General features: G+C 44.9%; 90 protein-coding genes, 1 tRNA gene and 1 pseudogene. 46 read left to right on the top strand and 46 right to left on the bottom strand.

From position 1 onward, the window contains the following. The first annotated feature begins 306 nt into the window (after window positions 1-306). Both R7D93_RS01200 and R7D93_RS01195 read left to right on the top strand, forming a co-directional pair. Complete coding sequence (locus R7D93_RS01200) at window positions 307-1365, top strand: porin (protein ID WP_225496295.1); 1059 nt, start codon at window positions 307-309, stop codon at window positions 1363-1365. Between the two features lie 220 nt (window positions 1366-1585). Next, window positions 1586-2200, top strand: a complete 615-nt coding sequence (locus R7D93_RS01195) for a fumarylacetoacetate hydrolase family protein (protein ID WP_017635857.1) — start codon at window positions 1586-1588, stop codon at window positions 2198-2200. On the opposite strand, the gene R7D93_RS01190 is transcribed toward R7D93_RS01195, so the two are convergent. The 3 genes from R7D93_RS01190 to R7D93_RS01180 all read right to left on the bottom strand — a co-directional run bounded on the left by R7D93_RS01190 (window position 2197) and on the right by R7D93_RS01180 (window position 4125). Beyond that, entirely contained in the window at window positions 2197-2508 is a 312-nt protein-coding gene (locus R7D93_RS01190) for an AzlD domain-containing protein (RefSeq protein WP_005385193.1), read from the bottom strand. The genes R7D93_RS01195 and R7D93_RS01190 overlap by 4 nt on opposite strands. Continuing rightward, window positions 2508-3218 (bottom strand): AzlC family ABC transporter permease, encoded by a 711-nt coding sequence (locus R7D93_RS01185; protein WP_025768466.1) that lies wholly within the window; start codon window positions 3216-3218, stop codon window positions 2508-2510. The genes R7D93_RS01190 and R7D93_RS01185 overlap by 1 nt, the downstream gene beginning before the upstream one ends. 79 nt (window positions 3219-3297) lie before the next feature. Beyond that, window positions 3298-4125, bottom strand: coding sequence for an AraC family transcriptional regulator (locus R7D93_RS01180; RefSeq protein ID WP_005385198.1), 828 nt, complete (start codon window positions 4123-4125; stop codon window positions 3298-3300). A gap of 229 nt (window positions 4126-4354) precedes the next feature. On the opposite strand from R7D93_RS01180, the gene R7D93_RS01175 reads away from it, so the two are divergent. Both R7D93_RS01175 and R7D93_RS01170 read left to right on the top strand, forming a co-directional pair. After that, window positions 4355-4987, top strand: a complete 633-nt coding sequence (locus R7D93_RS01175; protein ID WP_005375522.1) for a LysE family translocator — start codon at window positions 4355-4357, stop codon at window positions 4985-4987. Window positions 4988-5066: 79 nt separating this feature from the next. Continuing rightward, a complete protein-coding gene (locus R7D93_RS01170; RefSeq protein ID WP_213885958.1) occupies window positions 5067-5489 on the top strand; it encodes a GNAT family N-acetyltransferase in 423 nt (140 codons plus the stop codon). Window positions 5490-5589: 100 nt separating this feature from the next. Here the strand turns inward: R7D93_RS01170 and R7D93_RS01165 are convergent, their stop codons facing one another. Then, window positions 5590-7284, bottom strand: coding sequence for a phospho-sugar mutase (locus R7D93_RS01165; RefSeq protein ID WP_213912111.1), 1695 nt, complete (start codon window positions 7282-7284; stop codon window positions 5590-5592). Between the two features lie 330 nt (window positions 7285-7614). On the opposite strand from R7D93_RS01165, the gene coxB reads away from it, so the two are divergent. Genes coxB through R7D93_RS01145 form a run of 4 tightly spaced genes read left to right on the top strand, consistent with a single transcriptional unit; the run spans window position 7615 to window position 11899 of the window. Further along, the gene (gene coxB, locus R7D93_RS01160; RefSeq protein ID WP_005385208.1) at window positions 7615-8778 is read left to right on the top strand and encodes a cytochrome c oxidase subunit II; all 1164 of its coding nucleotides are present in this window, start codon (window positions 7615-7617) and stop codon (window positions 8776-8778) included. Then, window positions 8775-10406 (top strand): cytochrome c oxidase subunit I, encoded by a 1632-nt coding sequence (gene ctaD, locus R7D93_RS01155; protein ID WP_225496293.1) that lies wholly within the window; start codon window positions 8775-8777, stop codon window positions 10404-10406. The genes coxB and ctaD overlap by 4 nt, the downstream gene beginning before the upstream one ends. A 17-nt stretch (window positions 10407-10423) precedes the next feature. Beyond that, window positions 10424-10963, top strand: a complete 540-nt coding sequence (locus R7D93_RS01150) for a cytochrome c oxidase assembly protein (protein ID WP_225496291.1) — start codon at window positions 10424-10426, stop codon at window positions 10961-10963. 51 nt (window positions 10964-11014) lie between these two features. Continuing rightward, window positions 11015-11899, top strand: a complete 885-nt coding sequence (locus R7D93_RS01145; protein WP_213903487.1) for a cytochrome c oxidase subunit 3 — start codon at window positions 11015-11017, stop codon at window positions 11897-11899. A gap of 24 nt (window positions 11900-11923) precedes the next feature. Here R7D93_RS01145 and R7D93_RS01140 read toward each other — a convergent pair whose 3' ends face one another. After that, entirely contained in the window at window positions 11924-12160 is a 237-nt protein-coding gene (locus tag R7D93_RS01140; RefSeq protein ID WP_005375504.1) for a DUF2909 domain-containing protein, read from the bottom strand. On the opposite strand from R7D93_RS01140, the gene R7D93_RS01135 reads away from it, so the two are divergent. From R7D93_RS01135 to cyoE, 4 genes are read left to right on the top strand one after another with little or no spacing between them, the layout of a single operon-like run. Beyond that, window positions 12159-12950: an SURF1 family protein gene (locus tag R7D93_RS01135; RefSeq protein WP_033906819.1), complete on the top strand. Its 792-nt coding sequence runs from the start codon at window positions 12159-12161 to the stop codon at window positions 12948-12950. The two genes, R7D93_RS01140 and R7D93_RS01135, sit on opposite strands and share 2 nt — an antisense overlap. Continuing rightward, window positions 12940-13476 (top strand): cytochrome oxidase biogenesis cluster protein, encoded by a 537-nt coding sequence (locus tag R7D93_RS01130; protein WP_086047291.1) that lies wholly within the window; start codon window positions 12940-12942, stop codon window positions 13474-13476. Before R7D93_RS01135 ends, R7D93_RS01130 begins: the two co-directional genes overlap by 11 nt. A gap of 11 nt (window positions 13477-13487) precedes the next feature. Beyond that, window positions 13488-14507: a COX15/CtaA family protein gene (locus R7D93_RS01125; protein ID WP_086047292.1), complete on the top strand. Its 1020-nt coding sequence runs from the start codon at window positions 13488-13490 to the stop codon at window positions 14505-14507. Continuing rightward, the gene (gene cyoE, locus R7D93_RS01120) at window positions 14500-15399 is read left to right on the top strand and encodes a heme o synthase (RefSeq protein WP_005375639.1); all 900 of its coding nucleotides are present in this window, start codon (window positions 14500-14502) and stop codon (window positions 15397-15399) included. The genes R7D93_RS01125 and cyoE overlap by 8 nt, the downstream gene beginning before the upstream one ends. Window positions 15400-15481: 82 nt before the next feature. Here the strand turns inward: cyoE and R7D93_RS01115 are convergent, their stop codons facing one another. Together R7D93_RS01115 and R7D93_RS01110 are read right to left on the bottom strand one after the other, a co-directional pair. Next, window positions 15482-15955 carry an FKBP-type peptidyl-prolyl cis-trans isomerase gene (locus R7D93_RS01115; RefSeq protein WP_005375638.1) on the bottom strand — a complete coding sequence of 158 codons (474 nt, stop codon included), beginning with the start codon at window positions 15953-15955 and terminating at the stop codon, window positions 15482-15484. 13 nt (window positions 15956-15968) lie between these two features. Beyond that, the gene (locus R7D93_RS01110; protein WP_005375635.1) at window positions 15969-16601 is read right to left on the bottom strand and encodes a thiol:disulfide interchange protein DsbA/DsbL; all 633 of its coding nucleotides are present in this window, start codon (window positions 16599-16601) and stop codon (window positions 15969-15971) included. Window positions 16602-16883: 282 nt separating this feature from the next. Between R7D93_RS01110 and R7D93_RS01105 the strand changes: the two genes are divergently transcribed. Further along, window positions 16884-17510: an OmpA family protein gene (locus R7D93_RS01105; RefSeq protein ID WP_025768460.1), complete on the top strand. Its 627-nt coding sequence runs from the start codon at window positions 16884-16886 to the stop codon at window positions 17508-17510. 191 nt (window positions 17511-17701) lie between these two features. Here R7D93_RS01105 and R7D93_RS01100 read toward each other — a convergent pair whose 3' ends face one another. From R7D93_RS01100 to R7D93_RS01085, 4 genes are all read right to left on the bottom strand, one after another. After that, window positions 17702-18061, bottom strand: a complete 360-nt coding sequence (locus tag R7D93_RS01100) for a glutaredoxin family protein (protein WP_005375631.1) — start codon at window positions 18059-18061, stop codon at window positions 17702-17704. 111 nt (window positions 18062-18172) lie between these two features. Then, window positions 18173-18715 carry a hypothetical protein gene (locus R7D93_RS01095; protein ID WP_005375629.1) on the bottom strand — a complete coding sequence of 181 codons (543 nt, stop codon included), beginning with the start codon at window positions 18713-18715 and terminating at the stop codon, window positions 18173-18175. Further along, a complete protein-coding gene (locus R7D93_RS01090; protein WP_005375627.1) occupies window positions 18702-19247 on the bottom strand; it encodes a YaeQ family protein in 546 nt (181 codons plus the stop codon). The genes R7D93_RS01095 and R7D93_RS01090 overlap by 14 nt, the downstream gene beginning before the upstream one ends. An 89-nt stretch (window positions 19248-19336) precedes the next feature. Continuing rightward, on the bottom strand, window positions 19337-19546 hold the full coding sequence (locus R7D93_RS01085) for a cold-shock protein (protein WP_005375625.1): 210 nt from the start codon (window positions 19544-19546) through the stop codon (window positions 19337-19339). A 365-nt stretch (window positions 19547-19911) separates the two neighbouring features. On the opposite strand from R7D93_RS01085, the gene R7D93_RS01080 reads away from it, so the two are divergent. The 3 genes from R7D93_RS01080 (at window position 19912) to R7D93_RS01070 (ending at window position 23105) form a co-directional block, all read left to right on the top strand. Next, a complete protein-coding gene (locus tag R7D93_RS01080; protein ID WP_017821594.1) occupies window positions 19912-20199 on the top strand; it encodes an alternative ribosome-rescue factor A in 288 nt (95 codons plus the stop codon). A gap of 239 nt (window positions 20200-20438) precedes the next feature. Beyond that, window positions 20439-21881, top strand: coding sequence for a diguanylate cyclase domain-containing protein (locus tag R7D93_RS01075; RefSeq protein WP_213867815.1), 1443 nt, complete (start codon window positions 20439-20441; stop codon window positions 21879-21881). A gap of 333 nt (window positions 21882-22214) precedes the next feature. Continuing rightward, the gene (locus R7D93_RS01070; protein WP_213867814.1) at window positions 22215-23105 is read left to right on the top strand and encodes an RNA polymerase sigma factor RpoD/SigA; all 891 of its coding nucleotides are present in this window, start codon (window positions 22215-22217) and stop codon (window positions 23103-23105) included. 26 nt (window positions 23106-23131) lie between these two features. Here R7D93_RS01070 and R7D93_RS01065 read toward each other — a convergent pair whose 3' ends face one another. The 7 genes from R7D93_RS01065 to R7D93_RS01035 all read right to left on the bottom strand — a co-directional run bounded on the left by R7D93_RS01065 (window position 23132) and on the right by R7D93_RS01035 (window position 32684). Further along, window positions 23132-23506 (bottom strand): hypothetical protein, encoded by a 375-nt coding sequence (locus R7D93_RS01065; RefSeq protein WP_064369162.1) that lies wholly within the window; start codon window positions 23504-23506, stop codon window positions 23132-23134. A gap of 105 nt (window positions 23507-23611) precedes the next feature. Continuing rightward, entirely contained in the window at window positions 23612-25750 is a 2139-nt protein-coding gene (locus R7D93_RS01060) for an ATP-binding cassette domain-containing protein (RefSeq protein WP_053809549.1), read from the bottom strand. Beyond that, window positions 25747-27333, bottom strand: coding sequence for an ATP-binding cassette domain-containing protein (locus tag R7D93_RS01055; RefSeq protein WP_213867813.1), 1587 nt, complete (start codon window positions 27331-27333; stop codon window positions 25747-25749). Before R7D93_RS01055 ends, R7D93_RS01060 begins: the two co-directional genes overlap by 4 nt. After that, window positions 27323-28747 (bottom strand): TolC family protein, encoded by a 1425-nt coding sequence (locus R7D93_RS01050; RefSeq protein WP_225496289.1) that lies wholly within the window; start codon window positions 28745-28747, stop codon window positions 27323-27325. The genes R7D93_RS01055 and R7D93_RS01050 overlap by 11 nt, the downstream gene beginning before the upstream one ends. Next, a complete protein-coding gene (locus R7D93_RS01045) occupies window positions 28722-30953 on the bottom strand; it encodes a response regulator (RefSeq protein ID WP_225496287.1) in 2232 nt (743 codons plus the stop codon). Before R7D93_RS01045 ends, R7D93_RS01050 begins: the two co-directional genes overlap by 26 nt. A gap of 3 nt (window positions 30954-30956) precedes the next feature. After that, the gene (locus tag R7D93_RS01040) at window positions 30957-32306 is read right to left on the bottom strand and encodes an HlyD family type I secretion periplasmic adaptor subunit (protein ID WP_033906830.1); all 1350 of its coding nucleotides are present in this window, start codon (window positions 32304-32306) and stop codon (window positions 30957-30959) included. A gap of 9 nt (window positions 32307-32315) precedes the next feature. After that, a complete protein-coding gene (locus R7D93_RS01035; protein WP_025998718.1) occupies window positions 32316-32684 on the bottom strand; it encodes a hypothetical protein in 369 nt (122 codons plus the stop codon). 183 nt (window positions 32685-32867) lie between these two features. Between R7D93_RS01035 and R7D93_RS01030 the strand changes: the two genes are divergently transcribed. The 4 genes from R7D93_RS01030 to R7D93_RS01015 all read left to right on the top strand — a co-directional run bounded on the left by R7D93_RS01030 (window position 32868) and on the right by R7D93_RS01015 (window position 56954). After that, the gene (locus tag R7D93_RS01030) at window positions 32868-53267 is read left to right on the top strand and encodes a tandem-95 repeat protein (RefSeq protein WP_225496285.1); all 20400 of its coding nucleotides are present in this window, start codon (window positions 32868-32870) and stop codon (window positions 53265-53267) included. A gap of 431 nt (window positions 53268-53698) precedes the next feature. After that, the gene (locus R7D93_RS01025) at window positions 53699-54052 is read left to right on the top strand and encodes a hypothetical protein (RefSeq protein ID WP_005388258.1); all 354 of its coding nucleotides are present in this window, start codon (window positions 53699-53701) and stop codon (window positions 54050-54052) included. 121 nt (window positions 54053-54173) lie between these two features. Next, window positions 54174-56174, top strand: a complete 2001-nt coding sequence (locus R7D93_RS01020) for a methyl-accepting chemotaxis protein (RefSeq protein ID WP_154203942.1) — start codon at window positions 54174-54176, stop codon at window positions 56172-56174. A 300-nt stretch (window positions 56175-56474) separates the two neighbouring features. Further along, window positions 56475-56954 (top strand): Dps family protein, encoded by a 480-nt coding sequence (locus R7D93_RS01015; protein WP_005388254.1) that lies wholly within the window; start codon window positions 56475-56477, stop codon window positions 56952-56954. A gap of 109 nt (window positions 56955-57063) precedes the next feature. On the opposite strand, the gene R7D93_RS01010 is transcribed toward R7D93_RS01015, so the two are convergent. The 5 genes from R7D93_RS01010 to R7D93_RS00990 form a co-directional block, all read right to left on the bottom strand. Next, entirely contained in the window at window positions 57064-57678 is a 615-nt protein-coding gene (locus tag R7D93_RS01010) for an HAD family hydrolase (RefSeq protein WP_005388252.1), read from the bottom strand. 142 nt (window positions 57679-57820) lie between these two features. Next, entirely contained in the window at window positions 57821-58897 is a 1077-nt protein-coding gene (locus R7D93_RS01005; protein ID WP_225496259.1) for a PQQ-dependent sugar dehydrogenase, read from the bottom strand. 150 nt (window positions 58898-59047) lie between these two features. After that, window positions 59048-60196: an L-threonine dehydrogenase gene (gene yiaY / locus R7D93_RS01000; RefSeq protein WP_039988101.1), complete on the bottom strand. Its 1149-nt coding sequence runs from the start codon at window positions 60194-60196 to the stop codon at window positions 59048-59050. 333 nt (window positions 60197-60529) lie between these two features. Then, a complete protein-coding gene (gene elbB / locus R7D93_RS00995) occupies window positions 60530-61180 on the bottom strand; it encodes an isoprenoid biosynthesis glyoxalase ElbB (RefSeq protein ID WP_225496257.1) in 651 nt (216 codons plus the stop codon). A gap of 12 nt (window positions 61181-61192) precedes the next feature. Further along, window positions 61193-61342: a hypothetical protein gene (locus R7D93_RS00990; RefSeq protein WP_017634379.1), complete on the bottom strand. Its 150-nt coding sequence runs from the start codon at window positions 61340-61342 to the stop codon at window positions 61193-61195. A 120-nt stretch (window positions 61343-61462) separates the two neighbouring features. On the opposite strand from R7D93_RS00990, the gene yddG reads away from it, so the two are divergent. Continuing rightward, complete coding sequence (yddG, locus tag R7D93_RS00985; protein ID WP_225496255.1) at window positions 61463-62365, top strand: aromatic amino acid DMT transporter YddG; 903 nt, start codon at window positions 61463-61465, stop codon at window positions 62363-62365. A 151-nt stretch (window positions 62366-62516) separates the two neighbouring features. On the opposite strand, the gene R7D93_RS00980 is transcribed toward yddG, so the two are convergent. Together R7D93_RS00980 and R7D93_RS00975 are read right to left on the bottom strand one after the other, a co-directional pair. Then, window positions 62517-63410: a cation diffusion facilitator family transporter gene (locus R7D93_RS00980; protein ID WP_053303754.1), complete on the bottom strand. Its 894-nt coding sequence runs from the start codon at window positions 63408-63410 to the stop codon at window positions 62517-62519. 176 nt (window positions 63411-63586) lie between these two features. Continuing rightward, a complete protein-coding gene (locus R7D93_RS00975) occupies window positions 63587-64465 on the bottom strand; it encodes a LysR family transcriptional regulator (RefSeq protein ID WP_005375568.1) in 879 nt (292 codons plus the stop codon). 171 nt (window positions 64466-64636) lie between these two features. On the opposite strand from R7D93_RS00975, the gene R7D93_RS00970 reads away from it, so the two are divergent. Next, window positions 64637-65212, top strand: a complete 576-nt coding sequence (locus R7D93_RS00970; RefSeq protein ID WP_005375567.1) for a class I SAM-dependent DNA methyltransferase — start codon at window positions 64637-64639, stop codon at window positions 65210-65212. Between the two features lie 149 nt (window positions 65213-65361). On the opposite strand, the gene R7D93_RS00965 is transcribed toward R7D93_RS00970, so the two are convergent. Then, window positions 65362-67335, bottom strand: a complete 1974-nt coding sequence (locus tag R7D93_RS00965) for an acetoacetate--CoA ligase (RefSeq protein WP_225496253.1) — start codon at window positions 67333-67335, stop codon at window positions 65362-65364. A gap of 222 nt (window positions 67336-67557) precedes the next feature. On the opposite strand from R7D93_RS00965, the gene phhA reads away from it, so the two are divergent. Next, on the top strand, window positions 67558-68352 hold the full coding sequence (gene phhA, locus R7D93_RS00960) for a phenylalanine 4-monooxygenase (RefSeq protein ID WP_005375564.1): 795 nt from the start codon (window positions 67558-67560) through the stop codon (window positions 68350-68352). Continuing rightward, window positions 68342-68680 carry a 4a-hydroxytetrahydrobiopterin dehydratase gene (locus tag R7D93_RS00955; RefSeq protein WP_167415940.1) on the top strand — a complete coding sequence of 113 codons (339 nt, stop codon included), beginning with the start codon at window positions 68342-68344 and terminating at the stop codon, window positions 68678-68680. Before phhA ends, R7D93_RS00955 begins: the two co-directional genes overlap by 11 nt. 71 nt (window positions 68681-68751) lie before the next feature. Here R7D93_RS00955 and R7D93_RS00950 read toward each other — a convergent pair whose 3' ends face one another. Further along, entirely contained in the window at window positions 68752-70521 is a 1770-nt protein-coding gene (locus tag R7D93_RS00950; protein WP_225496251.1) for a choice-of-anchor I family protein, read from the bottom strand. A gap of 199 nt (window positions 70522-70720) precedes the next feature. On the opposite strand from R7D93_RS00950, the gene R7D93_RS00945 reads away from it, so the two are divergent. Continuing rightward, window positions 70721-71065 carry a HopJ type III effector protein gene (locus R7D93_RS00945; protein ID WP_005375560.1) on the top strand — a complete coding sequence of 115 codons (345 nt, stop codon included), beginning with the start codon at window positions 70721-70723 and terminating at the stop codon, window positions 71063-71065. A gap of 38 nt (window positions 71066-71103) precedes the next feature. On the opposite strand, the gene R7D93_RS00940 is transcribed toward R7D93_RS00945, so the two are convergent. Further along, window positions 71104-71412 carry a cysteine-rich CWC family protein gene (locus R7D93_RS00940; protein ID WP_080276966.1) on the bottom strand — a complete coding sequence of 103 codons (309 nt, stop codon included), beginning with the start codon at window positions 71410-71412 and terminating at the stop codon, window positions 71104-71106. A 144-nt stretch (window positions 71413-71556) separates the two neighbouring features. On the opposite strand from R7D93_RS00940, the gene R7D93_RS00935 reads away from it, so the two are divergent. Next, the gene (locus R7D93_RS00935; RefSeq protein ID WP_005375557.1) at window positions 71557-71772 is read left to right on the top strand and encodes a DUF3820 family protein; all 216 of its coding nucleotides are present in this window, start codon (window positions 71557-71559) and stop codon (window positions 71770-71772) included. Between the two features lie 40 nt (window positions 71773-71812). Then, entirely contained in the window at window positions 71813-72058 is a 246-nt protein-coding gene (locus R7D93_RS00930; RefSeq protein WP_017821096.1) for a hypothetical protein, read from the top strand. 169 nt (window positions 72059-72227) lie between these two features. On the opposite strand, the gene R7D93_RS00925 is transcribed toward R7D93_RS00930, so the two are convergent. Further along, window positions 72228-72836, bottom strand: coding sequence for a LysE family translocator (locus R7D93_RS00925; protein WP_167415943.1), 609 nt, complete (start codon window positions 72834-72836; stop codon window positions 72228-72230). Between the two features lie 161 nt (window positions 72837-72997). Here R7D93_RS00925 and R7D93_RS00920 point away from each other — a divergent pair, with 161 nt between their 5' ends. Next, entirely contained in the window at window positions 72998-74356 is a 1359-nt protein-coding gene (locus tag R7D93_RS00920; protein ID WP_167415944.1) for a PLP-dependent aminotransferase family protein, read from the top strand. 306 nt (window positions 74357-74662) lie between these two features. Here R7D93_RS00920 and R7D93_RS00915 read toward each other — a convergent pair whose 3' ends face one another. Continuing rightward, window positions 74663-75265 (bottom strand): helix-turn-helix domain-containing protein, encoded by a 603-nt coding sequence (locus R7D93_RS00915; protein ID WP_025768446.1) that lies wholly within the window; start codon window positions 75263-75265, stop codon window positions 74663-74665. Window positions 75266-75310: 45 nt separating this feature from the next. On the opposite strand from R7D93_RS00915, the gene R7D93_RS00910 reads away from it, so the two are divergent. The 3 genes from R7D93_RS00910 to R7D93_RS00900 all read left to right on the top strand — a co-directional run bounded on the left by R7D93_RS00910 (window position 75311) and on the right by R7D93_RS00900 (window position 77944). Next, window positions 75311-76015, top strand: a complete 705-nt coding sequence (locus R7D93_RS00910) for a B3/4 domain-containing protein (protein ID WP_025768445.1) — start codon at window positions 75311-75313, stop codon at window positions 76013-76015. 1 nt (window position 76016) lies between these two features. After that, window positions 76017-76643 carry a LysE/ArgO family amino acid transporter gene (locus R7D93_RS00905; RefSeq protein ID WP_053350632.1) on the top strand — a complete coding sequence of 209 codons (627 nt, stop codon included), beginning with the start codon at window positions 76017-76019 and terminating at the stop codon, window positions 76641-76643. Between the two features lie 281 nt (window positions 76644-76924). Further along, on the top strand, window positions 76925-77944 hold the full coding sequence (locus tag R7D93_RS00900; protein WP_225496241.1) for an alpha/beta hydrolase family protein: 1020 nt from the start codon (window positions 76925-76927) through the stop codon (window positions 77942-77944). 123 nt (window positions 77945-78067) lie between these two features. Here the strand turns inward: R7D93_RS00900 and R7D93_RS00895 are convergent, their stop codons facing one another. Then, window positions 78068-78874: a sulfite exporter TauE/SafE family protein gene (locus tag R7D93_RS00895; protein ID WP_054579960.1), complete on the bottom strand. Its 807-nt coding sequence runs from the start codon at window positions 78872-78874 to the stop codon at window positions 78068-78070. Window positions 78875-78996: 122 nt separating this feature from the next. On the opposite strand from R7D93_RS00895, the gene R7D93_RS00890 reads away from it, so the two are divergent. Both R7D93_RS00890 and R7D93_RS00885 read left to right on the top strand, forming a co-directional pair. Next, window positions 78997-79791, top strand: coding sequence for an AraC family transcriptional regulator (locus R7D93_RS00890; protein WP_005389423.1), 795 nt, complete (start codon window positions 78997-78999; stop codon window positions 79789-79791). Window positions 79792-80120: 329 nt separating this feature from the next. After that, complete coding sequence (locus R7D93_RS00885) at window positions 80121-81371, top strand: DEAD/DEAH box helicase (protein ID WP_225496239.1); 1251 nt, start codon at window positions 80121-80123, stop codon at window positions 81369-81371. 151 nt (window positions 81372-81522) lie between these two features. On the opposite strand, the gene R7D93_RS00880 is transcribed toward R7D93_RS00885, so the two are convergent. Then, window positions 81523-81939: a VF530 family DNA-binding protein gene (locus R7D93_RS00880; protein ID WP_005375544.1), complete on the bottom strand. Its 417-nt coding sequence runs from the start codon at window positions 81937-81939 to the stop codon at window positions 81523-81525. Window positions 81940-82357: 418 nt separating this feature from the next. Here R7D93_RS00880 and R7D93_RS00875 point away from each other — a divergent pair, with 418 nt between their 5' ends. Continuing rightward, on the top strand, window positions 82358-83815 hold the full coding sequence (locus tag R7D93_RS00875; RefSeq protein ID WP_005375642.1) for a DUF3360 domain-containing protein: 1458 nt from the start codon (window positions 82358-82360) through the stop codon (window positions 83813-83815). A 131-nt stretch (window positions 83816-83946) separates the two neighbouring features. On the opposite strand, the gene trpB is transcribed toward R7D93_RS00875, so the two are convergent. From trpB to R7D93_RS00855, 4 genes and pseudogenes are all read right to left on the bottom strand, one after another. Beyond that, window positions 83947-85170: a tryptophan synthase subunit beta gene (gene trpB / locus R7D93_RS00870; RefSeq protein ID WP_005375643.1), complete on the bottom strand. Its 1224-nt coding sequence runs from the start codon at window positions 85168-85170 to the stop codon at window positions 83947-83949. 399 nt (window positions 85171-85569) lie between these two features. Further along, window positions 85570-85876, bottom strand: a pseudogene (locus R7D93_RS00865) (S1 RNA-binding domain-containing protein); the annotation flags it as partial. A 357-nt stretch (window positions 85877-86233) separates the two neighbouring features. Next, window positions 86234-86446, bottom strand: a complete 213-nt coding sequence (locus R7D93_RS00860) for a cold-shock protein (RefSeq protein ID WP_005375644.1) — start codon at window positions 86444-86446, stop codon at window positions 86234-86236. Window positions 86447-86752: 306 nt separating this feature from the next. Beyond that, a complete protein-coding gene (locus R7D93_RS00855) occupies window positions 86753-87001 on the bottom strand; it encodes a hypothetical protein (RefSeq protein ID WP_005375646.1) in 249 nt (82 codons plus the stop codon). Window positions 87002-87290: 289 nt separating this feature from the next. On the opposite strand from R7D93_RS00855, the gene pcp reads away from it, so the two are divergent. The 4 genes from pcp to R7D93_RS00835 all read left to right on the top strand — a co-directional run bounded on the left by pcp (window position 87291) and on the right by R7D93_RS00835 (window position 90903). Next, window positions 87291-87929, top strand: a complete 639-nt coding sequence (gene pcp, locus R7D93_RS00850) for a pyroglutamyl-peptidase I (RefSeq protein ID WP_225496230.1) — start codon at window positions 87291-87293, stop codon at window positions 87927-87929. A 197-nt stretch (window positions 87930-88126) separates the two neighbouring features. Next, entirely contained in the window at window positions 88127-88390 is a 264-nt protein-coding gene (locus R7D93_RS00845) for a hypothetical protein (protein ID WP_005391057.1), read from the top strand. A 63-nt stretch (window positions 88391-88453) separates the two neighbouring features. After that, the gene (locus R7D93_RS00840) at window positions 88454-89440 is read left to right on the top strand and encodes a CobW family GTP-binding protein (protein WP_017821090.1); all 987 of its coding nucleotides are present in this window, start codon (window positions 88454-88456) and stop codon (window positions 89438-89440) included. 170 nt (window positions 89441-89610) lie between these two features. Further along, window positions 89611-90903, top strand: coding sequence for a DEAD/DEAH box helicase (locus tag R7D93_RS00835; protein WP_005375652.1), 1293 nt, complete (start codon window positions 89611-89613; stop codon window positions 90901-90903). Between the two features lie 65 nt (window positions 90904-90968). On the opposite strand, the gene R7D93_RS00830 is transcribed toward R7D93_RS00835, so the two are convergent. The 3 genes from R7D93_RS00830 to R7D93_RS00820 all read right to left on the bottom strand — a co-directional run bounded on the left by R7D93_RS00830 (window position 90969) and on the right by R7D93_RS00820 (window position 95882). Continuing rightward, window positions 90969-93995 carry a polymer-forming cytoskeletal protein gene (locus R7D93_RS00830; protein ID WP_225496228.1) on the bottom strand — a complete coding sequence of 1009 codons (3027 nt, stop codon included), beginning with the start codon at window positions 93993-93995 and terminating at the stop codon, window positions 90969-90971. A 306-nt stretch (window positions 93996-94301) separates the two neighbouring features. Beyond that, a complete protein-coding gene (locus R7D93_RS00825; RefSeq protein WP_025768977.1) occupies window positions 94302-95141 on the bottom strand; it encodes an arginase family protein in 840 nt (279 codons plus the stop codon). A gap of 6 nt (window positions 95142-95147) precedes the next feature. Further along, window positions 95148-95882, bottom strand: a complete 735-nt coding sequence (locus R7D93_RS00820; RefSeq protein WP_005386192.1) for an IclR family transcriptional regulator — start codon at window positions 95880-95882, stop codon at window positions 95148-95150. A gap of 348 nt (window positions 95883-96230) precedes the next feature. Here R7D93_RS00820 and R7D93_RS00815 point away from each other — a divergent pair, with 348 nt between their 5' ends. After that, entirely contained in the window at window positions 96231-97703 is a 1473-nt protein-coding gene (locus R7D93_RS00815; RefSeq protein WP_225496226.1) for an EAL domain-containing protein, read from the top strand. Here R7D93_RS00815 and modF read toward each other — a convergent pair. Continuing rightward, window positions 97691-99145: a molybdate ABC transporter ATP-binding protein ModF gene (gene modF / locus R7D93_RS00810; RefSeq protein ID WP_213867795.1), complete on the bottom strand. Its 1455-nt coding sequence runs from the start codon at window positions 99143-99145 to the stop codon at window positions 97691-97693. The two genes, R7D93_RS00815 and modF, sit on opposite strands and share 13 nt — an antisense overlap. 285 nt (window positions 99146-99430) lie before the next feature. Between modF and R7D93_RS00805 the strand changes: the two genes are divergently transcribed. Continuing rightward, the gene (locus R7D93_RS00805) at window positions 99431-100981 is read left to right on the top strand and encodes a PAS domain-containing methyl-accepting chemotaxis protein (RefSeq protein ID WP_025768974.1); all 1551 of its coding nucleotides are present in this window, start codon (window positions 99431-99433) and stop codon (window positions 100979-100981) included. A gap of 161 nt (window positions 100982-101142) precedes the next feature. Here R7D93_RS00805 and R7D93_RS00800 read toward each other — a convergent pair. Further along, window positions 101143-101233, bottom strand: a tRNA-Ser gene (locus R7D93_RS00800). A 329-nt stretch (window positions 101234-101562) separates the two neighbouring features. Here R7D93_RS00800 and R7D93_RS00795 point away from each other — a divergent pair. Then, window positions 101563-102243 carry a MaoC family dehydratase gene (locus R7D93_RS00795; RefSeq protein ID WP_005375670.1) on the top strand — a complete coding sequence of 227 codons (681 nt, stop codon included), beginning with the start codon at window positions 101563-101565 and terminating at the stop codon, window positions 102241-102243. A gap of 63 nt (window positions 102244-102306) precedes the next feature. Here the strand turns inward: R7D93_RS00795 and R7D93_RS00790 are convergent, their stop codons facing one another. Further along, complete coding sequence (locus tag R7D93_RS00790) at window positions 102307-103131, bottom strand: phosphate ABC transporter substrate-binding protein (protein WP_017635752.1); 825 nt, start codon at window positions 103129-103131, stop codon at window positions 102307-102309. Window positions 103132-103397: 266 nt separating this feature from the next. Here R7D93_RS00790 and R7D93_RS00785 point away from each other — a divergent pair, with 266 nt between their 5' ends. Further along, window positions 103398-103751: a DUF3024 domain-containing protein gene (locus R7D93_RS00785; protein WP_017821084.1), complete on the top strand. Its 354-nt coding sequence runs from the start codon at window positions 103398-103400 to the stop codon at window positions 103749-103751. 33 nt (window positions 103752-103784) lie between these two features. On the opposite strand, the gene R7D93_RS00780 is transcribed toward R7D93_RS00785, so the two are convergent. Both R7D93_RS00780 and rnb read right to left on the bottom strand, forming a co-directional pair. Continuing rightward, on the bottom strand, window positions 103785-104594 hold the full coding sequence (locus R7D93_RS00780; RefSeq protein ID WP_017635750.1) for a helix-turn-helix transcriptional regulator: 810 nt from the start codon (window positions 104592-104594) through the stop codon (window positions 103785-103787). Window positions 104595-104665: 71 nt separating this feature from the next. Then, window positions 104666-106669 (bottom strand): exoribonuclease II, encoded by a 2004-nt coding sequence (gene rnb / locus R7D93_RS00775; protein WP_054579642.1) that lies wholly within the window; start codon window positions 106667-106669, stop codon window positions 104666-104668. Window positions 106670-107082: 413 nt separating this feature from the next. On the opposite strand from rnb, the gene R7D93_RS00770 reads away from it, so the two are divergent. After that, window positions 107083-109014 (top strand): DEAD/DEAH box helicase, encoded by a 1932-nt coding sequence (locus R7D93_RS00770; protein ID WP_005375680.1) that lies wholly within the window; start codon window positions 107083-107085, stop codon window positions 109012-109014. Between the two features lie 72 nt (window positions 109015-109086). Here R7D93_RS00770 and R7D93_RS00765 read toward each other — a convergent pair whose 3' ends face one another. Beyond that, a complete protein-coding gene (locus tag R7D93_RS00765; RefSeq protein WP_031781023.1) occupies window positions 109087-110625 on the bottom strand; it encodes a putative bifunctional diguanylate cyclase/phosphodiesterase in 1539 nt (512 codons plus the stop codon). 363 nt (window positions 110626-110988) lie between these two features. Here R7D93_RS00765 and R7D93_RS00760 point away from each other — a divergent pair, with 363 nt between their 5' ends. Further along, complete coding sequence (locus tag R7D93_RS00760) at window positions 110989-112182, top strand: acetate/propionate family kinase (protein WP_005386205.1); 1194 nt, start codon at window positions 110989-110991, stop codon at window positions 112180-112182. Between the two features lie 68 nt (window positions 112183-112250). Here the strand turns inward: R7D93_RS00760 and R7D93_RS00755 are convergent, their stop codons facing one another. Beyond that, the gene (locus R7D93_RS00755) at window positions 112251-113180 is read right to left on the bottom strand and encodes a LysR family transcriptional regulator (RefSeq protein WP_137282529.1); all 930 of its coding nucleotides are present in this window, start codon (window positions 113178-113180) and stop codon (window positions 112251-112253) included. A 128-nt stretch (window positions 113181-113308) separates the two neighbouring features. Between R7D93_RS00755 and R7D93_RS00750 the strand changes: the two genes are divergently transcribed. Further along, entirely contained in the window at window positions 113309-114223 is a 915-nt protein-coding gene (locus R7D93_RS00750) for an alpha/beta hydrolase (RefSeq protein ID WP_225496224.1), read from the top strand. Window positions 114224-114295: 72 nt separating this feature from the next. After that, complete coding sequence (locus tag R7D93_RS00745) at window positions 114296-115234, top strand: alpha/beta hydrolase (RefSeq protein WP_017635745.1); 939 nt, start codon at window positions 114296-114298, stop codon at window positions 115232-115234. The last annotated feature ends 109 nt before the right edge of the window (window positions 115235-115343 follow it).

Genomic DNA, 115343 nt, shown 5'->3' with positions numbered 1-115343 from the left:
CATCAGCTATTTGTGAGCTAACTCTCTCTAAAGCATTTCTTATTGTAAGGTTTTTATTTCTCGATTTCTTGAAGGCTAAGTAAACGATTGCTTTTTAGGTTTTGTCTGAGATCTTTTCACTCGGTTGTCAGGAACTAATCAAATAAAGTGTCGGCAGTTGTTACACAAAGGTAAAACTAATCTGGTGGAAACGATGCCTCGGATAGCCTTTGTATTCCTCTCTTTGTTCATCATTTCGTTTTTACGAAAGTGAACCAAAGCCGGGTCTAAAACTGACTAACCAACTAATAAGTAATGGATTTAGAAATGAATAAAAAATTATTAGCAGCGGCAATCGCGGCAGCAACCTTCGGTACTCAAGCAGTTGCAGTGGAACTATATAATAACGATGGCACAACATTTTCGATGGGCGGCCACGTTTCTGTTAATTTAAATGGATCAGAGCAAGGTGACACGGATGTGGGTACTAACTCTCCTCGTATCAATATCTCTGCGACACAGGATTTGGGTAATGGCTTCACCGCAGACGCACGTGGTGAATGGGCGCTAAACTACTTAGACGGTGGTGAAGAGTCGTTTAAAACTCGTCTAGGTTACTTAGGTATAACGCATGAGGTTTATGGTCGTGCAGTAGGTGGTACGCAATGGTCACCTTACTACGATGTCGCAGGTATTGCAGATATGCCAATCGCGTTTGTCAACGACTTCATCTATGACGATCATGGAAACCTTGGCACTGGCCGTGCGGATAAAATGCTTTCTTACCGTAATGCCATCGAGCTGGGTGAAGCGGGTGTGATCAACTTTGGTCTTGGTTGGCAGGGTGCAAACGATGATTACACGCGCAACGATGCTGGAGTTATAACTGGCGGTGCTAAATACGATGACCGTGTGCAAGCTGCGCTTTCTTACTCAATCATGGGCGCTAAAATCGGTTACTCTTACAATGGCGGCGATTTCCAGCACCCTGCATATGCAGGTAAGCACACGGCGGAATCACACGTTGTATCAGCATCTTACGGTGCGTACGGCCAAGGCCTATTCCTTGCTGCGGTTTATGGTTCAAACGAAAACATGAACTTCAGTGCAAAAGGCGACCGTTTAGAAGAAAGTGATGCATACGAAGCGATCATCGCATACGCTCTAGCAAACAGCCTAAACTTGAGTGTTAACTATGAGATGGTGGAAGGTAAAGAGTTTAAGAGCTCTAAAACAGAAACTGCTCGTGAAGAAATGGCACTACAAGCAGAATACAACTTCACGCCTAAATTTGTTGGTTACGCGGGTTACCAGTTTGACCTAAATGACGACAATGGTCGTGAAACTGATGACAAATGGGCGTTAGGTGCTCGTTACTACCTATAATAGGATTTAGCGAGAACTATTATTCAGCTCATTGATCTAAAGCCAGCCTCGTGCTGGCTTTTTTGTCTATTTGTTTTACAAATACTTTGCTGTTTCAATTAGATGATACAAAACTCAAAACGGGGTGAATGTCTTATTTTTTACACTAGAGGTTGCTATTTAGTGTCGTTAAGTCAATAGGTTAGATTATGATGGGATTTTTGTTTTGCAGGGAAGAATGATGAGTGTTATTCAAGTTGAAGAAAAGAAAGTAGAAGTGGGTAAAGTGCTTTGTGTTGGACGAAATTACGTTGAACATATTCATGAGCTTAATAATGCAATGCCTGAGCAAATGGTGGTATTTAATAAACCCGCAACTTCCGTATCAACAACTCTGCGTTCATTCCATCAAGAGCCCCTTCATTATGAGGCTGAAATCTGCTTTTTGATCAAGGATGGACGTTATTCAGCGGTTGGTTTGGGATTGGATCTGACCAAGCGTGGTTTGCAATCCTCGCTTAAAAATCAGGGGTTGCCGTGGGAGCGTGCTAAGGCATTTGATGGCTCTGCTGTGTTTAGTCGGTTTGTCTCTTTGGATAACATTGATATCAACGATCTTAACCTTGAGCTCTTAATTAACTGTGTTCGTGTACAAAAAGGTCACGTTAACCAAATGCTCTACCCGCCGCTAACTATCCTGGATGAATTAACCAGTTACACAACACTTCAAGATGGCGATGTAGTGATGACTGGTACACCAAAGGGCGTTGGTGAGGTACATGAAGGTGACATCTTCCTTGGTCGATTAAAGTGTGGCGATGTCACCTTGTTGGAGATTGAGTGGTTGGCGGATTAAAGCCAAATTCGTAGAACGAGAAATACCACCATACTGATAACCGTCGTTAAAAGAACATTTTTAGTAAAATACGCGATTAAAGCAGCCAGTACGGCAGCCAGTAAAAATGGGTTTTGCACATTGACGCTGAGCTCCCCATCGGGAATGAAAACGATAGGTGCCCAGATCGCAGTCAGTACTGCTGGGCTAGCGTAATTGAGTACTTTTTGAGTGCGCGTCCCTAATCGCAATGGTAGCTTGGGTTCTAAAAACAAGTAGCGGCTGGTGAAAACAAGTACCGTCATCAGTAAAATAGCCAACATGATCATTAGCGTTTCTCCTTTACTTGTTCCACAAAGTAACCAGTAAGCATGGCTAAAATGCTTGAAATCATCAAACTTCCCTCAATTTGATAATAGGTTAGGGCAACCGAGCTCACCAAAGCCACAAGAACACTCGCGAGCACCGCTGCATTTTTAATAGTCGGAACTACAATTGCGATAAAAGTTGCGGCCACAGCAAATTCCAAACCCATTTCGTTCAGTTCAGGGATTAGACTTCCCGCAATAATGCCCGTCAATGTCGCGACATTCCAAAACAGGTAAAAACTCAGACCAGCCCCAAGTGCATACCAGCGATTAAATTGTTTATCGGAATGGTGGCCTACAATCGCAAACAGCTCGTCAGTAAGTAAGAAGCCGAGTGATAATCGCCATTTTAGAGGGAGCGGTGAAATTTTACTGCGCATCGATACACTGTAGAGGAAGTGTCGAGAGGTGATAAAAAACGTTGTCAGTAACATGGTCACTAGACCTGCTCCCGTTTTAATCATTCCCATCGCGACGAGCTGTGCAGAACCTGCGAACAAAATGGCGGATAGTGCTTGTCCTTCCAAAGGGTGAAGCCCAGTATCAATTGCGAATGAGCCTGCGAGTAAGCCCCAAGGGAGCACTGCGATACTCAGAGGCATCATCGCAAGTGTACCTTGCCAAAATAGCGTGGCTTTTGATTCTTTTTTTAACGGCAAAGTGTGGTCCATAGTTTCTTCTTATTTATTCCTAAATCAGATTACCAAGATAGCTCGGTAGTCGCATAACGCCTTGTACAATATTGCTGCTTTAGCTGTGACGGACGTATTGGCCGGGAGTGACGCCCATGGCTTTTTTAAAGTGTCGATGCAGATGGCTTTGATCATGGAAGCCGCATTCTTGTGCCACGTCTGAAATTTTTTGTCCCATTTTTAGTAGCTTCTTCGCCATACGTAAACGTTGCTGAATTTGATAGGCATGAGGCGGAAAGCCAAATTGCTTTTGAAACTCTCTCAACAGATGAAAAGGGCTTAATCCAGACAGTTTCGCGAGTTCTTCTAGTGAGACGTCCGTTTGTGGAAAGTCTTCCAAAAATTCTCTGACTAGCTGCACTTGTCGCTGAGCTCTGGTTGACTCTTTCAGTGGTGCCCGATGAGTGCTGTGTTTACTGGCTAGCTTGATCAACGTGCCGTAAACCAAAGTTTCTCTCAATAAACGGTTGTCTGATTTTTCTAGTGTTTCAAATACCAGTCGTAACTGACTAGCCAGCTCAGGATCGTAAACCACAGGTTGAGGGAAATAGGGCAGAGCTACATTTGGTGAGCCAAGCTCTTGTCCTAAAGTTTGAAACTGCTGAGGTACGGGGTACATTGCTTTGTATTCCCAGCCGCCTTCCGAGGCTGAATGCCCGTTGTGTACTTCATCTGCATTAACAAGGATGATGCTGTCCTGTGGCGCGATATGATTCCCGCCCGTCCTAAAAAATTGTTGTGCCCCTTTTTCGATGACACCAATAGTGTAACCTTCGTGGCTATGGCGTGAAAAATTCTGCTTCTCATACTTTGCATCGAGAAGTTCTAAACCGCCGAGCTCTTGAGCTATCTTGAAGGTAGCGATTTCCTTATTCTTTTCTTTCATCTTTATCCGGTCTGCTCAAGAAAATCATTTTAGAAGTGTAACGGATCCATCGTGCTTATTTTTGTACAAAATTGCTATTCGATTTTGATAAACAGGCGAATTGATTGCTATTTTTCGGCTGGGCAAACTATGATTTTTATTTTTTGATTTATCTTGGCTATTTTGGGCTGGATGATGTCATTTTGTTGGTATAACATTCGCCGCCTTGTTGTAGAAAAGCGGTTCCATCATGATTGATTTATCTGTACTTCCTGTTTATCTCACCGCAGTAGTGGCTTTGTTGCTGTTACCAGGGCCCGATATGTTGCTGATAGCGAGCTCTAGTATGAGTTACGGTAAGAAGGTCGGTCTTTTTGCTAGCTTAGGCAATGCGACGTCTGGTGTTATTCTTACTTTGCTTGCTGCAATGGGCGTATCTACCCTGATTGCCATGAGCCCAATAGCCCTTAAAGTCCTTCATCTATTAGGTGGCGCTTACTTGCTAAAAATGGGTTGGGACTGCTTACGAGCTGAGGCCTCTTCGGCTCCAGAGCTTGATGGTCAAAACAAAATGGCATCAACTTATTATCAGCGTGCTTTGATGAGTAATTTGCTTAACCCTAAAGCCTTGGTCTTTTTTGTAATGTTTTTGCCGCAGTTTGTCTCAAGCAATATCACGGCATCTTCCGGTGAGCAGATGCTAGCGCTAGGGTTATTGTTGAACGTTCTTGGCTTGTCATTCAATTTATTACTTGTTGGGTTAGCAGGCACATTGGGCAAAGGGCTGCTCGAGAACGAAAAATTCCGCACGTATCAACATAAACTAATGGGGTTAGTGTTTGTTATTCTGGCGTTGTGGATGCTGAGTAGTTTCGCCTTGTAAAGTTATCATATTCCATCAGAAAGCCAGCAATTGCTGGCTTTTTGTTTTAGGATATTGGTGTTTCCTAAGGAGAGGGTATATGAAGCTTGAATTTTGTTTAAATCCAGATCAAACAGACCTTGATTTTGTTCGTGAAGGTATTCGATCTTATAACCGACTGCATTTACCTGAAGGGGAAGTGCATGCTGTAGGCTGTTTCGCAAAAGATGAGAATGGCAAGATCATGGGTGGCTTGACTGGCGAAATGTTTAAAAATACGGTGTTTGTTGAGTTTTTGTGGGTAGACGCTGAAAGTCGAACCTCTGGTCTCGGTAGCCAATTAATGTCGATGCTAGAACAAAGAGTAAAGCCTCACGGGGTTACCCATGTTTATTTGGATACCTACAGCTTTCAAGCTCTTGAGTTCTATCTCAAATTAGGTTTTGAGAAAGTGGGGCAGTACTCAGGTTATCCTGCAGAGGGCATCCACAAGCACTTTCTACAAAAGGAAATTGTAGGCTAGGGAAAAGCACGGGTTAGCTTGACTTGTTCTAGTCAAAATCAAAAAAAGAGGCGCGAATTTGCGCCTCTTGTTGTATCAAATATCTATGTTTCTCTTTGACTTACAAACTTTGCTGGTGCGCGTCGATAAGTTCGTTCATTTTCGCTTCTGCTGCTTGCTGTGCTTGCTCATAGCTCATATCCGCAGGGAAGAGGTTGATGACTTCGTAGTAACATTTTAGTTTTGGCTCAGTACCAGAAGGACGAACAATCACGCGTGATTGATCTTCTAGGTGATAAATCAATACGTCACTTGCTGGTAAGTCAATGGATTCTTCAGAGCCGTCGTCAAACATGCGAACCGATGTTTTAAGATCTTCGGTTACTGCAACTTTTTTACCAGCAATCTCTGTTGGTGGATTTGCTCGGAGTTTGTCGCCGATTGGTGGAGAGTTCGGGTCGAGAGCGATGCTGCGTTGTGCGTTGAAGTAGAAACCGTGCTCGCGGTACAGCTCTTCCAGTTTATCCCACAGTGTTTTGCCTTGCGTTTTAAGTTTGCCTGTTAGCTGTGAAAACGCGACGATTGCAGATAAGCCATCTTTGTCCCACACCTTGTTACCCACGGTATAACCGAGCGCTTCCTCATAAGCAAACAAGAATGGGTTGGTTTCTGTCTCTTGTTCCATGGCAACGTTAGTAAGCCATTTAAAGCCAGTTAATGTTTGATAGTATTGTGCGCCATGCGCCTTAGCGATGCTGCTCAGCATTCTTGAGGATACGATGGTGTTGCCAACCAAAGCGTTAGGTTGCTGTTCCAACAAGTAATCGCCAAACAGTGAGCCCACCTGATCACCCGTTAGCATTTGATACTCGCCATCTGGGCGTTTAACTGCCACGGCAAAACGGTCTGCATCTGGATCGTTCGCGCAAGCGATATCGGCATCTACGGACTTACCTAATGCCATCACCATATCCATTGCACCGGCTTCTTCAGGGTTTGGGAAGTTGACGGTCGGGAAGCTTCCATCAGGTTCGCGCTGTTCCTTAACACTTGCCACTTTTTGGAAGCCTGCGTCGGCAAGTAGCGTTTCCGCCATATTCGCGCCAACGCCATGCATTGCGGTGTAAGCAATAGATATATCGGTATTGTTGTCAGGAGTAAGCAGCGCGTTTTCATTCATTGTCTTACGGTAAGTTTGGTAGTAGTCGTCTTCCAACCAAACTAACAAACCGTGCTGTTTTGCATCATCGAGAGACATTAAAGGTAATGGCTTCGTTGTTGCGTCATCAATTTTCGCTGCGATTCCAGAGTCGTGCGGAGGAATAATCTGTGCGCCATTCTCCCAATATACTTTAAAGCCATTGTATTCTGGTGGATTGTGACTGGCAGTAACAACAACAGCGGCCGCTGCATTCAATGTACGGACACCAAACGCGACAATTGGGGTTGCTGCAACGTCATACGTTAGGTAAACCTTGATACCAAGGGCCGTCAGTACGGATGCGGTATCATGCGCGAATTGTTTTGAATCGGGACGACCGTCGTAGCCAATAACGACACCACGACTCGCGGCATCTTTGACTTGCTCAAGCAAATAGTGCCCTAAACCAGTGGCGGTCTCTTGAATCACCAAGCGGTTCATTCGGTTTGGACCTGCGCCCACTTTGCCACGTAAGCCTGCAGTACCAAAGGCAAGGCGTGAGCCAAAGCGATCAGTAAGTTCTTGTTCATTGTTCGTATCGACGAGGTGTTGTAGCTCTTCACGAGTCTTAGGATCAGGGTCTCGTTCTAGCCATTGCGTAATTAGTGCTGTCATATCAGTCATTCCTTAGTAGGGGGAGCCTACTTTCTTGGACACTTCGTTTGGTAAGTATCTCAATGTTTTCTTTTAAATCAATGTAAATGGTTCTCAATTACATTTCAAAGAGGGCAATCGATAAACCGAATTAATTTTTCTTATCCGAACAAAATTTAATCATATTTAATTTCTTGAAGAACCTTGGAACTATAACTAGCCTTTTAACATAAATATAACAAACCGTGTCGAAATCGTAGTTTTTGTGATTTTTCGTAAAGTTGTTCGATATTTGCATCGGGACGCAAGGAAGCTCGCGTAGGCGTAGCGGCTGAGCAGAGGAGAGATCTTTTGAAAAGATTAACGACTACTCTAGCCTTATCACTGAATGTGATTTTAATCACATTTTCCTCTTTTGGTTGGTCAAAGGAAAATGACTACAACATGACAAAAGGGGTCACAGAGATAAGTGGGCAAGTGTATGAATTACATATGCTGATTTTCTATATCTGCTGTGTAATTGCTTTGATTGTTTTTGGTGTGATGTTCTATTCCATCTTTCGTCATCGCAAGTCAAAAGGAGCAGTTGCCGCACATTTCCATGAAAGCACAAAAGTGGAAATTATTTGGACGGTCATACCCATCATCATTCTTGTCGCTATGGCGATTCCCGCAACAAAAACTCTAGTAGCAATGGAAGACACAAGCCAATCGGATATCACGGTCAAGATCACAGGCTCGCAATGGAAATGGCATTACAGCTATTTTGGCGAAGATGTTGAGTTTTTTAGTTTGCTTGCCACCAGCCAAAAACAAATTGATGGAATCGAAGCTAAAGGCGCACATTACTTACTGGAAGTAGACAACCCTTTGGTGTTGCCTGTGAATCGCAAAGTGCGTTTTTTGATGACTTCTGATGATGTCATTCACTCTTGGTGGGTACCGGACTTTGCCGTCAAGAAAGACACCATTCCAGGTTTTATTAATGAAGCATGGACAAGAATTGATGAGCCAGGCGTATATCGCGGTCAGTGTGCGGAGCTATGTGGTCGTGCACACGGATTTATGCCAGTGGTGGTGCATGCGATGGAAGAAGAGAAGTTCGATGAATGGCTAGCGAGTAAGAAGGAAGAACTCGCACTTCAAAAAGCGGCGGCACAAGAAGCGCTCTCTCAAGACTTATCTATGGATGAATTGATGTCGCAAGGCGAATCTATATACACGGCGCGCTGCGCTGTCTGTCATCAGGCAAATGGTGAGGGGATTCCGGGTGCATTTCCCGCGATTAAAGGCAGTCCTATTGCAACCGGAGATGTTACAGAGCACATAGATATTATTGTCAACGGTCGCCCGGGCACCGCAATGCAGGCTTTTTCTAATCAGTTAAGTGACAAAGAAATTGGCGCGGTTATCACATATCAACGAAATGCATGGGGCAACGATACTGGCGACACAGTGCAAGCATCCGATGTGAATGCCTTTAAGGCACAAGGCAGTGCTAAGGAGGAAATATGAGTAAGCCAATAGATAAGGCAGTGAAGTCTGCGCCAGCAGAAGCCAGTGCGAACAGTACCATTGCGATTGATGATGGTCACGAGCATCATGCACCCCAGGGCATCACTCGTTGGTTGTATTCTACAAGTCATAAAGACATAGGCACCCTCTACCTTTGGTTTAGCTTTGCGATGTTTCTAACAGGTGGTGCGATGGCTATGATCATTCGTGCCGAACTGTTCCAGCCAGGGCTACAGCTAGTCGATCCGCAGTTTTTTAATCAAATGACCACGGTACACGGTTTAGTGATGGTATTTGGTGCGGTGATGCCAGCATTTACTGGCCTTGCTAACTGGATGATCCCGATGATGATCGGCGCTCCAGATATGGCGCTGCCGCGCATGAACAACTTGAGTTTTTGGATCTTACCTTTTGCATTTCTTATTTTGTTGAGCTCGTTGTTTTTACCTGGCGGCGGTCCTGATTTTGGTTGGACGTTTTATGCTCCGCTGTCCACGACTTATGGACCAGATAGCACTTCGCTGTTTGTATTCTCTGTGCATATCATGGGTATCAGCTCCATTATGGGCGCGATCAACGTTATCGTGACGATCGTAAATATGCGAGCTCCGGGAATGACTTGGTTCAAGTTACCAATGTTTGTTTGGACTTGGTTAATTACCGCTTTCTTGTTGATCGCGGTTATGCCGGTACTAGCGGGTGCAGTGACCATGGTTCTTACTGACAAATATTTCGGGACTAGCTTCTTTGACGCAGCTGGTGGTGGTGACCCGGTAATGTTCCAACACATCTTTTGGTTCTTTGGTCACCCAGAAGTGTACATCATGATTTTACCGTCGTTTGGAATCATCTCCGCCATTCTGCCTGCTTTCAGTGGTAAGAAGCTGTTTGGTTATCATTCGATGGTTTACGCGACGTGCAGCATTGCATTGTTATCTTTCCTTGTGTGGGCGCACCACATGTTTACCACGGGGATGCCAGTTTTTGCTGAGCTCTTCTTTATGTATTGCACTATGCTGATTGCGGTACCAACGGGGGTGAAAGTCTTTAACTGGGTTGCCACCATGTGGCGTGGAGCTCTGACATTTGAAACGCCAATGTTGTTTGCCATTGCCTTTATTGTGCTTTTTACCATTGGTGGCTTCTCGGGACTAATGTTGGCGATTGTGCCGGCGGACTTCCAATATCATGACACTTACTTCGTAGTTGCCCATTTCCATTATGTGTTGGTATCTGGTGCGGTATTCTCGATCATGGCAGCGGCATACTACTGGCTACCTAAGTGGACGGGCAATATGTACGACCACAAGCTGAGTTTATGGCATTTCTGGTGCTCAATTATTTCCGTCAATGTCCTGTTTTTCCCAATGCACTTCCTAGGCTTAGCGGGCATGCCAAGACGCATACCGGATTACGCCATTCAGTTTGCTGATGTTAATCAAATAGTATCAATTGGCGGGTTGGCATTTGGGTTGTCACAACTGATCTTCTTATGGTTGGTGATCAAGTGTATTCGTGGCGGGGAGAAGGCTTCTGCAAAACCATGGGAACGTGCGGAAGGCTTAGAGTGGACAGTGCCAAGCCCTGCGCCACATCATACGTTTACTACACCGCCTAAGATTGACTAGCAAGTGGGGTGAGTGACATGAAACCGAATCCATCAAACAAGAAGCTCACAGTGAAGTTACTTTTGGCGACCCTGTTAATGTTTGGCTTCGGCTATGCACTGGTCCCACTTTATGACGTGATGTGCGACGCACTGGGAATCAATGGAAAGACAAGTGAAGTGGCCGTCATTCAACCGACAGGTATGCAACCGGACATGAGCCGAACTATTCGCGTGGAGTTTATGGCGCATGTCAGCCCAGATATGCCTTGGGAGTTTAGACCCAAAGTGATTTCGATGGATGTTCACCCAGGTGAAGTCGTGCAAACCGAATACCTTGCATTTAATGAAAGCGGGCAGAAGTTGGTGGGGCAAGCCGTTCCTTCTGTTTCTCCCGGGACTGGAGCTGCTTACTTCAACAAGATTGAGTGTTTTTGTTTTAACCAGCAGCCCCTGGATGGTAAACAGCAAGCTCAAATGCCGTTGATTTTTTATATCGAACCGGACTTGCCGGAGTCTATACACACGTTAACGCTGTCTTACACACTCTATAAACTTCCCCCTCCTACAGGCTCTTAGCCACTCAGGGAGAGAGATACAGACCAAGGTTGGTCAGTAAGGAGAAAAATTATGAGTAACAAGCCAGGAACATATTATGTTCCCGCTCAAAGTAGCTGGCCGATCATCGGTGCATTTGCTCTGTTTTTAGTGGCTGTTGGCGCAGGCATGACCGTCCAGGGGACACAAAGTGACAGTGCAGTGGGAACCATTGGTGGCATTGTGCTAGCGGTGGGCTTCTTGTTCTTGCTTTACATGTTGGCTGGTTGGTTTAGTAATGTGATTACTGAATCACTGAGTGGAAAATACAGCTCGCAAATTACTCGTTCTTTTCGCCAAGGAATGAGCTGGTTTATCTTTTCTGAAGTGATGTTTTTTGGTGCCTTTTTTGGTGCCTTGTTTTACGCCAGAATGATTTCTGTGCCTTGGTTAGGTGGGGCAGATAATAACTTCATGACCAACGAAGTCCTGTGGCCAACCTTCGAAGCGATGTGGCCACTCACACTGACACCGGGGGGAGAAACAACACAAGCTATGCCGTGGCAGGGCATACCCCTTACCAATACTATCTTGCTGCTATTGTCGTCTATTACGCTACATATGGCGCATATAAGCCTTGAACAAGACAAAAGAACGGCACTGATTGTTTGGTTAGAGATAACCATCGTACTTGCTGGCTTTTTCCTATATTACCAAGCGGTTGAGTATGTTCATGCTTATCAAGACATAGGGCTCACGTTGCAGTCCGGTATTTACGGTAACACGTTCTTCATGTTGACGGGATTCCACGGTTTACACGTTTGTCTTGGGACTATCTTCTTAATCGTGCTGCTGTTCAGAATCGCTAAAGATCACTTTTCGCCAAAGAACCATTTTGCCTTTCAAGCGGGCAGCTGGTATTGGCATTTCGTGGATGTGGTTTGGTTATGTCTGTTTGTGTTTGTTTACGTACTTTAGGCTCATTGTGAACTCTTGGTCCGACTAATAAGGGCGAGGGTTTGGTGCTAGCCAACCCGAGCTGAGCGCAATAAGCAAAAGGACGACCACCAAAGCGGAGAACATGACTCGACGGCCTAAGTAATGACTCATGGGTTTGTCTCTTTTTTCAGGATTATCTGGGTCTTCACGAACCATTTCGATAAGCGCTTTTGCGAGGTTGAAGATAATGAAAAGCAGCAAAAGGACAAGCGTCAGTTTGAATAGAAATACGGTGGACATGGCACCTCCGGTTTCATCATTGTTGTTATCAAGACAATTATGGCTATCGAAACGGTTTTGGGTTGCAGTTGGTTTAACTGTGGTTGTGTTTTCTCTTTTGGTCAAACTGGGTTTTTGGCAGTTTGAGAGAGGGCAAGAAAAACAAGCATTGGAACAAGCCATTCTCGCGCGTGCGGATAGTGCGTACCGAGCACTAAGCGTCGTTCTTGAAGACAACGACTGGCGAGAGGAAAGTATCCTCGGGAAAAAAGTGGAAGTTAATGTTGTTCCTCAGGCGTTTCCCGTAATTTTGTTAGACAACCAAACGCATCAAGGCAGTGTGGGATATTTAGCATTTCAGATTGTATTGACGAGCGATGAGCCTAGTGCCTATGCGTTATTGGAGCTTGGTTTTGTCGAGGGAAGAGCAGAACGCTCAGTGTTACCAACGGTCACCAAACTCGATAATTCGACTTTCATCACAGGACGCCTGTACCGAAAATCTACTAATCCACTGAGCTCAGAGTTAATGCCGGAAGTTGGCGATGTTATTCGCGTGCAAAACCTAAACATCGCGCAATTGAATCAGCTACTGAATATTGAACTTATGCCCGCAGTCTTGCAGCCAGACAATTTAACTCGTTGGCCCTATGACTTTCCTTGGAATCCATTGCCACTCAATAGTGCCAAACATTTTGGCTATTCGATTCAATGGTTTTCGATGGCAGGTGTTTTCTTATTACTGACTTTAATTGTTTTTGTTCGTTGGCAAAAAAAGTTGCGTCACATGGAGGTGAAGCATGACATCTAAAGTAACCAAAGGACGACTAATGTTGATTGCGCTGGTTTGTACGTTCGCGCTTCCCGCTGTCATTGCAAAAGTCATTCTCACACAAGGGTGGTATCAAAGCGGAGTGACCAATAGAGGCGAGTTAGTCGAACCATACACGACGTTAGAGCAACTTGGTCAAGAGTCACCTCTCAAAGACCATGGTTGGCAACTCGCTTATGTATTGCCTAACGAATGCACTGAAGAGTGTAAACAGCAGCTTTACCTGCTTCAGCAAAGCCATGTTGCTTTAGGTAAGTATCAAGAGCGAGTAGTGCCAGTCGTTTGGCAGACTGAGCATTCAGATCCCATAGAAGTATCGATGTTAGCGATGCAAATGAATGAATTGGTTACCGCAAAAGTGAAACCTGGGCAAATGTTGATCGTTGATCCTCTTGGGCAACTGGTGATGTCTTACTCGCCGAAACCAAATGAGGACTTAGTCCTATTGAATAAAGGTATGTTGGTGGACTTACGCAAGCTCTTAAAATTGTCACGAGTCGGTTAGAGGAAGTGCATATGAAATTAATTCAGTTGGTTAGATTCAGTTTGCTGCTAACTCTCGTGGTGATCATGTTAGGGGCATATACTCGCCTTTCAGATGCAGGGTTAGGTTGCCCGGATTGGCCTGGTTGTTATGGGCACTTTTCTGTGCCGCATCAAGAAGAAGACGTCATACGTGCTAACCTGAACTTCCCCGAGCGGGCAGTAGAGCATGAGAAAGCATGGCTTGAGATGATTCATCGCTATTTTGCAGGAACGTTAGGTTTAGTCATTTTTGCGATGGCTGCAATATCAGTAAGGTCTGAGCGTGTAAATTCAATCATTCCGATGTTGCTAAGCGTATTGGTGATTGGGCAGGCACTTTTGGGAATGTGGACAGTTACTCTTAAATTAATGCCCGTCATCGTGATGCTTCACTTGCTCGGTGGTTTTGTTTTATTGGCGTTACAGGCGATTTTTTACTGCCAATTAAAAGCGCAAAACAATCTCTATTTCTCTCCATCTTCTAGCTCTCTGAGAGGCTTTTCATTGTTGGTTTTTCTGGTTGTTTTGGTGCAAGTGCTCCTTGGAGGATGGACTTCGTCAAATTATGCTGCGCTGATGTGTACCACACTGCCGATTTGTGAGGGAGACTGGATGAGCCATCTCTCATGGAAAGAAGCGTTTTCTTTCTGGCAAACTGGATTCGAGAATTATGAATTTGGTGTTTTGGAGTATCCGGCAAGAATGACTATACACGTCACTCATCGTATAGGCGCTATTGTTACCGCCACCGTGGTATTGGCTTATAGTATTGGGCTTATGAGGCAAGATTCTCATCATTCACAGAGAATCGGAGGGTGGTTGTTATTCACTCTGGTGTGCCAAATTATGCTGGGTGTAAGCAACGTAGTATTTCAACTTCCTATCTATGTCGCGGTGGCGCACAACCTTGGTGCCGCTGTTATGTTGAGTCTCGTTTGTGTTAGTCAGTTTTACTTGTGGCAGGGTAAAACGGCTTGGAATTACACCGCGAAAGGAGTTCGCTATGAGTAAAGAAATCGCGCTGTCGTTAAATGGGCGAAAGCGACTAAGTTCCGTTTATTTGAAGTTAACGAAACCTAAAGTGGTGGCGTTAATGTTGGTGACGGCAGTAGTAGGGATGAGCTTAGCCCCGGTTGATGATTTCCCCTGGTTGCAGGCGGTAGTTGGCCTAACGGGGATTGGTCTGATGGCCGGGTCTGCGGCAGCGTTTAATCATCTAATTGACCGCCGAATTGATGCGAGAATGGCACGCACACACAAACGACCATTGCCATCGGGTGAGACTAAGCCATCATCGGTGATAGCCTTCGCTACAGTTTTAGGTGTCTTAGGGTTTGTACTTCTATATGCGATGGTCAACCCGCTGACGGCATGGTTGACTTTGATGAGTTTGCTCGGCTATGCGATGGTATACACAATGTACCTCAAACGTGCTACGCCCCAAAATATCGTCATTGCAGGGATTGCCGGTGCGATGCCGCCTCTTCTCGGTTGGACTGCTGTAACAGGGCAATTACATGCGAATGCTTGGCTGCTCGTGATGATCATTTTTATCTGGACGCCACCACATTTTTGGGCTCTCGCTATTCATCGTGTCGAGGATTACCGCAAGGTAGATATTCCCATGCTGCCAGTGACACACGGCATTGAGTACACCAAAACTTCTATTCTGTTGTATACGGTGCTATTGACTTTGGTTTGTGTTCTACCGGTTTTGGTTGGCATGGTCGGCGTGGTGTATCTTTTTGCCTCGCTACTACTCAATGTTGGCTTTATGTACCATGCATGGAAGCTAAAATATGCACCAGAGCCAAATACCGCGATGGAGACGTTTAAATTCTCTATCTATCATCTTTTGGCGTTGTTCATTGCATTGCTTTCGGATCACTATATTGGTTTTTAACCTCTCTTAAAACAGAAAACGCCGCGTGGTTCGCGGCGTTTTTGGTTTTGATACTTTGGCTTTAAGACAAAGCTTTCTAGATTTATTGAATTTCTAGCAGTTCAACATCAAAGATCAAAACACTTGCTGGTGGAATTGGGCCAGAGCCACTCTTACCATAGCCAAGCGTGCTTGGTACGAAAAGGCGGATTTTCTCACCTTCTACCATGTATTGTAGACCTTCTTGCCAGCCTTTAATGACTTGGTTAAGACCAAATGAAATCGGCTCACCACGATTAACAGAGCTATCGAATACCGTTCCATCAATCAAGGTGCCGTGGTAGTGTACTTTTACTTTACTTGTTGCAGTTGGGTGAACCTCACCTTCGCCTTTTTCAAGAACCATGTATTGAAGGCCACTTTCTGTTGTGATAACGCCTTCTTTTTTCGCATTTTCTAGTAAGAATGCTTGGCCTTTGGCAAAGTTTTCATCCGCTACTTTATGGTTTGTCCAAGTACGGTAAATGAAAAAGCCCGCCAAAATAAAAATAATAAGAGGAAACAAAAATTTAGACACGTAATCTCCTTGTCTATTTAGGTTGTTTTAGCAAAAAGTTGATGGTTTCTGCCATGGCTTCAACGCTGTCATGACCACCAGTAATCACTTGATATTTTCCGTTTACGATAAAGGCTGGAACGGAGTTAATTTGGCCGCGAGTCGTGATCGCTTCTGCCTTAGTGATGTACTCAAACAGCGTTTTTTGCTGTGCTTCATCTAAATGGTAAGGGCTGATAAGGTTGCGAGACTCAAAGGCTTTCTCTACGGCGATTTGGCGTTCCTCAGCCGTTGCATCGGCACCCATTTGCACAGCAGTAAAAAGATCCGCCATAAACGCTTTATCTGGTGTTGATTCAAGCTGCATTACGGCAGTATAGAAGATGATGGCGCTCACTTGTGCACTTTCATTGAACGTTACATGCATTTTTTCAACGCTTTGATCGGTCAATGATTCAATTTGAGGGACAAACTCTTCCATTGAGCGGCAGTGGCCACAAGTTAAAGAGAATGCTTCAGTCAGGGGAGCTAAATCATATTCTTCAAGGGATACTGGCAAAACTTCGTATTGTTTGCCTTGCTGAGGCTGACTCTTGCCGCTATCGCATGCCGACAAAGCCATTACGGCAACAACAACAGCAAAGCCTTTCGATATGGTTTTTAACATAGTAGTGCTCTAAATGAGAAATTTGCGTTAGTTTATCGGTTAACGATAGTGACTAAAACCATTAAATAACAATAAAGTGAGACCATTGGTAACAGACTTTGCCTGACGTATGGACTGTAAGGGTAGGGTATTTTAGTGTTGCGTTTTATTTGAGAGATGATTTTGCATTGACTCCAGTGGCATGAACGCTGCATAGACAAACCAGTCGGTGGACAAAAGCGCTAAAGATTCGGCGTGTTTTGTCGACACAATGAACAAGAGTTTTTCTACGTTGGTAATGGTATGAAGCATTGGTTTTTAATTGTTTGTGGCATTCTGGCCGGGTGCAGCAGCCTCGATCAAGATATGGTCCCTGGTGGGAACATTTTAGATACAGCTCCTAAATCAAACACTGAGCTGAGACACCCAGAGTGGGGATACCCGAGCGCATCCAATGTGGCTTCTTCCCCTCGTTCATATCAAACGGCGAGGGCGTCAGTAAAAAAGTCGCAAAACGTGACCTCTCTGGAAATGTTCCTGAGCAGGCATAACATTCCTCACGAGACGCTCAGTGGTGGTCACCTGATGATACGTTTGAAAGAGCAAGTGCATTTTCAAACGGGTTCTGCACGGTTATCTGCTCAATCTCAAGACTGGATTCGAAACATTGGTCACTATCTGGCTGGAAGAACTGATGTTGATGTCGTGATTGATGGTCATGCGGATAGCACGGGAGCTGAAAGCTTCAATGACACGCTATCTGAAAAGCGAGCTCGTGAAGTAGAAAAACAACTATTGGCGACGAGTATTCCACGTCAACGAGTGTTTTCTAGAGGCTTCGGAGAGTATGTACCGAAGTGCAGCAATGCGACAGCGAGTGGTAAAGCTTGCAATCGGCGCGTAGAGCTAACATTGATCGTGGATGAATAACGCAGACGTTAGGCGGTAATCTTCGTTGTGTTGTTCTCGCATACCCGTTATTTGCTTAGTGGAGTTTAAGTTCGGAGTTGAGCAAGAAGACTGAATAAGGAAAGCTCGCACGGCAACATTTAGCTAGAAAAAATAGAAAAGAGGCACCGTTAGGTGCCTCTTTTACATCCGCCAATGTTCATAGGGGGAACTTAGGCAAATTCTTTTTCAACGTAAGCGACGATGTCAGATGACTCGTATAACCACTGTGTCTCGCCATCTTTTTCGATACGAAGACAAGGGACTTTAACTCGCCCACCACCTTGCTCTAGTTCAGCTCGATGAGTCGGGTTATTTTTTGCATCACGTAGCTCAATGTTCACCGATTGACGCTTCATTGCACGGCGGACCTTTACGCAAAAAGGGCAGGCTTCAAATTGGTAAAGTGCGTATTGTTTCGCTTTTTCATCAATACGTTGCTGTTCTTCTGCGGTGCGCTTAATACCACGAGGTGAGAACACCGCGTTCAGCAATAAGATAACCTTGCCTAAAATCCAACGGATAAACTTCATAATGATCCCTTGATGTTCATTGGGTAATTGTCCTTTAAGAATGCAATCATGATGCTTGTTGCACTGAACGTGAAGTCTATCAGTTGTTTGAAATGGATAAAACCATGTATTTTATGCGGAAAATAGACGTTTAAACCAACCCCAAAAGCCACTTGCTGAAGCCGGACGGGCTTCTTTACCTTGATAAAAACTTTGCATGAGTTCGGTTCTGAATGCATCAACGTCCATGCGTTTTATGACAAGCTCATGCTGCAATGTATTTTGAGTCTGCTCGGCATGATCGTGCGCCAAGCTGAAATCCATATTTAAATAGCCTTGCGTGTATAACCAAAGGTGGGTGACTAAGATTAGGTCTTCAGCAGATTGGTTAGTAAACTTATCCGCGTGCTCATTACCCAAGGAGTCAGTCAGAACTTGCTGCATACGCTGGGTAGAGTGAGCATGTTGCTCGTAGTTAGCACTTGCTTCAATATGTGATTTGGTCAAAAGGCCAAGCAGGTGAAGAGTAGGTGCTGTTGTGGGTTTGTTCTCACAAACTTTTGTAAATAGTTGTGACTGTTCTTTTAACCAACGTCGCTTTGCTGCTTTATGTTCTTTAACAAAGGGGATTTCTTCAAATCCCATCTCTTGACTCAGTTCACTAAGAGACGTCATGGTTTTTTAGTTCCTTCACCGTTACTTCGATATGTTGATCATTGATATCAACAAAAATTGAGCTGCCAGTAATCATAACAGAAAGGCTAGTACCTCGGTCAAGGTGCTGACAAATCAAGTCGATAGCGTCATAGTCAAAGCTCTCTACGTTGACGGGAAGCATTGAGAACTTTCCTGACATTTTGTCCCACCAGACAGCCGCTTTGGTGTTATAAGTGTAAACTTTTACATGCTTTGCGAGGCGAGAAGCTTTCTTAATTCTGTCTGGTTCTGGTTCGCCAATTTCAATCCAGTGAGTAATGCTTTGATCATCGCCAACATGCCATAAATCAGGCTCTTCAATCGTAGAGAGTCCTTTTGTAAACTCTAGATTGCTTTGAGCATTTAAACAGTAAGCTAGAATGCGAGCCAACATTCGTTGCGGCTTTTCAGAAGGGTGAAGGGCGATAGTTAGATTTTTAGAATCGTAATAGTCATTATTCATATCGGAAATGGCGATACGAAATTTGTAAATGGTTGGTTTAAGAGCCATAGATTTATATCGTTTTGTTGGCAAAATAAGTTTTAGGCAAAAAAATAGCCAGCTTTAAAAGCTGGCTATCGTATCAAATTCTTTAAGAATTAAAGTACTTTGATTTGCTCTGCTTGAGGGCCTTTTTGACCTTGAGAGATAACAAATTCTACTTTCTGGCCTTCAACTAGAGTACGGAAGCCGTCACCAGTGATTGCAGAGAAGTGAGCAAATACGTCAGGGCCGTTTTCTTGTTGAATGAAACCGAAGCCTTTAGTTTCGTTGAACCACTTAACTGTGCCAGTAGCTGTGTTAGACATGTCTATTTCCTAAATATCTAAATAATGTAATCTTTCGCCTCAACGGCGCTTATAGCGTGGAAAAATAAATTGCTATTGCGTACCACAGGACGACGGGTTACAAGTAATCCAACGAAATGTGAAAACAAAGAACTTTCTTTCTAGCCGTGTTTGAGTCTAGGTTAATTCCACGAAGAGTCAACATATATTAGTGCTTTATGGACAAATATTTGTATTTAGTCACTATTTAACCAGCATGTTTTTGATTAAATTTCAAATAAATGACGGTGATGTGAAGTTTTTTAGCATAAAATTCAACTAAATCTATAAATTTGACTTATTTATATAATTATTGTCCAATCTGGTTCGACCATTAAGGAGGATTTATGGCAAAGCGTAAAATCAGTCCTCAACCGAGTGGCTCACAACATGAGACCGACTTCGGCAGAGGTGAAATCAAAGACAACGCGTTAAAAGCGGTTGTTACCAGTCAGCTGTTCCAAACACGAGTCGTTAAAGCGAAAAAAGGTAAAGGTAGCTTCAGCCGTAAAATGAAGCATAGAGGCAAAGAGCCCTATTCAAAGTTCTCCCCAAGGTGGATTTTGAATAGGGCTTTTTTATTGGTACTAGGTGTTTGCAAAACTGATGATATTCAATTTTTTAGTACCAGATAAGTTTTCCTAATTTATCATGTACTGCTTCAACTGCTTCAACTGCTTCAACTGCTTCAACTGCTTCAACTGCTTCAACTGCTTCAGCGAACCAAGCGTTGAAAGTACCAATTAAGTACTAAAACTTACTAAGTTAGATTCATATCAATAAGCGTCACTTCCTGTATTATGCAACTCTACTATATCTTTAGTCTAATCAAACAGCCGAGATTATGGTTTAAAAAGACTGGTGAGAAGTAGGTATGTCATCGACGAGTTATGGTACTTATGGTTGCAAATGTAAAAAAGCGTGTGCTTCTTTATTACTACTGTGGCTGTCCATTTGTCCGATGGCGCATGCGCACAAATCAGAGTCTCATTCTTTAATTGTTGCTAACTCCAAAGCGTGGAAGCCGTTCTCTTACCTTAGCCCAGATGGTGAACCTAAAGGTATTTTAATCGACTTTTGGAAAGAGTACGCGGCGAACAACCAAATTGACGTTCAGTTTCTCCTTTTGGATTGGGATGCTTCTTTGCAAGCCGTAAAAGAGGGTAAGGCTGACTTTCACGGAGGACTTGTCTACTCGCCCGAAAGAGCGAAGTATATGGACTTTGGCGCCGTCATAATGCCTATCCAAACCAAATTGTACGTAAATAAAGATGTACTTTCGGTTGATATCAGGAGTGTTTTAACTGGCGAAATGACGCTGCCAATTGGCGTTGTTAAAGGAAGTTACGAGTCTGAGTTTGTTCAGACGAATTATCCGAATGCACCTATCGCAGAATACATTAACAATGATTCGATGATACAAGCCGCCGTCGATAAAAAGGTGCTGTACTTTGTTGCAGACCTGCAAGTTGCTAACTTTTATATGGCAACCACGCCGGGAGCGGGTATGTTTGTCCCGACAATTAGCTTATATAGTAAAGATCTTCGGATTGCAGCAGGAATGCACAGTGCAACTTCCATTTTAGAGGTATCAAGAGCGTTTGAAAAAGTCATCGATACGGATCGTGAGCGGATCCTCACCCGTTGGAGTGTGGTGAAAACGGTTTATCCACTTTATCTTTTCCCTATTGCTATTTTCATTATGGCGATTGCAACGCTTTATCATATTTTTGCCCTCAAACGTATGGTTGCTCTTCGGACAAGGCAATTAACGATTGCCAATCAGCAATTGCTGGAGATGACGTTGACGGATTCTCTCACAAAGCTATACAACCGTAGACACCTGATTGAGCAATTGGCGCTACTGAATCATTTGAAGCGAAACTTAACGGTGATGGTGTTTGATATTGATGATTTTAAATCAATCAATGATCGATATGGCCACCTTGCTGGAGACCGAGCAATAGTTGCCATCGCAGAAGCCGCTAAGTCGATGACTGATGACCGAATGACATTGGCGAGAATTGGAGGAGAAGAGTTCGCACTCGTTACGTCGTCTCTGTCAGAGCGAGAAGCGCTCAATTTTTCCAATATGCTTTGTAAAGCCGTTTACGATCAGCCTGTTATACTGGGCGGACAAGCAATTCATTTGAGTATCAGTTTGGGCTGTGCTTACTATCCTGAGTTTACCCACATCGTGAGCTTGCAAGATGCTGACGAGTTGATGTATCAAGGTAAGTCTGAAGGAAAGAATCGTGCAGTTTTCCAAGTTATAACAGACTGTCAGCTTCAACCTGCGCTTCGTCAAGTGAATTAGAACTCGCTAATTCAACTGATACTTCAAACCATCCTCAAGCCTCAAAGTTTTAGTCAGAGTAACGTGGTAAGCGTTGACGATCACGTTGCGTTGTTTTCTTTGAGGCCAATTTGCGTACAAATACTATCACTTTCATATATATAACCCCCCACCTGCTCACGTTTTTATCATAGAAGCAGTAATTGTTTTAAAGTGATAAGTGATTTCTTGGTAAAGATCAGAACCCCTGTCTACACTCAGTGTAAAGTAATGCATATAAAGTATGATGCATACAGTGTTGTACAAAAACAATTAAAGAAGATAAGAAATAAGTTGGCTTGAGAAGGACGGGGAATGAACAACGAATGCTTTGCTAGGTTCCGAGCTGTCACGGATGAACTGTCAATGAAAGAATCGTTGTCAGTTGGGAAAGACCCTTATGCTCACTATCTCAAAGATATTGTGGGGATTGATTTGTTGTCTCGTGAAGAGGAGTTGCATTACGCCAAACTTAATCGAGCTGGTGATAAAGAAGCGCGCGAAATGTTGATTGAGTCTAATCTTCGACTTGTTGTGAAAATCGCAAAAGGTTACCTCAAACGGCCAGGTAATAACTTTACTCTGCTCGATTTAATAGAAGAAGGTAACATTGGTTTGATAAAAGCGGTCGATAAGTTCGATCCTGAGCCAGGCTACCGTTTTTCTACTTATGCGGTATGGTGGATTCGCGAGAATATAGAAGCGGCATTAATGAACAATGGCCGCACGGTACGTTTACCTGCTCATGTGTGCAAAGAGATAAATAGCCTGGCTTTAAAAAAGCTCGATGCGTCAAAAAGTGAGAGCAAGGAGTTGTCTATTTCTGAACTCTCACGCTGCTCAGGGGTGAAAGCAGAACGTATAGATGAACTTGTTGCTCTAAGTGGTTTTATTGATGTATCGACCACTGCGGACCTACATCGTGTTCCATTTGTTCTTGAACTGTGTGAAAGTGAGTATACGCCAGATCCACAACAAGACTGTGAAAACCAGTGCTTTACTCAAGCTATTGAAAATATTATTAAAACTTTGCCAATTAAGTTGCAGAAAGTCTTGATCCATCGATTCGGATTATTTGACCAGAGAGTGAAAACCTTGTCGGAAATAGGCCTGTTATTAAACGTATCTAACGAGCGTGTTCGTCAGATGCAGATAGAGGCGGTTGAACGCGTGCAGAAACGTCTCCGATTCGATGGTTGGGTTTAAGATTTTTAGCCCCTTATCCTAGCCGATTAATTTACTGGCTTGCTACTCTGTTCTTCCGTAAGTAACAGCAGCTCAAGCTGTGCTTTAGCTGCTGCCTCCAATCTCCATACACTCAATAATCGGTTAAGTGCTGCACGATAAGTACGACTTTTGAGTAAAAAAGCGAGCGTACTTGTGTAGTTGTTTACGACTCGCGCTTGTGTCTCGACCAATGCGGTTTTGTTTTCGATGTCGATGTGTTGAAGGTTAAAGTCAGGAAGAAACGCACACTCATACCATACCTCTACAATTTCACGAATTTCGAGTTCTTCTTCAGGCACGTCGAAGTCTTGTAAATGGTAGTTTTCTGGTATTGTTGATAAATAAACCACATCCAATTTGTCTGCAACAAATGTATACATCGGATTCCTTAGTGTACGCGCTTACAGAGTAAATAGTCTCATCGTTTACATTTTTGTCAATGACCGTGCTCAAGTATGAATGATGAACCACACCACATTCCGAACTTAACTTAGACTTTTTAAGTACTTATCGGTTAACCCGAAATACTTCAGGTTGCCATCTGGCTCCAAGACTAAGCTCATATTGGATGTAGAGATCATGCCCGGATCATTCGTTGAGAAAATAACGGTCTTATTGAGTAGTTTGTCGCTAAATAACCGCTTGAAATAGTGGGAGTTTTCTTGCTCTGCACCATTAAATGGCTCGTCAATGATAATCAAAGATTGTTCGCAGTTGCCTAGCCCTAATGCGAGCCGCAGTCTTTGTTGAATACCATTTGGTAAACTTTTACAGATATCAACGCTCAATTGAGTGTCCAGGCCTTGTGGTAACCATGTATCGAGCTCAAAGAAACTCACCATTTCACGCATTTTTTCTGTTGGGATTAATCCATTATGCAAGATGAAGTTAGTCTCCAAGGAGCCTTCAAAAATATGCAGGTTAAACGGGATGTAGTTAATCGAGGTTCGATAGCGGTAACTGTTGAACTGTTTGATGTTATAACCGTCCACCGAAACTGAGCCTTGATAGCGTTCCTCTAGCCCAGCGATAATAGAGATGAGCGTCGTTTTACCGCAACCTGTTGGTCCACAAATCACGACTTTTGCGCCCGGTGGAATTTTAAAACCAAGATTAGTTAAGCCTGTTGCCGCACCACTATAACGATGGCTCACACCAGAGCCGACGATACTACCTTGAAAGAGGCGAATAGGGGGGCTTTTCTCTAACGTTAGCTTATCGTCATTCATCGCCATAAGGTTGTTGATTTGCGCAGAAGACGCCTTAATGGATTGGAACTTAGAAATAGAGTTGTAGATGCCCATAATAGGCCCCAACGCCTTCCAGACTAAAATTACGGTAGCAAGCATTGCACCTGCATCGGAGGTGCCGTCCATCACGCCGATAACGGCCGCGACGATACTTGCGGTACCAATAACCTGAATCAAACTCCCGCCTGCTGCCTGAACCCTGCTATTAGTCACTGAAACATGTTCTGCATCGTTGGTGCTTTGTAAATGCGATGCGCTAAAGCGGGACTGGATAACACGCAATAATGGCAAGCCTTGGATGGTTTTTATACCACGAAGAATCTCATTCCATTGGTAAGAAACCATGGCGTTGGCGCGAGAGCTCTTGGACGTGGCTTGCGAGTAGATGTAACGAGAATAAACACAGAACACCAACATTAGAATCAACCCCGCCATAACGACTAGCGCTGCGGTACCAGACATAAGAGCAATGGCAATAATGAATACGATAACAAACGGCATGTCGAAGTAGCTTAATGTTGACTCTGCGGTTACCAAACGGCGGAAAGTGTCGATGTCCTTCAATCGTGCTAACTGAGAAGAGACACCAGCGGTAGATGTCATCGAATAAGGAAGCCACAACAGTTTGGATATTACGTTTTGAGAAATATGCACCGCCAAATCCTTTCCTGATGTGGCGATGATGTTGACCCGCATTTTCTTGAAAAAGTATTCCGAGAACCCAACAATCACAGCAAATAACGTGAGCCAATAAAGCGTGGCTTGCGAGCTAGAGGTTAAGGCGAAGTTGTACACACTCATAATAAAAAAGGGCTGGAGTGCGCCGAGAATGCTGACCACGAAGCTGAGAATAATCAGGCTTTTGAGTTCATTGTTGTAGCGATAAAACGCGTATTTAATCCAGTTACTGCGGTCTTGAGATTCAGGTGGCGGTTCTCGGAATAAGCGGGAGTATTCGCTGATCGAGACCAACAAGCACGGCTTCTTGCAGAGCGGGTATTCAATGGTGTTGTTATTGGTGTAATCAAACAGGATCAGTTTGCCGTCTTTGGTGCCCAAGAAAATCGCAGTGAGGTTTTCTATCTCGATAAAACAAGGATGAGGGTGCCCCTCGATGTGCTCCAACGTTTTTAATTTGGTGACGTCACAACGGTAACCAAGGCGTTCAATTGTGGCTATAAAACTGTCGCTGTCTTTTGGTTTAGGGATAAAAGCGTCACTGAGGATAGAAGGCGTGCCTTCCCATTCAAGCGCAATGAGGGTGTAAGCTAAACCACGAATCAAAGGTGACTGATTGTATCGCTCATCATAACTGCGAGCCTCAAAGTCCAACAAGCGCTGAGGGACATTATTAAAATCAACCAAAATACTCATTGGTCACCTCCGGTAAGTTTGACGCGTTTGAGGCGATGATTGAGTTTGTCCATCTTATTGCTGACGATGATGAGTATTTTGTCGTTGGCGCGATAGGCGGTGCTGGTCAAAACCAATCGAGCAAAGTCGTCATCATAAACACAGTCGATGTCGTCGAAGATCAACACACGTTTGTTCGCGAGTAAGGCACGCACTAACAACAAGGCATAAGCGACTTGGCGCGAGAATGGGTTGCGTAAATGTCCTTTAAGCTCGGTGTAAAAACCAGCGGGAAGGGCATCGATTTGTGCCTTGATGTTCATGGTTTCGCAAAGCGCAAATGCCGTGTTATTTAAGCTCGGGCGGAAACAAGTCAAGTTGTCGATGATGGTGCCTTCGACGAACGAACTGGTTTTGTCGACCATGAGCACGCTATTACGCCAGACGTTGTAGTTAACGTCATCCAATGGTGTCTCGTTGATTTGGATATCGAGCTTGGCGTCGGTGTTTTGTCGCGTAATGCAATTCGCGAGGTGGGTTTTGCCTGCGCCGCTTTTCCCTGTTAGCAAGTAAGCCTGACCACGTTCAAACTCGATGCGTTGCTTTTCCGAATACTTCACCGAGATGCGCTCGACTTCTGTCGTGTCATTTTGTTGTTCTACAGATGCAGCAAGTTCAAGCAGCTCGGCGATACGTTGAATATGAAGCTTGTTCAACTCCCATCGACTCACCGTGCGCATTACTTGCTGGTATGGCGCGAAGTAGCGGTTGGTAAGCATGATGATGGCAGCCATGATGCCTTGGCTAGATTGCATGTTGATAACTGCCGTTGCCAAAACTACCACCACACAAGCAATGGAGAGCTGTTGTATGAGCGACAAGATAAGGCTGAAGTTCGATTCGATTTGCTCGTATTTGATGTTCTCGACTTCACGCTCTTCCACCATTTGTGTCATGAGGCTCTCAACGCGATATTCCATATTGCGCGCTTTGATATCGAGTGGGCTAGAGATGATCTCGATGATTTTAGAAGTAGTTAAGCCTTCGATGTCGGATTTGTTTTCTAAGCTGTTGATTTTTTGCTTGGAAAGACTGAGTGCGAACACCGCCAAAATGATGGAGGCGAGCAAGATAGTCACTCCCGCCCAAATGTTGATCAGACCGATAATCAGAATGGTCAGTATGCTGACGGCAAGGTTGATCAATGCCCGTACAGATTCTCCGCCAAAGAAGGATTTAATCTCTGGAATGGTGGCAATACGCTCTAAGTATTCACCGGGTTCTAGGCGACGAAACTTCGATATCTCAGCCAAACAGATGGATTGAAACACCTTGTTGGTTAAGTTGGTTTCGAATTGCTTCATGATCACCGACGAAATCTTCTCTTCCTGATTCTTTAAGTGATAGTCGAGGAAGATAGTGATCAAGATAATGGCAAACAGAAGAAACAGCGTGTCTTTGGCTTGGTTAGGTAAAACTCGGTCAAAAATAATCAGTATCGAAAAGGGCAGCACTAAACCAAACAGCGTCGAGATGACCGTCGAGAAAGTCAGGTAACACTTGTCAGCAAAGTTAATCTTCTGGGAAAAATGCTCAGTTTGCATTGCGACCTCCTTTCTTAATCGATGGTTTGGAGAGAAGGTGTTTTGGAACTAAGTCTTGATTGCTTCTGCCTTCGATATCGCTCATTAACTGCATGATGCTTTCGATGGATTGCACCGACAGCATGCCTTTGATTTGCTCAAGATTGATCGATTCAATGATGTAGTCATAACGCGCGCTCTCGTAATCACGTAGCGCGCTGAACAGTTTACTTTCCGCTGCCAGTAAGTCGGTAATGGTTCGCGTACCAAGCTGGTAGGCGCGCTGAATGCCTTTGTAGGAGGCGTAGTTTGCACGAATGATGTTCTCGTAACTGCTAATAGCTCGGGAGAAGTCGTTAATGTTGAGTACCGAGGTGTTAACGCTATTGCGCGTCGTGAACAACGAATCTTGGTACAGCAGCTCGGTTCGCTCGATGGCAGTCGACGATTTTTGATAACCGTAGTAATCCGAACCGCCGGAGAAAATCGGCACATTCAAGTTCAAACCGACGCTAGTGGAGTTACTGTCCCCTGTTGCGGTTGGGTCGGTTCGGTCATAGTTGTTCGCATCGTCGTAACGGTAACTGGCAGAGAGCGATACGGTCGGCACAAAGTTTGAACCGCTTTCTTTCAAGCCTCTTCGGCTTCGCTCTACGGTCTTCTTCGCAACCAATAAGTCGTTATTTAGCTTCAAAGCTTGTTCAAGAATCGCGCGTTGTTCGGATTCGCTGATTTCCTCCAAGGGAACACTTTCGTAGATGTCTTGTGATGGGGTGACTGGGTATTGAACTTGAATCTCTAAACCGTTCAAAATTACGCGCCGGTCTTTCTCTAAGGTTCTTAAGCGATTGGCAATGCCTTCTTTCTGGGCAATTACCTCATACAACTCGCTCGCCGCAGTGTTGCCAAGTTCCACGTTGCGACGCATTTGGCGCTCACGTGTTTCAGACGATTTAAGTTCTACTTGGGTGGCTTTGATTTGCGCGTTGTTTTTGAGGTATTCGAAATATTGCGTCGCGATTTCAGAAATGGTGCTCTGGATTTTGTTCTCGTGTTTGATTTCCTCAATGTTGAAATCCAGCTTCGCGGTGCCGTATTTGAAGATGTCGCCAAGGTTAAACACCGATTGCGATAAAGACACGCTGTAGCTGTTTGAATTGTAGCTTGAACGTGTATCCGGTGTTCCTGTTAATATGGTCTCGTTTTCATTCCACGTGGTATCAGCGGCACCGTTTAAAGAGGGCAGGAACTTAGAACGGCTAATGTCGATGTTGTATTCGTTTTCTTCTACGCCTTTGTCACTAGCGCGCAGAGATAAATTGTTTTCCAAGCCGAGCTTGACCGCCTCAAGCAAGGTGGTCGCCATTGCCGAAGGAGCATTGCTCAATGTAAGCGCTGCCAATACGCAGCTAGTTAAGTTTCTGTACCGCAACATACTTGTTGATCACCTTGATGATTTCGTCGTTTTTATAAGGTTTGCTGATCACATAATCCATTCCAGCTTCGATACAAGCTTGGTGTTCATTACTGCTGGTCAATGCTGTCGCACCTATAATGGTGCAAGGGTTCTGTCCGCTCTCTTGTTCGTATTGTCGAATGCGTTTGGTCGCTTCAATGCCGCCCATGCCCGGCATGATGCAGTCCATAAAAATGATGTCTGAGCGCTGATTCATGAAATGCTGAACGGCGTCTGCGCCATCGCCAACGGTGTCGGCTTCGTATTCTTGCTTGCTCAAAATACGTTTGAGTAGAATCTGTTGAACACGGTCATCCTCCACAATCAGGAATGAGCTGTTCTCCATCTGTTCTTCAGAGGCTTCCGCTTCCATGATTGCTAATAGGTTAGGGATGAACTCATACGGAATCGCAGGGGAGTTCAGAATCTTGTCGACAAAGGTATGACTCTCTTGTGCTTGCTGAGTGCTAGTGACTGAAAGCAACAACTTGGTGTTCGGGTGATTGCGCAGTTGCGATTTCACCGTTTTGCTCAGTGAGGGCAGCTTGTTTGGCTCGAACGTGTCGGTCAGCATGATGGCATCGTATTCGCCAAAGGTTTTTGCCGCAGAGAAGAGTTCGTTCGGAGTTCGAATTGGCGTAATCTCTAAGCCCAAGTTGACTAACATTTTGTTCATCACATCAATGCGCAGCTGAGAGTTGGCACACAGTAATAGGCGCTTATTGTCGAAGCGAGTTTTTTCGGTGTGGAAGCTTTTGGCTTTTAAATCGAGCTGAATTTGAAAACGTTCCTGATTGCCCGATTGATACCAATGGCTCTCGTAATAGCCGTAATCTTTCAGTACGCTTTTCGCCAAATCGTCTTTGGTTGCGGTGTGCTGTTTATGGTCGCTCCAGTGTAGGGTATTGAGCTTGGCAAACGGCACATCCAGTGTGGTTAAGAAGTTTAGATTGATGGTCAGGCGAGTGTTTTCAATGTCTGACGCCGCGCCTGACTCAATGGTGACAAACAGTTTCTTATCGGCTTTGAGTTGGATGGCATTCGATAACTGTAGGAACAACACCCAGAATAAGCTGGTGGATTGTCCTTCAACACGGTTTGGTAGGTTATCCGAGATAAAGCAGTCTAGCTCACCTTCATTTCGCTGCACTTTGGAACTGATGTGAATCATCAATTCAGACAGCACATTAAGCAGTGAAAACTCTTTCGATTTGCTCTCAGTTCCTTGTGAAATGAGTCGGTTGTAGTTCTCTGCCAATTCAGACAGGGTATTGGCAGCCGACGTTATATCTTGCGCCATCAACACGCCGCTCTCATCGGTCTCTTGTACGAGGTATTGCACGCCGCCGTTAATGGTGTTGGTGATGCCTCGAATCTCGTAACCAATCAGAGCATAGAGTTGCTTGTAGAGATCGTTATTGCGTTTTTGCTCTTCGAGTTTGCTGAAAATCAGTTTTAGGTGAGAGTAGATCTGACGCTGCTTCGGATTGATGCTCACTTCATTGAGCAACTCTTCCAGCCTTTGTAAATCCAGTTGTTTGAGCTCTTGATACAGCCCATCAAATTCTTGGTCAATATCGCGCTCATTTGAACTGGATTTTCTCAGTTTAAGGATCGCCACTAAATTCGATAGAACGGCGATACCAACCAGTACGACAACGACCACAAACAACCAAATGAAGAACTCGTTTTTCTCCATCATTAGGTCGCTCGCATGGTTGTTAAATATGGTCCGGTAGTTGTCGTCCATTTGTAGGTAGTTATTGGTGAGCGAGAGGTACAGTGCCAACACATCGTCGCGTGTTTTTTGGCTGTCTGAGAAGCGATTGATTGCCAGTTCAAGCTGCGTGTATTCGGTCGCGCCCACCAAGCTAAACTCGGTTTTGTTGAGTGACGCGAGCGACTTAAATTGGTCAATTTCGTCTTTCAGAACCTCAAAATCAAGCTCTGTTGTACTGCAATAACGTGCGCTTAAACAGCGTTGAAGCGTTTGAATATCAAACTCGATAGTTTGGTTGAGCTGTTGAGCTTGAACTAACAGAGGCGCGTTTTGCACTTTCTCGACTGAATCCACTTTTTCCCAAGAGATATACAAATAAAAGGCGAGGGCAGCCAGCATCAAGCTGAAAGCAATGCTTAGGCGCATAACAGGAACGGAAATATTGTAAGAAGGTTTGCTACTCATCCATCACCTCTCATCGAATGCGTCTTCGATAGCCGACATAACCGGCTTCGCTGCGTATTCGATAACCCGGCGTGAGCCTGTTTTTACATCTGCTGTAAACTCCATATAGGGGGACAGCTTGTATTGTGTGCCTCCGCGCTCTAGATAGTTTTGACTGATTTGGATTTCCGCGAGGTAGAATTCAGCGTCTTCTTCTTCATAAGAAGAACGGCTGATCGATGCAATTCGACCTTCCAAAAATCCGTATTTGGCAAAGTTGTAGGTATCCATCTTCACTTTGACCGCTTGTCCGATTTCTACAAAACCCATGTCTTTACGCGGGATCTTCGCCTCTCCATGAAGGGCGTTATTGATCGGTGCAATGTCCGCGATGCTTTCACCTGGCGGTATCACAGCGGAGCGGAAGTTGAAGTGCACTTTATCTACTACACCGTCAATAGGGGCGTAAACCACGAGGCGATCCACTTTATCTGAGTGTTGAGGACGTAATATACGTTTCAACTTTAAGTCCTTGTTTGCTTGAATGATTTGTGCTTGATACTCGGCATTACGATTCTCCACCAAGTCTCGGTACTGCTTCTCTAGTTTGTCGAGTTGGAAGCGCTCATTCATGACCGACTCATCAAGGTTTTCAATCTCACGCACCATGTTTGACTCTTGAACCTGCATATTCAGAACATCGACGTAAGACGCCATTTCCTCTTTGTACAAGGTGTTCTTAATATTGAGCTGCTTGCGTATCAAGGAGAGCTGGTTCTCGGAGCTTTTACGGCGCTTGAGCATTGAATCAATAAGCGAATTCTTATGTTGGATATCGTGAGTGATCAACTCTTCATTGGAACGGTTTTTAGAAAATTCTTGCTGCCAGGTATTCATGTTGACTTGCACTAATTCTGGGTACTTTTCGATGTAGGCAGAAAAATCGGGTTCCACCATATCGCGCAGGCTTTCGTAACGAATCTTGTCTAGCTCAAGCTGAATGATCTCTGTGTTTACCGTATCAAGTTGAGTGTTTCTATCCAGAGAGCGAAGGCGTGCAATAGGCTGACCTTCATAAACCACTTCGCCTTTGCGCACTAGCATTTCTTCTAGAATACCGCCTTCAAGGTGTTGCACTTTTTCGATGTCAGATTCGAGCAATAGCTCACCGCGCACCGACACCACAATGTCGATACGAGCCTGAGATGCCACGGCGATAGCCACCATGGAAAGCAAAAAGATAACCAGCAAGGTTTTGTGTACGCTGGTCATTGCACTGGCTAGCACGATTGTATCGTCTGCTGTTACCTTCGAAGCTTCGTTGTTCGAAACGAGCGCCTTTTTGAGGTGATGTTCTATTTGCTTATTACTCATGAGCCACCCCTACGATTCACTACCTGTGCGGCTATCGATTGAATTTTCGATTTTTAACAGCTGGCTAATTTGTTTGTTTACGTTGTTAAGCTCGGTTTTAACGTCCTCGATCAATTCATTAGGAGCAGGGAAATGGTGTTTGTTTAAGTGTTCAATCTTTGCCAATTTTGGTGGTAAGTCGTCATCACATAACAAGACGAGAATGGTCTTTAGTCTTTTTGAATAACATCTGAGTGCTTCAAAACGGTTTTGTTTATGCAGCATCTCAATATCAATCCCTGCGTCACTGAAATCTTGGTAAAAATCGCCTAATAGCAATTGCAGCCCTTTATGGCTGTTGTCGACTGAGCGCAACAGATTTGTCATATTTATCATTATCCCACCGCACTAATTGCTTTAATGACAACAAGTAAGGATCTTTATACTGGGTTTTCAAATTTTTTTGTTTTTATGGAACTCGAAAGGTATGAAAAAAGTTGTATAAAAAAGTTGGTTTCTAAAAATGGTGTCCTTTACTGCCTCTAAATACGATCAGTTAGCTAAAAAGCAACGGAGGCTGTAATGGCAGGCGACACTAATCAAGAAAAAGACAATGAAAAGCTTAACGATGCGGTAGAGCAAACAGAAACGAAGGATACGGGGACAAAAGAAGAAAAACAGCAGTCGACCGTCTCTTCGACTGTAGCGACCGGTGCTGAAAGTGCAGATGCTGTTGATGAAGCCAATCGTGCGATGGAAGAAAATCCTAGTGGCGCGGGTACGGAAGAAGAAGCAGTGAGCTCGGGTGGCGCAGTTCAAGAAGAGGATACTGAAAGTAGCAGCGACTCTGACGCTGCACAATCCAATGTTGTTGATAGTGTAGCTTCTAGCGGAGAATCAGGTGACGAGGCTCTGGGCAGCGGTGGTTCGGATTCTGGGGCGGGTGCCCAAGCGGTCGGTGGTGGTGATGCCTCTGGCTCTGAAGGTGGTTCGGACGCAGAAGGCAATGAAGCGCAAGGACAAGCGGTACAAACTTCATCTGCGCCAAGTGCTTCTTCAGACTCTGAAGGTTCTCAAGGTGGTGACGAGCTAGATTCAGAAACCACTGAAGAGAGCTTCGCGGTGGATGTACAAGACACCAGCGAAGAAACCACGACGCAAGTAGAAGACGATTTCGACTCCGAAACTACGAGCGAGACGTTCCAAATTAAAGTCGAAGGTGAAAATGACGCGCCAGAAGTAGGGCAAGATCTGGCATACATCATGGATGAAGATGGCAGTATTACCTTCACGCAAGAACAATTACTCGAATACGCAAGTGATGTTGATGGCGACGACCTTGTTGCGTCTAACGTTCAAGTAGGTGCGAATGCATCGGTTCAAGACAATGGTGACGGCACGTTCACCGTGGTTCCGGACGCTGATTTCAATGGTGAGCTCGACTTAACGTTTGATATCAGTGATGGTCAAGAAACCGTTTCAAGCTCAATCGATTTAACTGTTCGTCCAATCAATGACGCACCAGTGCCTGAAGATAAAACCTTTGAGGTGGAAGAAGACGGAACTCTGATCTTCACCGATGCTGACCTGCTTGCTGGCGCAACGGATATTGAAGGCGACAACCTAACAGTTGGAGGCGTAAGTTACGATGGTGGCGACGGCATCCTGACCGACAACGGCAATGGGACTTACACTTTTGCGCCAAATGAAAACTTCAACGGCGATGTGAACTTTAGCTTTGATGTGTCCGACGGCACGGATACGGTTTCTGCCAACATTGATGTAAGCGTTACGCCAGTCGATGACGCACCAGTATCTGGCAATCTTGCTTACTCGGTGGATGAAGATGGCTCGATTCGTTTGAGCCAAGAACAGTTGTTGTCGCAAGCTTCCGATGTGGAAGGCGATGCACTGATGGCGTCTAACCTTTCGGTAGATGGCAATGCGACGGTGACTCAAAATGACGATGGCAGCTTCACCATCACGCCGGACGCAGATTTCAACGGTGATATCGACATCAGCTTCGATATCTCAGATGGCACGAACACCGTTCAAGCAACCGCTGATCTAACCGTTAACCCAATCAACGATTTGCCTGTTCCTCAAGACCAGCAGTTCAGCGTGGAAGAAGATGGCACGCTGATCTTTACGGACGCAGACCTGCTTACTGGCGCAACGGATATTGAAGGCGATAACCTAACAGTTGAAGGTGTGAGCTACGACGGTAGCGATGGCATCCTGACCGACAACGGCAATGGGACTTACACTTTTGCGCCAAATGAAAATTTCAATGGTGATGTGAACTTCAGCTTTGATGTATCCGATGGCACAGATACGGTTTCTGCCAACATTGATGTAAGCGTCACACCAGTCGATGATGCGCCAGTGTCTGGTAACCTTGCTTACTCAGTGGATGAAGATGGCTCGATTCGTTTGAGCCAAGAACAGTTGTTGTCGCAAGCTTCTGATGTGGAAGGCGATGCACTGACGGCTTCTAACCTTTCGGTAGATGGCAATGCGACGGTGACTCAAAATGACGATGGTAGCTTCACCATCACGCCGGACGCAGATTTCAATGGTGATATCGACATCAGCTTCGATATCTCAGATGGCACGAATACCGTTCAAGCAACCGCTGACCTAACCGTTAATCCAATCAACGATCTGCCTGTTCCTCAAGATCAACAATTCAGTGTGGAAGAGGACGGCACTCTTCAATTTACTGATGCAGATCTGCTTGTTGGTGCGACCGACATTGAAGGCGATGACCTTTCTGTAACGGGAATCAGCTATGAAGGCACCGACGGCGTTCTAACTGACAATGGCGATGGTACGTATAGCTTTGCGCCAAATGAGAACTTCAATGGCGATGTGAACTTCAGCTTCGACGTGTCTGATGGCACAGATACGGTTTCAGCGAATGTAGATGTGAGTGTCACGCCGGTGAATGATCCTCCTGTGGCTGGTTCAACGTCTTACACGGTTCACGAAGACAACTCTATTACCATTTCTGACGCGCAACTGTTGGCAAATTCTTCGGATTTAGAAGGGGATGTCTCGATTGATAGCGTGAGCTACTCTGGCAGCGATGGTGTGTTGCAAATCAATGGTGACGGTACTTACACCTTCTCTCCAAATGAAAACTTTAATGGTGAAGTGACGCTTGATGTTGTCGTCGCTGATGAAGAAGGCGCAACGGATGCCACCACTGCTGGCATTACGGTGCTGGAAGTGAACGATCCACCAGTCGCTGGACCAACTTCTTACACCATTGATGAAGATTCAGTTCTGACGTTTAGTGAGTCGCAAGTGCTGTTGAATGCCTCTGATGTGGAAGGCGATGTAGAGCTTGTTGGCATTAGTTACGATGGTCCGGATGGCATTTTCACCGTTAACGATGATGGCACGTGCAGCTTCGCGCCAAACGAGAACTTTAACGGGCAAGTTCAACTTGATGTGACCATTCGAGATGAAGATGGAGCAGAAGTTGATACCGTCATTAATGTGAATGTATTGCCAATCAATGATGCGCCAGTATCGGGTGGTTTGGCTTACAGCGTTAATGAAGACGGTGCGATTACACTCAGCCAAGAACAGCTTCTTTCTCAAGCGTCTGATATTGAGGGAGATGGTCTGACTGCTAGCGATTTGACTGTAGATGGAAACGCAACCGTCACAGCGAACGACGATGGCAGCTTCACGATTACGCCAGATGCGGACTTTAATGGTGACATTGATATCCAATTCAACATTACGGACGGCACAGACACTATCCAAGCAACGGCGGATCTAACGGTTAATCCGGTTAACGATCTTCCTGTTCCTCAAGACCAGCAGTTCAGTGTTGAAGAAGATGGCACACTTCAGTTTACCGATGCAGACTTGCTTGCTGGCGCGACCGATATCGATGGCGACAACTTAACGGTTGATGGCATTAGCTACACAGGCAGCGATGGTGTGTTGACTGACCACGGTGATGGTACTTACACCTTTGCACCAAATGAAAACTTCAACGGCGACGTCAGCTTTAGCTTTGGTGTTTTTGATGGCACTGAGACAGTACCTGCCAATGTGGACGTGAGCGTCACTCCAGTGAACGATCCTCCGGTTGCGGGTTCTACGTCTTACACGGTTGATGAAGACAACGCGATTACCATTTCTGACGAGCAGCTTCTGGCTAACTCTTCTGATGTGGAAGGCGCAGTGTCCATCGATAGCGTGACCTATTCAGGCACCGATGGCGTATTCCAAGACAACGGTGATGGTACTTACACCTTCATGCCGAATGAGAACTTCAGCGGTGATATCAGCCTTGATGTGATTGTGGCGGATGAGCAAGGTGCGATTGACGAAACGACCGCAGGCATTACGGTCATTGAAGTGAATGACCCTCCAGTTGCCGGTCCAACGTCTTACACGATTGATGAAGATTCAGTACTGACATTCAGTGAGTCACAAATTCTTGCCAACGCATCTGATATCGAGGGCGATGTAGAGCTTGTTGGTATCAGCTATGAAGGCTCGGATGGTATCTTTACCGTTAATGGCGATGGTACTTGTAGCTTTGCGCCAAACGAGAACTTCAATGGCCAAGTTCAGTTGGATGTGACCATTCAAGATGAGAATGGGGCAACCATTGATACGCACATCAATGTCGATGTATTGCCAATCAACGATCCACCAGTATCGGGCGATTTGGCTTACACCATCAACGAAGACAGCTCAATCACGCTAAGCCAAGAGCAGCTGCTTGCCAAAGCGGGCGATATTGATAGCGAGAACCTTGAAGCCATCAATCTATCGACAGATGACAACGCGACAATTCAATACAACGATGATGGCAGTTACACCATCACACCGGATGAAAACTACAACGGCGACCTAGATCTGACCTTCGATATCATTGATAACGATGGTGGCTCGGTACAAGTTGGTCTGGATATTACGGTTAATCCTGTGAATGACTTGCCACAAGCGCAAGATCAACAGTTCACGGTAGAAGAAGATGGCACCCTGCTGTTCACGGATGCAGACCTATTGGAAGGTGCATCGGATATTGATGGCGATGATCTGTCTATCGAAAACGTTCTCTATACAGGTGCAGATGGTGTGCTTACCGATAATGGTGATGGCACTTACAGCTTCGCGCCGAATGAGAACTTCAACGGTGACGTTCAGTTCACATTCGATGTGTCTGACGGCACAGGTTCAACACCAGCATTCATTGATGTCAGCGTGACACCAGTGAACGATCCACCGGTGGCAGGTTCTACGTCTTACACGGTTCAAGAAGACGGTCAAATCACCATTAGTGACGAGCAGTTGTTAGCTAACTCTTCTGATGTGGAAGGCGAGGTAGCCTTGGCGAATGTTAGCTACTCTGGTAACGACGGTAGCTTCGTGGACAATGGCGACGGCACATATACCTTCACGCCAAATGAGAACTTTGACGGTAACATTTCGCTCGACGTTACAGTTATCGACCAAGATGGTGCAACGGATACAACAACCGCAGGCATCGATGTTATCGCGGTGAACGACGCACCAGAAACGTCAGGCATTCAAGCTGAAGTGGATGAAGATAACGCCATCACCATTACACAAGAACAGTTACTTGCGAATGCGACAGACATTGAAGGTGATGACCTTGTTGCCAGCAATCTACAAACCAATGACCCAGATGCGACGATCGTAGCCAACGACGATGGTTCATTCACGATTACGCATACGGAAAACTTTAACGGTGAGTTGGACTTCACTTACAACATCAGCGATGGCGAAAATGATGTTCTGACCACGTTGGATCTGACCGTTAATCCTGTCAACGATGCGCCAGAAGCGGGCGACGAGATCTTTATTCAAGCAGAAGAAGATCAAACCGTGGGTGTTTCTCTGCGTGAAGAGCCTGCGTTACGTCTCGACCAAGCCCCTGAAAACGGCATCATTGAAGCAAATCTAAATGACGAATGGGTACAGCTAGAAGTCGGGCAGGAGGTGCCTGCAGATACGGAAGTGCGCTTCATTCCAAACGATGACGCATTGGCAAACGGTACGCACACGAGTCAAATTGGTACCTTTGATGACAACGCTAGCCTCGATGATTGGGGTACTGCTGTTGACCCTTACACACGTGAGTTTGTTGATGGCGATTTGAAAGTTACCGTTCAAAGTAATGATGACCCACTCGGTGCGTGGAATGGTAAAACACACATCGGTCACGGTATTGGTGATACTGACCGTCAAGGCTTGAGCGGTGATGAAAAACTGACTGTGACTATTGAAGGTCAAGACATCAACGAAATCAGCTTCCACCTAGACGGTCTAGGTGGCTGGTTTATGGAGGAGTCTCGCCACTTTACAGAAGTCGAAATTCGCGCATTCAATTCCGATGGTGACTTGATCGACTCAATGACTTACCACAAAGAAGATCGTGGTAGCTATGAGACGGATTACACCCTAACGGTGAACGAGCCTGTGTCTTACTTTGAGTTAGGAACGATTCAAGGTAACGGTACTTACGTGGTTCAAAACATGACGGTTTCGCAAACTTGTCATGATGAAGCGGTGTTCACATCTATTGGCGTGGACGGCACAGAAATCACTGAAACGGTAGAGCTGAATATCCGAGAAGGTGACAGTGAAATCGAACTGACCGCTGACCTGCCAAATGTGACCATTGATACCGAAGGTTCTACGCAGTTTGCCTCTGTGGTAATCACAGAAGAGCAGCTTCTCGCACAAGCGAGTGATATCGATAGCGATGTTCTTGATATTCAAAACCTAGAGCTGGTGGGGGATAACGCGGAGCACGCTACGTTAACCGACAATGGCGATGGTACATGGACAGTCACACCAGATGAGAACTTCTACGGTGAGATTGAGCTGGGTTACCAAGTTACGGATGGTGAACTCACTGACGACAACATCATCAACATCAACTTCGAAGCAGTAAACGATGCGCCAATCATTTCTGGTCCGATTGTGTTGTCGACTGATGAGGATGTGGGCATTACGTTTAGCGCGGACGATCTGCTTGCCAATGCAAGTGATGTGGAAGGCGATGCGCTGTCTATCTCTGATATCTCTTACAGCGGTGATAACGGTGAGCTTGTCGACAATGGCGACGGCACTTACACCTTTATGCCGAATGAAAACTTCAATGGTGAAGTCGACATCGATTACAAAGTCTTCGATGGCACCGATGAAGTCGATACCCATCTAGATCTGACCGTTATTCCGGTCAACGATGTGCCAGTTCCTGGGGCGCCGCTGCATACTCAAATGCTAGAAAACGGCACCATCATCATCGAAGCAAAAGACCTGTTATCAGGTGCGACTGACGTGGATGGCGACATTCTGCATATCGAGAATCTGCTGCTTGTTGACCAGTCACAAGGTACGTTGACAGACAACGGCGACAACACCTTTACCTTCGAACCAACTTCGAACTTCTATGGTGAAGTGAACTTGACCTTCGACATCAGCGATGGTCAAGCAAGTGCACCAAGCACTGCGAAGATCGATGTTGAGATCGTCAACGAAGGTCCAGAGGTTAGCGGTCCTGTTGATGCGGTCGTCGATGAAGATGGCTCAATTACCATCACTCAAGAAGACTTGTTAGCGAACGCGACGGACGTGGATGGTGACAACCTTGAAGCGGTGAACCTGTCGACCAACGATCCTAATGCAACCATCGTTGAGAACGCTGATGGTAGCTTCACGATTACACCGAGCGAAAACTTCTTTGGTGAAATCGAATTTACTTATGACGTAACTGACGCGATTGAAACCGTCGCTGCGGATCTAAACCTCACCGTTAACCCAGTGAACGACCTGCCAGATGTGCCTGATTTGTCCTTCACCACAAAAGACGGCGAAGCTATCACGATTACTGAAGCAGAGCTGCTGGCTCAAGCGACGGACATCGAAGGCGATGACTTATCTGTTGTGAACGTGACGAGCTTAAGCGACACGGTTCAAGTAACAGACAATGGCGATGGCACTTACACGTTAACGCCAGAGCAGGGCTTCTTCGGTAATGTTGACCTCACGTTTGATGTGAGCGATGGCACCGATGTGGTGGCGGCAAACATCGACTTGAAAGTTGAGTTCGTCAACGACGCACCAGAAGCAGCACCAATCGTGGCAGATGTGGACGAGGATGGATCTATCCTCGTGACACAAGAAATGCTACTTGAAAACGCTAGCGATCAAGATGGTGATGACCTATACGCAACGGCACTAGAAACCAATGATCCGAATGCCTCTATCGTGGACAACGGCGACGGCACGTTTACCGTTACGCCTTCACAGCACTTCAATGGAGACATCGAGTTTACTTATGAAGTGAGCGATGGTGAATTGAGTGTTGCCAATGAAATGACATTGACGGTGAACCCAGTTAATGACATTCCAATTGTTGCACCTGGCATGTATCACATTGAAGAGGATGGCAGCATCCTGTTCACGCAAGAAGATCTGCTAAGTGGCGCGATTGATATTGATGGTGATGACCTCACCGTTACCAGCATTAACTACTCGGGTGATGAAGGTACTGTAACGGACAACGGTGACGGTACATTTAGCTTCGTACCAGAAGAGCACTTCAGTGGTGACTTGCAATTCAGCTTTACGGTTTCTGACGGTACTGATGAAGTTGAGCAAGACATTAATGTCCATATCGAAGCCGTGGCAGATGCGCCAGACCTAGTCATCACTGATGGCGACGGTCGAAACGTGGATGACCAAGCGATCTTGGTTGAGCCAGGCGGTATTGTTGAAGTGAACATTGCCGCAGCATTGGTTGACCAAGACTTGTCAGAAACGCTGACGGTGACCGTGGATGGTGTTCCTGAAGGTTCGGTGATCAGCTACGACAACGAAGGGGTGCTTAACGATCAAGACAACGGTATCACCAGTTTCAACGATACTGAAATCACGGTTACGTTTGAAGGTGAAACCGCGGGTTACCAAAACACAGCGGGTTACTACAAAGTCGATGAAGATGGCAACATCACGGGCGTTGAAGTGGTGTACGAAAACGCCTCTCAAGTTGGCGGCGGCGGTGACCTCATTCCGGGACAAGATCAGTTCAGCTTCCAAATCTCGGAAGGGGAAAGCTTCAACCTATTCTTGATTCCTAACGGTCATAACTTCAATGACTTTGCGTCCATGCAAGATGGTCAGTATGAGTTCCGTGCGGCAGATGGCTCTCCTGCGAACATGGATACGGTCGACCCACAACTCGTGTTTGTGGGTGCTGATGGTTCTGAAACCGTGATTCAAAGCCAATTTGGTGATGCAGTCTTCCATGGCGGCACAAGCTCAGAGCTCAACCAAGATGGCATTGAACATACTCGAACTACTGTGAACGAAGACGGTGAACTGGTTTACGGCTTTGAAGATCTCTACGGTGGCGGCGATGCCGATTATAGTGACTTCAACTTCACCATTGATGTAGGTGAAGTGAACAGCCAGATCTACAGTGGTGAAGTAACAGTCGGTCCAGATGGTTCTGTAACGCTTCCAACCACAGCAATTGAACAAGAGCTACAGATTCAATTGCCAGAAGACTTTAACCAACAGCTAGAAATCAATGTAACGGCAACGGCGACAGAGCTATCAAATAATGATTCTGAAACCGTTTCTCAAACCATCTACGTCAATGCAACGGGTGCTCACATTGAACATACGCCTGAAGCATTGCCTGTTTCTGCTGTGGTTGAAGAAGATGGTTCAATCCTAATCACGCAAGAAGATTTGCTCGCTAATGCGCGTGACTTGGATGGAGACCAACTGACAGCACTGAACTTGGCAACGGATGATGAAAACATCACCATCACAGACAATGGTGACGGTACTTACACCTTAACGCCAGATGCGGACTTTAATGGTGACATCACCTTTACGTTCGATGTGTCTGACGGCGATGATGTTGTCTCAACCAATCTTGAGTTATTGGTGTCACCAGTTAACGATGCGCCTGAACCACAAGATCAAGCGTTCACCATTGGTGAAGATGGTGTGCTGACCTTTACTGATGCGGATCTCCTAACAGGCGCTACCGATATTGAAGGGGATGACTTATCTGTTGAGGGCGTTACTTACACAGGCGCGGACGGTGTTCTTACTGACAATGGTGATGGTACATATAGCTTCGCACCAAACGAGAACTTTAATGGCGACGTGAACTTCACTTTCGATGTTTCCGATGGCACGGATACCGTGACGGCGAATATCGACGTAAGCGTGACGCCGGAGAACGATCCACCGGTTGCAGGCAGCACGGCTTACACCGTTCATGAAGACAATTCGATTACCATTAGTAACGAACAGCTGTTGGCTAACTCGTCTGATATAGAAGGCGAAGTGGCGATTGATAGCGTGAGCTACAGCGGTAACGATGGCGTGCTGGAAATCAACGGTGATGGTACGTACACCTTCTCACCAAACGAGAACTTCAGCGGCGAGGTGAGCCTAGATGTTGTCGTAGTCGATGAAGAGGGTGCAACGGACTCTACCACTGCAGGCATTACTGTGATTGAGGTAAATGACCCACCAATCGCAGGTCCTACCGCATACACTATCGATGAAGACCAAGTTCTAACCTTCAGTGAATCGCAAGTGCTACTGAATGCTTCCGATGTTGAAGGGGATGTCGAGCTAGTTGGCATCAGCTACGACGGTCCAGATGGTATCTTCTCAGTAAACGGTGATGGAACTTGTAGTTTTGCACCGAATGAAAACTTCAACGGTCAAGTACAGTTGGATGTGACCATTCGCGATGAAGACGGCGCAGAGGTTGATACTTACATCACAGTCGATGTCTTACCAATCAATGACGCACCAGTATCGGGTAACTTGGCGTACAGCGTTGATGAAGACAACTCAATTACGCTAAGCCAAGAGCAGCTACTTGCTCAAGCATCGGATGTAGAAGGTGATGCGCTGACTGCGTCTAACCTAGTGGTTGACGGTGATGCAACGGTTACGGCAAACGACGATGGTAGCTTCACTATCACGCCAGATGCGAACTTCAATGGCGACATTGATATCACGTTCGATATCAACGACGGCAGCGACACTATTGTTGCAACGGCGGACCTAACCGTTAACCCAGTTAATGACTTGCCGCAGCCGGAAGATCAAGCGTTCACCATTGGTGAAGATGGTGTATTGACCTTCACTGATCAAGACCTGTTGGATGGTGCAACGGACATCGATGGCGATGACCTATCGGTTGAAGGCGTCACTTACACAGGTGCAGACGGTGTCCTAACCGATAACGGTGATGGTACCTACAGCTTCGCACCGAATGAGAACTTCAATGGTGATGTGAACTTTACCTTCGATGTTTCTGATGGCACGGACACCGTGACCGCGAATATCGATGTGACAGTCACGCCAGAGAACGATCCACCGGTGGCAGGCAGCACGTCTTACACAGTGCATGAAGACAACTCGATCACCATTAGTGACGAGCAGTTACTGGAGAATTCATCAGACGTCGAAGGAGATGTCGCGGTTGATAGCGTTAGCTACAGCGGCACAGATGGTGTGTTCCAAGACAATGGTGACGGTACGTACACCTTCTCGCCAAACGAGAACTTCAATGGCGAAGTGAGCCTAGACGTTGTCGTGGTCGATGAAGACGGTGCGACGGATTCAACTACCGCGGGTATTACAGTACTTGAGGTGAACGATCCACCAATCGCAGGCGCGACCAGCTACTCAGTGAACGAAGACGAAGTCATCACCATTAGCTCTGAACAGCTGTTGGCGAACGCTTCTGACGTTGAAGGTGAAGTTGCGATTGATAGCGTGAGCTACAGCGGCTCCGACGGTATCTTTACCGATAACGGTGACGGTACATTCAGCTTCGCACCAAACGCCAACTTCGATGGCGATGTGAGCCTAGATGTTGTGGTTGTTGATGAAGACGGTGCAACTGCGGCAACTAACGCAAACATCGATGTCTTGCCAATCAACGATGCGCCAGTATCGGGCAACTTGGCTTACAGTGTCGATGAAGACAATTCAATTACGCTAAGCCAAGAGCAGCTTCTTGCCCAAGCATCGGATGTAGAAGGCGACGCGCTAACCGCATCTAACCTAGTGGTTGACGGTGATGCAACGGTTACGGCAAACGATGATGGTAGCTTTACCATTATGCCAGATGCGAACTTCAATGGTGATATTGATATCACGTTCGACATCAACGATGGCAGCGACACTATTGTTGCAACGGCTGACCTAACGGTTAATCCAGTTAACGACCTACCACAGCCAGAAGATCAAGCGTTTACCATTGGTGAAGATGGCGTCTTGTTGTTCACTGATGAAGATCTGCTTGATGGCGCAACGGATATCGATGGCGATGACCTATCGGTTGAAGGTGTGTCTTACACTGGCGCAGATGGTGTCCTAACCGACAACGGTGACGGCACTTACAGCTTCGCGCCAAACGAAAACTTCAATGGCGACGTGAACTTTACCTTCGATGTTTCCGATGGCACGGATACCGTGACGGCGAATATCGACGTAAGCGTAACGCCAGAGAACGATCCTCCGGTTGCAGGCAGCACGTCTTACACGGTGCATGAAGACAATTCGATCACCATCAGTAACGAGCAGTTATTGGCTAACTCATCTGACGTCGAAGGCGAAGTAGCAATCGACAGCGTGAGCTACAGCGGCGCAGATGGCGTGTTCCAAGACAATGGTGATGGTACATACACCTTCTCGCCAAACGAGAACTTCAATGGTGAAGTCAGCCTAGATGTTGTTGTGGTAGACGAAGACGGTGCGACGGATTCAACCACCGCAGGTATTACAGTACTTGAGGTGAATGATCCACCAATTGCCGGTGCAACTAGCTACTCAGTCAACGAAGACGAAGTCATCACCATCAGCTCTGAGCAGCTATTGGCGAATGCTTCTGACGTTGAAGGTGACGTCGCGATTGATAGCGTCAGCTACAGCGGCTCCGACGGTATCTTTACTGACAACGGCGATGGCACATTCAGCTTCGCACCAAACGAAAACTTCAACGGTGATGTCAGCCTTGATGTGGTTGTGACTGATGAAGATGGTGCAACGGTAGCAACCAATGCAAGCATCGATGTATTGCCAATCAATGATGCACCGGTATCAGGTGATTTGGCTTACAGCGTGGATGAAGATGGTTCTATCACTCTCAGTCAAGAGCAGCTTCTTGCACAAGCGGGCGATGTGGATGGTGATGATCTAACCGCATCCAACCTGACTGTTGACGGTAATGCGACCGTTGTTGCGAATGACGATGGTAGCTTCACTATCACACCAGATGCGGACTTCAATGGCGACATTGACTTGAGCTTCGACATTACGGACGGTGATGCAACCATTCAAGCCACTGCCGATCTGACTGTGAACCCAGTGAATGACTTGCCAACGGTTGGTCAGCCACAGTTTGTTACGCAAGAAGACACCAGCTTCACCTTCACCGAAGAGCAACTGCTGCAAAATGCAGGTGATATCGATGGTGATAACCTAACGGTTGAAAACGTTGCTTCTGACAGCGGTACTTTAGTCGATAACGGTGACGGCACGTACACCTTCGCGCCAAACGAAAACTTCGATGGCAACGTGAACGTAACGTTTGATGTCAACGATGGCACTGCAACCGTGCCAGCAGAAGCGAACATTGATGTTCAATCTGTGGTTGATATGCCAGAGCTTTCGATTGCTTCAGACTTGGTGATTGCCTCTGATAATTTCGAGTCTGGCTCGAACGGTTGGAACGCGAATACTGAAAGTTCACAAGGTTTCGAAACAGGCGACATGCTGGGTCGTATTGGTGGCACTGGCGGTGATGAAGCGGTCAGCAAAACCTACGATATTCCAAGCGATGTCAACGAAGTGAATATCTCGTTTAGCTTCTACGAAATCGATTCTTGGGATGGCGAGTCGTTCCAAATCTTTGTCGGCGGTGAACAGCTAACGACCTTAGAGAACTCCGCGTTCCGCACTCAAGATGGTACGACAACGCTTTACGACTCAGATGGTAACGAAGTGGGTGAAGTGATCCACGGAGCCTCTCAACGTGAAGGCTTCAGTGGTTGGAATGACCAAGCTCACCAAATCAACCTAACGGTTCCTGTCGAGGATGGTGAATTGCAACTGGGCTTCGGCTCAACCTTGAATCAAGACGTTTGGGATGAATCGTTCGGTATCGACAACATCGAAATCACGGTAGCGGATGCGGATTACCAAATCATTGGTACCGAAGATACACCTGTGCCGCTTGATATCGATGCAGCATTGACCGATACCGATGGCTCAGAAAACCTCGCTATCTTGATTGAAGATGTGCCAGAAGGCAGCGCATTATCAGCGGGTGTTGATAATGGCGACGGCACTTGGTCACTACAACCAGGCGAGCTAGAAGGACTAGAGTTTATCCCTTCTGCGGACTTCAACGGCGATGTGACGCTAACCGTGAATGCAACCTCTACAGATGTTGATACCGGAATCACAGCGACAGCGACGCAAGATGTGACGATTCATATCTCGCCGACCAATGACGCACCAGAAGTGACGGGCGATATCACGGCAGTCACCGCCGAAGACAACAGCATCACGCTGACTCAAGAACAGTTACTGGAGCACGCTGTTGATATCGATGGCGATGACTTAAGTGCAATCAACCTAAGCACCAATGATGAAAATGCGACGGTTGAAATGAACGAGGATGGCAGCTTCACCATTACTCCAAGCGAGAACTTCTACGGTGATATCGAGTTTAGTTACGATGTCACGGATGGTGAAGAAATGGTTGCGGCTGGTCTCGACTTAACAGTAACACCAGTCAATGATGCTCCAGAGCCACAAGATCAAGCGTTCACCGTGGGTGAGGATGGTATTCTTACCTTCACAGATGCAGACCTATTAACAGGCGCGACGGATGTAGAAGGTGACAGCCTAACCGTTGAAGGCGTGACTTACACAGGTGCAGACGGTGTCCTAACTGACAATGGTGATGGTACGTACAGCTTCGCGCCGAACGAGAACTTCAATGGCGATGTGAACTTCACGTTTGATGTATCAGACGGTACGGATACAACCTCTGCCAACATTGATGTAACAGTTACGCCAGAGAACGATCCACCAGTTGCGGGCAGCACGTCTTACACGGTACATGAAGACAACTCGATCACCATCAGTGACGAGCAACTACTGGCTAATTCGTCTGATATCGAGGGTGATGTTGCGATCAGCAGCGTGAGCTACAGCGGTAACGACGGTGTGCTCGAAATTAATGGCGATGGTACTTACACCTTCTCACCAAACGAGAACTTTACAGGCGATGTTAGCCTAGATGTTGTCGTGGCTGACGAGGACGGCGCGGTTGATACAACAACAGCGGGTATTACCGTTCTTGAGGTGAACGATCCACCAATCGCAGGCACAACCAGTTACACCATTGATGAAGATGAAGTCATCACCATCAGTGCAGAACAGTTGTTGGCAAACTCTTCCGATATTGAAGGTGAGGTAGCACTAGATAGCGTGAGCTACAGTGGCAGCGAAGGTATCTTTACCGACAATGGTGATGGTACGTTCAGCTTTGCACCAAACCAAAACTTCAATGGTGAAGTGAATCTTGATGTTGTAGTCGTGGACGAAGATGGTGCGACCGCTTCGACGACGGCAAACATTGATGTTCTGCCAATCAATGATGCTCCAGTATCGGGTGACTTGGCTTACAGTGTCGATGAAGACAACTCAATCACGCTAAGCCAAGAACAATTGTTGGCACAAGCAACGGATGTAGAAGGTGATGCACTAACTGCATCTAACCTAGTGGTTGACGGTGATGCAACGGTTACGGCTAATGACGATGGCAGCTTTACCATTACGCCTGACGCGAACTTCAATGGCGACATTGATATCACGTTCGATATCAACGATGGCACCGATACTATCGTTGCAACGGCTGACCTAACGGTTAACCCAGTTAATGACTTACCGCAGCCGGAAGATCAAGCGTTCACCATTGGTGAAGATGGCGTGTTGACCTTCACTGATCAAGACCTGCTTGATGGTGCAACCGATATCGATGGCGATGACCTATCGGTAGAAGGTGTCACATACACTGGCGCGGACGGTGTCCTAACTGACAATGGCGATGGTACGTATAGCTTCGCTCCAAACGAAAACTTCAATGGCGACGTAAACTTTACCTTCGATGTTTCCGATGGCACGGATACCGTGACCGCGAATATCGATGTGAGTGTGACGCCAGAGAACGATCCACCGGTGGCAGGCAGCACGTCTTACACAGTGCATGAAGATAACTCGATCACCATCAGTGACGAGCAACTACTGGCTAATTCGTCTGATATCGAGGGTGATGTTGTGATCAGCAGCGTGAGTTACAGCGGTAACGACGGTGTGCTAGAAATTAATGGCGATGGTACTTACACCTTCTCTCCAAACGAAAACTTTACAGGCGATGTTAGCCTTGATGTTGTCGTGGTTGACGAGGACGGCGCGGTTGATACAACAACAGCGGGTATTACCGTTCTTGAGGTGAACGATCCACCAATCGCAGGCACAACCAGTTACACCACTGATGAAGATGAAGTTATCACCATCAGCGCAGAACAGTTGTTGGCAAACTCTTCCGATATTGAAGGTGAGGTAGCACTAGATAGCGTGAGCTACATTGGCAGCGAAGGTATCTTTACCGACAATGGTGATGGTACGTTTAGCTTTGCACCAAACCAAAACTTCAATGGTGAAGTGAACCTTGATGTTGTAGTCGTGGACGAAGATGGTGCGACCGCTTCGACGACGGCAAACATTGATGTTCTGCCAATCAATGATGCTCCAGTATCGGGTGACTTGGCTTACAGTGTCGACGAAGACAACTCAATCACGCTAAGCCAAGAACAATTGTTGGCACAAGCAACGGATGTAGAAGGTGATGCACTAACCGCTTCCAACCTAGTGGTTGACGGTGATGCGACGGTTACGGCTAATGACGATGGTAGCTTTACTATCACGCCTGACGCGAACTTCAATGGCGACATTGATATCACGTTCGATATCAATGATGGCAGCGATACTATCGTTGCAACGGCTGACCTAACGGTTAACCCAGTCAATGACTTGCCGCAGCCGGAAGATCAAGCGTTCACCATTGGTGAAGATGGCGTGTTGACCTTCACTGACCAGGATCTGCTTGATGGCGCAACGGATATCGATGGTGATGACCTATCGGTAGAAGGTGTCAATTACACTGGTGCCGATGGTGTCCTAACCGATAACGGTGATGGTACCTACAGCTTTGCTCCAAACGAGAACTTCAATGGTGATGTGAACTTTACCTTCGATGTTTCTGATGGCACGGATACCGTGACCGCAAATATCGACGTAAGCGTGACGCCAGAGAACGATCCACCGGTTGCAGGCAGCACGTCTTACACGGTGCATGAAGACAATTCGATCACCATCAGTAACGAGCAGTTATTGGCTAACTCATCTGACGTCGAAGGCGAAGTCGCGATTGATAGTGTCAGCTACAGCGGCGCAGATGGCGTGTTCCAAGACAATGGTGATGGTACGTACACCTTCTCTCCAAACGAGAACTTCAATGGCGAGGTCAGCCTAGACGTTGTAGTTGTCGATGAAGAGGGTGCGACAGACTCAACCACTGTGGGTATCACAGTACTTGAGGTGAACGATCCACCAATCGCAGGTGCGACAAGTTACTCTGTTAATGAAGACGAAGTCATTATCTTCACGAAAGAGCAACTGCTAGCGCAATCAAGCGATGTGGAAGGTGACGTGAGCCTAGAAAGCGTCTCTTACAGTGGTAGCGACGGTATTCTAACGGCGAATGACGATGGCACTTACAGCTTCGCGCCAAATGAAAACTTCAACGGTGGCGTAAGTCTTGACGTAGTAGTGGCTGATGAAGACGGTGCAACTGCGACAACCAACGCGAACATTGATGTATTGCCAGTCAACGATGCTCCGGTATCTGGCGATTTGGCTTACAGCGTCGATGAAGACGGTTCAATCACATTGAGTCAAGAGCAGTTACTGGCTCAAGCGGGTGACGTCGACAGCGATAATCTAGAAGCGGTGAACTTAACCGCGGTAGCCAATGCAACCGTTGTTGAGAACCAAGATGGTAGCTTTACGATTACGCCTGACGCGAACTTCAATGGCGATATCGACCTAAGTTTCGACTTGATTGATAACGATGGTGCGAGCGTGGAAGTGGGCGTCGACCTAACGGTGAACCCAATTAACGATGCGCCGCAATCAACGCCAGTGAATATTGCTGGCACCGAAGATACCACCATTCTTATTACGCAGGACATGTTGCTTGCTAACGCGACAGACATCGACAACACCTACGATGAACTGTCTGCTGTTGACCTAGTGATTGATGAGCAATACGGTGACTTGCTAGACAACGGTGATGGTACTTGGTCATTCACTCCGGCAGAGAACTTCAATGGTGATGTGCCAATGTCGTTCGGTGTCAGCGATGGTGATTTAGTGACGCCGGTTGAAGGCAATCTAAACATCGAAGCGGTTAACGATGCACCAGAAGCGCCAACCATCCAGATGCAAGGCGAAGAAGATGTGGTCATGGTGATTGACCCAGCTTACATCGCTGATCAAGTTACGGATCTTGATGGTGACGAAATCAGCGTAGAAAGCATCACGGTTCGTGCGCCTGCAAACGCGACATTAACTCAGCAGCCAGATGGAATGTACCACTTGGTAACCACTCAAGACTTCAATGGTTTGGTGGAACTGGGCTACACCGCGACGGATGGTGAAGAAGTGGTTGAAGGCTCGTTGAATGTGGATGTCATTCCAGTCAACGATGCTCCATTCAATGTGGGTAATGCCTTTATGGCAACCGACGAGGATGGCGCATTCACCTTCGACGCTGGCGACCTGATGAACTTGTTCGGCGATATCGACACTGAAAACTTAGTCGTATCACGCATTATCACCGCAGAAGGTGAAGATGGTGGTGAGGTAACGGACAACGGTGACGGTACTTGGACATTCACACCGACTGGCGATTTTGCAGGGGTTTCTGACTTGCAAGTTGTGGTAAGTGACGGTGAGTTTGAGACGGTTCTTGATGTACCAGTGTTTGTTCGCCCGGTTGCGGATGGCGCGGTCATCACAACCGACCATGATGGTCCGTTAGTCTTCGGTGAGGACGAAACGGGTCACCTAGGCTTGAATGTCGGTCTAATCGACGATTCAGAAACGCTAAGTAACCTAGTGATGACTGGTTTCCCTGTTGGCTTCGAAGTTACGGATGGTGTGAACACCATTACCATCACGGAACCGGGTCAATACATCGACTTGAACGAGTGGGATATCTCAGACCTGCAAATGACGCCTCCGGCTGACTTTAATGGCGAGTTCTTCGTAACCGTGACCGCAACAACGGTGGATTACGGTGACGAGCCAGAAGAGTTCGAAGATGGCATCGATTCAGGTGACTTCGAAACCCTAGCGGGTGAACCCGTTATCCTAACCGCTGATGACCTAATCGGATTGGCAGAAAACGTAGACGCTGACGCGGGTGATGAAGTGAAATTCGTTCACCTAGCTGATCGCAGCCAAGGTGAGATTGTCGATAACGGTGATGGCACATGGACATTCAATCCAGCACCAGGCTTTACTGGTGAAGCGGACATCGCTTATGTGATTGATAAAGACGGTGTGCTTCATGATGAGCAAACAGGTGTGGTCGTGAAAGAAGATGCGCCACAAGAGAATGCTTCTCCAGAAATCGACAGCATTTCTACCACAGAAATGGCAGCGGATGGCACCTTGTCGTTCACCAATGATGACATGCTATCGACCTTGAGCGATGCAGAAGGCGACAGCTTGAGCATTGAATCAGTGAGCCTAATGGAAGGTCAAGGTGTGATAGAGACCGATAACCAAGGTAACTACCAATTCACACCAGCAGAAGGCTACACCGGAGATGTTCAAGTTGGCTTCATTGCAACTGACGGTGAAAACCGCATTGAGAGCTTCTTTAATGTCGACATCCAAGGTGAGGGTGAAACCACAACTAGCGAAGGCTACGCACTGGCTGATGATGGTTCACTAACACTAACGGAAGCACAGTTGATTGATGAGCTTGGCATTAGCCCTTCAGCAGAAGTGTTGGATGTAGCCGATGCAAACGATGCTGGTTTCTTCGCGAAATCAGATGATGAAGAGTGGACATACTGGCCGAACGATGACTTCGATGGCAATTTGGCTATGGATGTTCAGGTCAACGACAATGGTGAAGTATCGACTCAGAATCTGAGCATCCAAGTTGCGGACGATTCAGCGCAAAGTGACGAGCCACAAATTCAAGCTGCTCAAGCATCAGCAGAGCAGCAAGTTGGCGAAGCGCAACAACCTGAAGAGCAAGCAGCAAACGGTGCAGACAGTGAAGAGGAGAGCGCAGCTGATGTGACTGCAGCACCAGGCGATACCATTTCTATCTCGGTTCCAGATGAGGTCAGTGGTAACGAATCGGTGGATTATGCAGAAATGTCCGGTCTACCTGATGGTGCATCAGTAAGCAACGCACTGGATAATGGCGATGGCAGCTTCACATTAAGTGGCAACCTGAACCAACCAGTATCGGTTGACCTACCAGAAGGTTACGAAGGTACGAGCGAAATCCAATTCCAAGGTTACGACGAATTGGGCAGCGCGGTAGAAGGTGCGAGTGGCACAGTTGAAGTTGAAGTCGATGATCAATACACCATGCAAGGTTCTGCTCAAGATCAGCAACCAGACATGGCGGGTATGGAATCTGGCGGCAGCGACTGGACAAGTGCGGGAGGTCAAGAGCAAGGTGTTGACTTCACGGATGACTCTGGCAGCTTCGACTCGGATACTCAAACGGGTACTGACCAAGGCAACGATTTCGATCAAAGCTCAATGTAACCGGTCCTAGACGAGGGCAGTGTCATTGCAGCCCGGACCAAAGCCATGCAGGTTCTACTTGCATGGCTTTTTTGTTGGTCTTCTTTCTATGAGCTCTAGAAAAAAACTTGGAAATTGAAAAAAGTATTCTTAGCTAGTTTATACCCAAGTAACCTCGAGATGTTAGGTTCAGCGAGAATGGCTTGGTTTGTAGACGCGGCGGCGATTTAAAGGTCTAGTGGGTCTAAATCAAGAATCGACAACAAAGTATACAAACCAAGACAGCTCGCCCTTCGGGAGCGTGTCATTGACTCGGTTTCTGTGTCAAACAACTTGGAAAGAGCTGACTATTACGCTGCGTTGTTTTCCTTGACCCCGAATCAATGACAACGCTCTGAATCCTGCATCTTGAAGTCACTTGGGTATAAGAGTCATTTACAAGGAGGAGCGACATGTACCGTTATGTCAGTTCGCCAAAAGCGTCAAAGTACATAGTACCGCCGCCACTGCATCGTGAGTTGTCGTGTATGGATGTGCCGGAGTCAGAACTAGAGATGCGTGAAATTCTGAACAATTGGTTTGCCGATGGATTGGCGCCGATCATTCAAAATGAAGACAATTACATTTCTGCTAATGAGCAACAGCGCTTTAAGCAGCTCAGCCGCACGGTGGGTGTGCTACTGCGTAATAAAGATTACTACTTCGCCACTAAGCGGATTCTTTCGTTGTGGGATCAAGACTGCTTAGAAACGACTTACGTTAATTATCTGATTTTACGTAGTGAGCGCATACCATACTTCAAATAAGCCCTATTTATCGGCTTAAAATAGTGATTTACATGGTTTTCTTAGTAACTTTTGATACCAGTATTTAACATTTTTGTAAACATCGTTATATTTAAGGCTCATCGTTGTCAGGAGTTTATGGATGAACCTTACGATATCAGGGAAGTTGCAGCTCAGTTTTGTGCTGCTAGCCGTACTTTTTATGGCATCAGCGGTATTCACGTATCGCAACGTCACTACCGTAGAGCAATACGCCTCTTCGTTACTTAAATCCGATTTACCGACCGTCGACACCAGTCGCGGTATCCAACAGTCCGTTCAAGCGTCGCTGTCTTCTATTCGAGCCTACATGTTGCTAGGTGGCGATGAAGAGGCGAGCGCACGTCTGAGTGAGGACGTACGCAATATCATGGCATCTACAGACGAGTCGCTTCCAACGTTGCAGGCTCTGATCTCTGAACAGGATTTTCAAGCGATTCAAAGCCAGTGGGACGCGGTAAAAGTCTCTTTGAACAAGCTGATTGAACTTAGCCACAGTGATGAGAACTTACCCGCGCACAACCTCTTTATTAACGAAGCGGCACCCATTGCAGAAGTGGCACTTGATCAGCTTCAAAGCTTAATCAATGAAGAGTCAGGAAACCCATTTGGTGGAGACAGAAAGCGTTTGTTTAAAGTTTACGCGGATAGCTATACCTCGCTCGCCAATGCACTGTCTGCTCTGCGAGATTTCCTGTTGTACGGGCAGCAAGATCATCTGGACAAATACCACGACTTGATTAAGTACCACAATCAGTCTGTGGCGGAAATCGACAGTAAACTCGACAGGCTTACTGATAACGACCAATCATTGTGGTCACTGTTTAAAGAAATGCAGCAACTGTACTTTCCTTTAGCAGAGCAGGTAATTGCATTGCGTCAGTCGCCAGAGTGGAACGAATCAAACTTGCTGATGGCGAACGAACTGTTGCCAGCAGCGGATGCACTAGACCAAAGCTTAGAAACGATCGTATTGGCTCAGCAAAGTCGTGCTGATCAAAGTGGACAGGGTATTAATCAGTCGATCAAGAACGTACTCACCACTATGTTGATTGCTGCGGCATTGGTTTTGATTGCCGCAGTAGCGATTTCAAAATACATGGGCAATACCATTGGTCGTCGAGTGAAAAACTTATCGGAGCGTGCAAAGACGATCGCTTCAGGGGACGTTTCTCAGCCTCCGCTCACCGTTGTTGGGAAAGATGAATTGGCAGACCTTACCGATTCGATTAACCGCATGAACCAATCGTTAGCGAGCATCGTGGCAGGGGTGAGTGAGAAAGCGCACCAAGTGGATACCAGCATGGGGGCTTTATTGGAATCGGCGCAAGTCACTTCATCGAATGTTGAACAGCAACAGACCAGCATTGTTGAAATGGGAAGCCAATTGGATGAAATCGCTTTAGCCGCGCGTAACACCCTAGATCAAGCCAATCAATCGGTGCAGAAGCTTTCTGACTCAAAAGGCGAGATTGAACAAGGTCGTGATGCTTTAGAGCAAAACAAAGTCACCATGGAAAGCTTGCACGGCAGCATTGAAACCGCGAGTACGCAAGTAACACAGTTAAGCAAAGAGAGCGAAGCCATTGGCCGAGTTACAGAGGTGATTGAAGGCTTAGCAGAACAAACTAACTTACTGGCATTGAATGCCGCGATAGAAGCAGCGCGTGCGGGTGACCAAGGACGAGGCTTTGCGGTTGTGGCGGACGAAGTACGCATGTTAGCGACGCGCACTACTCAATCGACGACAGAAATCAACGGCATCATCAATGCGATTCAACGCTCGACCAATTCTGTGGTTGAGGAGATTGAACACAGTCAATCACTTGCGGAGCAGGGCGCTGAGCACATTGAAAAAGCGGTAACTCGTTTGCTTGTTACTACTGAGCAAATAGGTTCCTTGAATGAACAAATGGCAGAGCTTGCGGCAGCGGCAGAGCAGCAATCTCATGCGACCAATTCGATCACTGGATTGATGTCCGGTATTACTCAATCAGTGGATGAGGTTTCGAATAACAGCCAACGCGCATCAGAGACATCATTGCAAGTAAAAGAGCAAGTTACCGAGCTGAATCAACAGATGGCAACTTTTAAAACGGCGTAGATAAGATTTACGTCTGTTCATCTACTTTTGAACGTTAACCAAATAGTAAAAAAGCCCCAATCCTTTTTACACAAAAAGGGTTGGGGCTTTTTGTTGGATGATACGCCGATATTCGTCTACTTGCTCATTGGATTTGGCTATTTAAATCATAGCTAAAACCAAATTCTCTTCGCCGAGCCGGAGTCGTAATATAACTCCATCGGCAGCAAATACTGCAAAAGAATTTTTAAACTTTATACCAATCCCGGTAAGAGAATCGTTCGTTACTACGATTGGTATCGTCCTTCTAGGAGCAAGATTATGAACAAACAAGTAAGCCTAATTGGTCTAGACAGCGAACAATCAGCACAACTAGCTCAACAACTAAATCAACTGCTAGCGCATTACCAAGTGTTGTACATGAACTCTCGCGGTTACCACTGGAACATTAAAGGTGCGCAATTCTTCGAACTGCACGTAAAATTTGAAGAGATCTACACTGATCTACAAACAAAAATCGATGAGCTTGCAGAGCGTATTCTAACTTTGGGTCATACGCCAGCGCACGCATTCAGCAACTACTTGGAAGCAAGTGAAATTAAAGAACATCAAAACGCGACTTCTGGTGAGGAGTGTGTACAAGGTCTGGTTCAAGGCTTTAGCGTTCTACTTCTAAAACAGCGTGAGATTCTACAAAACGCGGGTGAAGCAGATGACGAAGGTACAGCGGCATTGATGGGTGACTACATCCGTGAGCAAGAAAAATTAATGTGGATGCTTAACGCTTACCTACAAGGCTAAGCAGCGCATCACCCAAGCAATCCTTGGGAACGCATGAAACAATCGGGAATAAGTCATAAGGGGCACGTTGGTGCCCCTTTTTTTTGTTTGCGTATTTTATATGTGTGCTTTATTTGCGTGGTAAGGATTCGAAACGGCTCAATAAATCACTGAGTTCATTAAGCGCCAATGAGGCTGAATCATTGAAGGTTTCTTGATTACCGTGATGAACAAGGCAAGAGGGCATCTGCGCGTTATACGCTGCCTGCAAGTCGTAAAGGTAATCGCCGACATAAAGCACTTCATCAGGCATCAAACGCCACTCTTTCGCCAATACCTGCAGAGACAAAGGGTCTGGCTTGGGCGGGAAGCATTCACGAGTGATGACTCGTTCTACTGAGATTTGGTTGTGCTCTAGTTTGCGCTGAGTGGCGATTTGGCAGTTGCGCGTCACGATAGCGGTTTTGATTTCATTTTGATGCAAGTGGGCGAGCAATTCATGGCAGCCAATCATTGGAGCAGACTGCTCAGCATCAGAAATCTCGTAATCAAATATCACGTTATGAGCGTGCTCTCGATGGTGAGGATGCTCAAGTGCGTCGACAAAATCCAATAGATCTTCACTCTGCGGACAGCCAAGCTGTTGTCGCAATTCGCCGAAGTTCATATCAGAACTCACCAAGGTGTTGTCTAAATCAAACACCACGGCTTTAATTTTATCGAGCTGCAAAGGGAATGGAATCATAATGGCCTCGTACAACTTAACCGAACTATCGTTTTAAAAAACAAAAGGTTATTGTTAAGTTTAGATTCTTCTGCTTAGATTGTACGAAAATAAATCACTAGTACGTCACAAATCAAATAGTCTTAATGATTTTAGTGTTTGATTACCTTTCCTCAAGACGAAATATTTTGCCGCTGTCGGTAGAAAAATAGATATAACCATCGGGGCTGATGGTTATATCTCTTATTCGCTCACCAAGATTCTCCATTAATCTTTTTGATTCGGTAAGGTTGCCATTATCAATAGAAACCACGTTGATGTGCGCCAGTTTCAATGCGCCTGCGAGGATTTTTCCGTCCAATTCTGGGTATTTATCACCACGGTACAAAATCATATTACTGGGCGCGATAGAAGGGACGTATACCAGCTTGGGATCTTCCATTCCCGGTAACGACTTAGCTTCCCCAACGTCCAACGGCCCCCAATATTCTTTACCATGAGAGACTTTAGCCCAGCCGTAGTTCGCGCCTTTCTTGATTAGATTAATTTCATCGCCGCCGCGTGGTCCATGTTCAATAGACCACAGCTGTTTTGTTGCTTCGTCGTAAAACATACCTTGTGGGTTACGGTGCCCGTAACTCCATATCTCATGACGAGCTTCGGAAGGTTTGAATGGGTTGTCTTGCGGAACCGAACCATCAAGATTAAGGCGTAGAATACTGCCAGCATGGGTTTGAGTGTCTTGTCCATTATCACGTTCGCCACGGTCACCGATTGAGAAGTAAACTTTATCGTCTACAAATGAAATTCGACTGCCGTAGTGGCGACCTGTATCGGTGAAGGCATCAGCAACAAAGAGATCTTTCCAACCTACAAGCTGATTGTTTTGCAATTGCGCCGTCGCTAACGCCACCGTATTGCCTTTGCTCGTACGCTTGCTGTAGGTAAAGAAGAGTTGCGGGTTTTGCTTATCGGCATTCGGTGCGAGCGCAACATCCAATAAGCCGGCTTGTCCACTGGTGTTCACATCGGGAACGTTAAACAGCTTTTGAGGTTTGCCTGTGGTGATATCCAGCAACGAAACCGTACCGTTCTTTTCATTGACGATAACGCGTTGGCTATCTAAGAACTCGATCCCCCAAGGGATCTGAAATCCATTCGCCACTTCGTTAGCGCGGTATTCGGCAGCGTTGGCAGAAAAGGATAAACAAGCGAGTAGGGCAGCAGCAATCGTTCTCATGGTTCCTTCCAATATGAATCGTATTAATGCTTAAAAGCTAACACTAAAAGAGAACGTTTTGCAGAGCATGGATTGTATAAGAATGTAAAAAAATCCCCGATACGAGATCGGGGATTGAATTAAGGCTAGAGAATTGTTTATGTAGCGAGATTACATCGCTTCTTCGAAGATCTTAGAGATTTCTTCGTGAGTTGCTTGTTTAGGGTTAGTGAAACCACAAGCGTCTTTCAGTGCGTTATCTGCTAGTGTTGGGATGTCTTCTAGTTTCGCACCAAGCTCTTTAATACCTGCTGGGATACCCACATCTTTCGCTAGAGTAACGATAGCGTCGATTGCTGCCGCTGCACCTGCTTCAGCAGACATGCCTTCTACGTTTACGCCCATTGCTTTCGCTACATCACGTAGACGCTCAGGACATACTTGCGCGTTGTAGCGCTGTACGTGAGGTAGAAGAATCGCGTTACAAACACCGTGTGGAAGGTCGTAGAAACCACCAAGTTGGTGTGCCATTGCGTGTACGTAACCTAGAGAAGCGTTGTTGAACGCCATACCCGCCATGAACTGTGCATATGCCATTTGTTCACGAGCTTCTAGATCTTCACCATTTTTCACGGCTGTGCGTAGGTGCGCTTGGATAAGCTCAATCGCTTTAATTGCTACCGCATCAGTGATTGGTGTTGCCGCGATAGATACGTAAGCTTCAATCGCGTGAGTTAGGGCATCCATACCTGTTGCCGCAGTTAGCGAAGCAGGTTTAGCGAGCATTAGCTCTGGATCGTTTACCGAGATAAGCGGTGTTGTGTGCTTATCAACGATTGCCATCTTGATGTGACGCTCTTCGTCAGTGATGATGCAGAAACGCGTCATTTCAGATGCAGTACCCGCCGTCGTGTTGATCGCGATAAGTGGCATCATTGGTTTTGCAGATTGGTCTACGCCTTCGTAATCTGCGATTTTGCCGCCGTTAGATGCAACAAGCGCGATACCTTTCGCACAGTCGTGTGGTGAACCACCACCTAGAGAGATAACGAAGTCACATTCGTTATCAGTAAGAAGTGCTAAGCCGTCGTTAACGTTGCTGATAGTCGGATTTGGTTGAGTGCCATCGAACACAACGGTTGCAACATCGCGCTCAGTGAGAAGGTCTTGAACTTGTTTGACTACACCGATTTGGTTAAGGATCTTATCCGTAACGATCAAACCTTTTTTAAAGCCTTGAGATTGGATGCTGTCTGCTGCGTCTTTCAAACAACCAGCGCCCATTAGGTTTACCGTAGGGATAAAAAATGCACTTGTCATATTGGATAGCTCCGTCGTTTTTTTTAATAATCTTTCTTAATTTGCCATTTACTGTCGCACATTCGTTTCCAGATTGAAGTTGATCTGAAGCAAGTTTACCTACTTAGAGGTACTTGCAAGAGAAAAACTGTGACAGTGATCTTGTTGCACTGCGTATAAGTGCAACACTGATATAAAGTAGAACAAATATGAAACTATGGACGCAAACGATTGGCAGAAATTGACTTCTGACGCGGATATATCTCTAAATTCGACTAAAGTATAAAAAATCCCCATTAATAACTTAATTATCAATGGGGATAGGGAAGTGTTTTATAAGCTAACTACTAATAATTAAGCTATTTTAATCAGTTTTGATACTAACTTTTCGATACCTGAAGCCGCTTGAGAGATATTCTCTGCCAACATGTAAGCAGGGGTTGAAAGTACGAGGTGTTTTTCATCAAAAATGATGTCTTCGACAGGGCACGTGGTGTGTTCACCGCCCATTTGATTAAATGCTATTGAGACTGCCTCATCGTTGCCTACCGTTCCTTTCACGCCTTGCTCATAAATCATCGGAATAATGACAGGAGAAATACACAGATAGCCAGCTGGTTTCTTCGCATTAGCAAACGCGCGACAAGCTTGAGCTACGTGTGTGTTAATGGAGCACTCTGCACCTGAAACGGCGAAGTCGGTTAAGTTTTTCGCAGCACCAAATCCACCAGGAAGCAGTAGGGCATCGTATTCATCAACGTTAAGTTTGGCAACATCGTCAATGTTTCCGCGTGCGATACGAGCTGATTCGATCAAGACGTTACGGGTTTCATCCATTTCGTCACCAGTTAGGTGATTGATGACATGGAGTTGGTCAATGTTAGGTGCAAAGCAGTGCCAAGTTGCCCCTGCTTTCTCGATGGCGTAGAGCGCCAACACTGCTTCGTGGATCTCAGAACCGTCGTAAACGCCTGAACCACTTAAAATGACTGCGACTTTTTTCATGTTTGGATTCCTTTACTCTGAACGTTCCTTAGATTGCTCTTCGCTATCTAGACCATGCGTTTCCGAGTGTGTTTTAACGTTTTCACTCTCGTTGTCATCTTCATCATAGTAGCGCACAACAAAGGGTGTAAGCATAACACTAGAGGGCAGAAAATGTTTCATATCAACTCCAACGGCTTAATAGAATGATTTTTATACTGATTTTTATAAAACAGTACGTTGAACCTGATCATTTTTGAGTTAAGCTGACGTTTCCTTTGGCATTCATGAGTGGTAGGTCACATGAAATCAGTGCAATTTCGTTTCACACTTTATGGTTGTATCGCAATTCTCTCTTGGAGTTGTCTGCTTGGCATCGCGAGGTTGGTTACGGAGAGTTTAGGTCCTGTAGGCGGGGCAGCCATGTTGTACTCTCTTAGCTCTGTTTTCCTTCTTATCGTGGTCGGTATTCCAAAGTTGTCTTACTTTTCTCCCAAGTATCTTGTGCTTGGTGGTGCGATGTTCGTCTGCTATGAAATATTTCTCGCTCTATCTTTGGGATATTCCAACTCGCGCGCGCAGGCAATTGAGGTGTCGATTGTCAACTACCTTTGGCCCGCACTGACGGTTTTATTTGCGGTCCTTGGCAGCAATAAAAAAACAAACTGGTTGCTTTATCCAGCAGTTACGCTGGCGTTTGTTGGGGTTGCTTGGACTGTGAGCGGTGAGAATGGCTTATCCATAACTCAGCTCATGTCCAATGTTAGTAGTAACCCTCTGGTGTATTTTATGGCTTTCGCTGGGGCGGTTATATGGGCCTTTTATTGCAACTTAACCCAAAGGCAGCAATCTAAACATAATGCGATTACCCTGTTTTTCATTGCAACAGCTGTTTCGCTTTGGGTCAAATATGCGTTTACGGATGAGCCACCAATGACATTCAGTTGGGACGCGATGGGGTACTTAGTGGCTTCTGCGGCTTTAATGGCTGGTGGTTATGGTTTATGGAACATCGCGATCGCTGGCGGCAATATGGTTTTTCTCGCCACCTTGTCTTACTTCACGCCCATTTTTTCCGCTTTATTTTCTTCCATTATTCTTGGCGTAACTCTGAGCCATAGCTTTTGGCAGGGCGTTGTGATGGTAACGGTGGGCTCGCTGATGTGTTGGTTAGTCACCAAAGAGAAGCGCGAAGCGGCTGGGTAAGTTACCAACGAGATCAGAGAATTTAAGTGAGCAACGAACAGAGCTCCCTTGCGAGCTGTATTCGAATACGAAGCAACTAAATCGAAAAAATTAAAAAAGCTCCCGAGATTGGGAGCTTTTTATTGAGTTTTAACGGCTCTTTGGTGGCACTCTAATAAGCGACGTTCAAGTGTAGTTGAAGCTTGAATCTGTGCTTCGACAGTCGCTTGATAAGCTGCTTACGAGTGTGCTCTAGTGTATCAAGCTCCAATGTGTCGTCATCAATATGTACGTCCACATTTACTCGTAGCTCTTGGCCCACCTTCGTTACGCCAGCCAGTTTCAATTGATGCTCAGTTACTTTTTCAATCTCAAGAACATCTTTGCCAACGCTCTGACACAGCTCTTTGCTTGGTGCCATCATTAGTAGTTCACGTAAGGCACCTACTAGCATATCGAACGGTACTTTGAGGAAGTAAAAGCCCATTAAAACCATCATCATGGGGTCGGCATATACCGCATACTCAGAGAATGGCGTTAGTGAAACAGCCCAAGCCGAGATAAATCCTACGGTCACCGCCACACTCAACAAAGTATCCATTTGCCACTGTTTTTTCTCCGCTTCAATCAAGCCTGATGAGAAGCGGCGGCTGCGTTTCGCCATAAACCACCAAGCGTAACCACAGCCGATAACATTCACGATGCCGAATAAGGTCGCAATAGAAGCATCGACCTCGCGACCTCCAGACATCAATGCTGATATCGCAGAGTAGAGAGAGAAGCTTACAACCACTAAAATGACGGCTGCTTTTATCGCAATAACGATTGGTTCTAAGACCGCTTTTCCAAATGGGAATACAGATTTTGAAGGCTTGTTAATATAGTAAGAAGCGGCCAGTGACAATAAAGTTAACAGTAAGCTGACCAAAGAGTAAACACCGTCAAAAACGATGACAATTGAGCCTACAAGCAAGCCAAGTACCATACCACCAGCAGCGAACCCAGATGCCAAAAGGGCTGAAATGGTTAGAATACGGTTTTCGTTTTTGCTTGTCCTGTCACACATAAAAGATGCCTTTGAATTTTAATACCTTACTATTCTTCGCTCATAAGGTAATTTAGGCAACCACAAAGTGACCGGTAACTAATTTAAAAAATTGCGTTTTTATTTATGTTCTTATAAAACAATGACTTACTGTTATTTTTTGGTGTCAGTAAAATTGACGCTCACTGATAAAATGTTTAGAAGTCAAATAAATACTCGCTCAATTTATCTGCTAACCACGTCATTGCTGGATGCTCAGTATGGCCGTTAGGTGAAAACATACAGTAGTCTTCTTGCGTCAAGCCGTATGTGTGTTTGATAACGGCGAGCTTCTGCTGACGAAGGTAATGGCGGATTAATGGTTCAGGAAGCACGCCCCAAGCGTCTTCTTCTAAGATGGTGTTCAGCATGTAGTCAAAACTCGAAAAACCAATATATCGAGTCGAGAAAGGTTGCAGTTCAGGGTTGTCTTTCTCATTTAGGTACACCATTAGTGCTTGCATCTGACTACGTAGATCTTCGTCTGAGACACGGCGCATCTTACTTAGGCGGTGTTCTACACTGCATACTGACATCATACGTATCTTACCTAAAGGGTTATATACGATACGAGGATCGTCTACTCGCTCATAATCAACGCCGAAAGCAAAATCTACTTGGTGGGTACTGACCAAGTTGGCTAAGTCGCCACTGGATGCCAAGATTAAGTTGAAGGTTGTTGAAGGAAAGCGGTTATTCAATGTATGAGATAATTCTTGCCAGAGATCATCAGGTAAGGAGTCGTCACGTGCTACCCAAACTTCCGCGTTAAACCCTTCCGAGATTTGAGCGCAGGTCTTTCTGACCCGTTGTGCGATGATAAGTAGGTGTTCGCAATCTTTGTAAATGGCTTTCCCAGCTTCAGAGAGGGTGAGCTGGTTGCCAGTTCGGTTAAACAATTCAACGTCGAGATCTTTCTCTAATGCCTTAATCGACATACTGAGTTTGGTGCGATTGCAGTCGAGTTGCCTTGCCGCTTCAGAAACAGAACCACACTCAGCGATGGTGCAGAAGGCTTCTACTTGAGTTAAGTTCATGATTTGACACAACCAATAAATGAATTCAAATAATTTGGGTATTATGCAGATGCGCTCCCAAAGCCATGAAAGATTATCGAAAAAAACGCGAATCCGCCAGATAAGTCTATGGTCTTTTAACGGTTTTGCGGTAATCTATGTGGGTTACAAAAAGTGAACATGGAGGCCACGATGGCACAAGATTGGGACGGCTTAGCAAAAAACTGGGAATCAAATCCAGCAACAGAGCAATTTGCGCAGTCGGTGTTTGAGCAGTTACAACAGCTAACTCAGCTTGATGGCATTAAAGTACTAGATTTTGGATGCGGAACAGGGCAGTTAAGTCAACGATTGTCACCGATGGTTAAAGACATCGTAGCATTAGACGCATCGGAAGCCATGATTGAGGAACTCGATAAAAAAGAGCTCGTCAACGTAGAACCTGTGGTAGATGCATTATCTCGCGGCTTGGTCGCTCAGCACCCTGCGTTTCGTGGACAGTTCGACTTGGTGGTTGCATCATCAGTTTTAGCGTTCGTGGAAGACTTAGACGCGTCATTAACGATCTCGCATTCTCTACTTAACCACGGCGGCTATTTTGTTCATTTTGATTGGATTGCAGAATGTGAACAAGACGGTTTTACCCTTGCGAAGTCTGAGCGTGCACTGAAAGAAGCAGGCTTTACTGAAGTTGAATCGCAACACGTTTTTGACATTGTATCTGACGGTAAAACAATGTCGGTATTAATGGGGCTTGGTCGCCGCTAATACTGCTGAATAAAGGACACAAAATGACAAAAGCGAGCTAACAAGCTCGCTTTTTTCTTATCTGCTGAGGGTATATGTAACTTCACTTGCTCTAAACAAGTCGTCGTGGTGCAGGCAAGGACATACTCGAACAACTAAGTCTTCGGAGGTTATTTTGAGACGACTATCCTGCGTATCTCCTCCAGCACTTCAGGGTTGGCTATTGCGCCTAAATTTTCGACGCTTCGGTTGTTAACGACTTGCTTAACGGCTAACTCGACCAGCTTTCCTGAGCGTGTCTTAGGTATATCGCTTATTGCGTAAATCGCACTAGGTACATGCCTTGGAGAACATGCAGACTTTAGCTGTGCTTTGATGGAAGCGATCATCTCGTCATTGAGCTCTACCCCTTTGACTAATTGGACAAACAGCCATATTTGTTCGTTGCGATCGACTTCTTTTCCTACTGCGATCGAATCTAGAATACCGTCTATACAGTTCACTTGCTGATAGATTTCGGCCGTGCCGATTCTTACGCCACCGGGATTCAACGTGGTATCACTTCGACCATAAAACACGTATCCCCCAACGCTGGTCTGTTCAACATCATCGCCGTGGTGCCAAATATTGTCGAATTTATCCCAATAAGCGCGATGATATCTCTCACCGGTGTCGTTCCAAAAGCCAGCAGGGAAGTTGGGTAATGAATTGGCACAAACCAACTCACCGCGCTCTCCCATTACGCTATTACCTTGTGGGTTAAAGACTCGGACATCGACCCCTAACCCTGCTGATTGGCACTCTCCCCGATAAACGGGAGAAATAGGGTTGCCTAATACAAAGCAGCCACAAATATCTGTTCCGCCAGAAATCGAGGCGAGGTGTACATCTTCTTTAATGTGCTGATAGACATAATCAAACTGTTCTGGATACAGAACAGAGCCAGTCGAACAAATGGTTTTCAGACTTGAAAATGCATCACTTTTCTGCGGAGAAAAAGATGCTTTTTCCAGCGCCTCTAGGTATTTTGCTGAGGTTCCAAATAGCGTCACTTCGGCTTGTTCTGCGAGGTCCCAGAGCACATTATGAGTGGGGTAAACAGGGCTACCATCAAAAATCACCAAACATGCACCGCTCGCGAGTGAAGAAACGTGCCAGTTCCACATCATCCAGCCGCAGGTTGTGTAGTAAAACACTCGGTCGTTCGGTTGAATATCGCAATGCAGTTGATGCTCTTTCAAGTGATTAAGCACCGTTCCGCCGACGGAATGGACGATGCATTTCGGTTTGCCTGTTGTGCCTGAAGAATAGAGCACAAATAGCGGATCGTTAAAATTCACACGAGTAAAAGTCAGCGCTTCGGGTGTGTATTGATTCAGGACGTTTTGCCAATCTTGGGTGCAGACATCGCATTCAAAAATGTGTGGTTTAAGGTAGCTAATTTGGCAAACTTGTTTAAGACCATCAAGATGATCCGCAATATGCTGGTTTTTCTCAGACATATCGAAAGTTTTGCCATTGAATGTATAGCCATCACAAGTAAACAGGATTTTGGGTTTCACTTGACCAAAGCGTTCCAAAACGCTTTCGACGCCAAAATCAGGTGAGGTGGAAGTCCAGGTCGCCCCCAAACTACTGGTTGCTAGCATGGCTACCACCGTTTGAGGTAGGTGAGGTAAATAACCAGCGACGACATCACCTTGCTTAATTCCACATTCTTTCAACCATTGCTGCACACTCGAAACTTCTTCGCACAATTGTTTCCAGGTGTAGGTCTGTTTTTCTTCACGTTCATTTTCAAACCAAATAGCGAGATCATCGGGTTGGTGACACGCGTAGGTTAGCAAATTTTCGGCGTAGTTAATTTGCGCGTTTGGGAACCATTTTATATCCCTATTTTCAACAGGTTGCTGCCAGCGACTTTCTGCTCGCTCTTTTATGGTCTCTCCCTGAGTGCCAATGACGTCGCAAAATAGCCAAACTTCCTGCCAAAATTTTTCTACATGATCGAGTGACCATTGATGCAGATCAGCGAAGCTTTCAAGGGTATTTCCTTGTCGATTAATGTGTTCAATAAACTGTGTAATGTTGGCTTCTTCGATACGACTTTCGCTCGGTTGCCATACTTTGCTGCTCTCGCGCATAGGTCCCTCTATAACAAAGTGATAACAGGTTTTAGTTTGAGAGGAATACACGATAAAGTCAAACAAGCTAGAGATTATATCGTGTCATAAAAATCATGCAGTTACGATGCATTGTAAACAATATGTTACATCGGGATGGTGCTGAGAAAATCGCGCAGGGATTGGAAGCTCTTAAGACTACAGATAGGCTTAATGTAAAAGATTTGTTAATGGAGATGAGCCATGACGCAGTATCGTTCTAAACCCGTAAACCAGGAAGGCAGGGTTGAATGGAGCCGTGAAGAAGACGCCATTTGGCGAGATTTGGTAACACGACAAATGGGTGTGATCCAAAACAGAGCTTGTGAGGCTTATTTACACGGTTTGACGCTGCTTGATTTACCTCAAGACCGCGTTCCTCAGTTACCAGAAATTAATCGTGTCTTGATGGAGACAACAGGTTGGCAAGTGGAGCCCGTTCCCGCGCTTATTGATTTCGACCGATTTTTTAATCTACTCGGTAATAAGCGCTTTCCAGTCGCCACATTCTTGCGTACAAGAGATGAGTTCGATTACTTACAGGAGCCAGATTTCTTCCACGAAATATTTGGTCATTGCGCGATGTTAACCAACCCAGACTTTGCTGCATTTACCGAGCATTATGGTCAACTAGGGCAAGCCGCTACCCCAAAACAAAGAGCCTATCTCGCTCGTCTCTACTGGTTTACTGTAGAGTTTGGTTTGGTGAAAGAAGGGGACAAAACCAAAATTTACGGTGGTGGTATTCTTTCATCTCCTGGCGAAACCCTCTACGCATTAGAGAGTGATGCAGCAATTCGCGACCCATTTGAATTACAAACTGTGCTGAGAACGCCTTATCGTATCGACATCATGCAACCGAAGTACTACGTGATTGATGACTTTTCTCAGCTTTTTAAAATCAGTCAGTTAAATTTATTGAAACAAGCCGATCTAGCGATTGAAGCTGGACTGCTTCCTCCACTTTTTGAACCAAAGGAACCTGCTCATGTTGAATGAACAAAAATGCGAAGCTTGTAGTATCGATGCCATTGCACTAAGCAAAGAAGAGCAACAGTCTCTGCTTCTGCAATTGTCTGATTGGAAGATCATTGAAAGAGAAGATATACCTCAACTAGAAAAGGTGTATAAATTTAAGAACTTCAAACAAGCATGGGCTTTCAGTAACAAAATCGCGGAACTGGCAGAAGATGAGTTCCACCATCCTTCTATTTTGTTGGAATGGGGTAAGGTTACCGTAACGTGGTGGAGTCACTCTATCAAAGGTCTGCATAAAAACGATTTTATCTGCGCATCAAAGTGTGACGCGCTAGCATCGGCAGAGTAGGACATTACCTCATACAAAAAAACGCCCGGCTTACGTCGGGCGTTTTGGTTCTAAATGACTTTTACATTACTTTATAGATTGATTCGGAAGACGGATGTCGTGCCCGATACCTCATTGCCAACGGCGATAAAATGACCACCATTACGGGTAAAGTAATTAATGGATTCTGGACCTAAATCGCCTGCTTTTGGACTGTATGTATCGTTCATGCATTCGCCATCTTCGACTTCTGTACACACTGGTTGATTGTAATCACGGCGGTTGACGTAATGCATAAACTGCGCTTGTTTCGGGTCTGTGATGTCATAAATCATGATACCGCCTTGACGCTCCAAGCCGATAAACGCGTAATGACGACCGTTAATTTTTGCTACTTCAATCGCCTCTGGCTCAATACCTTTATCATCACTTCGGTCATCGCCACTATTATTGTTATCGTTGGTGCTGTTGAAGTTCTTGCCTTCATTCAGCAGCGCGATAGTCGCGAAATCGTCACCACTATCGAAGACCAACTTGCCGTTTTCATCCCAAATCGAGAATGAACGCGCGCCAAATGATTGAACATTCTCTTGTGCAGAAAGCGTTTGTTCCGGCTTAATCACTTTTAAACGCGCGAGTTGTTTGTTGTCTTTTAGTGCCTCTGCCAATGGGTGTTCTGCTGCCACTTTCAGCTTCTTACCGCGCACTTCATCAATATGGCTTAAACAGGTTCCTTGCTCAGATGTATATTCATCTGTACCGAGGTAATCGTCTTCATCCCACATAAAGCCAACTTTGTCGCACAATTCTTGAGTGGTTTTGAATCCGTACTCACGCCCGTCGCCTTCATTTGCAGATACGATGTAAGTACTCCCATTCACTGAGTAGCTGTCGATAGTGTCAGGCATAAATAAGCCAACCAGTTGTGGGTAGCTTTTCAAGTTCCCAATGATTTTGTCTTTGTTGGATGCATCGAGTTTAGCGCCCGACCAAGACTTCTCACCTAAGCCAACAATTTTTTCTACCGATTTGCTCTCTGGATTGACGATTGCCATGGCGTTATTTTCTTGTAGCGCGACATAGATTTTACCGTTATCTGCAAAAGTGAGGTATTCAGGCTCTAGATCTTGTGCGACGGTGGCGTTTGGCCCCGAAATACGCACATTCATTGGGAGCTCTGCTTTTCGTGAACCATCAAATTCGTTAAAGCCAATTTGTGTCACTTCTGCTTGAGTAACACCAAGGCTCAGATCGATCAAAGTGATACTACCTTCAGGGTCAATGCTGTAATCGCTGTTTGGTTCTCCTTCATTAGCGGTTGCGATGTATCGGCCATCTTTTGAGAAGCCAACCATGTCTGGCAATGCGCCTGTTGGGAAAGTCGTGACTAATGACAAATCGCCGGAGCGGTACAAGCCAACAATACCATTCGCTTGTTTATTACTGTTTTCAATCGCAACTGCTACCAAACCATTGAATACAGCGACACTGTTTGCTGCGCCAATTTCAATGCCCGCTGCTTCGCCAGCGCTGTTGAGATCAATGAATGCGCTTTGCGTTGGTACGCCGTTGTCATCCATAGACATTACATCGATACGTTTTGCTTGAGCATTCACCACATAGAGCTTATCTGTACAGGCGTCATAACTGACGATTTCAGCTGCCGATGTGTCGAATGGAGCATCAGCAACGGATGTCCCGATAAACGTTAACCCTTGAATTGAAGTTTCCCCAGCAACGGGCGCAGTGGTAGGTTTGCATTGTGTAGCGAATGAAGCCACGGTATCTTCGGGTTGTGATGAACACGCGATGGCAAGTGATGACAATGCGAGTGCACCGATTGCCTTTAAAGGGGTGATCATGATATCTCCTTATCAATCCGATAGGTTGTCAATCAGCATGGGTTTTATGCTGCTGTCCATTTCCGCAACTGGAATGATAGAGCGCTGAATGACGTGTGATTTGGTAAGGCTCTGAATATATGTATGATTGATGACTCTTATATTGGCTTTTTATGAAACTAATGTGTCATCAATATGATGAGGTAGGGATAGAGGAATAATGGAATTAAAATCGTTTTTAGATTTATTGGCAGCGTCACCAGAGCAGGTCGAATTTGAAGCAACGATGGCGGTGATCGAAGATAACTATACGTTTGAGCCAACCGCTTTTGTAAATGGTGAGACACAAAACAATGCAGGCGAGAACAACGGTTCGTGTAAGATCTTCGCTTTCGGTTTGCTAAACAACCTAGACAAAGAAGCGACGCTAGCCTGCTTTGGCCGTTTTTATCGTGAAGATGTATTGCAGCATCCAGAGAACAGCGATCACCAGAATATTCGTAATTTTATGGTGACAGGGTGGGAAGGCATTAAGTTTGAAGCGTCCGCTTTAACCGCTAAATAAACACCAGTCAGAAAACGATGATCAGTAAGCCAGTCGTATTACGCGACTGGCTTTTTTTCTAGACATTTTCGGCACAAACACAGCTGGTTGGCGCTTGGCTTGGGTAAATCACGGGTTTCAATAGTAAAGCACCAGCATGTCTCTTTGCCTGCGGCGATATCACAATGGGCTTGAGTCCCGCATTCAGGACAACTGTGTGTTGAATCTTCTCCTGCGATTTGTTCGATAATCGCATCTCGTTGGAGATCGGTTTTGTCTTTCCATTGGATGATTTCATCCATCGTTCGGTGACAACCAGAGCATATTCCGGCGTTATTTTTACATGCTGCTCGACAAGGTGACTTCATTGCTTTCTCGTTCTCATTTTTTATGCCGCGTACTCTAGCATAAAGCGAGTCAAGGCCGCCAAAAATAAACGTGACTGCGATTTGCTGGTGAGGAGGGAGAACCAGTGTTACCCTTGGACGAGTTACCTTAACTCTCTGTCACTTATGTTAGAAAAAGAAAACCTCATTAAACTCGCTAGAATGCAAATGCCATTTGGGAAATATGCAGGGCGAGTGTTGATCGACCTGCCTGAAGAATACTTACTGTGGTTTGATAAAAAGGGCTGGCCAAGCGGCGAGCTAGGGGATTTGCTCAAGCTATGTTTAGCGCTCAAAATTGAAGGCTTAGATAGTGTCGTGAAGCCTTTGAAGCGCATGTAATTAGCTACAGAAACGCCCACTCTTAATGAAAAGACTTATTATGAATTTTGATATCGATGCACTGAAACACCACCAATTGGTCGAAGATGGTAAACTAGAGGGATGTTACATTCATCAGCCAGCTCAAGGTAGCCAGCAAGATGACAAAGCTGTTTTGGCAGAGCGCCAAGCGTTGGAAAAGTTGGGATATAAGGTAATACAGGTTAAAGCTAAAGGCGGGACAACAACGTTTGCCGAGGCGATGCAAAAGCTAGCGAAGGAAACTGGTCACCTGCCTAAGGAGTAAGTGAGTCTAACCTGCCACAGCCTTACAAGTTCTCCCACCAGACTATTTTTTCATTCAAAAGAGCCAGACCGTTAGGCTGACTCTTTTTTGTCCCAAAGTGTGTTACGCCTCGAAATGCGAATTTAGATAATTGGCAATTTTATACATACAAAACTCTTCTCTTTGCCATTCAGGCAGAGTGCCCCAAAACTGGTAACAATGATATGAATGTTATCGTCGCTAGGCTGATGTTGAACACGCGCTGTCTTAATACGGTATTGAGATAAATACGAATTTTTTTACCAACCCAGACCCAAGTAATATTTGCAAACAGTCCGAATGTCGTAAACACGAAAGTAATCAATGTAACAGAGAACCAATAGTTAGAAGGGAGACTATAACTTGTGACCAAAGCAAGTGATGCCATCCAAGCCTTCATATTACCCAGTTGAAACAACGTAGCCTGAGTTACGTTGATTGGTTTGCTTTTAGTGGGTTTGCCTGCGAAAAGGTTGGTACATAGCAGCTTAATCATCAGCCAGAACATGTAAACCAGACCGATGTATTTTATAGCGAGATACCAACTTGGATGAGTTTGTAGGGCAACACCGACACCACATGCACAAAGCAGAATTAACCCTATTACGCCAATACGGATACCAATTAGGTGTCGCCATGATTTCCTTATACCAAATTGTGCCCCTGAGTTGGCGAGCAATAAGTTATTTGGGCCGGGTGTTATGGCGGTGACAAACGCAAATAAACTCATCGCTGGAGTTAGGTCCCATAATGTTGTCATTTCTTTTCTTCTCAAATTAGTGCTGATAAGCCAAGAATAAAGGGATGAAGTGAGAGAGACCTACAGTTAATGCGTCATGGTGACAATTCTTTCATTTCATTTTTGTCAGGCCTTATTTATCCTGAATACAAGAGCTAATTGTACCCCTTCGGAGAGAGACAATGTTAGTCCCTGATATATCGGGTCGTTCCGGACCTAAGTTTATGGCACTGGCTGAAGCTATTGCAGAGGTGATAGAGAGTGGTGAACTCGAACCAGACACTAAATTACCTCCTCAGCGTATTTTATCTTATCGCTTAGGTGTGACGGTTGGAACGGTGACAAGGGCGTATCAGGAGCTAGAGCGGAGGGGCTTAACGGAACCAAAAGTAGGAAGCGGTACTTATGTACGTAACAGAGAAACTGAACTGAACCACTTTTATCATCCGGTATTGGAAGAAAAAGGCATTGATCTGGCACGTTGTCGACCTTTGCTATTATCGCAGCCGAAATTTCTTGCGAATGCGTTGAAAGAGCTATCACACGAGGAAATTGCGCAGGCAGCCGTGCTGGATTACTACTCCGCTGATGGCATTCGGGGTCATAACGAGACTCTTCGACAATGGCTGATGACCAAATTCAATATCGATATTGATGCACGGCGTCTAGTGTGGACTCATGGAGGGCAACACGGGATATCGTTGATTATTCAATCTCTAAGCCGCCCTAAAGATACAATTCTTGCTGAAGGGCTGTGTTATCCAGAGTTCATCTATGCATGTCAGCAATCCGAACGAAAGCTAGTGCCAGTAAAAGTCGATGAACATGGATTAGATCCAGAAGATCTGGCTTTGCACTGTAAGAGGCATCGCCCAAAGCTGCTTTATCTTACGCCGGGAATACAGAACCCGACCGGAGCTCAGTTAACGGATAGCCGAAGACTAAAAATCATAGAGATATGTCGTCGTTACAATGTGTTGATTATTGAGGACGATGTTCTCTACTGCCCACCGTCTCATCGAAAGAGTCCCTTAGTTGCTATCGCTCCAGATATTACCTTATACGTGGGCAGTTTTTCTAAGTACTTTGCAGGTGGATTGCGGCTGGGTTTCATCATTCTGCCTTTGTCGTTCAAAGATTTACTGCAACGTGCGCTACGAGCCAGTTGTATGTATGTTAGCCCTTTGATAATCGACCTTGTTTGTCGTTGGTTAACTAGCGGAGCTATGCAAGCCGTGGACAAAGAGATAGCGATGGAACTCAGTGCACGTCATCGGATCTGGAAGGCAGTATTTCCCGAAATCCAGATTGGTGTTCCTGGTTACAATGTGTGGCTACCTTTGCCTGAGCCATTAACAGGGTATCACTTTAACCAGTCGTTGTTGAAACATGGTGTCAGAGTGAGGGAAGCGGAAATGTTTGCTGTGGGTCGGTATGAAGTGCCGGCAGCAGTGAGGATATCACTTGCAGGTCCATTAAGCCGATTACAATTGCAATCAGCTTTAGATATCGTAAGAGAGCAAATCAAACGGTTAACTTAAGTTTCATAGTTCACATGGATTGCTCAATATCTAACTATTCAATGCTCTATTAGGATTGAACACACCGATATACATAAAGTGCTCGAAGTTGTGCTCAAAGTCTCAAAAGTTACTTGAAATCTGAAACTCGCTTAGAGGTCTTTTGGGCAGCATCGAGTTGATTCATCTTTGTCGAGAACCTTCATGTTGAGTACTTTCCAACGCAAAAGTGCCCCATTGTTACTTGGGGCTAGTACTAATCCATCTATTGTGAGTATGGCTTTGCCTTAATAAATCTTATTTGAACTCGCCTCTAAATGAGTGGGCTTATCGATGTAACTCAGCAACGCTCATAGTGAAAACTAAATCCGAATCTGCTTGGTTTGAGTAGCTGTGAGGGACATCCGTTTTAGCTATAGCGGACTGACCTTCATGCAGTTCTATGGCTTTCCCATCAATATTCAAAGTGAGTATTCCAGACTCAACATGAAAAAGTTCAAACGTGCCTTGTGGATGACCTGCTGATTCAAAAACTTCTGATGGTTTCATATTCCAGCGCCACAACTCAATCATATCTGGGCCGCTTGTTCCCGCCAGAAGTTTTGCGCTACCACCGTGCTCGCCAGTCCAAAGCGTTGGAATGTCCTCTTTATCAATGATGTTGACTGTTGGATTACTCGCAACATTCACAATATCGGCAACCGAAATCCCAAGGGCAGCAGACAGTTTACACAACGTCGAAATGCTAGGGTTAGCTGCCCCTTTCTCTACTTCTACTAACATGCCTTTACTTATCCCTGCTCTTTTTGACAGGGCATCCAGTGACAACTTGAGCCTTTTTCGATGTTCCTTGATCCTTGCGGCTACCGCTTGATTAATGAAATCAGCATCAGTGCCACTATCGGTCGATATATTGACTTTTTTGGTCATTGTAATGTATCTTGCATGAAAATGAATCACTGAAGGAATTATCTAATGGTTGTTATAGTGCCGTCAATCGATGCTCGAATTTCCCAGATTGCACCAGAGTTCAAAGCATTGAGCATATCCGTTAAAGGAACGGAAGTTCAGAGCCAAGAGTATGCAAAACGGGTTCTGCAAGAAGCATGTACTTCCGTCATTGAGAACGACTATCCATGGGCAGAATCACACATCAATGCGTGGGGAGACGTTTTTCGTCAATTTGGCGCTAAACCAAATCGAACCCCTTGCTCGGCTGCTGCACTGCGAAAACGAGTATTGAAAGATGGAGGAATGCAGAGCATTGACCCTATTGTGGATATTTATAATGCCATCAGTATTCGATACGCCATACCCGTAGGTGGTGAAGATATGGACAGTTATCAAGGAACGCCAACACTCACTATCGCAGATGGCTCTGAATCCTTTGACACCATGAAAAATGGTGAGGCTTCAATTGAAAACCCTGATGTTGGGGAAGTAATTTGGCGCGATGAAGTAGGCGTTACTTGTCGTCGTTGGAACTGGAGGCAGGGTGTCAGAACCCGAATTGAATCTGACACACGTAACATGTGGTTTATTCTAGAAAGCTTGCCTGAAATGCCACTAGAACACTTGCAGGAGGCGGGCCAAGAAATGATTAAACACTTGCAAGTGATCATGCCTGATTCAGTGATAGAGCAATCGTTGGTGTTTGCTTCAAAATCCATTGAGGTTTGATGTGATAAATACTTTGTTAACGGGTGCCGTTGTTTCTGGAAGTTTGATTGTCGCAATCGGTAGCCAAAATGCGTTTCTATTAAAGTGCGGATTAAAAAAGCAATACGCACTGTCCGTTGCCACTATCTGCTTTCTTGGAGACATTCTACTGATCAGTACTGGTGTACTTGGTATAGGGACACTGCTCTATAAAGCACCATTATGGAAAGACCTTTTGACTCTTGGCGGCGTAGTATTTCTTTTCTGGTATGGCTACCAATCTGCAAAATCAGCATGGAATGGTTCAAGTCACCTAGAGTTGGAAAATTCGGACATTGCCCAGAGTTGGTTAAAAGTCGTTTTAATGGCGATGGCTATCACTTTTTTAAATCCACATGTCTATCTGGATACGGTGGTGATCCTTGGTGGTGTGACTGCTCAAATGGAACCTGATGAAAAACTACTGTTTGTTATAGGGGCACTGATTGCATCAGGGATCTGGTTTTATGGATTAGTGTATTTGGCTAACAAGTTGATCCCACTTTTTAGTAAGCCAAGAACATGGAGAATTTTAGATTCTGCGATTTCATGCATCATGTTTGGTATTGCATTGAAGCTCGCAACACCTCTGTTAAGCCAATACATATAGAACGTCTCGATAAAGCTGCATTTCCAATAACTAAACTGCTCCTGCCAGATTGGACACAGATTTTCCATACCAGAAGTTATTCGCATTTTGCTAATTTAAGTAAATGCTCTAAATTATTTCTGTCCAAGAGAGTGCTGGCGCAGTTCAAAGTAGGCACTTGCTTTGGGTTACTCGACTCCAAGTAACTTTATTGCTATGTTTCGCAAAATATATGGAGAATCTCCTGCGCGTTATTTTTCTAGATGCCGTGCAGAATAATGTGTTGACCGGCTGAGGGAAAAATGAAAACCAAAATAATAATGTCGTTTCTACTCGCTACATTGTGTGTCAGTGCCAGCGCCAGTACGAATGAGCCGAAATACCATTCTGCGCTAACAATCAAAACGGGATTCAGTGAAGACAGAGATAAGCCAGTAGAAGTCTATTATTGGTATCCCACAACGAACGAAAAAAACAATTTCACGTTTGGTAGGGGGAACATTTTTAAATCAGTCGAAACGCAGTTAGATGCCCCTTTAGCAAGTGGAAAATTTCCCGTTGTGCTTTTGTCGCAGGGCGGAACACGGTCAGCGTTTTCCCACAGTGGTTGGATAGCCTCGAGCCTGGCGCAACAAGGTTATGTCGTTGTGGTACCAAAGCCTCCTGCACCGAACGAAGTCAATGCAGAAATGGCTGTTGATGAAATCACATTCAGAACCAGTGATTTGGTGCTTGGGCTGAACGAATTAAGTTCGGTCGGGATACTGTCCGGAGGCGTAGATACTGATGCAGTGCAGGGGGTCGGCTTTTTTCTGGGCGGCACATCTATGCTGATGCTCTCCGGAGCGCAAATAAGCCCGGAGAAATATCGAACATCGTGTCACAACGCCACCAATGTAGACTGTCATTGGTTACGTGAAAATAACGTTGATATTACCAGCATCCCGGATCAAAAATTCCCCCGATTTCAGTCTGAAAACAAACTGAAATCGGTCGTCGTTATCAACCCTGAGCTAACGAAAACTTTTGTCCCTGAAACTCTGGCCTTGATGAACAATGCTATCACCGTGGTGACGCTTTCTGATCGGCTACATCCCGCACTGACACCAGCCGAATCACTTGTTGATCTTCCCAATGTGACGTTTCAAGAGATTCCTAGTGCGAGTCAGTTTAGTGCGTTCGCAGAATGTACTGAGCGTGGCATTAAAATTCTCGCATCAGAAGGGGAGGAAGCACTTTGCCAGGAGCGTGACGAGGTTTCCAGAAAGGACAATCATCAGCACATTTTGGATGTAATTCTGGCCAGGTTAACAAAGTCATAAGAGTGCAACAATGAGGAGCTTTCTTACACATTGTGTGCTTGGACCAGCAAAGCGAGAAGTAAGTTTTTGCAGGCTTATCCTTTCACCATAGTGCAAGGCCTACTAGTGACCGTGTTATTTGCTCTAATTAAGTACTTGTACCAACATTTTGAAACTTAGAAGAACACACAAAATACCAACGATTTTCTTAAGAACTTTATTTGGGAAATACTCTGCACAACGCACGCCGAGGCTAGTAGTTAAGTAGCTACTAATGGAGAAGCTGAGCATTGCAGGAAGGTATATGTATCCTAATACTAAGTTGTTCCAATCTGTGTTTCCCCATCCGTTTAACATGTAACCGAGGCTTCCTGACAGCGCGATAGGGAAACCTATCGCAGCAGAGGTACCAATAGCACGTTTTACCTCAAAATTTTGCTGGACAAGATAGGGGATGATCAACCCCGCACCGCTTATAGAGACAAGTGCTGATACAGAGCCAATCACCGAGCCTACAGTGATATTACCGATAGCCCCATGTGGGTTCGGATTGTACTCATTTTCAGTGTTGAGAAACATCTTATAAGCAACATACAACATGAATACGCTGAAAAAGCCTGCCAGATAGACGCCTTGTAGATACGATGCTACGAATGTGGCGCAAAATGTTCCGACTAGAACTCCGCTCAACATTTTTCCTACCATTGTCGAGTCTACATTCTCTTTTTTGTAGTGAGCGCGCATGCTGCCCAATGTTGTAATAATCATCGAAGCCATTGATGTCCCTAACGCAAGATGCACTACTTCCGTATCAGCTATTCCCTGTAGTGAAAATAGAAACGCAAAAATAGGGACGGCCATTCCACCACCACCCACACCAACGAGTCCAGCGAGAAAGCCAATGCCCAAGCCTGCTGTAATGTAATAGATAATAAAGATAGGTTCGTTCATGATGGTTCTGCCTTCGATAAAATGATCGTTGCTAAAATGTTACTCGAACGCTAACTTGCTATGGTAACGTTAAGAGGACAGAAAATAATGAATAATGGCCAAAATGGAATTGAGTAAATAAAGTGACAAACTCTGATTACAGCGAATGGAAAAATGGCGCCGCACTGATCGCTAAGGAGTGGCAGCATGAAAGGAGCGACTTCAACCATTTGGATCAACGGCCACATAATTGGCACAGTCATCATCGAGGCCAGTTACTGTGTATAGATGAAGGGCTAATACAGGTAAAAACCGATGAAGGAACGTGGATACTACCACCTCACCGAGCTGGTTGGATCCCCCCGGGTGCGATGCACAGTGTTTATTTTTGTGGTTCTCTGAAAGGTCGTTCATTACTGTTTACTCCAGAGAGTTGTGAGCGGTTTCCAATGAGACCTTGTGTTATCCAAATGAGCGATGTGTTGAAAGCCCTATCGGTTAGAGCATCGATATGGAGCAAAACAGACGATCTATCCATACAGTCTTTACGTATTCTCGCCGTAATATCCGATGAAATCGTCAATAGCCCTCATGAGTCACTCCACATCCCACTGCCCAGAGATCCGAGACTGCAAAAAGTTACTCAAGCAATTTTAATAGACCCAAACAGCAAGCATTCTGTAGAGCATTGGGCCAATATTGGGGCAGTCTCATCTCGGACGTTAAGACGATTGATTCGAAGTGAGTTAAACATGAGTTTTAGTGAATGGCGGCAACAAGTACTGCTAATACATTCATTAGAAATGATAGCTCGAGGGGAATCGGTGGGAGATATTGCACATGCTTTAGGTTATTCGACGCCCAGTAACTTTATTGCGATGTTTCGTCGGGTCTATGGCGATTCACCCACGCGTTACTTTTCGAGTCGTGGCATATAGTTGCCAAGAGCTTACCTAAATTAGGTTCGTTTTTATGTACTGAGGTTTACATTCATTTACTCACGCAACATAAGCAAGTGCTTCTAGCTTCTTTCTGCCCGAATGAGCTGAAATCAATTTCGAAGTGGATAATAGATTCGTCGCGAACGCTACCATCTTGGTCGTAGAGTATTGGTTATCGAAACCATTAACTCATGTTAGTGAAAGGAAATTCCTGAACTCTATAGTGCTTCTTTCACCAATCTTCTGTTTGGGCCATTATCTCTAACATCCAGACGCGAAATAGCATAAGATACACGGCCTTTACTAGCACTGAGCCACTCATCGTAATGACAGATAAAACACAGCAAGCGACATTTGCCGATCTTGGCCTGATTCCAACATTAGTCGAGCGACTAGAAGCGTTGGAATACAGCCAACCGACGCCCATTCAATCCCGTTCTATTCCTGATATCCTTGAAGGGAAAGATATTATTGGTGGTGCCAATACGGGGTCTGGTAAAACCGCTGCTTTTTCGCTGCCAATCTTGCAAAAAATTGTTCAGCAAGACGGATCAAACAATCGCCGTGGCCACTTCGTTTCCCACCTGATTTTAGTACCAACTCGTGAGTTGGCATCACAGGTGGCATACAACGTCAAATCTTACTCATACCATCTTCGAGATAAGATCAAAACGGTTGCCGTATTTGGTGGTGTATCGGTGAACCCACAAATGCTAGCGCTTCGCGGTGGCTGTGACATTATCGTAGCTACGCCGGGTCGATTACTTGATCTGGTATCCAGTAACGCGATTAAGTTGAACCAAGTAGAAACGCTCGTCCTTGACGAAGCCGACCGAATGTTGAGCCTCGGATTTACCGAAGAACTGAATAAGATTCTTGCGTTACTACCAGAGAAGAAACAGACGCTGTTATTTTCTGCTACTTTCCCTGATAAAGTCACGACGCTGGCTCAGCAGTTGCTCCGCGACCCTGTTGAAGTTCAGTTGCAGAGCGCAGAAGCCAGCACTTTGGTGCAGCGCGTGTTTAGTGTAAATAAAGGTGAGAAGACGGCGGTACTCGCGCACTTAATCAAACAGCATCAGTGGCGACAGACTTTGATTTTTGTGAATGCTAAGAATGCCTGTAACCATTTAGCTCAAAAGTTGTCAAAACGCGGTATTACCGCTGAAGTTTTCCATGGTGATAAAGGGCAGGGCGCTCGTACTCGTGTCCTTGACGGTTTTAAGTCTGGCGAGATTCAAGTTCTTATTGCCACCGATATCGCAGCACGCGGCCTTGATATTGAAAAACTTCCAGTGGTGATTAACTTCGATCTTCCGCGTAGCCCTGCTGATTATATGCATCGAATCGGTCGTAGTGGTCGTGCTGGTGAAGTAGGTTTAGGATTATCTCTTATCGATTACGACGACTACCACCATTTCAAAGTGATAGAAAAGAAAAATAAGTTCCAACTTGAACGCGAGCAGGTAGTCGGTTTTGAAGTGGAAGACGATCAGAGTGAAGCCTACTTTTTACCAATGAAGCCGCGAGCGAAGCCGGCAGGTACGGGTAAAAAGAAGAAAAAGCGTAATCAATAGAAAACGTAAACTACATGTGAGTTTACTTACGGGAGTTGTTAGAGAAAAGGAATGCTCACTAGCTTGAGTCTTCGCTTCTAGCCATTCCTTTAAAGAACAATAGAGCCCTGCTGTAGCTACCAGTAGGGCTCTATTGCTTTTCAAGATAGTGTTATTGGCGACGAGCAGGGCGTCCGCGAGGTGAACGCTTTTTAAATGCAGACGCTGCTTTGGCTTGTGACTTAAGAATAGAGTCAACGGTTAGCGGCATTGGCTCTTTAGGTTCAAGGCCATGAGGGAAGGTACGAGCTCTTGGTGGTAAGTTGTATTCTTCTTCGCTCGCGCGTGGCATGCGCTTAAAGCGATAAAGGTAAAAGTTTTCTAATTTTTCTCTCGCCCATTCGGTTTTCTTTAAATACTTCACGCTACTTGCAATCGAAGGCTTAGTGTTAAAGCAATTAAAACGCATTGCTGTATCTAGAATGTCCCAGCCGTAAAAATCCACTAACTCTTGCAACATAGTCTCTAGCTTTAATCCGTGCAGTGGATTGTTCTGTTGCAGCTCGATTCTCTCTTCGTCAGTCATCATTTTTAAGGGCCTTACTCATTAAAGGGCGGAGTTTAACAAAGTATACAATGTAGAGATATCTATAGTTACTTTGCGATGGATGCGAGCACAGTGCTCTCTACCTTGAAAGTATAAATCGGAATTGGCCGCTCTACTTGGCTCTCTGCTCAAAAATGACTCTTAAAAGTTCAAGCGTCCCAGCTCGATGTTAAATTATTGTATAATAAGTGAGATTCTTGTTGTTCTTTTACTAATGTCTAATATTCCTACCCATAGCAACACATGCTTAATAAGCTCAAAATCAAAATTGGTTCATGCCGCTTTCTTAGTATGGCCTAGAAGTTTGATGTGGGTGTTGTCTCGTATTGGTCGAAGGCCTGTCTACCAAGCGAAACTCTAGTTGACGTAGTTCAACGTTGAAACATAAAAGGATGACTCAATGTCTGACAAAAGTAAGACTTTTTACAGGGATGTGCGCAAAAAACCGCATGAATTTGAAAACCGAGAAGACTTTCTAAATCATGATTTAACCGTCATGAGTTTCCGTCGCTGGGGAATTCATTTGCCCTCACGTGATTACAGTATTGAAATCGAAGACTGGGTACCGGCATTAGCAGCAACCATTGGTAAAGTGGTTATGGTCACTGCCATGGTTTCCGCTTTTGCTGCTCAGTTTGGTTTATCTCCGGAATTCATTGCAGAAAACGTGCGTTACGAATTACTTATCGCTGGAGCCCTGTTCGTCATCCTGTTTTCTGCCATCCTAAACCCGAATGCAAACTTAGCGGGAACCCATGGCCCAATGATACCGCTGATTCCTATGATTGCAGCTGCAGGAGGGCACCCTCTCGCGCTAGGTTTGATGGTATGTGTTTTTGGGTTAATTCTCGCCTTAACCAAAGGTGGCTCTAAACTCATGACTCTGACTGGTATCGGGGTTCGAGGAGGGTTGTTGATCTACCTTGGTGCCGTTGGGTTGCTCGGGCAAATTAATAAGACGGAAGCGTGGGCTGCAAGTACGGACCAAGGTTACATTTCGTTTGTGGTCATAGGCCTAACCGTTATGGTTTACGCTTACTTAGCCAAGATCAATAAACGTTGGCTCGCTATCCCATTGTGCTCTGCACTCGCGGGTATTGTTGCTTATTTGATGGGCGCTGAGTTTGCCTTTACCACAGAACCGGGCCTGCCTAATTTCAGTCCATTCTACTGGTGGGGTGAAGATACAGGCTGGCAGCTAGGCTGGCCAACCCTAGAGCACTTTATTGCCGTGACTCCATTTGCTCTACTGGCAGTCGCTATGTGGTCCCCTGATTATCTCGGCCATCGTGTGTTTCAAGAACTTAACTACCCAAAAGAAGCGAAAGGTGTACTCATGGATGTCGACGACACGATGGTCGGAGCATCTGTTCGTCAGGGGGTTGGTTCACTCTTAGGGGGCGGAAACCTAGCTTCTTCTTGGGGAACGTACATGATTCCTGCCGCAATTGCCAAGCGTCCTATTCCAGGTGGCGCTCTGTTGACGGGTTTCATGTGTATTGCGGCGGCGGTAATTGGCTACCCAATGGATCTAGCAATGTGGGAACCTGTTCTGCGCGTTGCTTTGATTGTGGGTGTATTCTTACCACTCCTTGAAGCGGGTATGCAGATGATCCATAAGCATAAAGATTCACTCAGTGCAGGTATCTGTATTTTTGCCTGTGCATTCGTTAATCCAGTCTTCGGTTGGGCAATCACGATGCTGTTGGATAACCTCGGGCTTATCGGCGACCATGAGCGTGCTAACGAACTATCGCGCAAAGATAAATATCTGATTCCTGGCACTGCGTTTATCGTTTGTGCAGGCTCCCTTGCTATTGTTGGTCAGCTTCCAGGCATTCCAGCTCTTATCGGTTAATCGAATTATGCTCTAAAGGTATAGTGAGATCAGTGAGTAAAGGGACTTGCTTCTTAAAATAGTAGACAAAAACAAAAAGCTACCTAGTACCAGGTAGCTTTTTGCATGTAGGGTTAGGCTACGGAGTTAGGCTATATGAGTGATTCAATGCCGTATTTTGCGCCGTAGTGTTCAACGACAAAATCAATGTCTTTGTCACCACGGCCTGATAAGTTGATCAAAATCGAGCCGGTTTCTCCTTGCTGTGCGAGTTTAATTGCGTAAGCGACAGCGTGTGAGGATTCAATAGCAGGGATTATTCCCTCTTCACGAGACAGCTCAAAGAAGGCATCAATCGCTTCGTCATCACTGATTGAGCCGTAATTGACACGGCCAATGTCTTTTAAGTAACTATGCTGAGGCCCAACCGATGGGTAATCCAAGCCACTTGCTACAGAGTACACTTCCTGAGGTTCGCCTTGCGCATCTTTAAGCATGTAAGACTTAAATCCGTGCATGATTCCTGGCTCACCGAGTGTGAGTGTTGCAGCATGCTCGCCAACCTTTTGCAAAGAGCGGCCCGCAGGTTCAACGCCGTGAATGGCGACTTGTTCATCCTCTAAGAAAGCAGTAAATAGCCCCATCGCGTTAGAACCACCTCCAACGCATGCGACGAGATTATTGGGTAACTTGCCGGTCATTTCTTTGAATTGAACTCGTGCTTCGTTACCGATAATTGATTGGAAATCTCGTACCATTTTAGGGAATGGGTGAGGGCCAACGACAGAGCCTATCGCATAAAGTTGTGTATCAGGATCTTTCAGATAAGCTTCGAATGCAGAATCTACCGCTTCTTTGAGGGTTTTGCGCCCATGAGTGGCAGGAATGACATTAGCACCAAGGATTCTCATGCGGACGACATTCGGATGCTCTTTGGCGATATCAACTTCACCCATGTAAATATCGCATTTCAAGCCAACCAATGCCGCGGCTGTAGCAAGCGCAACACCGTGTTGCCCTGCGCCAGTTTCAGCAATCAGTTTCTTCTTACCCATCTTTTTAGCGAGAATGGCTTCCCCTAAGCAGTGGTTAATTTTATGTGCGCCTGTATGGTTTAAGTCTTCGCGCTTTAGGTAGATGTCTGCTCCGTATTTTTTAGACAAGTTTTCCGCATGGAAGATTGGGCTAGGTCGTCCAACAAAGTGCTTATATAGGCGAGCGAGTTCCGCTTTAAATTCAGGATCTTTGCTGCATTCCTCATAAGCTGCGTTGATGTCATGCATGATTTGTTCAAGCTCAGGTGGAACAAAGCTACCACCGTATTCACCAAAGTATCCTTCTTCGTTGGGCATAGTGAGATCAAACGAGTTTTTCATTATTTACATCCTAGTTAACGAAAGTATTGATACTTTATACCCAAAATTTGGAAGAGGTTGTGTGATCAGTTGCTTAAATAACAATTGTAGATCTAGTGAACTAGTTAAAAAGTACAGCTTGGGTAGGGGATAATAGTTGGGATGTAGAATCAGGTGGTTTGAATAGGTGCAAAAAAGCCTCGAGAGATCCTAGGCTGTCATAAGAACCTCTCGAGGCAAACAGAGTGCTGGAAATACACTCTGCGATGGTGTCTGGAAACAAAAATTAGATTCGTTTCCTTTGTCAGATGTTAGGGTTTTAGAATGAGTCGATGTCAGCGAAATGTCACAAGTTAATTGCGGTATTAAAAGCTTATTTTTTATTTTTGATTAATGGATTAGAAAGTAACCTAAAACAGGCTAACCTACCGAGTGTTCAGCGTCTTTTAAGTTGAACATGATCTTTCTTTGTCTCGAATCGGCGTCTTTAACCAACACGTGCACTTTGGTCCCTAAAGTAAACGTGGCGCTCTGGCTGGAAATTTTTTGTTTGACTACATCAAATTCGAACTCACCATTTTGGAAACTTGATAAAGGAATGAGACCTTCGATTCGGTTCCTCTAACTCAACAAATCCCGCGAAGTATGTGACTCCAGACGCTGTTCCTATGAAGTGTTGTCCGATAAATGGCTTCATGTAATGACATTTCAGTGCTGACTCAACCTCTTAGCTAGGGATTATGTGCTCGTAGTTATTAGAATTTATTGATTGAGCAGATATATTTAATTTCATTTTTTCTCTTATATTCGCCAATCGCTTTTATTTTATAAACTTTATTTTTATGAGCAAAGCATGAGGCGAAGTGATTCAGATATAAATGAGATTAATTTAGCCAAACTGGAATTGCAAGGTAGGCTGTGTGATTACCTAAAGATGTATACCAAAGTGACTTTATTGAAAGTAATTAATGATGGTGTGGGAGAGGTAAGTGATTTGGGTATATAAACTTAGATAGAGAATAGTAAGGGCAGTAATAAGTGGAAGGGGATGGTGGCACCAACAACGTTGATGCCACACAAAGAATTACAGTGCAGTTACTTCAGCAGCTTGTAAACCTTTGTTACCTTGTTCAACAACGAACGATACTTTTTGGCCCTCAGTAAGAGTTTTGAAGCCTTCAGAAACAATAGAACGGAAGTGAACGAATACGTCATCACCACCATTGTCTTGAGAAATAAAACCAAAACCTTTAGTTTCGTTGAACCATTTTACTGAACCAGTTAATTTATTAGACATAGATACCTCTATATTTGATTGTTTTAAATATTGAATTTTTAGCTAATATCAAGTGCTACTATATGATTTTAGAGATAACTATTTTGTCGCAGGAACGTAAACGAGGAATTCGATGTGGAACTGAGAGAAACTTTGATCTTTAATTACATTAATAGCTCTTTCCGTAAGAGCTGATGTGCAGTATACCGACAAAATTAATAAAGGCTAGCCTTTTCTTTTTTATTTTTTGAGTACACCAAGCGCATTGCTTTCAAAGCATACGCTTGGTGTATAAGACGGCGTGATGTTATAGGTGGCGTCGAGCGCTTAGTGTTTTCTGGTTGGGCCGTTACGAACGATGTCTTTACCATTGTCATATACGTGCTGCGAAACCCAGCGACCGAGGAGCAATTGGTGCTTTTCTCCTAATACGGCAACAAATGGACGGCCATCGGTATTAGAGGTGGCTAGCGCAACGCCAGTGACACCTTCAAGACCCAGAGCGCCGCTTTCTACTAAATGCAGAAATGCCTCTAACTCTTCAATCGTTTCGATTACATGGTTATCAATATTCATTGTATTCAATCTCTTCGAATTGCATTGCGGTCGCGTACTCTACCTAAGTTAAGCGTGGAAACCAAGCTTCTACGTGCGTCATGTAATGAGAGAACCTTGCCCTGCAACTAATCATCAATAAGTTAGTCTCGATAGTCCGGAACTTGCCTAGATTCAATGAGGCAGAAAACACTCTCTGGTTAGACATGAGTCACATAATGTTGTCTGGTTTATCTCATCAATACTTTTGCTATTGGATGGGGTGAAGGGGAGTGCAATAATTTGTAAAACTCTTTTCCTAAAGGCTGTTATGAAGAAAGTCCTGATTACCGGTTTTGAACCTTTTGGTGGTGACGCCATTAACCCCGCCTTAGAAGCGGTCAAGCAATTAGAGGCTGCGGCCATAGAAGGCGGTGTGATAGTTACTTGCCCAGTCCCCGTAGCTCGATACGACTCGGTGAAAGTCGTTATTGAAGCAATAGAAGCGCACCAGCCAGACTGTGTGATTACTGTAGGGCAAGCGGCCGGGCGTAGCGCGATAACCCCAGAGCGTGTCGCAATTAATGTCGATGATTTTCGTATTCCAGATAACGTTGGTTATCAACCGATTGATGAACCCGTGGTGGCTGATGGGCCTGATGCTTACTTCTCGACACTACCGATAAAGCGTGTTGTGCAAACATTGCAAACGCAGGGTATACCTAGCCAGATTTCCAACAGTGCCGGAACATTTGTATGTAACCACCTTTTTTATGGCATCCAACATTACTTGAAAGACAATCCGATTCGTCACGGGTTTGTTCATATTCCATTATTGCCAGAACAAGCAGCAGATGGCAGTCAGCCTTCTATGTCTTTGGACATGATAGTCGAAGGGCTAAGGCTGGTGGCTCAAGTTTGTATTGCCAATGAAAACGACATATTGGTCAGCGGCGGGTCGATTTGCTAGTAAGTGTTTTACAGTCCACTAAGTGTCTGAAAGCTAGTAATAAGTTCATCGTTTGATGTTGTAATAAATGTTAGCTTTGTCAAATTTCACAAGTAGCGAAAGGAGTAGCATTGAATAGTCAGGTTGGATGTTGTTCAAACTGGCACTCCCCTAATACAGGAGGTATTAGGGGCTACCCTTACGAAAGGCGAGTTATCATGAAAAGCAACAAAAGTAAGTCTATCGCACTTATCTCTGTCGTTGTTTTCGCATTGGCTATCGCTGCGCTTAAATTCGAAAACACACTCGGAGTTCTTCCCATCGTAGTCGCTATTATCGCGTTTTTTACCTGCGTCATTTACACCAGTATGTATCTTTCTGATATGAAGCGTTCAGAGTTGATAAGTCACTCTGATCATTCTCAAAAAATGTGTACCCACGCATCACGCAATGAGCTTGATGAGCGCGATAAAAAGCGTTGAAGCGAGTCACATTCTCCGTATACTTTGCTGGAGCATTAATGCACTAACGTGTCGGAGATAAGCATGTCAAATCGAGTACCAACCAACATACTGACCGGATTTTTGGGTGTCGGTAAAACGACCACGATTTTAAATCTACTGAAGAACAAACCGGAAAAAGAAAACTGGGCGGTTTTGGTCAATGAATTTGGTGAGATTGGCATCGACGGTGCATTGATGACCGACCAAGGCGCGCTGATTAAAGAAGTGCCGGGTGGTTGTATGTGCTGCACTGCGGGTGTGCCGATGTCGGTAGGTATCACCGCATTATTGCGTCAAAAACCGGACCGTTTATTGATTGAGCCGACAGGCCTTGGTCATCCAAAACAGGTTATCGCGACGCTTACCTCACAGCAGTATGAACCTTACGTTGATCTTAAAGCGACGATTGCCTTGGTTGATCCGCGTAACTTAAGTGATGAAAAGTATCTTTCTAACCAAAACTTCGTGGACCAGTTAGACAGTGCAGATGTGGTTATTGGTAGTAAGGTTGACCTATGTTCCAGCCACGACCTTGATGTGTTTAATGACTGGGTGACGGACCAATCCCCTTCAAAAGTATTCAGTAAGCTTATTCATGACGGTGAGTTGCCGATAGAAGTCTTGGATATTGAGCGGGTTTACGGCAGCGCTTCTTCCCATATCGAGTCACATCATCATGACCACGCTCATCAAGAGCCTCAATTCCAGTTGGCGCCTGGTGAAGCCTTTGTGCGCAAAGAGAACAAAGGGCAGGGTTATTTTAGTTGTGGGTGGTTGTTTGGGGCAGAGTATAAGTTTGATTTTGAAAAGCTTTTCTCTATGCTTTCGGACTTGACCGCAGAGCGTGTTAAAGCAGTGGTCAATACGGATCAAGGCTGTTACGCGTTTAATGTTGCCAACCGAGTCGTTTCGGTGAATGAAATCAGCTTAGAAGGGTTTGAATCACGATTAGAAGTGATAGATTCTCAGCTGTTGCCATGGGATGAGCTTGAGCGAATTCTCCTTCAGTTATCTGGCATCAAACATTAAATCGCGCAAAGGTTAAACGAAAACGGTGAACCACTAATATATCTGTGCTCACCGTTTTTTCTTTTGTAGGATTTCAATGAGAAAAGTGAGATAAATCACTCAAATTCGGGTATAGTGCACGGCTAAATTTTTAAAGCTATTTTTAGTGGTTTGTTTAAGGAATACGCTCAATGTCATTTTCATCTCAAGGTTTTGCGCCAGAAGTGGTTAAAGCACTGGCAGAATGCGGTTATGAAAAGTTAACGCCAATTCAACAGAAGGCGATTCCAATGGCTCGCAAAGGCCATGATATTTTCGCTACAGCACAAACAGGTACTGGTAAAACGGCTGCGTTTTCTCTGCCTATGATTCAGCAGCTGCTAGACAGTAACCGTAGCGCTTCTCGTAAGACTGCTCGCGCACTTATCTTGGCTCCAACTCGTGAGCTTGCTGAACAAATTGCTGACAACATCAAAGCTTACACGAAGTACACGAACCTGTCGGTGGCTGCGATTTTCGGTGGCCGTAAAATGTCTTCTCAAGTAACGGCATTAGAAAACGGTGTAGATATCCTAGTGGCTACACCAGGTCGATTGGAAGAGCACATTGAACAAGGTAATGTCTCGGTCGCACACTTAGAGTTTTTAGTGTTTGATGAAGCAGACCGTATCTTGGACATGGGCTTTATTCACGCAGTACGTAAGATCATGCTAGATGTGGATACTGATCCGCAAATTATGATGTTTTCAGCAACGACTTCGAGCCAACTAAATCTGTTAGCAAAAGATATCCTGCGTAAGCCTAAGCGTATTGAAGTTGAGCGAGCGAATACGACAGCACAGACAGTTGCTCACGTGTTGTATCCAGTTGATCAAGAGCGAAAAACGGAACTGCTTTCGGAGCTGATTGGTCGTAAGAACTGGAAACAAGTGTTGGTATTTGTGAACTACAAAGAGACCGCAAACGAAGTGGTAAAAGAGCTGAAACTTGATGGTATCAAAGCGGTGGTTTGTCATGGTGACCGTGCTCAAAGTGCTCGTCGTCGTGCGTTAGAAGAGTTCAAGTCCGGTAAAGCACGTGTCATGGTGGCTACCGATGTCGCTGCTCGAGGTCTAGATATTGAAGATTTACCTCACGTTGTGAACTATGACATGCCTTTCCTAGCGGAAGATTACGTTCACCGAATTGGTCGTACAGGCCGTGCAGGTAAACAAGGTCATGCCGTTTCATTTGTAAATCGAGATGAAGAACTCACGGTTGTTCAGGTTGAAAATCTAATCCAGCAGCGAATTCGCCGTATTGAGCTTGCTGGCTATGAACCAAAACAGCGTGAATCTTACATTGAAAAGCTGCACTCAAAACCAGCATTCAAGAATCGTCAAGGTCGTCGTAATAATCCGAACCAGTCGGCAACAGACCAAGGGTCGGCAGAGCGTCGTCTTGCTATGGTGAAGCGCCTGAAAGCGCGTCGTGGCGCAAAGTAAATTACATCAGTTTGTGATGAAAAGAGCCCCTCAATTGAGGGGCTCTTTTTGTTTGCCGTTTCGCGTTAATTTAGGCCAAGCATATTGGGTTCACCACGATAAATAATGCGATCGTTTCCTCGGTGAATACCAAACGTAACTGTAACAGGTGGATTTTCCTCTTCACTTGTCGTGTTATCCCAGTCGTATTTCAGCCAAGGGATGCGATTGCCTGAGCTGTCTAAATCTAGGTGGAATTGTATTTGCTCTCGCGCTGAGTCAATTTGGCTTGCAACGATATCGGTCATTCTGCCAATACTCATCGTTCCAACGCCAGAAAGCAGGGCGTTGTTTGCTGGCGCATGAGACCAAATTGGCGTGCTGAAGTAATATTCACCATTCGCCGTTGTTGAGCTGTCATCGAAGTTAGTCGTAAATCGACCGTTTTGCCAAATTTCCACATCAAGTGGCACTTTGATCACCATGCCTTGGTTGCCACCTACATCTTGAAAGTTCAAACGACCGAATCGAATGTCTGGTTGTTTTGTGAGCACTTCGCTATCGTCGAAGAAGTTTACCTCATCAACGGCTTTAGTCGTGACTATACCTATTTTGCTGCTGTCACTGTTAGTCCCTTTATTAAATGGGCCATCAGGGTATTGTTTATCTGTCGTGTTCTTTTTCCAACATGGGCTATTGTTACAAGTCGCATTGGTCGACGGCTTCTCGATCACAAACGTTCCAACACTCGCGTTACCCAGTGGTTTCCATTCTACCTTCTTAGGCTTAGGCGGCAAAAACCGATCGGAGTATGAGCTTAGCTCGCCTAAATCGAAATGTTGTTGAAGGTTAGACGAAAAGTGGACGTAATTCTTCACGTTTTCCTTATGCGCATTGAGTGCGACAACATCGTAAGTGACTTTCTCAAAAGGTTGATTCATGTAAGCAAAAGTTTGGCCATGTGGGTTGTGCCATTCTTGGTCTTGCACTTGAAAATATTTTGGGTAAAAACGACCAACGTAACGATAGCCTTCGTTTACAGTCATACCTAGATATTTACTTTCTAGGTTTGCTTTTACTCTCAAGCTCCCGACTTCTTCCCAATATAATCCATTAAAGACGAATTGATCATTCTTGGCTGAATTATGCGCCTGAGCCAGTGAGTCACTACTTTTTAGCAATTTTGAGGTTTGGTTCGCTGTCTCTGATGGCGTATGTTGCTCACTCGACAAGACAACCGATGCTGCTGGAGCGTCATCAAGCGTAAAATTACGGGTGATAGAAGCATCACAATAGCGTGCTGATTCAACAGACCCACTTACAGAGCCGTCAGGTTGCCAAATGATTGGTTTCACCGTTAGAGAGAAAAGTTCTCCGGCAGCAAGAAACCCTTCTCCTTGTTCAGAGGTACCAGAAGGCAAAGCACGTTGGTTGTCACAGATAGCCAGTGTCCATGGTCGCGAGTGCACATTAAATGTTCCTTTCACTTCCACTTTGCCTTCTTCTGGGTACTCTTCAAATCCCTCACATTCAAAATGATCGGACAATGTCACTTCAAATATGCCGGATTCGTTCGTGATAAGGCCATGTTCAGACAAGCCATCTTCAAATTCTGCTGAATAGCTAAAGTTTCCTTCACTTCCTCCTAATGGTTGAACCAATGGATGAAAAACTTTAGGCGTACCATTGTAGTTGCTTGCTACTACAGGTTCGCCGGTGGTGGCACAAGCAAGTAATCGCGAATGCACGTTTTCTGGCTTACCTGCAATAACGCGTATTTCATTTAAAGCGGTGCTTTTTGTCTTTGAGTAGGCCTCAAACATAAATGGCGTAAACATAAAGCGAACAGTTTGATGCTTGCTCGTGTCTTCTGCCATAGTGAAAGTTAGTGTGTAGTTGGTATCTAACGAGATCGTATCAATATTATTCGGAACCACTCGAACAACAAGTTCACCATTATCGTCTGATATAAATTGGTTGGCTCCTAATGTCTGATGACCTTTAACCACCTCTAAAGTGAATAAGTCAGGGTGTGATAGGACGGCACTGACTTCTGCCCTTACAACTTCTCCATTATTGGTTGTTGTTACTGTAAATTGCGGAAGATCGTCGCCGCACATCAGTGCCATGTCGTCCGATGGTGTGACGCTGAGGTTTAAGTCGTTCTCCGATGGAGGCTGCATGCTGCAATTCGGAACATCTTGAGGGGTGATTGGACAGATTTGGGAAGAGTAGTGACAATCAGCCTCGCCCAATCCACAGTATTGCGTGTATTTGTTGTCTTGTGCTTTCGTTTGCGCACTTCCTGGCGTTTGTTGGATTTCACCACAAACTTGACTAGGCTGATTTGGAGCGTTGTTGAAGTTCAATGTTTGGAAGTATTTAATTGCTGCGGTGGAACTATAGAATGAGCCACTTAATGTAGCTGACGATCCTACAGATTCAGCTGTACCATAGATCGATATATCTTTTATAATCAGAGAGTTGTGCGCAGAAACATCACCGACGACAAAATGGTCTTGTAAAGGATGGTTTGTTTTTAGGTGTAGTGTTTCGCCTTGTGATTCGACCTTACCACAGATGTTTGTATTAAATACATTGGTCGTGCTGTGTGTCGAAATATCACCAATAATGGTGTTGTACGTTCCATCAATGTGAAGTGTCGAACCTGTTAGCTTAATATTCCCGTCTATGAGAATGTTATGCAGCTTTGTTGGGTAAGCCGATAGAAGATCACCATAGATGACAGTGTGTTTGTTTTGGTAATCGTCAAGGTTTGAAGCCTTCTCATTGCTAACCGTTAATCCGGTAGCGAGGGCGTGGAGAGAGATACGCTTATTGGGTTCACCAATCGTATTGTTCCCCTCTAACACAATGCCATGAGCTGCTTCTAGCGTTATCTCTTTGTCCGGTAATGAGGAGACAATTTTATCACCAGCGGGTAGGACTAGTTTCCCTGTACAGCGATAAGTCGTGCCATCGCTTTCGATACTAAAACTCTTGTGTGAGCAAAGTTGACCTAACTCAGATAGATCTTTTACGTCATAAGTGGTGGCGTGTGAGGTTAGCGGTAAAAAAAGAACCGCAGTGAAAATACTGCAAAGACGCATCATCAAATGTCCTAATGAGTGGAACAAGATGGCATCAAGCGAGCGTGAGCAAATGCTCACTGAAATTGGAATAGCTGCGGTACTTTTTGTTTTGAAGCCGCTTAGTTATTGAACTTTGGTTGTTTTTTATTTCGTATGTCATACCAAAGTTTAGCGGCCTTATTACAACGTAAGTGTCAGGTTAGTTCAAGAGGCAAGTGTGATGTGTGTCGATTTATATGTGTAACTATTTGTTAGTTAAGGATAATAAGTAAGCATGTTGGTTCAGAATCAGGAAGGACGCGATCCTGATTCTGAATGTTTATAACGCTAGGCAGCGTGAACGATGAGTGGAGCCATCTGATATAACTCTTCTAGTATGGCTTTCGTTTGTCTCGAATAGACCAGGCAATCTCGATCGCCAACGAGCTGAATTGCTCTCACTTTACCTGCAACCAAACATTGCCTAATCGTGCGTAGAACCATTTGGATATCAATTTCTGACGCGCCATCAAGGCTGTTTTTGGTTTTTAGAGATCCAAGGTCGATACTAATGATTATTTGGTCGCAGTGGTCTAGGTAATTGCCGATCTGTTGCTTAACATTATTGCGATGACGAAAAGAAAACTCTTTATCGGTTACCCAGTCACAACCTTGATCCTCCGCGTATTCCCACGTTTCTTGCTTTGTATCTTGTTCGCTAACACCAGCAAAAAATAATCGCACGTTTTGATAGCGAGAAAGAGCAAAATGGAATGCCGAGCCTAAACGTGGTTCAAGTGTTGGTTTCAAGTTCATGTCATGTCCAATATTTACCACACCCACTTCGTCTCGATAGGACACGACCACAGGTAACATGGACAAGATTGCCTCGGTACAGTTAGTTACTAAAACAGGAATTGAGTGGCGAGAAAGCGAAAGGCTTAATGCTTCCTGAAACTCGCCATTTTCCAGCTTGTCGTGGTTGAAGTGACCAAAGTTTTCAGCGGTTTCATGATCATGCTGTTGGTATAGCCAATCGCTAGCATTTTCCAAACTTTGATCAGCTAATTCAAACGCGCCCTTAGACATGGGTGGCAAATACTCACACACTGTCATAAAAGAAAAAGGGTAATGCTGCGGCTGTTTCACGGTGTGGTGGAGTTTATAGCGTTTGAAAAAGCTTAACATGATGAATTACCTTTCTGGTGGTAGTGCCCTTGCCGCTTGCAGTACATGTAAAATAATGCGCTGCTTATCCTTTTCGACTCGGTGGGCCGGAGCCATCACCGAGACTGCGCCAATCAGTTTGCTTCCTTTCATTACCGGTGCGCTAATACCTGAAACACCAGGGTCAATCTCAGAAGTACTGACGGCATATCCGTGTTTACGGATGGTTGTGAGCTCTTTTTCCCACTCGTCACGTCGGTGATCTTGATTAAAATATCTCAAGATTTTCTCGCATCGACTTTGAGGCATAAAAGCAAGCATCACTTTAGATGAGGCACCGCGCAGCAGAGGTTGACTTTGACCCTGGACGAAGCTGCAACGCAGCGCCTGCATACTTTCTTTCTGTCTGACACAAAGCGCACGATAACCCGCTGGTACCATATAAGCGGCCATTTCCCCGGTTTGTTGTACCAACCTAGCCAGTATGGTTTCGACCATGTCGAGCCCATGTTGCGCGGTCTCATAGCTGTGCATGAGTAATAATGCCGCCGGACCAACTACAAATGTCTTGTCGTGAACGCTTTCTTCGATCAAGTTCCACTCTTTAAGCAGTTTTAAGTGTCGGTAAAGGCTGCTTAAAGGAACGTTCAATTGCTCGCTTAGCGTTTTCGCAGAAACTGGGAACGGACTAACTGCAACTTGCATTAACAACTGCAGTGATTTTTCGTTTACCTGGTTAGCATTAGCTTTGTTTGTCGTCATGAGAGTGTTGTAACGTGTTGTAGGAGTTACGACAAATATAATTCTTAATCACTGAGAAAAGAAAAATAATTTTAATGGGTAATTCTTACATGATGAGAAACAGACAGGTAAAGACTTTCGCAAGTACCGATAGACATAACATGGTGTCGAATTAAAGTCTCAGGTTTGAGGCGCTTGATACTAAATTGGAACAGGAGTGAATAAGACATTGTTTAGTTTGCGGTATTACTCAGCGTTTCGCATACTGAGTTAATCCAAACAAATAATGTTAAAAAACGTGAGTTGCTAGCGGGTATCGGAATCGAGGTACCATCTCAGTAAATCGGTTTTATAAAAGGTTACTTTTATATGCTGAATAAGGCGATTTTTAAAAAAGCCATCATTTTTCTTCTGCCTACTCCCTTGGTTATTGGAGAGGTTTTGTATTTAGCTCGTGAAAGCGTGCAAAACAATCTCAATCATTTATTAGAAAAAAATGTGCAAATTGCAGATGAAATTTTATTCCAAATAGAGACAGAAAACCGCACGGCGTTGCTACACCCTGAACGATGTGAAGAGCTCCAGCAAAGCTTAATGTTTGAACGAGATATTGAAGAAATGCTCATTGTGAAAGAGGGAGTCATTACTTGTTCTTCGAAATTGGGAAGTATCTCTAAACCGTTAGCTGAGCACATCACCTTTCCTAAGGGACAAACGCTAGCGTTTGGTAGTGTTGATAGCTTGTACGATCAGTTCTTGCTTGTGGTAACGGAGGGAGAGCGGGGTTATCAAGCCGTAACGATTATCGATCATGACTACTTTAATGCGACAATAGGGTTTAACAACGATTTACGCCTAAAACGCTCTGCGCTGTTTATCCATGATCAAGTTTCACCTGAAGGAGCATTAAGAGCGGGAAGTAATCCTATCGGTATCAAATCGTCGCAAATGTTTGAGTATGAAGCTTTGAGCGAAGCCAGCGATCTTTTCGTCAAACAGAGAACACTTTCCTATTTTTTGTACTCAATTCCAATTATTTTCGTTATCTACCTTTGCTTGTATGCGTTGAATAAGTTTATTGATCCCCATCGCAATTTGATACTGGATCTTAAAAGAGCGATAAAAAGAGGAGAGTTGACCCTGTATTACCAACCGCAAGTTAACGTTGATACCGGCCAGTTATTCGGGTTTGAAGCGCTTGTGCGATGGGAGCATCAAAGTAAGGGGTTCATTTCTCCGGATGAGTTTGTCCCTGCGGCAGAGCAAAGTGGATTGGTTTTTTTACTTACTGATTTCGTTCTGGATAAAGCGGCAGAGGACTTCAGTAAATTAGGCTTTGATCAGCCTGTCCACCTTGGTATTAACGTGCCGCCTGGTTATTTAGTCGGACCAAACGCGATCAGAAAAATTCAATTGCTCGACAGACAGTTGAGCCGAAACAAAGTCTCATTAGGGGTAGAGATAACGGAGCGTCAGCTCATTGATTCAGAGGCGAGAAAATGCATTGCAGCGCTGCGAGTGCATGGTATTGATGTGCTGATCGATGATTTTGGAACTGGCCAAACCTCGTTAGCATTTCTACAGCACATGCGCATAGATTACTTAAAAATCGATAAGTGCTTTGTCGAAACCATTGGTATTCCTAGCCTTAGTGCTTCTGTCTTAAAAGCGATGGTTCACTTCGCGGAAGAATTACAAGTACAATTGATCGCTGAAGGCGTGGAAACCATAGCGCAAGCTGAACACTTAAAGAAGATGGGAGTGAGATATCATCAGGGATACCTGTACTCCAAACCATTACCTTATGAGCAGCTTGCGCAGCGAAGTCATTATGATTGGTAGACGTTAGCTCTATAACACTGAGCATTTTCATCAAACACAAACTCTAACTCATTTTTGATGCTATCTAAGCGGTCTTCTTGGTAGTGAGACACATACAATAGTTGGCTTAAATTCTCTCTAGCGATGAGCTCAAGTGTGTTCTTAACTAACCGTCTACCCAAAAAATCTAACCCTTGATACGGCTCGTCCAAAATCAATAATGTGGGTTGTTTCACGATGGCTCTTGCAATCAGTAATAGTCGCTGCTGACCGTACTCTAATTGCTTGAATGAGGTTTTTTTGTACTGGCTCATATGTAAGATATCGAGCCACTCGTTTGCAATATTCATCTCTTTGCGAGTTGGCTGGTTATACAACCCAATCGAATCGTAAAATCCTGACAAAATGACTTCTAATGCGCTGCAATTGACTCGATATTGGAGGTGTAGCGCTGAAGACACCATACCGATATGCTGCTTAATTTCCCAGATTGTCTCGCCAGTACCACGCTTTTTACCAAAAATATCAATGTCATTGCTGTAGCATTGCGGATGATCGCCAAAGATCAATCCAAGTAAGGTACTCTTTCCACAACCATTTGGGCCTTTGACCTGCCAATGTTGGCCCTTGTCTATGCGCCAGTTCAAGTCAGTAAAAATCTTCTTATCGGTGTATTCAACAGTCCCATTCTTTAGTTCAAATATTGGGTTGTTGAATGGCGTCGAGTGCTGATGCTGACGTATCAAGCTCATCATTTCTTCACTCTGTTGCTCTGACTGAGATTTTATTTGTCCAATGATTGGATGATTATCCCAACTGGACTTATCCATTGTACTATCAAGCTTTCCTGCACTGAAAAGCGCGATGCTATTGATCCACTCAGGCATGTCAGATTCGCGAGAGAAGGTTATGAGTAGTTGCACATTTTGAGAAAGCGAGTGTAAATAGCGAGCGAGAGCAGCTCGGTGCGCAATATCTAAGCCAGTAAATGGATTATCGAGTAATACTAAGTCAGGTTGTGTGGCTAAAGCTCGGGCGAGCATTACTCTTCTGGTTTCTCCGGTAGAGAGAACGCGGAAGCCACTATCTTTAAGATGACTTAGGTCGAGATCATTAATTAGCTGTTCAGTTAAGTTGGTGTCTTGGCTCTGCTCTAGGATTAATGAATAAACAGTGCTCCCTTGGTCGATACGATCAAGAAAATCCGTATCATCCTTTTCTAATTCTCTTTCCAGTAATCGCTGTTGCTCTGATAACGACACTTGCGCAACGGACAGCCCATTTAGCTCAATTTCCCCACTATTTGGTGACATTTCATCACAAATAAGGTCTCCAAGCAGAGAGCCAATATCTCCATCCGCGCTGAATATCCCCCAAGACTGCTGAGTGTTAATTTTCCAATCGTCAATAAACAAGTGTGTCGTGTTTCTCTTAGCTGCAAGCTGACGAAAGTGAATAGTCATTGTGTTTGTCTTCCCTGTTTTCGTTTTAGTGGATTACTTATAACAATTTACGAACTCAGTACGGAAGCGCTTTTGTGTATTAATTTTGAACAGTGCTCAGTCTTGTGCATATTAACGAAGCCTTGTATTAGAGGATAAAAATGCGACTAGAGTCATTAAGTAACAAGTAAACTTGTCAATAATTTTGTTTTATTTTTGAATCAACCTATCATTATGCATGTATATGTTATGCTGATAAATTCATATTTGCCGTTTGTTAATTAATCAATGTAAGGACACATGTTTATGAGTGAAACGGAATACGATTACCCTTCGAGTTACAGCCTAGTTTCCATTACCGATACCTCCAGTTACATCAAATATGCCAGTGAAAACTTTAATGAAGTCGCGGGGTTTGATGAAGGGGAGCTTATCGGTAAACCCCACAATGTTGTGCGTCATCCTGATATGCCAAAACAGGCTTTTAAAGATTTATGGACTCACCTGAAAACTGGCAAACACTGGATGGGAATGGTCAAAAATCGACGTAAAAACGGCGGCTATTATTGGGTTGACGCGTTTGCTTCTCCTATAAAATCTAATGGTGAAGTTGTGGAATACCAATCAGTGAGATTTAAACCTGAGCGTATACACATCCAGCGAGCGGAAAAAGCGTATTCGAAGCTTCGAAATAATCGTAAGCCGTGGAAAATGTATCTTCCTCGTACACGTTTGTGGATGAGATCGGCCTTCTTCCTTTTAATTTCAAACCTTCTTGGCTTACTCATTCTACAAATGAATCAATCACCAGTGATAGCGTTTGGCGTTGTTGCGTTACTTTCCGTTTTCTCTATTTATGTATTAACCAGACCAGTTGAGAAGCTCGCTAAACAGGCTAGGCAAGACTTCAATAATCCACTCATGGAATATATTTATTGCGGAAGAATCAACGATCTGGCTGAGATTGAGCTGGGTATGAAGATGCGTAAGCAATTTGCCAATGCGCTATTGGGGCGCGTTGGCGTGTCTGTAAAAGACTCTTGCGAAAAAACGCGCGCAAGTGCTAACAGTGCTGCGACAAATAGCCAGCAAGTGACGGAGAACTTAAGCGCACAGAAAGTGGAGATTGACTCGGTCGCAACAGCGGTCAACGAGATGCAAGCCTCTTCATCTGAGATATCAAATAATGCTCAAGCGACCGCCGAGGCTACGTTAGAAGCGCAAAATACGATGATAGACAGCCGTAGCGTTATCGATAATGTTAACCAATCGGTACTAGAGCTGGTGGGTGAGCTCGGCGAAATATCTAAAGTGGTCATACGTTTGAACCAACAAACCGAGCAAATTGGAACCGTTGTTGAAGTCATCAATGGTATTGCCGAACAAACTAATTTATTAGCGTTGAACGCTGCAATTGAAGCCGCGAGGGCAGGCGAACAAGGCAGAGGGTTTGCCGTTGTAGCAGATGAAGTGAGAACCTTAGCTAAAAGAACTCAGGAATCGACAACAGAGATTAAATCGGCCATTGAAGGGATTCAAAATGGGAGCAAATCAGCGGTTTCTGCGTTAGAGAAAGGTAATGAAATGTCGACCGGAACGGTAACATTGCTAGGTACTGCTTTGGATAGCATTCAACAACTGGAGTCCCTTGTTCAGGACGTCGTCGAACGAAACCAACAAATTGCGGTCGCGATAGAAGAGCAGGTTTATGTAACGGATGAAATAAATGAAAACATCCAGTCGCTTAATTTAAAGTACAGTGAATCGTATGAACTGATGACTGAAACGAATCATATGAACACCAAAGTGCAAAATTGCACCAATGACCTGTCTGAAATGATTAAGAAGTTTGCTTAAACTTTAGAAAATCGAAGTTAAAAGCCCGCTAAACATTAGCGGGCTTTTAACTGGAATATAGTGAAGTGCTGGATTCGCTTACGAGCGAGGATTTCTAAATCTCGTTTTTGTAAGAGCTAAAACGACGAGAGCTCGCAATAAATGCGAGCTCTCTAAATAAGTGGCGGAGAGATAGGGATTTGAACCCTAGATACGCTATTAACGTATGCCGGTTTTCAAGACCGGTGCTTTCAACCACTCAGCCATCTCTCCGTTGTGGGCGGTATAATAAGGAGCATAGTCCGACTTGTAAAGTGCTGAATTATAATAGAAGTACTGTTTGCTTGTTTTATGATCACTGATGTGATGTTGGACAGTTTGAAAACGGAGTGAAAAAGGGACAAAAAGTACCAATTTATAGAGTTTTTACTTTATATTGGCGCACGTCAATAAAATGGTGTTTTATTGTTATCTTGCTGATATATAAGACATAACATGCTTTTAGGGTACATGTGTTCGCCCGAAAGTATTTGCAAGACTTTGTGAACTAATTCAAAATTAACTGGTATAGCCAGTTGTGCTTAGAATTCTTAAGGGTGTTTATGAAGGTCACAAATCTATTTAAAGACAAAGTTGATGCGATTTCTGCTCATCAATCCGAGTTTATGAATTGGATGTCTCCAACGTTACGCGATTATTGGAGTGACTTTTTGGGGAAAGCTCAAAATAGCTTTCTTTTCTCAAAAGTTCGTGATCACCAGCAGCCAGCCGTCAACGAAGAAGTTGCACCTCAACCTGCACCGATCGTAATGGCACCTGAGGCTCAAAAGCTTTATGACGAGTTAAGTGAAAAAATTGGCGAAGTTATTCACACTGGTGATTGGGTTCATGTGTCTCAAGAACGTATTAACCAATTTGGTGCGGTAACGGAAGACATGCAATGGATTCATACTGATCCAGAGCGTGCTTCAACTGAATCTCCATTTAAGACAACTATCGCTCATGGCTTTTTAACATTAGCATTGCTGCCTAAACTGACGGATTCAGTCGATCCAGACAAGCCAATGTTCCCAACAGCTAAAATGGTAGTTAACTTGGGTTTAAACCAAGTCCGTTTCCCTTACCCTGTCAAAGCAGGCAATAATGTTCGTGCAGTCAGCACGTTAACAAAAGTAACGCCAATCAAAAAAGGTTTGGAGATTGAGCGCGAAATTAAAGTGGAAATTGAAGGTATTCGTCGACCTGGTGCGGTTGTGGTCTCTGTAATTCAACTGCATTTCTAATTCCGAAACCGGATAGAACACGACATAGTAAAAGAGAGCATCAGGGTGCTCTCTTTTTCATTTTTACTGATTAAAGTTTTTTACTGGCGTATAACCGTAATCTGCAATCGCTTTTTGTCCCTGCTCTGAACGAAGGAAAGCGATAAAACCTTTACCTGCATCGCTAATCTTATCTACTTTGTATAGCACTAGGAATGGTCGCGCCAACTTGTACTTATGATTGCTAATGTTTGTCGAGGTTGGGTCAATACCATCTAACTGAATCGCCTTGATCGAGCGATCTACTGACCCTACAGAGATAAAACCAATGGCGCGAGTGTTATGGTTAACAATGGTTTTTACCATGCTGTTGCTGTTTACAACCAAGTTGTTTGGGCTGATATCCGAGACAAGGCGATCATTAACGATTTTGGTCAGTCCCAGCAAGCTTTCGAAGCTGTAACGTGAACCTGAAGACGCTTCTCTAGTAACCACCGCGATAGGCTGATCTGCGCCCCCGACCTCTTTCCAATTCTTAATTTTACCTTTGTAAATATCAAATAGTTGTTGCTGAGAAAGGTTTTCTACAGAGTTGGTACGGTTTACAACAACAGCGAGGCCATCATAAGCGATAGGGTATACATTGAGATCTTCACCTTTTTCGCTTTCAGTCAGATAGCGAGAGCTCATGCCTATTTCGGCTACTCCTTTATTGACCATAGTGATACCAGCACTCGAACCAATGCCCTGAACAGCAACGTAATCGTCTGGGTGTGTTTTGTTGTATTCCTCAGCAAGTACATCCATCACACGAGCAACCGACGTTGAACCTGAGATGTTGATTTCTTTTGCAATGGTAGGGAGGGAGACTGCTATGGCCAATAACGTCGCCACAGTAAAACGTAACATATTAAACTCCATATACGGGATAAAGCAGAGTTTATGATATTGCGTTCAGGTTACACTTTTGTGAACTGTTAGCGCTAAACAAAGGAATTGTTTCTAGTCAAGAGGTGATGGAGCTAGCGTTTCCAAGTGGATTGAGATGATAATCTGGGCAAATGATAATATAGCTATCTTATACTTGAGTTAGGTAGATAACTACCATCGGTGATGATGTAAAGGTTATATACTAGGATCGACAGCTCTAACTATCATCCATCGGGAGAACGTTGATGTCAGTGTCCCAAATGGCGACAAGTCGTTTATACAAATCAGTTCAATCGCTCTGCTCTGCGCGTAATGCTAACTTGCCTGTCGAACAGGGCAAGTGCCTCTATGAGCTAGTAGAAAATGGCGTTGAGCTTCATCGGGCGCATTTTCTCCTCGACTCCCAGCATAGCGAGTATACTTCTCCCGTCGCGAAGATCATGTTTGATGAGGAAAACCAACTTTGGTATTTCTATGTTCCCACATATCACAACGAGCTGTTAAGGTGGGTGCCTTATAAGCCACTTCCATTTAGCCGAATGCTTGAGGACTTACTCAACGAGTTGGAGCGCGATCCTCAAGCGTGTTTTTGGGAATAGGGCGAGCCCAACGGATGCGAATGCCGACATGATTTATACTTTAGGCCTAACAACTTGGTTTCTAAAGTCTTTGGGGGTCATGTTATAAACGGATTTAAATGCTGTACTGAAATGCGCTGCACTTTTAAAACCAGACTCAAACGCTATTTCTGTTATTGATTTTTCTGACTTGCGCAGTTGGGTTGCTGCGAAGTTTATCCGTTTCACCTTTAATATCTGAGAAAACGAAAGATCATCTGCGGCGAGGCGACGTTTTAAGGTTGCGATGGACATGCTCATATGAGCCGCTAAGCCTTCTAGCGTGATGTCTTTTTCAATATTACCCTCAATGTACTTAATGGCTTTTTGAGAGTCGCTCAGGCTACTTGCATCATCTATGATAGATAGGATGTTTGGCTCTACCTCAACCATCAACGACAGCAATGCCATTGCGATATGGCTTTGTGTGTAGTCTGGAGCATTGCGACTCGCTAACTTAACCAACATGTCCTTCAATTGTGCTACTTCGCTACTGGATTGCGTTGAAAAAGGATAGAAGCGCCTTTCTTCCGTTTTGGAACGTAGCATCGGGTGCGCTTTCTTAAAGTCACAGAATATATTTGGATTGAAGACTAAAGCCAGTGCTTTAAAGCCTCCGTCACTAGAGACGGCTTCTGCACTGCTCAGATCTGCGGAGTTATAGAGTGTGAAATCTCCGGCTTTAAGTTCAAATTGCTCGCCATTAGGTTGATGAACTAATAGGGCACCTTCTTCAACAATATATAACCCATTATGTGTTGCAGTGTAACGCTCACTTTTGCGCGCAGTGAAGTGATTAAAGCGAATGATCTCAATGTTCGGCATACTCTTTCTTATCGTTTTACATAACAAATAAAAAAGGCGCTCAATAGAGCGCCTTTTGACTTCATTCGGTATTATTCACTTACAGTCTGTTCTGTTTGTGCTGCTGGTTGTTCAGCGAATACCTGGGTTGGCTTTGCAACTAAACTGCGGTTTTCTTGGTTTACGTCCGTAAGGACAATTTCCAATGTATCCCCAAGTTTGTATACGACCTCTTTATCGATAGAGATGGTACCGTTGTCGCCATTGCACTCAATTCTTTCTTTATTATCAAGAATTAGTGCACCAGGAATAAAGGCTGCTGCGCCATTTTCGAGAAGTCGGACACGTGCGCCTGCACGATTAATATCGAAAATCTCACCTGTGAAACAAGTTTTCTTGCTCGGCTCATCAGCAAGCGTGCGTGCATATAGCCAATCTGAGACATTTCGCTCAGCGATTTTATGATGTTTACGATGTAGAGCTAGCTCTTCGCCTACTTGGTCATCTGGTTTTTGTACGGGTTCTTTACCAAGGATGACGGCCTTCAACATACGGTGGTTGATCATATCACCGTATTTACGAATTGGTGATGTCCAAGTTGCATAGATGTCTAAACCCATTGCGTAATGAGGCAGAGGCTGATTACCCACCTCACTGTATGCTTGGAACTTACGAATGCGGTTATCTAGATAAGACGTTTCTTGAGCTGCCAACCAGCGGCGCAACGCAGCAAAGCCTTCTAGCGTAGCAATAGACTCCGCTGTGAACTCCAACTGGCCTTCTGGATTGACAAGTTGAACCACTTCTTCAATCTTCTCGTTCTTGATACCTGCATGCGTATTGAAGACACCTGTTTCAAATTTATCGCGTAATGTACGACCTGCACAGATGTTTGCGGTAATCATGGATTCTTCAACAAGACGGTTTGCACTGCGGCGCATGTCTGCGTGGATAGCGATTACATCGTTATCTTCACTGAGCTCAAAACGGTAGTCAGGACGATCAGGGAAGACCACTGCGTTTTTCTCACGCCATTCAGCGCGAGCAAGAGAGAACTCATAAAGATCACGAACGATGGTCGCGATCTCTTCAGATGGCGTCCATGCTTCAGAGCTGCCGTTTTCTAACCAATCAGACACGTGATCGTATGCTAGGCGTGCATGTGATTTGATGTTTGCTGCGAAGAATTTAATATCGTCGCCAATCACACCATCTTTACTTACCGTTACGGTACAGCAAATAGCAGGGCGGGTTTCACCTTCAATCAGAGAGCATAGGTTGTCCGCTAAATCACGAGGTAACATCGGGATGTTGCGGCCTGGAAGATAAATAGTATAGCCACGCTCACGTGCTACTTTATCCATTTCATCTTCAGGTGTGATGTAGGCGGTTGGGTCCGCAATAGCGATGGTGAGTTCGAAATCGCCAGATACGGTTTTCTTCGCGTACAGCGCATCGTCCATATCTTTAGTCGATTCACCGTCGATAGTGACGAATGGAACATGAGTCATGTCTACGCGTTCTAGCTCCGCGTCGTCTTTCAGTTCCCAGTTATCGATGCCTGCTGGCTCAGAGTTTGGTAGATCGTTTTGAGCAAGCGTTACCCACCAAGGCGCAATTTTATCATTCGCGTCAGTGATTTTTTCAGAAATTTCTACGAAGAAAGAGTTATCGCCTTTTAGAGGGTGGCGAATAAGATGTGCGACAACCCAATCACCTTCGGCGAACTCGTCAGGTTTTAGACCTTTCTTTAGTTTCGCTTTAAGAGATAGCTTTTTAAGCTGTGGGTGATCAGGTGCTACGTTGAGCTTGCCTTTGAACATTTTTACTCGACCAATAAAGCGAGTCACGGCTTGTTCCAGCAGCTCTTGTGGCTCTGCAACTTCGCGTTCATTTTCGGTGCGGATAATGGCGACGACTTTGTCACCGTGCATGCACTTTTTCATGTACGCAGGCGGGATGAAGAAGCTCGTCTTACTGTCCACTTCCAAAAAGCCAAAGCCTTTATCTGTGGCTTTTATTGAGCCTTCTTTTTTGGGCAGGTTTTCTTGGATTTTCTGCTTAAGCTGAGCGAGTAGTGGGTTATCTTGAAACATCTTTTCTTAAATTACCTATGGAGTTGGGCACACTATAATCATTGCGAGCTATTATTACTACCTGTGGAGCGTAATTTCGCCGTGAATTTTGCCAATTTAACCACGAGAAATTGGCTTAAATATTGATGAAATTCTCATCTGTGAGTTACGCGAATCTACGGGGAATGGTAGGGCTGGTGGAAAAATATGCTAAAAATACCATTGTTGAGAATAAATTGTGATGTAATTCAATTTTTTCTGGATTTTTTTATGCTTTTAAGGAATAATCCGCCTCCCTTAGTCGTCCCTAATGGCTTATCGCGGTTGTGTACTGTGCTGTGTTCCCGTCTGAATGGAATCAGTATCTGGATGGATCAGTATCGAATTGGAAGAGCATATGGGACTGTTTTTTTGTTTAATTAAGTAGGATCCCAATGCAAGATTCTGTTATTCAATTCAGTGATTTATCTCTGAATGATTCTATCCTTTCTGCTCTAGACGGAATGGGTTTCGTGTCACCAACTCCAATTCAGGCTGCGGCAATCCCACACCTATTGGAAGGTGCTGACGCGCTGGGTAAAGCTCAAACAGGTACAGGTAAAACAGCAGCGTTCTCTCTGCCTCTTCTCAACAAACTCGATCTAAACCAACGCAAACCGCAAGCGATTGTACTTGCTCCGACTCGTGAGCTGGCAATTCAGGTTGCAGCGGAAATGAAAAACCTTGGTAAAAATATCAAAGGTTTGAAAGTTCTAGAGATTTACGGTGGCGCATCTATTGTCGACCAAATGCGTGCTCTTAAAAGTGGCGCTCATGTAGTTGTCGGTACTCCAGGCCGTGTTCAAGATCTTATCAATCGCGAACGTCTACACCTAGACGAAGTTAGTACTTTCGTTCTTGATGAAGCAGACGAAATGCTAAACATGGGTTTCGTAGATGACGTAACTGCGATCATGGAGCACGCTCCAGAGTCAGCACAACGCGTTCTGTTTTCTGCAACTATGCCTCCAATGCTGAAGAAGATCGTTGAACGCTTCCTTCGTGACCCTGTAACGGTTGACGTTGCTGGTAAAAACCACACTGTAGACAAAGTTCAACAACAGTTCTGGGTAGTGAAAGGTGTAGAGAAAGATGAAGCAATGTCTCGTCTTCTTGAAACTGAAGAAACTGACGCGTCAATCGTATTCGTACGTACTCGTCAAGATACTGAGCGTCTGGCTGACTGGCTATCTGCACGTGGCTTCAAAGCAGCTGCACTGCACGGTGACATTCCTCAGTCTCTACGTGAACGTACTGTTGATCACATCAAACAAGGTGTTATTGACATCCTAGTTGCAACTGATGTTGTAGCTCGTGGTCTTGACGTTCCACGTATTACGCACGTATTCAACTACGACATCCCATTTGATGTTGAGTCATACATCCACCGTATCGGTCGTACTGGCCGTGCTGGACGTAAGGGTAAAGCGATCCTTCTAGTTCGCACTAACCAAATTCGTATGCTTCGCACTATCGAGCGTGTAACTAAGTCATCTATGGAAGAAATCCAACTTCCTCTACGTGACCAAGTTGCTGAAGCTCGTCTAGCTAAGCTAGGCGCTGAGCTTGAAGCAGAGAAAGAGCACAAAGCACTAGACAAATTTGCTGAGTTGGTAGAGAAACTACAAACTTCTCTAGACATCGACCCAGCAACACTTGCTGCTATGCTTCTTAAGCGTCAACAAGGCAAACGTCCTCTGTTCTACATTGGCGAAGACCCAATGGTTGAAGCAATTGAGCGTGACAAGCAACGTCGTAAAGAGCGTCGTGAAGGTGGTCGCGATGGCGGTCGTAACTTCAACAACCAAGACTGGGATACTTACCAGCTTCAAGTTGGTCGTGAGCAAGGCGTTCAAGTTAAAGACATCGTTGGCGCTCTAGCAAACGAACTAGGTCTAGGTAAAGGTTCTATCGGTGCGATCAAGCTAGCTCAAGGTCACACATTCGTACAGCTACCTAAAGCAATGACTTCAGACGCGGCGAACAAGCTAAGCAAACTACGCATCCGTCAACAAGATGTTGGTGCTGTAGTATGTGATTTCGATGATTTCCGCGAGTCTCGTGGTGGTCGCCGTGACGGTGGTCGTCGCGATGGTGGTCGTCGTGATGGAGGTGGTTACCGTGGCAACCGCGAAGGCGGCAACCGTGGTGGTGATCGTCGTGAAGGCGGCCGTCGCGAAGGTGGCTTCCGTGGTAACCGTGACGGCAACCGCGATGGCAATCGTGAAGGTGGCGAACGTCGTTTCGATCGCAACCGTGGTGGTGATCACCGTGGTGCACATCGTGGTGAACGTGGTCACGGTCGTGGCCGTCGTACAGACGCATAATCACTAGTGATTAAAGCGACGGTTTAAGTCGCTACAAAAAGAATTGAAAGCCGAGCAAAGCGCTCGGCTTTTTTATGCGCGTCTAATACGGTTTTGCTTTTCATCGTGTTTGTTTACCCAACTTATTACTTCGTCTAAGGGCAGGGCAGGACAGAACAAGTAACCCTGAATGATGTCACAGCCTCGACTTCTCAAAAAATGCAGTGTGTCCATGTCTTGAACGCCTTCTGCTACGACCGAATACCCTAATCCATGTGCTAGCGCAATCGTGTTCTCAACGATAGAGCGGGAGCCTTCTGTGCGGCTTGCTGTGGAAAGAAATGAGCGGTCGATTTTAATTTGATCAACCGGAAGATCTCTTAACAGTGACAAAGATGAATACCCAGTGCCAAAATCATCCAAGCTGATCTTTATACCTAATCCTTTAATTTGATGAATTAAGGGGTTGAGCTCAACGACCCTATCGATCGCCATCGTTTCAGTGATCTCTAAACTTATTAGGTCAGCGAATTGCGGGTTTACTTTGAGCAAAGTTTCTAAGCGATTAAAGAGCAAGTTAGATGAGAGATCTTTCGCTGATAAGTTTACGTGGACAGGAAGCTTAATGCCTTTCTCTATAAATGTTTGCAGATCCCTTTCTACTTGGTTAAGAACCCACATGGTAATGTTGTGTACCTGATTGCTACGCTCTGCGATAGGAATGAAGTCGTTGGGTGAGATCGTTTTACCATTTTCGTCATGCCAACGAATCACTGCTTCAAAACCGACAGCTAAGTTAGTGTGTGCATCAATCAACGGTTGGTAATACAACTGAAACTCTTCTTTTTCAAGTGCACATTGAATACGAGAAGATATCTCAAGTTGGTACTTAGCCCCGACGTTCATATCCTCATTATAAAACGCAAAAAGATTGCCATTACGCTTGGCGTGATACATAGCGATATCTGCGTGCTTGATCAAAAGATCATTGGTTAGGGCGTCATATGGGTAGGTGCTTATACCGAAAACAACGCGGCAGGAAACTTGAAACTCATCTAAATGAAAGCGTTCAGACATTGCAGAATCTAGTTCTTCTATGAGTTTTTTACCCGTTTCCTCGCATGCAGAAGATGTCAGGATGACAAATTCATCACCACCAACGCGGAATATCTGGTCATTGCCTTTCAGTTTCCCCTGAAGGCGTTGACCAATTTGAATAAGTAACTGGTCTCCACAAAAGTGACCCATTGCATCGTTGACTTGTTTAAAATTAACCACGTCAAAAAGGATCACCGAGAATGGGTCTCTAGATTGTATTCTGCCTTCGATAGACTCAAAGCAGTATTTACGATTAGGGAGCCCAGTAAGAGCGTCATGGACAGCATTGCGCTTCTCTCTTTCAGCAACGGTATGAAGCTCTAATATCGAATCGTTGCTCCACTTAATCACCAGCACGACAAAGATACTGCCGCCAAAAAGTATAAGAGAAACCCCCGTTTCTAAGAGAGAAGCAATAGGTTTTTGCATGATGGCGTGCAAAAAAACGGCATAAGCAAAAATGAAACAGCTGATTAACAATAATAGGAAAGTCCACCCGGTTACGTCAGTTTTCGAGCAAATGTTTTTTGTCATCTGCCATCCCCAGCAGAGCAAAATCAAACCTAAGATCACTAATAGAAATGCAATAGTGGGCACATTATTACCCCGATTTATTGATTGGTTTGTTATTTTTGTTCACCCAATAAACAACGTAGCTTATATATCTGACTTTGTACAAATTGACCTATTCATAAATTATGTTTAACAAGTGATATTTTTTAGTCTTCAAATAAAATCAAAACTTGCTACAGATCAACAAAATTTGTTCAATCAAATCGCTTTTACTAAAAGATTGTTGAAAGATTAAAAAATTATTGAATAATAGAGGGGCAAACAAGAAGTACGCAGCGCACAAGCGCTATTACAACCTCTGCTCTACAACAGGATAACTATTTCATGTCTAATTCGTTTGTACTGGTGATCAACTCTGGTAGCTCTTCATTAAAATTTGCTGTTATTGATTCTGAAACCGGTGAAGCTTTGGTATCAGGTATTGGTGAGTGTTTTGGTCTACCTGAAGCTGAAATCAGTTGGAAATATCAGGGAGAAAAAACCGTTGAAGCAATTCCAGCTGGCGGTAACCATCATCAGTACGCTGTTGAGCGAGTGGTAAAACTACTCGAAACTCTAGGTTTGAGCTCAAAATTTGTCGCTGTAGGCCATCGCATTGTCGCAGGCGGTGAAACCTTTAAAGGAACTGTGAAAGTTGATGAAACAGTTATTCAAGAAGTAGAGCGCCTTGCTGAACTTGCACCACTTCATAACAAAGCGAACGCTGAAGGCATGAGAGCGGCAATGGCGGCGTTCCCTTCACTGCCTCAATTTGCTGTATTTGACACTGCTTTCCACCAAACAATGCCAGCCAAAGCCTTTATGTACGCACTTCCTTACGAGCTTTACGAAGAGCATAAAGTGCGTCGTTACGGTGCTCACGGCACAAGCCACTACTACGTAAGCCGTGAAGCAGCGAAAATGCTAGATAAGCCGGTTGAAGAAAGCAGCTTTATCACTGTGCACTTAGGTAACGGTGCATCAGTGAGTGCGGTTAAAAATGGCGAATGTGTTGATACAAGTATGGGTTTGACGCCGTTAGCTGGCCTAATGATGGGCACTCGCTGTGGTGACCTAGACCCAAGTGTTATCGAGTTCCTTTTCCGTAAAGGCTGGGAAAAAGACGAAGTGTTCGAGATGATGAACAAGAAGTCAGGTTTCTTAGGTGTATCTGGTGTGACAAGTGATGCTCGTGGTGTACTAGAAGCAATGGAAGCGGGGAATTCACGTGCGAAGTTGGCATTTGAGATCTTCACTTACCGCGTTGCGAAATACATTACTTCCTACCTAGCGGCTCTGGATTCATTAGACGGCATCATCTTCACTGGTGGTATTGGTGAAAACTCACTACCAATTCGTCGTGAAATCTTGAAAAACCTAAAACTGTTAGGTTTTGTTGAAGATGAGAAAGGTAACGAAGATGCAAGATTTGGTAACGCAGGTGTTATTGCAACATCTGAGTTGTTAGGTGCCAAAGCTCTTGTTATTCCTACTAACGAGGAATTTGTGATAGCTAAACAATCGGTTGAGCTATTGTAATATATAACGAAAACAGAAAGTTAAAAGCGAGCCTCGTGCTCGCTTTTTTATTTAAAGCAATTTGGTAATTACTCTTTGAGTTTCAGAGCTTCGCGCTTTTCGATTAAAAAATCCATCAAGACGCGGATTTTTTTCGGCATATGCTCTCGTGAAGGTATATATAAATAAAACCCAGGAAACTCTTTGCACCAAGGTGTCAGAACTCGGGTCAATCTTCCCTCATTTATGTGCTTTTCCACCCATAAATCAATATGCTTCACTAAACCCACACCCTGTATTGCAGCTTGTAACATACTATAGTCATCATTAAAAATAGCATTGCCTTTAGGCTCGAAAACTAGGGTGCGCTTTGCAACATCTGGAGAGGTTAGGGACCAATGATCAATTGTTCCGCTAGAGGTAAAACGATAAGCAAGGCAATTGTGACCTTCTAAATCCTCAGGAGTTTGAGGTAGTCCATTTTGCCTAAAGTATTCAGGAGAGCCCACTATTGCCGTTGTTAACGGCGGAGTAATAGGGACCGCAACCATATGTTCATCTAAGCTTAATCCTAAGCGAATGCCAGCGTCAACGCCTTCTGCGACGATGTTAGAAAAGCCATCATCCATGATTAGCTCTAGGCGTATTTTAGGATAACGAGAGAGGAACTCACCTAGATAGGGCTCAATAAGCAGCCGAGCAGCGGTTCTTGATACACTGATACGGATTAATCCCGAAGGCTCAAGATGAGAGTCGTTCAATTCGTTAACGACCTGCTCAATGTTCACCAATGAAGGTTGCAAAATATCAAGCAGACGTTGGCCTTCTTCCGTCAGCGACATACTTCTGGTGGTTCGATTAATTAACCGAACTTGTAGCTGTTGTTCTAACGCTTTTAGGTGTTGTGATAAGGCAGCACGGGTTACCCCCATTTCTAAGGCTGCTTTAGTGAAACTGCGATGGCGAGCAATATGTGCAAACCACGTCAGTGATGAAATTAAAGAAGGTTCTATTCTCATTTGTTAAGTATAACTAAACAGTCATGTAGATAAAACGATATTTATCCGAAACAGTGTGTTGACTAATATTACATCGAAGCTTAGGTCAGCCTGAGATGAACAGTTAACCTCTAATGGAGAATGTCGCTATGTCTAAAGTCACTTTCAAAAATATCAATGGTCAAGGTATTGAGATTTCAGCGGTTATCAACTTCCCTACAGATTTTGATGCAAGTAAACAATATGCGGCGGTTGTTGTTTCACACCCAGGTGGTGGCGTAAAAGAGCAAACCGCAGGCCTATATGCGAGTAAACTTGCAAAAAGCGGCATAATTGCCATTGCGTTTGACCGTTCGTATCAAGGTGAAAGTACAGGTGAGCCTCGCCAAATGGAAAACCCTTACACGAGTACTGAAGACGTGAGCGCAGTCGTCGACTATCTGACAACGTTAGAGTACGTCGATAACGATAAAATTGGCGCAATGGGGATTTGTGCTGGTGCGGGCTATAGTGCAAATGCAGCGATCAATGATCGTCGAATCAAAGCACTGGGTATGGTTAGTGCCGTAAACATTGGCCAAATGTTCCGTAATGGTTGGGATAATTCGGTTAACGATGCTGACGCTGTTGGTTACTTAGAATTTGGTTCGAATGCTCGCACAACCGACACGAATGGTACAGAATTCGCGACTATTCCTCTAGCTCCGATGCGTGAAGAAGATGCCTCAAATGCAGAGCTACGCGAAGCTTGGGAGTATTACCACACACCACGTTGTGAACATCCAAATGCGCCGGGTTTTGCTCTAACTCGTAACTTAAACCAGATCATTACTTACGATGCGTACCACAAAGCGGAAGCATTCCTAACTCAGCCAATTCTTGCTGTCGTTGGTAGTTACGCAGGCAGCAAATGGATGAGTGATGACCTGATAGAACGTGCAGCGAGTTCAGATAAAACCTTGTATGCCATTGATGGTGCAAACCATATGTCGCTTTATGATGTTGCCGAATACGTCGATGACGCAGTATCCCAACTCGCATCTTTCTTCCAACGCACTCTTTAATATTCCCGATGAAAGGCTCAATTGCTTCGAGCCTTTCTGCTCTCAAGGCTTTTTACTCTTAAGGTATTGATTATGAATATGCAAAAAATCACTTTTAGAAATGCTGATATGTCTTGGGATATGTCTGCATTAATTTTATTCCCAGAAGGCTTCAATGAATCGAAACGCTACCCAACAATGATAAGTGTTCATCCTTTTGGTAGTTGTAAAGAACAAACATCCAGCGCTGTCTATGGTAAAGCCCTTGCTGAGTTAGGTTACGTCGTGATCGCATTTGACGCGAGCTTCCAAGGAGAATCGGGGGGATTGCCTCGCTACGTAGAAGACCCAAGTCAACGTGTTGAAGATATCAGTCGCGTTATCGACTATGCAGTAACTTTACCATATGTCGATGAGAATAGAATTGGTGGACTCGGTATCTGCGGCGGTGGTGGTTACATGATCAATTCAGCCCTAACCGAAAAGCGCTTGAAAGCTGTCGTAGGTATTACGCCTGTTAACTTAGGCCGCTTGTTCCGTGAAGGCTTTAGTATGTACGACCCTATCGCCAATCTTGAAGCTATGGCTGCACAGAGAACAGCCGAAGCTCGCGGCTCAGAGCTGAAAATCGATGAACTTCTTCCTCCAAATATTGAATTTGCAAAAGAAAATGGATTAACAGAACGAGACGTGTTCGAAGCTACTGAATACTACAAAACATCACGTGGACAAACCGAAGGTGGTGCAACTCGTATGCTGTTTTCACATGCACAGAAAACACTGAGCTGGGATGCCTTTGCATTTGCCGAAACGTTATTGACTCAGCCTGTTATGGCCGTGGTAGGGCAAAAAGTCGGGGCATTTGGTGCTTATCGTGATGGGCAGGAAATTTATGGCCGCTCTGTTCAATCAAAAGACCGACAGCTGGTTAATTTGGAAAATTGGTCTCACTATGAACTGTATGACCATCCAGAAGCAGTCGGCATTGCAATGGACAAGGTTTCTGCATTCCTTGAAACACACTTAAAATAATCTAATAAGTTAGAAGCGTTTTGTAGAGTTGCAAAGCGCTTATTTTTAACAGCGTAAGATGTAGTTCGAAGCGAGTAGGTCGGTAAATCTTCGTGCGAATAACCTCATC

It is taken from the genome of Vibrio sp. YT-15 (genome assembly GCF_033337445.1).
In the GTDB taxonomy this organism is placed as follows: Bacteria; Pseudomonadota; Gammaproteobacteria; order Enterobacterales; family Vibrionaceae; genus Vibrio; species Vibrio alginolyticus.
The sequence above is the reverse complement of the archived record's forward strand: the minus strand, read 5'-3'. Positions and strand labels throughout refer to the sequence as shown.

Bases quoted from the DNA above. Each gene is read 5' to 3' on its own strand.
- R7D93_RS01130 (WP_086047291.1), top strand. From the start codon at position 12,940: ATGACATCTAAAGTAACCAAAGGACGACTAATGTTGATTGCGCTGGTT.
- phhA (WP_005375564.1), top strand. From the start codon at position 67,558: ATGACGCAGTATCGTTCTAAACCCGTAAACCAGGAAGGCAGGGTTGAA.
- R7D93_RS00925 (WP_167415943.1), bottom strand. From the start codon at position 72,836: ATGACAACATTATGGGACCTAACTCCAGCGATGAGTTTATTTGCGTTT.
- R7D93_RS01125 (WP_086047292.1), top strand. From the start codon at position 13,488: ATGAAATTAATTCAGTTGGTTAGATTCAGTTTGCTGCTAACTCTCGTG.
- modF (WP_213867795.1), bottom strand. From the start codon at position 99,145: ATGACTATTCACTTTCGTCAGCTTGCAGCTAAGAGAAACACGACACAC.
- R7D93_RS00835 (WP_005375652.1), top strand. From the start codon at position 89,611: ATGTCATTTTCATCTCAAGGTTTTGCGCCAGAAGTGGTTAAAGCACTG.
- R7D93_RS00780 (WP_017635750.1), bottom strand. From the start codon at position 104,594: ATGCCGAACATTGAGATCATTCGCTTTAATCACTTCACTGCGCGCAAA.
- R7D93_RS01055 (WP_213867813.1), bottom strand. From the start codon at position 27,333: ATGCAAACTGAGCATTTTTCCCAGAAGATTAACTTTGCTGACAAGTGT.
- trpB (WP_005375643.1), bottom strand. From the start codon at position 85,170: ATGAAAAACTCGTTTGATCTCACTATGCCCAACGAAGAAGGATACTTT.
- R7D93_RS01010 (WP_005388252.1), bottom strand. From the start codon at position 57,678: ATGATTCCATTCCCTTTGCAGCTCGATAAAATTAAAGCCGTGGTGTTT.
- R7D93_RS01110 (WP_005375635.1), bottom strand. From the start codon at position 16,601: ATGTTAAAAACCATATCGAAAGGCTTTGCTGTTGTTGTTGCCGTAATG.
- R7D93_RS01085 (WP_005375625.1), bottom strand. From the start codon at position 19,546: ATGTCTAACACAGCTACTGGCACAGTTAAGTGGTTCAACGAAACTAAA.
- elbB (WP_225496257.1), bottom strand. From the start codon at position 61,180: ATGAAAAAAGTCGCAGTCATTTTAAGTGGTTCAGGCGTTTACGACGGT.
- R7D93_RS00945 (WP_005375560.1), top strand. From the start codon at position 70,721: ATGGAATTAAAATCGTTTTTAGATTTATTGGCAGCGTCACCAGAGCAG.
- R7D93_RS01170 (WP_213885958.1), top strand. From the start codon at position 5,067: ATGAAGCTTGAATTTTGTTTAAATCCAGATCAAACAGACCTTGATTTT.
- R7D93_RS01175 (WP_005375522.1), top strand. From the start codon at position 4,355: ATGATTGATTTATCTGTACTTCCTGTTTATCTCACCGCAGTAGTGGCT.
- R7D93_RS01140 (WP_005375504.1), bottom strand. From the start codon at position 12,160: ATGTCCACCGTATTTCTATTCAAACTGACGCTTGTCCTTTTGCTGCTT.
- R7D93_RS01095 (WP_005375629.1), bottom strand. From the start codon at position 18,715: ATGACGTCTCTTAGTGAACTGAGTCAAGAGATGGGATTTGAAGAAATC.
- R7D93_RS00795 (WP_005375670.1), top strand. From the start codon at position 101,563: ATGAAGGTCACAAATCTATTTAAAGACAAAGTTGATGCGATTTCTGCT.
- yddG (WP_225496255.1), top strand. From the start codon at position 61,463: ATGAAATCAGTGCAATTTCGTTTCACACTTTATGGTTGTATCGCAATT.
- R7D93_RS01005 (WP_225496259.1), bottom strand. From the start codon at position 58,897: ATGAGAACGATTGCTGCTGCCCTACTCGCTTGTTTATCCTTTTCTGCC.
- R7D93_RS01165 (WP_213912111.1), bottom strand. From the start codon at position 7,284: ATGACAGCACTAATTACGCAATGGCTAGAACGAGACCCTGATCCTAAG.
- R7D93_RS00920 (WP_167415944.1), top strand. From the start codon at position 72,998: ATGTTAGTCCCTGATATATCGGGTCGTTCCGGACCTAAGTTTATGGCA.
- R7D93_RS00990 (WP_017634379.1), bottom strand. From the start codon at position 61,342: ATGAAACATTTTCTGCCCTCTAGTGTTATGCTTACACCCTTTGTTGTG.
- R7D93_RS01025 (WP_005388258.1), top strand. From the start codon at position 53,699: ATGTACCGTTATGTCAGTTCGCCAAAAGCGTCAAAGTACATAGTACCG.
- R7D93_RS00900 (WP_225496241.1), top strand. From the start codon at position 76,925: ATGAAAACCAAAATAATAATGTCGTTTCTACTCGCTACATTGTGTGTC.
- R7D93_RS00830 (WP_225496228.1), bottom strand. From the start codon at position 93,995: ATGATGCGTCTTTGCAGTATTTTCACTGCGGTTCTTTTTTTACCGCTA.
- R7D93_RS01180 (WP_005385198.1), bottom strand. From the start codon at position 4,125: ATGAAAGAAAAGAATAAGGAAATCGCTACCTTCAAGATAGCTCAAGAG.
- R7D93_RS00940 (WP_080276966.1), bottom strand. From the start codon at position 71,412: ATGAAGTCACCTTGTCGAGCAGCATGTAAAAATAACGCCGGAATATGC.
- R7D93_RS00965 (WP_225496253.1), bottom strand. From the start codon at position 67,335: ATGCGCGAGAGCAGCAAAGTATGGCAACCGAGCGAAAGTCGTATCGAA.
- R7D93_RS00980 (WP_053303754.1), bottom strand. From the start codon at position 63,410: ATGTGTGACAGGACAAGCAAAAACGAAAACCGTATTCTAACCATTTCA.
- R7D93_RS00770 (WP_005375680.1), top strand. From the start codon at position 107,083: ATGCAAGATTCTGTTATTCAATTCAGTGATTTATCTCTGAATGATTCT.
- R7D93_RS01045 (WP_225496287.1), bottom strand. From the start codon at position 30,953: ATGAGTAGCAAACCTTCTTACAATATTTCCGTTCCTGTTATGCGCCTA.
- R7D93_RS01070 (WP_213867814.1), top strand. From the start codon at position 22,215: ATGAACAACGAATGCTTTGCTAGGTTCCGAGCTGTCACGGATGAACTG.
- R7D93_RS00975 (WP_005375568.1), bottom strand. From the start codon at position 64,465: ATGAACTTAACTCAAGTAGAAGCCTTCTGCACCATCGCTGAGTGTGGT.
- R7D93_RS00855 (WP_005375646.1), bottom strand. From the start codon at position 87,001: ATGAATATTGATAACCATGTAATCGAAACGATTGAAGAGTTAGAGGCA.
- R7D93_RS00910 (WP_025768445.1), top strand. From the start codon at position 75,311: ATGGTTGTTATAGTGCCGTCAATCGATGCTCGAATTTCCCAGATTGCA.
- R7D93_RS00825 (WP_025768977.1), bottom strand. From the start codon at position 95,141: ATGTTAAGCTTTTTCAAACGCTATAAACTCCACCACACCGTGAAACAG.
- R7D93_RS00760 (WP_005386205.1), top strand. From the start codon at position 110,989: ATGTCTAATTCGTTTGTACTGGTGATCAACTCTGGTAGCTCTTCATTA.
- R7D93_RS00885 (WP_225496239.1), top strand. From the start codon at position 80,121: ATGACAGATAAAACACAGCAAGCGACATTTGCCGATCTTGGCCTGATT.
- R7D93_RS00955 (WP_167415940.1), top strand. From the start codon at position 68,342: ATGTTGAATGAACAAAAATGCGAAGCTTGTAGTATCGATGCCATTGCA.
- R7D93_RS00765 (WP_031781023.1), bottom strand. From the start codon at position 110,625: ATGACAAAAAACATTTGCTCGAAAACTGACGTAACCGGGTGGACTTTC.
- R7D93_RS00785 (WP_017821084.1), top strand. From the start codon at position 103,398: ATGTCAGTGTCCCAAATGGCGACAAGTCGTTTATACAAATCAGTTCAA.
- R7D93_RS01105 (WP_025768460.1), top strand. From the start codon at position 16,884: ATGAAGCATTGGTTTTTAATTGTTTGTGGCATTCTGGCCGGGTGCAGC.
- R7D93_RS01015 (WP_005388254.1), top strand. From the start codon at position 56,475: ATGAACAAACAAGTAAGCCTAATTGGTCTAGACAGCGAACAATCAGCA.
- cyoE (WP_005375639.1), top strand. From the start codon at position 14,500: ATGAGTAAAGAAATCGCGCTGTCGTTAAATGGGCGAAAGCGACTAAGT.
- R7D93_RS01075 (WP_213867815.1), top strand. From the start codon at position 20,439: ATGTCATCGACGAGTTATGGTACTTATGGTTGCAAATGTAAAAAAGCG.
- R7D93_RS01065 (WP_064369162.1), bottom strand. From the start codon at position 23,506: ATGTATACATTTGTTGCAGACAAATTGGATGTGGTTTATTTATCAACA.
- R7D93_RS00950 (WP_225496251.1), bottom strand. From the start codon at position 70,521: ATGATCACCCCTTTAAAGGCAATCGGTGCACTCGCATTGTCATCACTT.
- R7D93_RS01080 (WP_017821594.1), top strand. From the start codon at position 19,912: ATGGCAAAGCGTAAAATCAGTCCTCAACCGAGTGGCTCACAACATGAG.
- R7D93_RS01185 (WP_025768466.1), bottom strand. From the start codon at position 3,218: ATGGACCACACTTTGCCGTTAAAAAAAGAATCAAAAGCCACGCTATTT.
- R7D93_RS00970 (WP_005375567.1), top strand. From the start codon at position 64,637: ATGGCACAAGATTGGGACGGCTTAGCAAAAAACTGGGAATCAAATCCA.
- R7D93_RS01190 (WP_005385193.1), bottom strand. From the start codon at position 2,508: ATGATCATGTTGGCTATTTTACTGATGACGGTACTTGTTTTCACCAGC.
- R7D93_RS00820 (WP_005386192.1), bottom strand. From the start codon at position 95,882: ATGACGACAAACAAAGCTAATGCTAACCAGGTAAACGAAAAATCACTG.
- R7D93_RS00805 (WP_025768974.1), top strand. From the start codon at position 99,431: ATGAGTGAAACGGAATACGATTACCCTTCGAGTTACAGCCTAGTTTCC.
- R7D93_RS01040 (WP_033906830.1), bottom strand. From the start codon at position 32,306: ATGAGTAATAAGCAAATAGAACATCACCTCAAAAAGGCGCTCGTTTCG.
- R7D93_RS00860 (WP_005375644.1), bottom strand. From the start codon at position 86,446: ATGTCTAATAAATTAACTGGTTCAGTAAAATGGTTCAACGAAACTAAA.
- R7D93_RS00915 (WP_025768446.1), bottom strand. From the start codon at position 75,265: ATGACCAAAAAAGTCAATATATCGACCGATAGTGGCACTGATGCTGAT.
- R7D93_RS00755 (WP_137282529.1), bottom strand. From the start codon at position 113,180: ATGAGAATAGAACCTTCTTTAATTTCATCACTGACGTGGTTTGCACAT.
- R7D93_RS00935 (WP_005375557.1), top strand. From the start codon at position 71,557: ATGTTAGAAAAAGAAAACCTCATTAAACTCGCTAGAATGCAAATGCCA.
- R7D93_RS01195 (WP_017635857.1), top strand. From the start codon at position 1,586: ATGAGTGTTATTCAAGTTGAAGAAAAGAAAGTAGAAGTGGGTAAAGTG.
- R7D93_RS00895 (WP_054579960.1), bottom strand. From the start codon at position 78,874: ATGAACGAACCTATCTTTATTATCTATTACATTACAGCAGGCTTGGGC.
- pcp (WP_225496230.1), top strand. From the start codon at position 87,291: ATGAAGAAAGTCCTGATTACCGGTTTTGAACCTTTTGGTGGTGACGCC.
- R7D93_RS01060 (WP_053809549.1), bottom strand. From the start codon at position 25,750: ATGAGTATTTTGGTTGATTTTAATAATGTCCCTCAGCGCTTGTTGGAC.
- R7D93_RS00845 (WP_005391057.1), top strand. From the start codon at position 88,127: ATGAAAAGCAACAAAAGTAAGTCTATCGCACTTATCTCTGTCGTTGTT.
- R7D93_RS01050 (WP_225496289.1), bottom strand. From the start codon at position 28,747: ATGTTGCGGTACAGAAACTTAACTAGCTGCGTATTGGCAGCGCTTACA.
- R7D93_RS00875 (WP_005375642.1), top strand. From the start codon at position 82,358: ATGTCTGACAAAAGTAAGACTTTTTACAGGGATGTGCGCAAAAAACCG.
- R7D93_RS01020 (WP_154203942.1), top strand. From the start codon at position 54,174: ATGAACCTTACGATATCAGGGAAGTTGCAGCTCAGTTTTGTGCTGCTA.
- rnb (WP_054579642.1), bottom strand. From the start codon at position 106,669: ATGTTTCAAGATAACCCACTACTCGCTCAGCTTAAGCAGAAAATCCAA.
- R7D93_RS00880 (WP_005375544.1), bottom strand. From the start codon at position 81,939: ATGATGACTGACGAAGAGAGAATCGAGCTGCAACAGAACAATCCACTG.
- R7D93_RS00750 (WP_225496224.1), top strand. From the start codon at position 113,309: ATGTCTAAAGTCACTTTCAAAAATATCAATGGTCAAGGTATTGAGATT.
- R7D93_RS01135 (WP_033906819.1), top strand. From the start codon at position 12,159: ATGGCACCTCCGGTTTCATCATTGTTGTTATCAAGACAATTATGGCTA.
- R7D93_RS00840 (WP_017821090.1), top strand. From the start codon at position 88,454: ATGTCAAATCGAGTACCAACCAACATACTGACCGGATTTTTGGGTGTC.
- R7D93_RS00815 (WP_225496226.1), top strand. From the start codon at position 96,231: ATGCTGAATAAGGCGATTTTTAAAAAAGCCATCATTTTTCTTCTGCCT.
- yiaY (WP_039988101.1), bottom strand. From the start codon at position 60,196: ATGACAAGTGCATTTTTTATCCCTACGGTAAACCTAATGGGCGCTGGT.
- R7D93_RS00930 (WP_017821096.1), top strand. From the start codon at position 71,813: ATGAATTTTGATATCGATGCACTGAAACACCACCAATTGGTCGAAGAT.
- R7D93_RS01100 (WP_005375631.1), bottom strand. From the start codon at position 18,061: ATGAAGTTTATCCGTTGGATTTTAGGCAAGGTTATCTTATTGCTGAAC.
- R7D93_RS00745 (WP_017635745.1), top strand. From the start codon at position 114,296: ATGAATATGCAAAAAATCACTTTTAGAAATGCTGATATGTCTTGGGAT.
- ctaD (WP_225496293.1), top strand. From the start codon at position 8,775: ATGAGTAAGCCAATAGATAAGGCAGTGAAGTCTGCGCCAGCAGAAGCC.
- R7D93_RS01200 (WP_225496295.1), top strand. From the start codon at position 307: ATGAATAAAAAATTATTAGCAGCGGCAATCGCGGCAGCAACCTTCGGT.
- R7D93_RS01150 (WP_225496291.1), top strand. From the start codon at position 10,424: ATGAAACCGAATCCATCAAACAAGAAGCTCACAGTGAAGTTACTTTTG.
- R7D93_RS01090 (WP_005375627.1), bottom strand. From the start codon at position 19,247: ATGGCTCTTAAACCAACCATTTACAAATTTCGTATCGCCATTTCCGAT.
- R7D93_RS00790 (WP_017635752.1), bottom strand. From the start codon at position 103,131: ATGTTACGTTTTACTGTGGCGACGTTATTGGCCATAGCAGTCTCCCTC.
- R7D93_RS01030 (WP_225496285.1), top strand. From the start codon at position 32,868: ATGGCAGGCGACACTAATCAAGAAAAAGACAATGAAAAGCTTAACGAT.
- R7D93_RS01145 (WP_213903487.1), top strand. From the start codon at position 11,015: ATGAGTAACAAGCCAGGAACATATTATGTTCCCGCTCAAAGTAGCTGG.